This is a genomic window from Cytobacillus purgationiresistens, from assembly GCF_030813235.1.
In the GTDB taxonomy this organism is placed as follows: Bacteria; Bacillota; Bacilli; order Bacillales; family Cytobacillaceae; genus Cytobacillus; species Cytobacillus purgationiresistens.
In genome coordinates, this window is the sequence record NZ_JAUSUB010000022.1 from 1 (window position 1) to 92,963 (window position 92,963).

Genomic DNA, 92,963 nt, shown 5'->3' on the forward strand with positions numbered 1-92,963 from the left:
TTAAGAACGATTGGAGATAGAAAGCGTTGTATTTCTTGTGCAAAAAGTGTCAGTTCACTAGAGATGATAGGATTCATAAAAAAACACCATCCTTTCTAGTAAACTTCTTACGATAAGCATAGCGTTTTTTTATTATTGGAGCTATAGTTTTTACTTAGCTTGATGGGCATGTGGCTGTACCCATTCTTTAAGAGATTTAGCTAAAATTATACTTTTCGGACAGCCCCTTTTTACCCCATAGGCAATGGCAAATTTATTTATTTTCATTCTTTTTAATATAAGTCTTAATCATTTTGATAAGTAAAATAAAAACATAACCAAAAATACCTAAACATAGTAAAATTATGGCTGTCGTTAGCATAAATTCACCACCCTATCAATTCCAAGTTAACTTCATAGTTCCTTTACTATTAATAGTAGTTTCCATTCTTACTGTTGTAGTGGCTATATGAAACCATGCATTACTAAAAATATCAGCTTTGACTGATGAATTTATTTCTGCTGGATAAGAATTAGTTGATGTAGCCCTAGAAATATTCAAACTAGGATTAGAAAATTTTACAAATACACCCCAATAATCATGTGCCCTTGCATTTGACATTTTCCATTGGGAACCAGATTTACCTACATCAAATTTATAACTCATACCATGAGTACCCCAATTTACCTTTGAAGTCCATACCCCAACTGATGCATTATTCGTGCTACTTCCAAATGTAGTTATCTCGTCAGAAGGAACAAAAGATGATTCTACAGTAATTTCATTTCCTTCAGAATCTACAAAAACTTCTGTAGTAGAAAAAGGTTTGCTCAAATCCATTGTGTTCAAATTCTCTTCAAAGATTACTCCTTCATCAGTTAATAAAGTTGGTTCTGGGGATTTTTCACCTTCTTCATTCCCCATTGCAAAAGAATTACCTAACATACTAAAGAATACAAAACCACACAACAAAACGCTAGAAAGAAACTTCAAAATTATCACTACATTTAGAATATTCAATTATTATTATACAGTACTTTTTTACTATTTAAAAGAAGTTTTTTACATTTTTTCTTCTAATTGGAGATTATTTTTTTGGTAGTTTAAAATATTTATAATAAGTTACTCAAACTTCGCAGACTGAAATCGACAAATAAGCCTTGTTATAGTTAGGTAGGCCTGCAATCTATTGTTGAAGTTGACTTTTAATTAGTTTTTGGATTTTCTTATTTGTCTTTTTTTTTAGGGTATCTTCACATGCCCATCAAGTTAACAATCAATATATACCCAAAAACGAAAAATATGAGCTTTTATTTCTTAGCTTGATGGCTATGCGCTTTATCCCCTTTTCGATTTTTTCAAGCGGCAAGGTCTTTTCAGCGGTGTCAGGAATGTGATCACCAGTGCAATAACCGCTAAAATCGTCATGAAGTAGTATGAGTCACTTGAGGCAAAAATTGATGCCAATGCTGTAATTCCTTCTGTTACGCCTTGAGATGTTAAATCACTGCATAGTCTGTTGCTTTTGATGTATAAATTGTTACGACAATCGCTGTTCCAATCATTTGTCCCCACAACTCAAAAGAAATTAATTTAGTATCTCCTGATGGGTGTCGAAGAGGGTTTTTATTCTTAATCTTTGAGTACGGAAAAAAGGAAGTATAGAATTCGAAAGTCATATGTATTCCTAATTCTATTTACTTATTTCACCAATTTAATCAGTATTTAGTTCTTCTCATTACTACGAGCTCCTCTTTTTCATTTAAGTTATCTACCTGAATGTGACATACGAAAAGGCAATCTAAGCTTGAATACACCGAGTAGTAACTTGCCTCTCTAGATATGAACAACACATTCTAAGAGTGCAACTGTAATAACAAATTCAAAAAATATTGACAACTAATCAAGATGGCTATAAAATAATTGAGAATGATTATCGTTATCGAGTACATAGGCACGATATCAAACACATCATAAGAAGATAAGAAAGGATAAGAAAATGAATAAAAAAAGGACGATCTTATTACTATTATTACTTGTTTCAACTGTTATGTTTGCACTAATTGGTTGTTCAAACCAGTCCTCAACTGATACTGAATCGAAAGAGACTGAAACATCCACTTCTCAAGAGGCCGAATCTGAATATCCAATTGTGATTAAACATGCTTTTGGCGAAACTGTCATTGAAAAAAAACCTGAACGAGTGGCTACTATTCAATGGGCGAACCATGATGTCGTGCTTGCTCTTGGTGTTGTACCGGTAGGCTTCTCAGCAGCGAACTTTGGAGTTGAGGACGACAGCGGCCTTTTGCCTTGGACAACTAAGAAATTAGAGGAACTTAGCGTAGACGAACCAAACGTATTTCAAGATACGGATGGTCTTGATTTTGAAGCCATCTCAGATAGCAATCCTGATGTCATTCTTGCCTCTTATTCGGGAATAACAAAAGAAGATTACGACATTCTAAGTAAAATCGCACCGGTTGTGGCTTATCCGACGTCACCTTGGACAACTTCATGGCGTGAACAAGTTATGCTTAATGCAACAGGAATGGGCATGGAAGCAGAGGGCAAACAGCTAATTGATGATACAGAGAACTTAATTAAGGAACAAACCGTTAAACACCCTGAAATGCAAGGCAAAAAAGTAGCATGGGTAAACTTCTCAGCGAATGATATGTCTGGATTACATTTGTATACACCTGCTGATCCTCGTGTTTCTTTTCTAAAGGAATTGGGCATGGTTTATCCTGAAAGTATTACAGATATGATAAAAAACGACACCGATTACTCATTACAATTAAGTGCAGAGAACGCTGATGTTCTTAGCGATGCGGATATTATAATTGGATATGGTGATGAAAGTTTATATGAAGCCGTTAAAGCGGATTCACGTCTTGGTCAAATTAAGGCAATCGAAAGAGGTTCTGTAGTGTTCATAGGTAATAATTCAGCTTTAGCAGCTTCTGGAACACCTAACCCGCTTGCAATCTCTTATACTATTGATGAATACGTTGAATTAATCGGCACAGCGATTGATAAAATTGATGAATAATATGACTGAAAAGGCAAAAAAGCCAAGCATGCATCTTCCAAAACATTTTACTAAAGTACTAGTTATTTCTTTAGTTTTACTTTGTATATGCCTGCTGGCTTCTTTGGTCTTAGGATCCCGACTGGTGATATTGGATGACCTAATTGCCGGTTTGTTTTACCCAGAAATTGAGTCATACGAAGCAAGTGTTGTTCGCGAGCGGATTCCAAGGACCGTTTTTAGTTTATTTTGTGGAGCCGCCCTCGGCATTTCTGGTGCACTTATGCAGTCTGTTACGCGAAACCCGATCGCCGATCCAAGTATATTAGGCGTTAATACAGGTGCGGCTTTGTTTGTTGTTTGCGGAATTGCATTTTTAAACATCAGTACTGCTGCTCAATATATATGGCTAGCGATCGCCGGCGCTATGATTACGGCAATTTTTGTTTACGGAATTGGATCGATGGGGCGTGCAGGTGCAACGCCTCTTAAGCTTGTCTTAGCAGGTGCGGCCACAAGTGCAGCTCTTTCTTCCTTAGTCAGTGCCATTATGCTATCGCGTTCCTATGTAATGGATCAATTCAGATTTTGGCAAGTGGGAAGTGTCGGCTCGGCTAACTGGAGTGACATTCTCACTTTCCTCCCATTTCTGGTCATTGGAATCGGGTTGGCTATTATGTCAGCCTCGGCTCTCAATGCTTTGGCGCTTGGGGATGAAGTTGCCATCGGACAAGGGGTTCGTACAGGGACACTAAGGATTGTTGCAGCTTTTGCAGGTGTTATATTATGTGGAGCTGCAACTGCACTGGCGGGTCCGATCGCCTTTGTTGGACTATTAGCCACTCACGTTATGCGACTTTTACTTGGTCCCGATCTACGCTTTGTCATCCCGATGTCAGCTATTTCAGGTGCAATTATATTGACGATATCCGATGTTAGCGGCAGGCTGATTGGCAGCCCAGGCGAGCTGGAGGCAGGCGTTGTTACAGCGTTTATAGGTGCTCCTTTATTAATTGTACTAGCCATAAAAATGAAAGTGCGATCATTATGAATAATACTAATTTAATTACAGTAATTAAAGATGGCAGGCGTCAAAGGCGCCGTCGATGGATAATTGTTAATGCTTTGCTGGTGGTGATTGCCTGCATACTTTGTGTCGCCATGCTTATGCTGGGAAGCACAATTTACCCAGTCCAAGATGTAATCAGGTCTCTAATGGGAGAATCGCATAATGGGGTGTCTTTTGCGGTGAACACTATCCGCCTGCCAAGAATGGTTGCAGGTCTTTTTGCTGGATTGGCGTTTGGAATTGCAGGTAATACGTTCCAAACCATGCTGCGCAACCCTCTAGCAAATCCAGATATACTCGGAATCACCGCGGGCTCAAGTGTTGCAGCTTTGTTTTGTATTCTCATTTTGCATACAAGCAATATCGCAGTTTCTATAGCTTCAGTAGTTGCTGGACTTATTACAGCCGTACTGATTTTTATCTTCTCCAAAGGTAAAACGTTTTCTGTCGGACGTTTAATTCTAGTTGGTATTGGTATGCAAGCCATGCTTAGCGCACTGATTTCCTATCTGCTGATGGTAGGTGCACAAGAAGATATACCTACCGCACTCAGATGGCTCAGTGGAAGTCTAAATGGGGCTCAATTGCCCACACTCCTTCCTCTGATAATCACGGTGTTACTCTGTGCCCCTATTGTAATTGTGCTCGGAAAACATCTAAGTATATTGGAGCTGGGAGAACAATCCGCTACCTCACTTGGACTGAATACAAACATGACTAGATTATTGCTAATATTGAGTTCTGTCTTTATGATTGCTATTGCTACTTCCGCCACTGGGCCAATCGCATTTGTGGCTTTCCTTTCGGGGCCAATCGCCAAAAGGCTAGTTGGAGTTGGCTACTCGAACGTTATTCCAGCTGGCCTTGTTGGTGTAAATTTAGTTTTAGCAGCAGATTTGATCGGACAATTTGCTTTTGAAGTTAGATATCCAGTCGGCATTATCACTGGCTTGCTAGGAGCGCCATATTTGCTCTACTTACTCATCCGCATGAATCGAAAGGGTAGTTTATAATGAAATTAACACATCAGTTCCAAACCGAAGAAATTGTAGCCGGATACGATAATAAAACGATTCTCCATGGTTTAAACGTTGATATCCCTAGTAACCGAATTAACGTTATCATTGGGGCAAACGCATGCGGAAAGTCGACACTGTTAAAAACCATGGCAAGATTAATTAAACCGCTATCAGGAAAAGTCATCCTGGATGGGAAGTCGATTGACAAGATTCCTCCAAAACAGCTAGCTCGAGTTTTAGGAATTCTTCCTCAATCCCCCATTGTTCCAGAAGGCATTTCAGTCACTGATTTAGTTGGACGAGGAAGATATCCGCATCAATCCTTGTTCAGTGGATGGACTAAGAAAGATTATAAGGCTGTTGCCGAAGCAATGGAAATTATGAATATCACAGAACTTGCCAACCGAAATATTGATGAGCTTTCTGGCGGACAAAGACAACGCGTCTGGATTGCGATGGCCTTAACGCAACAAACTGACATTTTATTTCTTGATGAACCGACCACTTTTCTAGATATTGCCTATCAAGTTGAAATACTAGACTTGTTAACAGATCTTAACCGGAAATACGGAACTACCATTGTCATGGTTCTTCATGACATAAATTTGTCCGCACGATACGCAGATCATATTTTTGCACTCCGAAAAGGAAAGCTTATTGCTGAGGGAGAACCATCCAAGGTAATTACAAGCAAATTAGTTAAAGAAGTTTTTGGGCTTGATTGTACTGTGATAGCGGACCCCATTTCACAATCACCCTTAGTTATACCGAAAGGACGTTATCATGGTCATAAGGACAGTAATCGTTAAATGAAGACGCCAATCTTATTTGGCCAAGTTGTATGAGAAAAAGAAAAAAAAAGATGCTTGCCTCCTTCTCATGAATCATAAGGAAGGAGGCAAATTTTTTGTTTATTAACACCATAACTAGGAGCCAAGGAATCATGCTGTTTTACCCTCAGTGCTTGTTTAGTAAAGACCCTATGTATTAAGTTTAATTAAGTAGAAATAACCGGAAATTAATAAGATTACCAATCTTACCAAAGCTATCAACTATTAATCCTATAAAAAACCCAAAAATAAAATATGCATGTTAGTACCCGTAATACTTCAAATGGTCTATACCAAAAAACATAACAACAAAAAATACAGATAGCACGAGAATATAACGGGGGTATTGATTCAAACAAAACTTCAATTTCACACCATAATTTGAGCTAACTTATGATTTTGGTTTTAATTCATGAGAGGCCTCCGAATAGATGTATTTGTCCTTTTTAGCTGGCCAGCTTCGGACACGTTCATCTTAGCAAGAGGCCTTTTTCTATTCGAATTTCATTTTCAGTTAATACAAGTATGCTGCCCATTTAGCTTAATAAAATGGCTGTTGTTTTGTCGTGTCAAACAGAACTGGCTTAGAAAGTTACATAAAGCTTAATATGCCGCTAAAAACCTGCCTTGTGAGTTCTTTAAATCACAAAGTTTTATCGCAATCAAATACATCAACCAAATCTTCTGTTATTGCTTGCCTTCCATTACGTAGTTTGTAAGCCCGCCTTCCATCCCCATTAAACGTGACATTAGGGATGGATAGACATTTAATGCTGCTCCATTACAAAGGATCTGTATTTGCTTTTCATCTAAATATTTCCTTAGTTTTTCTAATGCTTCAAAGAAGTTTGCGCTTGTAAAATTCAGTTGTTTTCCATTGAATTTCAACTTCAATAAGACCCTATCTTCATTTATCTGGTGCTTCGTCATATAGTTCAAAGAATTCCTCTGTTTGCCTTCCATCTTCCAATTGGAACTTAATTCATTTCATTTCTTTAGACAAATTACACACCTCTGTCATTTATATCAATAATTCACCTACTTAAGCCAAACTGCCCCGTTTGCAACATAAGAAAAAGCGATCCACTGTTATGAAGAAACGCCCCCTATAGCAAGGATAATTCTTAGTTGACTGAAACTACGCGGTTATCAGTTTATCCATTAACAGGCTAGATTGTTGAAGAACAAGAAGGTTTTTTGAAAGATAAGGTCGAACTTCTATTTAGACGAGTTCCTTTTAAATCATTATGAACACAAGGGTGAGGTATGATATGGAACGAAATTCATTAATTAAAAAATTTGATAAACAAGCAAACAAATATAGTAAACGCCGAAACAATAACCATGCCAACAAGTTTCGCAAACAAATTTTTCAAGATGCTGAAGGAAAGGTATTAGAAGTTGGCATTGGCTCCGGACTAAATTTCCCCTTTTATAAGGGAGATATTGAATTGACAGGTGTAGATTTTAGTATTGAAATGTTAAAGACAGCTGAAGATGCTGCAAAAGATTATCTTTTTCAAACAATATTAATAGAAGGAGATGTTGAGTCTGTCGATTTCAATGAAAATACTTTTGACACGATTGTCTCCTCCGCAACCTTATGTGCCTATCAAAACCCCCTTAGTGTATTAAACAAGTTTCAAAAATGGTGTAAGCCTGAAGGAAAAATACTTATGATGGAACATGGAATTAGCACAAATAAGTCATTAGCTTGGCTACAAAATACGTTAAATCCCTTGATATTAAAATTTATAGGCTGTCATCAAAATAGGAACATCATTGAAATTGTAAAGAAATCTAATTTGAAAATAATTAAAAACGAGCGTCATATAGCTGGTTATTTATATTTGATATGGGCCGAACCGTAAGAATTTTTTCATTCTTACTTTTTGGAGCATTTTTTACGACAGAGCCCAACTAGACTTTTAGCTTCTTCCATTAACCTCCCTCAATAAACAATCACTTATCTCTTGCTTTCACTGCTATTCTTAATATTACTTCTTTGTCTAATCGCAAAAGATCTTAAAGTATATGAAAGACAACAATCAAACATCATTTCAAAGGAAATGAGCGCAAAAAACTATCCAACCTTCTGTTTTTTTAAAGAGTTGGATAAATAACTATGTACGCACCAATACATATCTTATGGAGGTCAACCCTCCAAAGTCTCACAGAGTCTATGCTCTTACATTCCTTCGTTCAACCTTTCCATAAGGTGGATGGCGGTCCCTGCTGCCCTACAGGATCTTATTGTCCTTACTTAGTTGCGTTACCTACTAACTAACCCCTAAGCTGATTTTGTCTGTTCAAACGCCAAGTCCATTGAGTAGCATTTGGGCATCTCGGGCAAAACAACATTCTGATGGTGTATAAATAAACTAGAAATCGTTCCAAAGATTGATTTCATTGGTACACCCCGCTCACCAATTATTTTTGTTTTTATAAAAATAAAATCACTTTTCAGAATAAAGTAAATATATTTCGTTGAATAATCTTACGAATTGCGAAATTATTTTCACTCACATAAAAAAGCTCCAATTTTTATTGGAGCCCCTTATATATCTTACTTCTAATTTTTTGGTGATCCATATTATATTCAGTGTGTTCGTTTCACTTTTATAAAAAAATTGAGATCGTTTTCTTTTGAACCTAAGACGATTAGATCAAATACGCATTGACAGGATACTTTCTCAAAGTTTATTAATACTCAAGAGAAACCTCATATAGCTGATGCGTATACGTATTCTCTTCTTGAAAAGAGTACGTTATCCAAACTTCTAACATGAACCTTGCCAATTCATAGCAGGACCCTTACATTGCCAGCCTATCCAACCAATGCTGCGGTCTCTCCACATAGTCTGGCAGCTTCGTCTCTCTATTGCCTCTTGCCGAATTTACTTGTGATTGCGTAAGGAAAATACATTCAGTCAGGTTGGCATTTCGCAAGTCAGCATCTCTCAGATCAGCTCCTATAAAGTCAGCTTTTCTTAAATCCGCATAGCTTAAGTCAGCTGCAATGAACAGCTTTCCTCGCAAATTCGCTCCTTTTAAATTTGCTTTTTTCAAGCGTGCTCCTATGTAGTCAGCTCTTTGAAGTTCTTTCATATTTTTATTCTTTTCTATCGTTTCTTTGCGCACAAGTTCACTTGTTTTAGTAAGATACTCATTCACAATGGATCGATGAACGGCAATTTCAAATTGTAAGATCTCTTCAGGCAGAGCATTTGTTAATTGTAATGTCTCTTCATAAATTGTCTTTAAATTACTGTGAAGAGATGACGTTTCCTCTACATTCATTGCTTGTCTCAAATAATAGAGCATTTCATGTAGTTGCTGTACGATTGGGAAGACGGAGAACATCAGATTCGCAGCCTCTGGATGTGCCCTCCATTCTTTTCCTTTAAAAATAGTTTGAGAAACATGCTGGCCTGCACCAAAGCATTCGTAGGATACACAGCCGCGAAATCCTTTCCCTCTCAAGTCGTCATGAATACTGCAGCGATTGTCGGTACATAAATGACGACAAGGTTTGCCACCGTCTTTATTAAAAGCGAAATCCGCTGATTTCGCATAAGGCAAGGCAACACAGCATAATCCAAAACAGTTGCTGCAATCCGATTTTAAATAGTCACTCATAATAACCCTTCCTACTTACATTCTCTTATTCTTCCTTGATTAGTTCTTTACCAGTTTCCTCACATATGCAATTTGCCCAATATGATAAGCGTTATGTGTGGCTGCATTAGAAATGATTCCCCACCAATCTGTTTTCTCAGGAAAACCATTTACCTCTGATTCCAGCTGCTCTTCAGTAATAAGATCCTGCCAATCCAGCAAGATCTTTAATAATTGATCTTTTAGCGCTGAAAAAGGTGTATCTTTCGGCAAAATGAAACTATCATCATTATTTTCAATACGGGAAACTGCGTTCACATGATTCTTTTTATATCTTTTTTGCCAAACCTCATTCCAATAGATTAGATGCTGCACGATTTCTGCGATACTATGACTTGAATCATCAGGCTTCCAAAATGCAGTTTCCTCCGTCACTCCTTCTACTGATTCCTGAAATGAGATATACCAGCTCGTATCATTTGCATTCGCTAATAATTGGTCTAACAATACTTCCTTCACATGCATCATTGTTACTCATCCCCTTGTCTGTTCTACACATTACATTCTTTTTAGAAGAGAGAAATTCCTTTTTTTCGTTATAATTCATCGATTTAGAGGATGTTACATACATACTATTGAATAATATAGTAAAGATTGAAAAAGGAGGAATTTAAAATTGCAAACTGACACTACCGAAAAATTACAGTTGCTAGAAGAATCTATTCAAACATATGTTAGGCCAGATACTTTCCCTTTGGCTATTCGGGTAATGAAAGAGAACGAGACTCTGCCTGAACGTGTAAAACAACCTTTTACCGACTTTGGTAAAACATTTAGTATCTGCCAAGCGGTTACCATGGCACGAAGGTATGGCTGGGCACTCGCCATGGGCAATAAGGATCTTTCCTGTCCCATCGCAAAAGTCGCTTTCGGTTTTGAAAAAGAACTAGATTACTATACTGAAGGGAACTTAACCGATGGCATGTATACAAAAACCTGTGATGCAGGGGCGTTGACAGAGGCAGCGGTTCCTAAATTCGCACAAAATGAAGCAGGAACCGTCTTAATCGCTCCCCTTAACCGAACGAGCTATCAGCCCGAAGTGATAACAGTCTACGGGAACTCCGCCCAAGTAATGCGCATGGTTGCTGGTGCCCTTTATCATACAGGCGGCGAAATTACTTCTACTTTTACGGCAAGAGCAGATTGCGCCGATATCGTTATTAAAACAATCCAAACAAATAAGCCGCAAGTGATTCTGCCATGTTACGGAGATAGAGTATTTGGACAAACCCACGACCATGAGATGGCCTTTGCTATTCCATTCTCCATGGCTGATAATTTTATGGAAGGTCTTCAGCAAACACATAAAGGCGGCGTACGCTATCCAATTCCAACTTATCTTCAATATGAAGCAACCTATCCAGAGACCTATGAGAAACTGAATGATATGTTCGACCGCTGAGGAAAAAGCTTGGGAGAAGAGATCCCAGGCTTTTTTCTAGCCGTCGCACCTACTCTTATCAAGCCCCCTCAAAGCTCTTCCCAACCTCGCTTCTCAAACAAATATTTGAATATTTATTCTTTTCCATTCAATCGATCGATTATGGATAACCTTGGTGTTTTATGGTACGATGGATGGCAGAATAGGAAGTGATTATGCATGATACAAATTCAAATACCAGCTCCGGATATTGTTGTGTCAAAAAGAAATCAAGGTGGAGAGCGTACAGAATCTCCATTAAGCAACACATACGGCTTTACTGATTATCATAAAATCCCTCGTGATAAAGGTGGCATCATTCTATTTTTTGATGCGAATGAAGACCTTCTTTTCGTAGGTAAAGCCCGTAAGTTAAGACAACGTGTGAAAAAGCATTTTGAAGACAATGTCTCTCCAATCAAAGATCATCGCGATGAAGTGACAAAAATTGCTGTACTCTTCGTTGAAGATGCAATGGAGCGGGAAATTTACGAAACCTACATTATTAATAATTTGGAAGCAAAATATAATATTGAAAAGGTTTTTTATAAGTAATCATAAGAAACGGCCTACACTTTAGTGCAGGCCGTTTCTTTATGATCAAAGACGAGGAGTGCCAACTATTTTAAGCGGGATATAAAAAACTTCAGATTGCATAAGGAAATAAATTTTGCAGGAAAAACAGACTTCGATAGAGAATAATCTACCTATTACTATAATAGGATGGTGAAAAAGTGAAAGCACTCCTAGTTATTGATGTGCAAAATGGTATCGTTAATCTTGGTGATTTCAAAGAAGAACTTTCATTGATTGAAAGGGTAATTAAGGATTTCAAAGAAAATCGTAGTCCTGTAATCTTTATGAGGCATATAGATGAATCGGAAGAAAGCCCAATGCATAGGAGTTCTGTTGGTTCTGAACTGCATAGTTCATTAAAAGACTATGCTGACAATGTACTGGAGAAACATACGCCCAGTTCATTCTTCAATACTGAACTCTCTAGTACATTAGAAAAATTAGGTGTAAACCATCTTTTTATTACTGGCTTTGAAACTGAGTTTTGTTGTATGTTTACAGCTATTGCCGCATTTGATAGAGGATATAAAGTGACATTTCTTAAAAATGCAATGGGAACTGGAAATACTGCTGAAACATACGATATGCAAGGTTTAGACATTAATGATTTTGTAGGAAAAGTCCTTAAATGGTCGGATGCTATTGAAGTATTAGACTATGATAAGTATGTTGAAAAATATAAAGCTGAGAAAACCATTTGAGAAAAGTGATATGTTCTTTCATCCTTTTTCTTGTGAAAATGGGTTTGTTTGGGATTATTATCTCTTAATTAACCCCTTCTCTCCTACATTCGAGCTCCGTTTGGGATTAATATTACTTAATTATTCCCTTCTCTCCTTATTTCGAGCTCCGTTTGGGTTTAATATCACTTATTTACTCCCTTCTCACTTGAAAATGAGCTTTGTTTGGGATTATTATCGCTTATTTACTCCCTTCTCACTTGAAAATGAGCTTTGTTTGGGATTATTATCACTTATTCACTTAAAAATGAGCTTTGTTTGGGATTAATATCGCTTAATTAACCCCTTCTCTCCTACATTCGAGCTCCGTTTGGGATTAAAATCACTTATTTATCCCCTTCTCACTTGAAGGAATTATTTAAGCAATCCTCACCTCATTATTTGTAGTCCGCCTCAAAATTCACAACACAATAAAAAACGATCATCTAAAAGATGATCGCTCATTAGTCAGCTGACTTGTTATTTTTCCCTTTTTTAAAACGATACGCTAGGTATGCAATGTAAAGTGGCGTCGCTATATAGATTAAATATGGATATGCTCCATAGGTCCCTTTATATAGTACAAATAGAAGACAGCCGAGAAATACTGTCACAATTGTTCCATATTTCGGCAGTGGAACATCTTTAAAGCTTGGGATTCTAATGCGGCTGATCATGAGAAAACACAGTGCAGTAAAGACAAAGGTTGTAACAATATTTGGCACCCAATCTCCAAGCAATGTAAGAATCGCTAATATTCCACCGGCAGCTGTAATTGGCACTCCGATAAAATAATTCATGGATTGCTTTGGTGTTCCGACATTAAACCTTGCTAATCTAAAGGCACCAAATAGCGGGAATAACCCTGAAATGGCAAGTCCGATCAAACCAAATTGATAAAAGTATGTATAATATACTAAAAAGGACGGTGCTACACCAAACGTAACGATATCAGCTAATGAATCCAATTCTTTTCCCAGAGTACTGTCAGCTTTCAGCATTCTTGCTGCTCTTCCGTCCATGCTATCTAACATCATACCAATAATAATTAATATGGCTGCATTGTTGTATTGACCATGGGCTGCAAATCCTATTGATAAAAACCCGCAATACAGATTTCCAAGTGTCAGCATGTTGGGGATCATCTTAATAAATTTCACGCCTACTCATCACTCTCTTCTCTATATGTCATCATTACTTATGTAAAGAGGGAAAAAACCTAAACAACTTTTGTCTAGGTTTAGGTTCCTTTTATTATATCACTTTATGTCATAATGTTAATCATTATAAGTGATAAATGTCTAAATAATTCCTTTTTCCCTTAACAACCCTAGATTTAATTCTTTTCCTAACACTTGTTTTATAATCATTTCAGTATGTTCTCCTTTTAATGGAGGAGGCGTGGAGGAAGCTCCCTCTCTATCCGCAAAAGACTTCGCATGCTGAATATTATTTACATCTACGATTGATTCTCTATCTTTAAAATAGGAAAACTGTGCCAGCTCATCAATTTCCAGGATTGGCGTCATACAACAATCTACAGTTTCACTAAAGGATATCCACTCAGAAAAAAGCTTTGATTGAAAGAGCTTTTCCACTTCAGTATAGATTTCATCGGTTGTTTTCGCATTATAGTAACCCATCCACTCTGCTTTATCTGCCGCTTGACAAAAATTACGCCAGAACTTCTCTTCAAGTGCAGCCAGTGCGATAAATCGGTGATCCTTTGTCTCGTAAATAGCATAGTTGATAATCGAACCTGACAGCACATCTACACCATTCGTCACTCCCGCTGCTTGATTCATGACCAAATGATTGCCCATCATTGAAGTCATTACATCTGTGATTGCGATACAGTGATAGCTCCCTTTCCCATTGACTCCTCTCGAAACCAGCCCGGCTAGAATCCTTTCACTAGCTGCGACTCCACCAATATAGTCAGCCATAGTATGAGATGGATGGATTGGTTTTCCATCGCTATCTTTTAATTGAGCCAGCATACCGCTTAATGCCATATAATTTAAATCATGACTCCCAAAATGCTGTTGCTTCCCGCTATTTCCGTAGCCAGTTAATGAGCAATAGACAAGTCCAGGATTCATTTCTGCCACTGAATCATAATCCAGACCAAGCTTTCTCATGACTCCTGGTCTAAAGCTCTCAAGAACAGCGTCAGCCTCAGCAATGAGTTTTTTAGCGATATCCCGGCCTTCGATTGTTTTTAAATTTAATGTCATGCTTTTTTTTCTATGGTTATTTGCCAGGAAAACGATGCCTGTTCCTTCTAACTGCACATCAAGTGAACGAGCAGGATCTCCTCCTGGTGCCTCAATCTTAATGATCTCTGCACCAAGCTCAGCTAATCTCATTGTTGCATATGGCCCTGGTAAATAATTTGAGAAATCAACAACCTTAATACCTTCAAGCATAATTACCCCTTCTAGTTTAATTATTCTGTTATTATACTTTCCATTTGCTTTCTTAACAGAAACTTTTGAATCTTACCGCTCGCATTTCTTGGTAAAGCCTCGCAAAATATATATTTGCGCGGGCGTTTGAAGTTGGCAAGCTCCTCACTGGATTTGCATAATTGATCAAGCTCTTCCTCGGTTATATTCGAATCCTTTTTCACAACGAATGCGGTAACAAGCTCTCCCCAGTGATCATCGGGCTGACCAAGAACGGCCACGTCAAGAACGCCTTCATGGGAATGAAGCACATCCTCAACCTCTCGCGGATAAATGTTTTCACCGCCGCTAATAATCATGTCGTCCACACGATCCTTAACGTACAGGAAGCCTTCATCATCTAAGTATCCGATATCACCTGATAGGTACCATCCATCAACTAAGGCATTTTTACTCGATTCTTCCCGATTGAAATAGCCCTTCATCATGCTTGGACCTCTCACAATGATTTCTCCTGTTTCGCCAGCAGGGACAACATTATTTGGATTTGACGGCCCCTCTTCATTTGGGACTACAATGCGAATTTCATGATTTAAACAAGCCTGCCCTGCAGAACCTGATTTGCATATTTGATCATCATCCCCTAGGAAAGTAATGGCTGGACCCATTTCCGTCATACCGTATGCTTGAACTAGTTTTACTCCGAGTTTCTCACGGCAGGCAAAGATTAGGGCTGGCGCCATTGGTGCGGCTCCGTATAATCCTGTATCTAAGCTTTCTAGGTTATATTGATTCAAGTCTTCTTGCAAAAGCATGTTCCACATTGTCGGGGCTGCAAATAGCTTTGTTATTTTCTCATGATGAATAAGTTCCAGCACCTTCTTGGCATCAAACTGATGCAGGATGGTATTTTTCGCACCGATATGCACTCTCGGCAAAAAGGCACAATGAAGCTCTGCACAATGGAACATAGGTGCTGTCACTAATCCATTATCGCGGGAATCATATTTCACTGCATTGAGAACGACCAGACTTTGTTCAGCCATGTCCCGATGGCGATGCAATACACCTTTGGGACGGCCTGTCGTACCGCTTGTATACATAATGGCATAGATATCCTCAGCTTGGACATCCGCTTCAATATTAGTACTTGGCGCTGCTTTTACTTTTTTATGATAGTTATTTGCATAGGCTGGGGTATGTTCATCAATAAACCAAAACGCAATATGCGGAAAACGATCTGCGATAGGTCTGATACCGGATTCCAGTGACTCTTCAAAAATAACAACCTTAGGCTCCGCATCTTGTAAAATAAAGGCAACTTCTTCTGACATCAGGCGGAAGTTGATCGGATTAAAGACTGCACCAATGCTTGCACAAGCAAAGTAAGCGGTTGCAAGCTCTTCCGTATTATAGAGATAAGTAGTTACTCTGTCCCCTTTTCTCACGCCTTGCTGCAGCAGGGCATTTGCCAGCTTATTCACTTCCAAGCTCCATTCTCTATACGTAAAGCGAAGATCCTTTCTCACATCATATAAGGCATCCTTGTTCGGGAATTTGCTAACTGTCAAGTCGAATATTCCAGCAATTGTCATTGTCATCCAACATACCTCCAACCAATCAATTATTTTAATCTATACATCTAATCTTTCAATAATTGTCGCGTTCGCCATGCCATGTCCTTCACACATCGTTTGCAGTCCGTACTTCCCGCCTGTTCTTTCGAGCTCGCTCATCATCGTTAACATAAGCCGCGCACCACTTGCTCCCAGCGGATGACCAAGGGCAATCGCACCGCCATTTGGATTGAGCTTTGCTGGGTCTGCACCCAGATCTCTTAACCATGCCAACGGGACAGAGGCAAAAGCTTCATTTACTTCGAATACATCGATATCATCAATTGTTAATCCTGCTTTTTCCAACACTTTTTCAGTTGCAGGAATAGGGCCAGTAAGCATTAGAGTAGGATCCGATCCCACGACTGTTCTCGTCAAAATTTTGAAACGAGGCTTCAGTCCAAGCTCCTCTGCTTTTTCTCTGGACATGATCAGTAGCGCCGCTGCTCCATCACTAATCTGACTTGCGTTGCCTGCATGAATAACCCCCTCTTCTTTAAAAACCGTTTTGAGTCCGCCGAGCGCTTCTAAATTAGTCCCTTTACGCGGACCGGAGTCCTCCGTCACCATTACCTTTTCACCGTCTTTATTCATACCCTCAATTGGAACAATTTCATTTTTAAAATTACCGTTCTCTTGTGCATACAAGGCTTTTTCATGACTCTTTACTGAAAACTCATCCAGCTCTGCCCTAGAAAAACCGTATGTCTCTGCAATTCTTTCCGCAGATAAACCCTGATGAATAATCTCATGCTGGCTTGTTAGTTTCTCGCTGAACTTTACACCTTGATAACTGGAACCAATAGGAATTCTTGACATGCTTTCTACCCCGCCAGCAATCACAACATCCATATCGCCTGCAAGGATCGCCTGGGCTGCAAAATGAACAGCTTGCTGACTCGATCCGCACTGACGATCAATCGTCGTTCCTGGCACTTCTATTGGGAAACCCGCTATAAGGGAAGCAACTCTCGCAATATCACCTGTTTGCTCTCCAATTTGCGAAACACATCCCAAGATAACATCTTCAACAATGGCAGGGTCGATTCCAGCACGATCCACCAATGCTCTTAACACTTCACCAGCTAAATCATCCGGGCGGATATCCTTTAATAATCCATTCCTTCTGCCAACTGGACTTCTAACTCCTTCTACAATGACTGCTTCGCGCATTGTTATTCCTCCTATAACCCCATATTTTTTGCAATGATCGTTTTCATAATTTCATTCGTTCCTGCATAAATGCTGGCTACCGGAATATCGCGATACCTTCTGGCAATCTCGTATTCTTCCATGTATCCGTAGCCGCCATGGAGCTGCATACACTGTGCTGCGATGTCGCGCGCATTTTCTGTCAGCTTCCATTTTGCCATCGAAACTTTAGTGACCACATCCTTTTTGTCCATATGGTCGTCAATAAGCTGGTCAAGAAAGGCACGCCCCATTTCAACGTCTGTAGCCATTTCTGCGATTTTAAATTGGGTATTTTGGAACCGGCTGATCGATTGGCCAAATGCCTGCCGTTCCTTAACATAATCAATTGTAAGCCCTACCATTACTTCTGCTGCCACTTGAGCGGTAATTGCTACAACGAGTCGTTCCTGCTGCAGCTTTTCCATTAAGTATTTAAAGCCCTTGCCTTCTTCGCCAATTAAGTTCTCCTTGGGCACTTTGCAATCCTCAAATATTAATTCAGCTGTATCTTGGCAATGAAGGCCCACTTTATCGAGCTTGCGCCCCCTCGAGAAGCCTGGCGCATCTCGCTCAATGGCTAGCAGGCTGATTCCCCTATGCTTTGGCTGTGCATTAGCATCAGTTTTGCATGCAACTATGACAAGATCAGAGTGAATGCCATTCGTGATGAAGGTTTTTGCCCCATTTACGATATAGCGGTCTCCTTCAAGCCTTGCTGTAGTTGCAATTGACGCAAGGTCTGAGCCTGTTCCTGGTTCTGTCATTGCAATGGCAGTAATGATTTCACCAGTTGCGCATTTTGGCAGCCATCTTTCCTTCTGCTCGTCCGTACCGTAAGCAGTAATATAAGGAACAACAATATCATTATGGAGTCCAATTCCTACTGTACCTGAACCGACTCGTTCAATTTCTTCATTTATAATGACTGAAAATCCCCAGTCTACACCGCTTCCGCCGTATTTCTCATCAATATCTGGGCATAAAAAACCTTGTTCCCCCATCTTTCTCCAGAATTCTCTAGGAATGATGCGGTCTTTCTCCCATTGATTATAAAAAGGATAAGCCTCTTTCTCTAAAAACTTCCTTACTGACTTTCGGAATATTTCATGGTCATCTGTTAAATATGCTGCTGTCATAGGTATCTCCTTTCTATTATTCTTTTATATTGTACAATATTTTTCGAACATTTAGAAAGTTAAATATTAATTTTTTATACAGGTCAAAAGATGCGTCTCAGGTCTGAGAGGAAAGTCAATCTCAAGCTACTTATCTACTTAATTCAATCTTGATACCATTAAATTACAAACTCAATGTAAAGAAGGTATATGGTCATGGAAAAGAAAATTTATTTATTATTAACAGATACTGGCACATGGTTTACAAAATGCATCAAATTATATACTAAGAAAACATTTAACCATGCTTCCCTTGCATTGGATCATCAGTTTAACCACGTCTATAGCTTCGGTCGCAAACGACCCCATAATCCTTTCATTGGTGGCTTTGTGAAGGAAAATATTCGAAGCCCCTTCTTTCATCATACTAAATGCGCCATTTATTCTTGTTCCGTTTCAGAAGAGCAGCTCCAGCAGATAACTAATTATTTAGAAATCATCGATACTCAAAAACATAAATATCGTTATAATCTACTTGGCTTATTTGCCATCATATTTAATAAAAACCTTGAACGACCACACGCTTTCTTTTGTTCTCAATTTGTCGCAACCCTTTTAGAGAAAGGAAAAATTACTGGACTTACAAAGCCAGCATCTCTTATCACCCCCCATGATCTAATACAGCTGCCACAACTAGAAGTCATATATGAAGGAAAACTGTCAAACTATATCCATTCTCTTGATGAAGGCAGGAAAGGAACTAGCCATTTAAAATTAGCTTTATAAGATTTTATTCGCATCATTTATGATTCTATGATAATATTTAGACGTCTAAATAAATTCTATACTGAATAGTTCTAATATTTTTTGGAAAAAGTATAGAGATTATTTTTGACCAGATATGAAATGGAGGCATAAAAAATGGGAAGATTACAAGATAAAATAGCGATTATTACAGGTGGAGCGTCCGGGATAGGTGCAGGAATGGTTGATTTATTCAGCAGCGAAGGCGCGACTGTAATCGCAGCAGATATTAATGAAGTTGCATTAGAAAAAGCTAATGCAAAGCCAAATGTTGTAGGTATGAAGCTAAATGTTTCCTCGGATGAAGATTGGCAAAGACTTGCGGAAGAAGTAATTAATCGCTTTGGCCGTATTGATATATTAGTAAACAATGCAGGGATTTCCTCTGAAACGCCTTTCTCTGAAATCTCAATCGACGAATGGCAAAGGATGTCTTCCATCAATGGATTTGGTCCATTCGCAGGAATGAAAGCCGTCATTCCTGCGAATGGAAAAACAACAAAAAGGGTCAATCGTTAATATCTCATCTTATACCGCTCAAGTGGGTATGGGATTAAACGCATACACAGCTTCTAAAGGTGCTGTCCGCGCCATCTCAAAAGCAGCTGCTGCCCAATTTGGCCACTCAGGAATTCGTGTGAATGCGTTGTTCCCAGGTATCATAAATACGCCGATGACTAAAGGACTTGAAACTTCAGGCCAAGTATTGGAACAATTACTTGCAATGACTCCATTACAACGCTTGGGAGAGCCAGAAGACATCGCCAAAGCTGCATTGTACCTTGCTTCTGATGATGCTTCATTCGTAACGGGTGCTGAGCTTGTCATTGATGGCGGGTTTACTGCACATTAATTCAGCTTTGTGATTTCGGCTATATAATGGCTATTTTAGTCGATATCACTTTGTGCATTTAACATTTCTATGTAACCAGCTTAAAACACACCGAAAATATATATTTTCGGTGTGGAATTTTTTCTAGATGAGAGTACAATCACTACAATTCTGCAATATAGAATTGCTTCCATTTATGATATGATGAAATGAGATTCAATAGATAGAAAGCAGGGTTAATATGAAGGATCAGACAGTATTTGAACTCATACATACAATGGAAAAGGTAACAAATCGGCTAATCATTCAATGGAACCAATCATTTAATGAAAACCTTGGGATTTCCCATGTTTTACTGCTTAGTCAATTAAAGAATAATGGTAAGAGCCGACCGATAGATTTAGCTAAAAGTCTTGGAATTGCCCCCCCATCTGTGACCCACCTTACTGAAAAGTTAATGAAGAAAGACCTCATTATTCGCGTAGCAGACGATAATGACAAACGAATCTCATATATGGAAATAACCGAAAAGGGAATAAGCATTCTCAACAAAGCGCAAGGAGAAGGCTACCTGCTTCAGAAAAAAACGTTTGAAAAGCTCTCAGAAGAAGAAAGAAGCCAAATGTTGAATGTTTATCATAAATTGAATCAGATTTTAGATTAATCTTGACTGTTTTTCATCGCTCTAAACACTCTATAGCCTAGCTTATCGCCATATTGATAAGTCAGAACATAGTGATCTTCAAGAATTTCATTGATTTCTTCATTCCCCTTTAATGTATAGGGGGTTTGCTGTTCACTCTCTTGCGGAAGCTGCTGATTGATTTCATTTATGACGGTATTCGATTTTATTACTTCCACTGTCTGAAAACCTGCCGCTGATAGAGCACTCTTCCAATCTTTTTCTGTAAGCATGGCCTCCATGTGATAAAACTCGAGGAAATCCTGCTCCTCTTCTGTAGAAAATGGCGATTCCTTCGTCATTTCTATTAAAAATAGGGCTCCATCATCTGTTAATACTCTTGAAAACTCTGATAAGGTTTTATCTATATTCGTGAAAGCTGTAACAGATTCTGAAATAATATAATCAAAGGTTTTTCCTTCAAATGGAAGATTCTCTATATTACCTTCTCTCACGGTGATTGAATGGCCAGCATGCTTTGCTTTCGCCTCCGTAATTCTTACCATTTCAGGATGTTGGTCGATTGCCTCAATATCACAGCCAAATAGTTCTCCCAACAGTATCGATGTCTCACCAGCACCGCATCCAGCATCAAGTAATTTTGATTGGGAGGATATTTTCTCTTTTGAAAAAATTTCTTTTGTCAACTTTATCCCGCCAGGATGGGCAGCACCAATACCATAATAAGCCAATGCATCCTCATATGAATAACCCACACACATCTCCCTTTCCCATTTCATTCTTCATTTTATGAGTAAGTGTTACTATATGATACTTGCTAAAACAATGATTTTATAACTTCCGCATCAATAATAGGCTAGTACCTATTCATTTTTCAATGAGGGACATACTCTGTTATTGACAGTTATTTTTATTTGCTTTGGAGGTGTATATATTGTCAGGATATAATCATTACGAGCGTTGTCGAGGCGGTATAGGAAGACCAGTGGAAGTTAGAATGCATGACGGCAGAATTCATCGCGGAATTATTGATCGTGTTTCCCGTGATAGAGTCTACCTCCGTCCTATGGGTAGAAATTATGGCGGTTACGGTTATTGGGGCTGGGGATTTGGTGCAGGATTTGCGTTTGGAGCCATTGCAACCTTAGCATTTTTACCACTTTTTTTCTGGTAATCCGACAGGCATTAAACGAAAATCCCAGAAATGCTGGTTTCCACATTTCCGGGATTTTTGGTTTATGACAAATGCGGATGCACTGTTCGCAAGTTCACGCTTGAGTTTTTTGAAAACTCTTCAGTAACTTCATTTGACATAAAGGATCTAAAAGCTTTTTCTAAAAAACAAAACTCGGTATCGCCAAATACCGAGCTTTTATCTATTTAAGCCAGCTCTGTTTGAAGGACAACATCCTTAAGCTGCTTCCTAATTCTATAAAGTTTTGTTTTTACTGTATTTGGATTCAGACGAAGCAATTCTGCAATCTCACGTTCCTTTAAGCCATGCTTGATTTTCAAAAGATACACATTCTTTTGATCAGCTGACATGGAATCTAGAAAACGATTAATTTTCTCCTGCAGAATATTCACTTCAACTTCCTCTTCAACATTTTGATTCATGATGATTTTTGACTTCTCCCAATCTTCTATGCTGTCTGTCCGTTCCTTTGTTTTTCGTTCTTTTCTCACAAAATCTATCGCCGTTCTTGTTGTGATTGCAGATAACCATGGTAAAACCTTTTCTTGATCCTGCAGGGAATCCATTTTCAAATAGGCTTTTACAAAGGCTTCTTGAACTACATCTTGGGCAATATGATGATCTCTGGTAATACGGTAGGCGATATGAAACAAACGTTTTTCGTATAAATCACAAAGCTCTTTCATGTCAGCAAATTTGCTATTCAAGGCTGTTCCCCCTTTCAAAATTATTGAAAATACTCTTTTATCCTCTCAGAAGCATCTTTTTCTGTGATGCCTTTTATCTCTACTTGATTCGTTTGCTTAAAGATATAGGCGATTGTATATTCAGTCTCTCCATAATAAGCTGTTTTCTTTAATGATTGCTTAATATCCTCAGCATCTGACAATTTCAATCCTCTGCCGGTTTTATCCATTTTATCAACAATTTCTTCATAAGTAAGTTCATCAAAGTTATCAATATTTAAGTCACTATTCCTAATAACCATTGCATAGTCGATATCGTCAGCTGATACTCTCACCCGATCGTAATCATGCGCCTCAATCCACTCACTTAAATTTTGATGATAATACTTCCATTCAAGATTCATAGCTTCGTTTTTATTCAAGTAGATATTGAGATAAGCATAAGGATCACTTGTGTCCTGATTATCTTCATAAGTCGCTGATTTAATATCCTTCTTAATGAGATCAATAACTTGGCTGATTTCATCCTGATCATTAATCAATATCCTCTTATCCAATGGTCCTCCAGATGATATTTCAATTCTTGGAATTTTCTTCACATTTACATGAAAAATCTCATTTACACCTGTCTTGTACTCCTCTGATTCTTGAATGAGCTTGTAAAGTCCCACATAATTGCTGCGATTAATTGGATATTCTCTTACGATTTTTTGACCATTCTTCAACTGATAAACAAAAAAGGCATGTTCTGTTTCATAGCTCTTTATATTTTCTTTCCCTTTATTAGCAATGATACTTTTATGAAGCTGTCTAACTAAATCAATATTATCTTCATCCTTTAGGAAAAAAGGCTCCTTATCAACTGACTGATTATATGCGAAATAACCATCACTAAAGTGGACAGACGCAATATCATCATAATTTGGGATTCGTTTTTCATAGAAAAAAACATCAAATTTAAATATAAGAACAATCAAGATCATTACCCCGCTATATACAGCAAACCCTTTTAAGTGAACAGTAATTCTCCATGATTTCTGCAGGACCATCTCGGCGAGCAGATAACCAAGTATCGCACCAAAGATATACCCGACAATCATCCATGACAGCGTCCCTTGCAGCTCTCCAAAGTATAATCCGCCTACGAGCATCACACAAAACGTCACTCCATACTTAAATATTGGCTTGAGAATCGGGAACACGAGTGCATGTGATACTGCTTCAACTCTTCTTCTTTTATAAAGAAATAAGCCAGTGAAATATAGGATAATTACCAAGCTGATATACAAAATAAGCTGTGGTACCGTTACAGGCAAATCAAATATTTGGGTAGAAACGATCAGTGGCGAAATATAATCCAGCTTGTTTTGTAAAATGAATTCTGCAGAAAAACCAAATAAGAAAAACTGAAGATTATAACTAATAAGCATCAGCAAACCAAATGGCAGCAATAAAGCAATATAAGTTAATACACCTTGAACGACTGAGATGCCTGCAACCATTCCAACCGCTACGCCCGAAATATAGAAAATCGAATTAAATAGGACCGTTAATCCAAGCCATCTAAATATTTCACTTATGCTAAATAGCTCATTTAGCTCCAACGGGGTGTAAAATAGTAAAATTAATATTGCTATAAAAATAATCGGAATAACTAACAATAGATACCCTAACAATGTATATTGATGAAAAATACGGTTACGTGTGACGGGCAAGCTATGAATGAAATCACTGTATTGCCTTACTTGTAAAAATCGAAATAAAAACATCGATAGAATAACAGGAACACCGATCATTAAGGCTGCCTGCAGAAAGAAACTATATTCAAATAAATTTTCATATAAGATATATTCTCTTTGCTCGTTAGATTGATGAATAAACAAATTCAGCGGGATAATTAAAAACAATAATAGAAAATACAGGATCGATACCCAGCCGACACTTCGCAATATGCTTTTTACAACTTCTTTATTAACCAAGGATGTTTTTGACTGCATAACCCGCATCCTCCATTTCGTATATGAAAATTTCTTCAAGCGTTAGAGATAATATGTCAAAGATCACTGGCTGATAAGCTTGGATGCTTGCAGTAATTTCCTCTTCTGATCCTCTGACAATACATAAAAGAATACTTCCTCTTTTTTCCTTGTGCAGGACCTTCGTGTTTTTAAACATTACAGGCGGGATTGGCCCTTTAAAAGCAACTTGAATCTTATGTGTATCTGATTTCAAATCATCAATATCTTTTTCTAGCATCATTTTTCCTTTATGGAGGATGCCAATAAAGTCACATAAATCTTCTACTTCTCTCAAGTTATGAGAAGAAATGATGACTGTCATCTCGCGGTCAGCAACCTCGTCGATAATCAACGATTTGATTTTCCTCCTCATCACTGGATCGAGGCCGTCCATCGGTTCGTCTAAAATTAATATGTCTGGCCTAACTGACAAAGCAAATACAAACGCGGCCTGCCTTTGTATTCCCTTAGAGAATTTATGAATTTTCTTATTCTTATTTATACTAAAAATAGCGAGCAGTTCTTCGTAACGTTCCCAATCCCAGCTCTCGTACATCTGACTATAAAAGTTGGCCATTTGTTTAACTGTATATTGCGGGATAAAATAAGGGCTGTCCTGAATGAAAAAAATACGGCCTTTCGTTTGCGGATTTTCATAGATAGAGTTTTCTTCTAACATGATCTCCCCTTCATCCTGCAAATAAATGCCTGCCATTAGCTTTAATAGCGTTGTTTTACCAGCACCATTGGAGCCTAGGAGCCCGTATATAGAACCTTTATTTACCTGAATGGACACATCATCGACAGCCTCTGTTCCTTCAAAGCATTTTTTCACTTGACTCATCTTCATCATTCAGCATCCCTCCTCCCACATTTGCTTCTATTTCTTTTATCAAATCAATTAATTCTGCAGTCGATACCCCTAAAAACAACGCTTCAGATAGATATTTTGTTAATTCTTTTTTTACCTTCACTATTTTTTCTGTATTTGGTTGGTGGGTGGCTGGACTTACAAAGCTTCCCTTCCCTTTAATTGAGTAGATATAGCCTTGATTTTCTAACTCCCTGTAAGCTTTTTGAATGGTATTAGGGTTAATCGTCAGCTCCTGTGCCAATGATCTCACTGAAGGCAACTGTTCATCTGTTTTTAAGATTTCAGTAATGATTAATTCCTTCAGCTTATCCACTAGCTGTTCGTAAATCGGCTTCCGACTCCGTACATCAAGCTCAAACATAACCACCCTCCCATCTGTATGTAGTGTACTATGATACGTAATACAGTTAGGATTATATAACATTAATATGGAAAATAGAAGTGTTTTTTTATAAATAAAAAAAGTTTCGCAGATTTTTTGAAGTATTTGATTTAAAATGAAATGATCCAAAGGAAATCGAGGTGGAGATTTTGATACTAGTCAGCTCATGTCTAGCCGGAGAGAAAGTGAGATACGATGGCACTGATTGTCTACAAGGTCTTATTGGAAAATGGGTGTCAGAAGATAAGGCAAGATCGATTTGTCCGGAATTGATGGGAGGGTTTTCTACTCCAAGGGATCCCGCAGAAATTCGCGGAGGAGACGGATATGACGTACTTAATGGAGAGGCACAGGTCTTTGATTACTCAGGAAACAACGTAACAGATTTATACATGAAAGGAGCCAACGCCACTTTGGACATGGCGAAAAAAATGAATGCTACTATCATTGTTCTAAAAGAAAATAGTCCATCTTGCGGAAGCAGCCATATCTATAATGGTGCATTCACAGGGGCAAAAATGGTTGGAGTGGGTGTCACTACTGCATTGCTGAGAAGGAATGGGATTCGGGTGATATCTGAAGAAGAAATTCAGAAGGAACTAGTAACAAATTCATGCTCTAAGGATTTTTCACTTTAGTCAACCTGCGGCCCAAAGTTTCGATGGTCATCTTTAACAACAGTCAATTGGTAGGAGTACGAAGGGCTCTTTTTGGGTACATTTTCACCTATTAATAAAGATAATGATCTTATGACAAGAATATCTGTACTTATCCCACAAAAGTGGGCGCTTGATGCTTTTGAAAAATGAGCAAAAGGCAATGCTTGACGAGATATGGATTAATTTTGCTCTTTTAATCTTATTTGCAGCTGTATTTTTTGTATTCGCTGAAGACTTAAAACCCTCTGAGGAATAATTGCAGCTACTAATCCTTTTGCGATACATCTGCCAATGATTTGAAATGGTTTATATCAAGCTAGTGAATCACTTGATGGTTATGCTCTATTTGATGTAACAGGGTATGCCACTCGCTTCCTTCAGATTCAATGTTGCCATAGACACCTAGGCGTGAAGCTAATTATTAACTTTTGTCTTCACAGATCAGTACTTCCAATGCCTGGGCACAACAAAAAAGAACAGCTCAAAGGGGCTGTTCTTTTTTGTGTGTAACATCTTAAATCTTAATATCAATCTTCACATTTTTCTTTAGCTCTTCTACCTGCATCGCGAGTTTTTCCTGCTGTTTTTGCTGCTGAAGAGATTGTTCGATTTGCGGTTTTACTTCTTCAAACTTTGGAACTTCTTGTCCAGTGCTCTTTCCTTGTTCCGCAACTTGGTCATATGCTTTTTGAATTTCTTCATCGGTTACCTTACCAGCCGTCACTTCTTTCTCGACGAACTGATTAAATTTAATACCGTCAGCTATTTGAGTTTCAAATGCTTTCATATCCATGCCGGATTGTTTGAGAGCAGCCTCGAATTCTTTTTCTGTTTTAAACTGTTTTTTCGTTTCATCCAGCTGTTTTTTTATATCTGCCTCTGAAGCTTTATAGCCTTTTTTATCTGCCTCTTGAAGAATAAGAGTTTGTCCGACTAAGCTGTCAATTGTTTGTGTTTTCACTTGCTCTGCCGTTTCTTTAGATGTTGGGTCTTGTCCCATTTTCTGCATTTGCCCTTGTATGGATGCTAAGGTGCTGTTATAGTCGCTTCCTAAAATCTCTTCATCATTCACTATAGCAACCGTTTTCTTCTCATCTACCTGCTGGGCTTCTAATTTTTTTTGCATTTCTTCCATTTCCTTTTGCTGTTCCTTCTGCTGATCGGTTTCCGCTGTTTTAGCTTTAACATCATTTTCAGCTTCTTTGCTCTCTTCATTTCCACCGCATGCTACTAAAACAACGACCATTAGACCGGTTATTAATATAAACATCATTTTTTTCATAATCGATCTCCTTCCTTGAGCTAGAAGTATAATTTTTTCCTAAAAAATCATCTAGTGCGAATTATAAAGTAAATCTTGTAAAAAAGAAACCATATGCACTCCTTCTTGAGATTTGTAACAGGATTGAAACGTTATATCATACAGGAAACGGTTATCTCTTATGCTGAGACGCGCTAATCAATTGTTCCTGCTGAGCGATTTCTATAGTCCAACTATAGATGGCGCTGTTTTGCACGCATTATATTCAATGTATCTTGCCTATGGCTATGTTATTAAGAAGTACAACTGTATCTTTATTCCTTATCAATCGGTTGGTGAATGTTATCTTTATATAAATCGAGAAATAGGTTACCAGTAGTACTTTTAACAGCGTAAAATACTTGCTCTAGGGATAATCCCCGTTTAGTTAGTTCTTCGTCAAGCCATTCTTTAGTTAGTTGATTTTGTTTTAGATTTTTCACAATTATTTTCCCGTCCATTATTAGTTCGATAGGGAAGGCTATTTTATTTGAAGAGATCCCCAAATCCCTCCTGATTACTGGAAGATATTCAGGTTTTCGTAATACCGAAATCCTTCCATTCAGTTCAAACACTGCGTACTCGACTTCTTCGATATCAAATATATCTTTTTCCCTTAATTCCTGAGTTAAAGTATCCAATGTTAATTTTAATTTTTTTAAATTTTGTTCTAGTATTTTTCCGTTTTCTACAACAACAGTTGGTTTTCCAGAAATCCAATTTCTTGCATTCCTACTTTTTAAAGCAGCTAAGGTAAGCATATAAAGAACACCACTAAATGTGATCAAAGAAAACGCAAGCAACCAAGATTTTAAACTTAGGTTAAATGCCAAATTTGCCGTAATACTTCCTAAAGTGATTGCAGCAACAAAACCATGGTAAGTCATTTGAGCGATGGTTTGTTTACCAAGCATTCGAGTAATAATCATAATCAAGACAACCGCACAAATAGTCCTAATTAAAATTTCTAAAATATCATTCATTTTTTCCTTCCTTTACAAAACTTCCTCTTTTTTTTACCACGTCAATAGTATTGACACTACAATTGTGTTTTCTACATTAAATATTTCCCTTTAATAAATTAACTAATATTTTACAATAAACTAGCATGAAAGCTTAAAAAAAGAGGCAGCTACCAAGTAGCATGCCTCTCATTCTATTATTTTGAGATCGTTCTATTTTTAGGATATTCTAAGCTGAGTCTGCGATTGTTTGTAGCTATGATGTATACTGCAGCTACAACGATGAGTACTGCTATGATGGAGCCGATGTTGAATAGACCTTTTTGCGAATACCAGACAATTGAATATCCGACAGAGCCGGCAAAAAGTGAGTAATAAACGAAGGGAAATAACGTTTTCCTTATGACTTCTCCTTCTTTACCAACTAGCCCTACTACAGCAGATGCAGCAACAACATTATGGACACAAATCATATTACCTGCTGCTCCCCCAACTGCCTGCAATGCAACGATCCATGTTGGGTCAACCCCAATCTGACCGCCGACATCATATTGGAATAAAGCGAACATCATATTACTGACAGTGTTACTTCCAGCAATAAAAGCGCCAATTCCACCGATGAATGTAGCTAGGAATGGCCAAAATTCACCAGCCAAGGCAGCGGCACCATTCGCTAATTCGATTGGCATCTGGTTGTAGCCAGCTGCTCCACCGCCAGTATTAATAAATACTTGAACCATTGGGACAGTAAAAATAAGGGCTACAGATGCTGCAAGTGTTGTTTTTCCTGATTGGACCCAGGCATTCTTATAGGCACGTCCATTCATTCCATGTATATAGAATGTTAATATGGATACGAGAATAAAGACTGTTCCTGGAGAATACAGGATCTCAAAGCTTGCAGTAATTCCTGATCCAAATATATTTTCTATTTTTAATACAACAGATTGAAGCCATTCTTTTAATGGCAGCGATTTCAGTCTTGTTAATACTAGGAACAATCCAACTAAAACATACGGTGACCACGCACGCAGCATGCTCATGCTTTTCCCGCTGTTTTCTAATTTGATTTCAATTTTCCCTGACCATTCTGGATCCCATTTGGATTTTTCTTCAAAATCCCAAACTTCATCCTTTGGCATTAGGAACCCTTTTTTAGCTGCAAAGATTACGATGGCTAAACCAACTAAACCGCCTGTCATAGACGGAAATTCAGGTCCAAGGGTGTTTGCTACAATGACATAAGGGATGGTCATTGCAAATGCGGAGAAAATAGCAAATTTCCAAATCTTAATACCTTCTGAGAATGATTTGTTTTTGCCGAAAAATCTAGTCATTAATGCAACAACAAATAGTGGAATCAATGTCCCTGCAATCATATGTAGTATGGATACTTGCCCACCTATTTGAGTAACGAGTGCTAAAAAGTTGTCTGTGATACTGGCATCTGCCGATAAGCCTGATTGAACACCGACAAGAATTGGTGTTCCAACTGCACCAAAGGAAACAGGTGTACTCTGAATAACCATTCCAGCAACTACAGCTGCCATAGCTGGAAAGCCTAATCCAACCATCAGAGGTACCGCAACCGCTGCTGGTGTGCCAAATCCTGATGCACCTTCAATAAACGATCCAAATAACCATGCAATGATAATTACTTGAATACGTCTGTCTGCTGATATATCTGTAAACCCTTGACGGATTGTACGCATCCCGCCGCTTTCTTGCAATGTGTTTAATAGCAAGATTGAACCAAAAATGATATACAGCAAGGTTACTGCTACGACTAGTCCATTAACTGATGCCGCCGCAACATTTTCTCCAGGTACTTTCCATACGAAAAGAGCTAATGCAACCGCTACCAAAAATGAGATTGGCATCGCTTTACTGGCTGGCCACTTAAGTCCCACTAGAAAGATAGCAACTGCAATAATTGGTAAAAGTGATAATAGAGCTAACATCCCCGTACTCATTAAACATCTCCCCCCTGTTTTGTTGTTTCTTCATAACAAACAATAATTACATAATGTTGCGTGTGAGGAAACATTGTTATATAACTATAAAGATAATGTTATATAACAAGCTACCTAAGTATTATTATACCTGCATTCTTATCAATTACAATAATATTTTGAAAATTATTTAAATTAAGAAAAACAAAAAAAATCCGCTTAAATGCCTATGACAAATTAAGGGCATTTAAGCGAAGATTCTAATTGATATATCCAAGTCTTGAAGAAATTTGTTTGCCAGTTTGTATCATTAACGGCTGCAGCTCTTTCAATCTTTCTTCAGTCATCCTCATTGTCGTTCCGGATATACTGACAGCAGCAGAAACCTTGCCTAAATGATCATAAATTGGCACAGCAATACAAGTAATGCCGTATTCATTTTCTTCAAGGTCAAGTGCGTAACCTTTTTTTCTAACATTGATCAGTTCCTTTAGAAGCTCATCTTTTTCTGTGATTGTTTTGTCTGTATGGACTGGCAGACCTTTACGAGCAATAATTTCATTCACAGTTGTAGCTGAGAGCTGGGATAAAATAGCCTTACCGACTGATGTACAATGCATAGGAGCACGCTTGCCCACTTTAGAATGCATTCTTAATGTTTCACTTCCATCAAGCTTCTCAATATAGACTACTTCCCCTTGATCATAGACAACAAGGTGGATCACTTCATTGGTTTCTTTCTCAAGATCTTGTAAAAAGGGGCTTGCCTCTTGACGCAAATCGATCGAGTCCAGTAGCCTGGAGCTTACTTCTAAGAATTTGTATCCCAGCTTATAGCGACCCGTATCATTATCCTGCTCCACATAACCATATTGCACAAGTGTGGATAAAATTCGGTAAACCGAACTCTTATTAATATCTATTTGATTGGCAATTTCAGTTACACCTAGTCCGCCTTTTTTCATACTCACTATTGAAATAATATCGAGTGCCCTGCTGACGGACTTCACCATATTTTCTCTTTCCATACTCTCACCTCAAACATCAGCCTTGCCTTCTATTATATATTAACTATTAACTGATTGTTTTGCAGATACAAAGGAATTTTTCAATTTGCCGATTTCATTAATTTCACATTCAATGATGTCCCCTTCATTAACGAGTTCGGCTCCGACAGGGCTTCCTGTCAAAATGACATCTCCTGGCTGCAGAGTCATCACATTGGACAAATAGGAAATCATTTTGCGAATAGGTACGATCATTAAATCCGTAGGACTGTTTTGCTTTTCCACTCCATTCAGATTCGCCTCAATGCTGATATTAAAAGGATCTAACTCTGTTTCAATGACTGGACCAAGCGGGGTAAACGTATCAAAAGATTTACCAACCGTCCAATGACCATCAGCATGGAAAAACTGTGGCGCTGTCACATCATTACCGACTGTGTATCCAAATACGTAATCAAGAATCGCATCTTCAGATACATTTTTTGCTTCTTTTCCAATTACAACTGCAAGCTCCGATTCAAACTTCACTTGCTGGGTGCCGCTTGGTATTACAATCGCTTCTTCAGGTCCAATAACAGACGAAGACGGTTTGAAAAAGAATACTGGAATTTCAGGAAGCGTCTCTGGTAAATCTTGCTTGTTGGCTACAAAATTTGCGCCAATTCCAATGACATGTTTTGGCTGAAGCGGTGCGAGGGTTTTTACATCGCCTTTATTATATGTATCACCTGTATATGACCAATCTCCGAACATATCCCCTGAAAACACTCTGATTTCTTCCCCTTCTACTACACCTTGAAATAGGTCGCCATTTACTTCAAATCTTGTAAACTTCATTTAAAATCTTCCTCTCTATATTTAATCAAAAACAGGGCATGTCAGCATGCCCTGCCTAACATCACATTACTGCTTTACAGCAAATTTTACTTTTGCTTCCAAACGGCGTTGATGAAGAATCGGCTCTGTATACCCGCTTGGCTGGTCATATCCTTTAAACACAAGATCGCATGCTGCTTGGAAGGCAACTGATTCGTCGTAATTAGGTGCCATCGGCAGGTAAACATCATCTCCTGCATTTTGTTCATCTACCACTTTGGCCATTCTTTGTAATGTTTCTTGAACTTGTTCTTTCGTACAGATTCCATGATGCAGCCAGTTTGCAACATGCTGGCTTGAGATTCTTAATGTCGCCCTGTCTTCCATTAAGGCTACATCATTAATGTCAGGTACTTTTGAACAGCCGATTCCTTGCTCTACCCAGCGTACTACGTAGCCCAGGATACCTTGAGCGTTATTGTCTAATTCCGCTTGAATTTCTTCTGGAGACCAATTGGTGTCTTCAGCAACTGGAATTTGCAAAATATCATCTCTTAAGTTTTCTGCCCTTTTTAATAGATCATTTTGTACTTCAGTCACATCCACTTGATGATAATGGAGTGCATGCAGAGTCGCTGCAGTTGGCGATGGCACCCAAGCTGTATTCGCACCTGCTTTTGGATGGCCCACTTTTTGCTCTAACATACCTGCCATTAAATCAGGCATTGCCCACATTCCTTTACCAATTTGGGCCTTGCCTTGGAACCCGGTCTCTAAGCCTGCAAATACATTGGATTTTTCATAGCCTAGGAGCCATTTCGTCGATTTCATATCATTTTTACGAATCATTGCTCCCATTTCCATAGAAGTATGCATTTCATCTCCTGTACGGTCAAGGAAACCAGTATTGATGAATACGACTCTTTCACTCACTTCTTTAATACTTGCTTTTAAATTTAACGAGGTACGGCGTTCTTCATCCATTACTCCAATTTTAAGGGTGTTTCTTTCAAGACCTAATAAATCTTCTGTGCGATCAAATAGATCGTTCGCGAAGGCTACCTCTTCTGGACCATGCATTTTTGGCTTAACAATGTAAATCGAGCCTTTATTTGTATTTTGGTAGTTTCCATTGCCTAATAATGTGTGTTTGGCAGCAAGGGCTGTCACAACCGCATCCAGGATTCCCTCTTGAATTTCATTCCCTTCATGATTAAGGATTGCCTCATTAGACATTAAGTGGCCGACATTGCGGACAAACATGAGCGAACGGCCATTCAATGAAACTGCCTCACCAGCTGGACTTGTATACTTGCGATTGGCGTTCATGCTTCTTGTCACTGTCTTTGACCCTTTTGCAAATGAAGCGGATAGGTCACCTCTCATCAAACCAAGCCAATTGCGATAAACAAGTACTTTATCCTCTGCATCGACTGCAGCAACTGAATCTTCACAGTCCATGATGGTTGTAACAGCAGCTTCCAATAAAATATCCTTCACTCCGGCGTCATCAGATTTTCCAATTGGATGCTCACGATCGATTTGAATTTCGAAGTGCAGGTTGTTATTTTTCAGTAAAACACCAGCAGGTTTGTCTGTTTCACCCTGATATCCCGCAAATTTTGATGTATCCTTCAATCCGACTTCTTCCCCGCTTTGCAATGTAACTGCAAGCTTGCCTTCATGGACGCTGTATTGGATTGCTTCTTTATGCGATCCTGATGTGAGAGGGACAGTTTCATCAAGAAAATTGCGGCCAAACTCGATGACTTTGTTCCCGCGAACAGGATTATAAGCGCCCTCTCTGTGTGCGCCTTCATCCACGCTAATTGCATCCGTTCCATAAAGGGCATCGTAAAGACTTCCCCATCTCGCATTGGCAGCATTAATTGCATAGCGGCCATTATTAATTGGAACGACCAGCTGCGGTCCCGCCTGAAGTGAAATTTCTTCATCTACATTTTCAGTCGTAATCTTGAAATCTTCCGCTTCTGGAAGCAAATAGCCTATTTTCTCTAAAAATGATTTATATTTGTCAAAATCAAATGCCTTATTCTCACGATGCCATCCGTGAATTTTCTCTTGAAGCACATCTCTTTTTGCCAATAGCGCTTTATTTTGGGGAGTCAAATCTTTGATCAGCTCTTCAAAGCCCACCCAAAAGGATTCTTGTTCAACCTCAGAGCCTGGTAATGCTTCCGAATTGATAAATTCATAAAGTTCATTTGCAACCTGTAATCCACCGACTTTTACATAATTACTCATTAATGAAACTCCTCCTTAAATGGTTTAGAAGATGATTGTTTGCTATTACAAAACGCTGTTTCTGTTATTCTTAAAAAAATAATATCATGGATACCGTACCACTATCAATTATTTTCATATAATTCTATCATTTTATATTTTTTATGAGATAGCTGCTTCTTTCATTTCTTTTTTCACTTCAGCACAACGTCCTGGTGTAGGGAAAAGCTTACCGGCATTCAGCAAATTATCCGGGTTAAAGACCTCGCGGATATCTGTCTGTGCCATGATTTCTTCATCCTTGAATACAAATCTCATTTCTTCTCTCTTTTCAATCCCTACTCCATGCTCTCCAGTGATAGTACCGCCTACGTCCGCACATACCTTCAAGCATGCACTGCCTGCCTCCATCGCTTTATCTGTTTCTCCAGGAATCCTTGCATCAAATAAAACAAGTGGATGTAAATTCCCATCACCAGCATGAAAGATGTTAGCGATACGCAAGCCCGAATCATCGCTAATCTTCTTTATTTTTTGCAGAACTTCAGGCAGTTTACTTCGAGGTATAACCCCATCCTGTACTAAATAGTCAGGAGAGATTGCACCCATGGCACCGAAGCCTGTTTTTCGATTAGCCCACCACGCAGCCCGTTCTTGCTCATCCTTTGCAGCGCGAACTTCTCTGACATTTCTGCTTCTGCATACGTCTAAAATTTGCTCAATCTGCTCGCCAATTCCAGCAGCAATTCCATCTACTTCGATGAGAAGCAAGGCTTCAATATCCTTTGGATGACCTACTGGAAAAGCGGCCGCTTCCACCCCTTCAATCGCAGTTTTATCCATCATTTCGAGTGCAGCTGGAACAATACCAGCGGAAACAATATCAGACACTGCCTGAGAGCCATCCTCAATCTTGTCAAAGTAAGCAAGGACCGTTTGTTTATCCTCTGGATTTTTTAAAATACGAACAGTAATTTTCGTAACAATTCCAAGTGTTCCTTCTGATCCGGTCAACAAGCCTAATAAATCATATCCCGGTTCATCTGGAACCCCGTTGCTGCCAATCTCAACGATTTCTCCATTTGGAAGGACAACCTCAAGACCGAGGATATGGTTGGTTGTTACCCCATATTTCAAACAATGAGCACCACCTGCATTTTCTGCAACATTTCCCCCTATTGTACAGCAGTACTGACTGGATGGGTCAGGTGCATAGTAATAACCCTTATCCGAAATTGAATTCGTCAGCTTCAAGTTCACAAAGCCTGGTTCAACTACTGCTCTTCTATTTTCTAAATCGACACTTAGCAGCTTCTTCATTTTCACCATACTGATGATAACTTCCTGATTTAATGGAATGGCACCCCCGCTAAGTCCGGTTCCTGCACCACGCGCTAAGAAAGGCAAGCCCTGTTCATGACAGTACTTTACAATATTAGCAACCTCTTCTGTGTTTTCAGGAAAAACTACTGCTTTAGGAAGCGCAGTATGAATAGTGAATCCGTCACAATCATAGGATAACAGATCTGCTTTTTCATAAAGAATGGAGCCTAAACCATCTACCATACTTGCTAAACGAATAATATGCTGATCTTTCGTTCTTAATTTTTTTCGAGCCATGAATTATTGACCCTCCTTCGCGCTTTCTTCCTTTTGATATGCCCAGTCAAGAAGCTGTACCGTGTGAACGATTTGTTGATTACGGCCGTATTTTTCAACGCCAATAGCCATTTGTAGCATACAGCCTGGATTCCCCATCGAAATCATCTCTACATCAGCAGGGACATTTTCCATTTTGCTTTCAAGTACAGCACCAGCCATTTCAGGATTGGTAATATTGTATATTCCTGCACTGCCGCAGCATCGATCCGCATTTGGCATATGCACCATTTCTACACCTGGAATATCAAGAAGAATATCCCGCGGTTCTTGTCTAACCCCTTGACCATGTGCTAAGTGGCAGGCATCATGATACGTAATGCGCTTGTTGATTTCCGCTTTTGGCTTCTCATATCCCGTGTCATGAAGGAATTTGGATATATCCTCTACCTTCTCAGAAAACTTCTCTGCTCTTTCTTTCCATTCAGGCTCTTCTCGGAATAATTCTTCATATTCCTTCATCATACAGCCGCATCCAGCAGCATTAACGATAATTTTTTCTGAGTCTTCAAATGCCTCAATGTTTTGCTTAGCAAGCTTTCTGCCCATTTCGCGATCTCCGGCATGAACATGAAGTGCACCGCAGCAAGTTTGGTTTTTGGGGATTACGACAGCACTGCCATTTTTAGTTAAGACGTTGATGGTAGATTCATTGATGTCGCTGAACATCACATCCATTACACATCCAGTCAACATCGCAACTTCTCTCTTCGTCTCGCCTTTTGCTTTGATGACATTTTCCGATTTATATTTCTTTTTAATCGGTTTTTTCACTTCAGGCATAATCGCTTCCATTTCAACGAGGTGTTTAGGCATGACCTGAATTAACTTCGTTCTTCTCACGAGTGTCTGCATACCGCTCTTTTGATAAAATTTTAATAGTCCACCCAGTGAATTTAAACGGCTATCATGTGGGAAAATGCCGCGCAGAAACAGCTTGCTTACCGCTCCCTGCCATCCAGTTAAAGGCATCGCCTGACGCACCTGCCCCCGGGCTTCTTCTATTAAACCGCCTACATCCACATCAGCAGGGCATGCCGTTGTACATGCTCGACAATCTAAACAAGCAAATACAGGATCCATGAATTGTTCATTTACTGAGAGCTTTCCTTCAGCAACAGACTTAATCAGATACACTCGCCCACGTGGAGAATGCTGTTCCTGTCCTGTCTGCTCATAGGTTGGACATGATTCCAGACACATTCCGCAATGCACACAATCCGCCCATTTATTCTCATCTGGCGGGTCGTTCCAAAGATAGTTGCTTAAGCTGTTTGTACAGGGTGGACTTTGCTTTAATTCCTGCTCAGGTTTACTCACCTAGATCCCTCCTATATATCTGTTCCTATTTAATATTCGATTGGGATCAACTTTTAACTTAATCCCTTCAAACAGGAAAAATGCGGCTGGCTTCGGCCCCCAAATATCGGTCTGTTTACGCTGTTCAAACGGCAAATGCCTGATAATCGCGTATCCTTGATGCTTCTGAGCTATATTCCTGACTTTTTCAATTGCGTCTCTGACATCGTTTGCTACGCCATTTATGTACATATTCATGATGCCATGACCGAGACCTCCATGGGCCTGAATCGTTACGTTGTTCGTATCTTGTATCAGCTCACAATCTTTTAAAATGGAAAGTATATTCATATTAATTGTACCTATTTTTAAAACAGTCTCAGATCTAAACTGAGAGTCTACTTTGTTTCCATTGGGCAATAAATGATAGAAAGACTGCCAAAATTGCACGCTTTCCTCCCCTTTTAATCGCCTTAATTTTATGCCATCTTTCATTAAACCTTGGATGAACTCTTCCTGATAGCTGACGGATTTTTCAACATCTTCAAAGCTCATAACCAATGAATACGACTTCTCTCCTGTCATTCTTTCCATCAGCTCCGGATTGATCAGCTCAAAGCATACTGGTTCAATCGTTGAATCCAATACCCTCACACTTAGATTCTTGATGCTTCCCATGTCGCTAATTGGAAAAGAAATGATCATTGTTGATTCTGCCTTTGTAATTGGACGCAATTTGATCGTCACTTCGGAAATGACACCAATCGTCCCCATAGAACCGATAAATAATTTATTCATATCGTATCCCGCTACATTCTTAACTACCTTTCCTCCTGAACGAATAATCGTTCCGTCCGGGTAAATCATGCGCAGGCCAATGACTGCATCTCTAGCTGCTCCATAACCCAGCCTTTTGGGACCACTATCGTTACTAGAAACTAAACCGCCAATGGTCGTTTGCTCTGGCAAGAATGGATCCAAGGCAATTCTTTGGCTGTATGCCTTTAAATGATCTTGAATTTCTTGAAAAGGAGTTCCCGCCTTCACAGTTATTGTCATATCTCCTGGATGATGTTCAACAATCCCCGTATATTTCTCTAACGATAATAGAATATCCGCTCGTTCATTCATACCGCCATAACCTCTTTTTGTTCCAGCTCCCATGATGTTTACAGTAAAACTGTTTTCTGTAGCAAACTTTAATATCGCCACGATTTCATTCTCATTATTAGGGAAAACAGTCATTGCACCTGAGTTTCCATATGGATGGGCTGTTTCAGCAGTATCCTTTATTTGATCTGCCTTCAAGAGGATTTGTAATTTTTCTAGATTTGCTGTAATCAATGTCGATCACCTCCGCTGTTTTGTAATAACAAACACCGTTTCTATTTTGTCGCAAAAATTAATACTGCTGAAAAATCCTCTTTTGTAACAGTTCTTCAACAAAACTTAAATGCTCAATCATTAAGTTATGGGCTTGGTTGGCATCCTTTTCCTCTATTGCTCGGAAAATTGTAAAATGCTGCTCGTTAATGGTTTGAACAATTGCTGGCTGAGATTGAATGAATTGATGGAAATCAACCATCGACTTCTTCAATGTTGTGGAGATGAATTCAATAAAATGAATCATGATTGTGTTACCAGCTGCTTCTGCAATAGCCAAATGGAATAAATAATCCGATTCCCATCCTTCTGCTGTTGGATTAGTAAGCAGATGATTCATTTTTTCGACGTTTAGCTCTGTTCGGTTAAGCGCTGCCATTTCAGCCAGGCCCGCTTCCACCATTTTTCTCGCTTGAAAAAGCTCTTGAATATCCTTAATTCCAGGCAAAAGATGACTCCTTGTAAACAGCTTGGAAGAATCAAAGCCAAGTATATAAGTTCCTTCCCCTTGCTTTACATGAACAAGCCCTTTACCTTGTAATGCAGCCATTGCATCTCTGACTGCCGATCGGCCTACACCGAAAGCTTCACAAAGTTCCCGTACAGAAGGCAGCTTTTCTCCCGCTGCGAATGAACCTTCTTCAATCATGTTCTCGATTTTCTCTGCGACAATCTCAGAGATTTTTCTTGTTGAAATCTTTTCTGCCTTCAAGAAGTAACCACCTTCCTTTTCAGACATCACATATCTGATAAGTTAATATTATTTAAACATTCCGAAAACAAAATTGCAATGATTATTTAGAATTAACTGAATGTTTTGGTTGGGTTGTATTTATTTTTAGATTTTGGGGAGGGATGTAGTTTATTATATGAGGAAAAAAGGGTAGTGATAAGATGTTTTTGAAAGATTTCAGAATAAGCTTACGTATGAGACAGACAGAAGCATTACTGCGGAGAATTCGAGAAGAACACCCATTACATACAACTATTTTAGAAGACTTGAGAAAATTATCTGCTGGTTATAATGGGGAGAAAAACACCCAATATTATTTAGATTTTTTCGAAGAACCTCTCATTTACCATAATATTCAGTTGGAAGAAATTCACTCATTTTTTCAAATTGATTTTCGCCTGATTCACCCTCGCTTTGTCTTTATTTTTGAATGTAAAAATATCTTTGGTGAGCTCCAGTTCGATTCCACATTTAATCAAATGATTCGAACAACGAATGAAAAGTCAGAAGCTTTGCTGATCGTATTTCTCAAGGTGTCATTAAAGGCGATTATAAAACTAAACAACAAGTCATCCATATTACTCGTATCCTAGAAAGGTGGGAAACTTTATGTAAACACCATCAAAAAGAAATTGGGAATCAAAAAGAAATGAGAAAAATTAAATAGTTGCTGTTAACATTGTAAAGACAATGCCAATGTTTTGATGAAATACGGAATCTCTGAGGGTGAGCTAATAAGAGGAATTAAATGTCCCAAATGTGATTGATTTGCGATGAAGAGAGAGCGGTTAGGATGGCATTGCCCACATTGCGGCTTGACTGATTGTATCAGTCACGAAAGCGCACTCGTGGACTACTTCTTACTAATTAAACCAACGATCATCACAAAGGAGTTCAGGAAATTCACTTATCGACGTTTAGCGCCTCAAAACTACTCTCTAGAATGGAAATAAAGAATCACGAAAAAATTATGGTAATGAATTAGTAATGAAAATGATGATAAAAGATAACATCTGGAGTTAGATTTAGTGGTTTTGTTTGACTTTTTTCTAATTCTACCGTGCTTTTGTGCTGAAATTGATTTTATTTATATTTGAGACTATTTTTGATGTGGATATTAGTGGGTTTTACTGTTTTATTAGTCACCTGAAGCTTCTTTTTAGTCACTCTCTTTATTTTAAGCGCTCACTATACAACCAAAAAACGCCCGCGCTCTTCCAAAGCGGGCATTTTCCAAGTTTACGCAGCACACAAAGGTGGTATATAAAAACAAACAGCCCGACCAAATTGGCCAGGCTGCATTTAGAAATCTATGATTATCTGATACGGTTTACACGGCCATTGAATGTATCTGCCCAGTATCCGCTAGACATGTTAGCAATAGCAACACCTGAATTACTTTGTGATCCAATGAATCGTCCGCCACCGATGTAGATACCAACGTGTCCATCTTTTTTGTAAGTGTCAAAGAATACTAGATCACCAGGTTGCATTTGGCTTGCAGGGACTGGAGTTCCTTGGTTCTTTAATGCATCAGTAGACGCACCTACGCTGTATCCTCCTTGAGCAAATGCCCAGTGAACAAATCCAGAGCAATCGAAGCGTCCAGCTGCTACGTCTGCTGCTGTTCTTCCGCCACCGAATACATAAACAGAGTTGCCAATGAATCTATTTCCAGCGCTGATGACTGAGCTCATGCCGCCGCTGCCTTTAGATACTACAGGCGCTGCTGTTGATTGTTTGCTGCTGCTGCTGCCGCCTGTAGATTTAACTGAAGTTGGTGCAGAGCTTGCATTAGAAGATGTAGCAACAGTTGCTACTGCTGTTTGAGCTGCCATACTTCTTTCAATTTCAGCTTGCATTGCAGCAAGGTCGCTGTCTTTTGTTTGAAGCTTAGATTTTTTATCAGCTGCAACCGTCTCTTTATCTTTTAATTCTTGTTTAAGCTTATCGTTTTGTTTCTTTTGATCTTGCATTTGAGCACGCATGCCCTCAAGATCTGTCATTTTAGTATTAAGACCAGCTAGCTCAGTATCAACTGTGCTTTTCTTTTCTTCTACTTCTTTTTTGTCAGCATCATGCTGTAATAATAGATCTTGGTCAGCTTCGACGATCTTTGTAATTGCACCTACACGGTCAATGAAATCACTGAAGCTTGTGGCGCCAAGTAATACATCAATGTAGCCAACGTTTGTGCCGCCGCTCTCTTGGAATGCAAGTGCGCGTTCTTTTAATACAACCGCACGCTTATCAATACGCTCTTGAATTACTGCGATTTCTGCTTCAAGCTTCTTGATTTTTTCTTTTGTGTCTTTAATGCTATTTTCAGTTTCAGCAATTATTTTGTCATTATCGATCATTGCTTGGTCAACTTTTTTAATTTGATCTTCAAGTTTACCTAATTCAGCTAAGACTGTTGCTAGTTCTTTTTCTGCTTTTGATAGATTTGATTGGATGTCAGAGCGTTCCTTTTTAATATTATCAATAGATTCTGCACTTACTGATGGTAGTGCGAAAGCTCCTAGGCCTAGCATAATCGTTGTGTTTAAAGCTACTATTTTCTTCTTCACTCATTTTCCCCTGCTTTCTCTCTAATTATTTCTTTTTTCGACACATATGTATGTTAAGTAAGTTTCGTTATGTTTTAAAGTTCTATGTATTTACTAAAAATGTGACAAATTAAACGGTATAATAGTCTTTACAAATTGGATTATAACATCACTATTTGACAATTAGGTAATAGCAACATTACAAATATATTACTAAACCGACACAAAACATCATTTTTTTCATTATTATGAATATTCACACATACTTTTATCCTATTTTTTTTCATAAAAAAGCAGAAATAAGAAGCTAGTTTCTAGCTTCTTATTTCTAAAATATCCTTTATATCCTGCTCCGAAAGCGCGGCAGTTGATTGACGATCTACATCAATAATTTCCTCTATTAAAGCTCGCTTCTTATCTTGTAGCTCATCAATCTTTTCCTCTATTGTTCCTCCGGATAATAATTTTATAACCTGAACATCATTCTTCTGGCCCATACGATAGGCACGATCAGCTGCCTGCTCTTCCACTGCTGGGTTCCACCAAAGATCATAAAGGATAACCGTATCTGCACCAGTTAGATTTAATCCTGTGCCTCCAGCTTTCAATGAGATAAGAAAAACATCATTTTCACCAGAATTAAATCTATTACACATTTCTACCCGTTCATGTGCAGGTGTTTGTCCATCAAGGTAAAAGAATGACCTACCTTCATTTGCAAGTTCTTTCCCTATCAAATCCAGCATCTTTGTAAACTGGGAAAAAACAAGGACTCTCCTGCCTGAAAGCTTAGATTCTCGAAGAATCTTCAGCAGCTCTTCAAACTTGGCAGAACTGCCTTTATAGCCATCTACAAATAGTGCTGGATGACAGCAGATTTGCCTTAACCTAGTTAAGCCCGCTAAAATTCTAATGCGGTTTTTCTTTAACGTCTGTTTATTTAAATGTTTAAGCGTATCATGACGCAACTTAGCTAAGTAGGCCGCATATAGTTTTTTTTGCTCTGGCAGTAAATTGACTAACTCAATCGACTCTATTTTTTTAGGGAATTCTGAGAGGACATCCGCTTTCATCCTTCTTAACATGAATGGCCGAACGATACGGGAAATTTTTTGCCTGCTTAATTGACTAAATTCTTTTAACCCTAAGAATAGCTCTGGAAACACCACATGGAAAATCGACCATAATTCTTCCTGTGAATTTTCTATTGGTGTCCCAGTCAATGCAAAGCGGGTTCCAGCTTTAAGTTTCTTTACAGCTTTAGCTGTTTCTGTTATAGGGTTTTTAAAACTTTGTGCTTCATCAAATATAATGGTATGAAAGGTTTGTCTCTCATACCATTTAATGTCCTTACGAAGCAATGGATAGGATGTAATCATTACATCAACATTTTTCACTTCCTGTTGAAGCAGGCTCCGCTGGTCCTTCCTTCCATCCATGATGACTGCTTGGATATCAGGTGCAAATTGTAGAAATTCACTTATCCAGTTATAGGTTACCGAAGAGGGACATACAATGAGCGCAGGCTGCTTGCTTTCACGAATCTCATTAACCTCAGATAAAATAAATGCGATTGCCTGCAATGTTTTCCCAAGTCCCATATCATCTGCAAGAACGCCGCCAAAACGATGATGAGCAATCATTTTCATCCAATTGAACCCTTCTTTTTGATAATTTCTGAGCGTATGTTCTAATTCATTGGGTAAAGGGAATAACTGTTTTCCTGGGTGATAAAGCGCTTGTAAAAACTCTCTAAAAGAACTTTCAAATTCCAAGACTGATTCACTTGCTTGATTTAGCTGCTGGATGCCTCGAATTAACGGTACGTCCATCCATGCAGATAAATCCTCTTGCTGAATTGGTGCGGCCTCAAGAAAGCGTTGAATTTCTGCAAATTCTCTAGCTTCAAGTGAAAAAAGTGTGCCATTTCGCAAGCGATAATATCTTCGTTTTTCATCAAGTGCCACCAGGACATCTCGGATTTCCTGCTCTGGAATTCCTGCAATATTAAACTTAAATTCTAACCAGTTTGTTCGTTCTTTTTTGATTCTCACGCTAATTTTCGGCTTCGGATTCTCTTTGAAAATCCGATTTCTAATTGCTGTAGTCGCATAAACCTGAACTAATTTTTGCAATTTGGGAAGGATATGATATAAAAATTGATATTCCAACTCTTCATTGTGAAGAAAATATCCTTCATCCGTTTTTGTAAAAGATCCCTCTTCCATCAGCTCTAAAATTGCCGCCTCTTTTTCAAGGTCCCTAAAGACCATCACTTTAGAATGACCTTCGTTTTCTTTAGCCGGATTCATCACATGATTACCATAATGAAACTCCAGACTCGCTAATAAGCGATGACTTAGTCTATCTAAATAGAACTTCGCTTTAAGCGGGGACTTAACAAACTGAACTGAGATCTCTTTCGAAATATGTACTTCGCCAAGCTGTCTTAAGCCCGGTACAACCTTCTCAAGAAAAAAACCGATTTGCTCGCTAGGTATAGGAATCTCTTCTGCTCCCATTTTCTCAACCATCCGTTTTAATTCCTTCAACCGGTTATAGTCGTTCTCAACAAGCTCATATAGCTCCCCTTCTATGAAAACAAGCTGATATTTTTCTAGAAGAATGAGTGTCTGCATGCCTCTTATCTTAAAATTAAAACCATCAGCTGAATCTTTTTCAAATAAAAAAGTAATTGGCAACTGGCTCTTTTTTACTTTTAACCGACCAAATTGTTTTGCTTCATACTGGAATTCCACATTCTCTATTGATTCCAATAATGGATATATCCGATTCCAGGAAGTTGGCAGGACCAACAAACTGTCCTCTGTACGATCGATTACTTTTTCTTCGGTCCTCTCATCATTGATCATCTCATATAGAGATTGCATCAATTGATCAGTATTTTTTCGGAAACAATGCCGCTTAGAATCATATATAAAATCATTGGACAATCTAAAGGGCTGATTATGATGAATGGCCTGGAGAAATGATCGAATATCTTTTACACGATGAACGCCGACATTCATTTTCAAACTAAACAAATGATCTTCTACTGAGTTCGGTCGTAATTCACAAGTGACATTAGCCTCAAGGATTTTTCTATTTTCAAAATGATGCTGTTCGAATGAGGACCTCTTCTCTTTTTCTGAAAAGATGGAGATAATCTCACCTGTAATACCGGTTTGGTCCGCTGGATGCTGTCCTGTCGGGCGTTCATTCCCTTTCCGCTGATTCTTCAGAATAGTGATCAAAACGGCTGCTACATGCTGGCAATCCTTCTGAAACGATGCCAAGGTTGGGCAGCTGCAGGATGACTCAAAATCACCCGTTCCATCCTCCTTTATTAAGACACTAAAATCCTCTGACCCGGTAACCACTGCTTCACATTTATCTGATTCAAATGCTTGAAAAATAACTTTTTTAGAACGATAAAAAGCTTCTCCTCTTTTGTAGGAGACAGCCCCGCAACGTTCCATTATTATGTTCTGGCTTAAATGGATGTTCAAATGAAATGACTCCCTCCCACTGAATAAATCTGCTCAGCAAGATTGTTTTGCTTTAATTATATCATTATTGCCTTACACAAACTCAAAATAATCAACCAGACTGATTTTCGCGATTTCGCAAGATCATTCCGTTTGACTTTGCCATTCCTACCTTTTCATAAAAGGACTGCAACTCCGCATCACACATGAGATCAATCATGTAAATACCATCAAGTTCTTTCATCATCCTATGTAAAAGCTCTTTGCCAATTCCCTGCTGCTTATATTCAGGCAGTACTTCCAATAAAGGAATGTAGGCAGATAGGATACCATCGCTGATTGCCGTAATAAAACCAACCACTTGATCCTCCTCCTCATTCACCGCAACGATAGCTTTATAGCTCCTTTTCAACAGCTTTAAATGTGTAGCACAATTGGGAGGGTTGGGCCAGTCGACAAAAAATCCATTTAACATCTGTTCTGTCAAACCTTCAGTACTATGCATGTATTTCATTTGATATCACTCCTTTGGTCTACAAGATTATTTCAATATTAATAGAAGTAATCCCTTCTAAAAAAATTCACTAGCTACTGCTGCGGATGAACAATCTCATATTATATAGTAGAAACTCGTCATGAATATACGCGGTCCATTTATATAACCAAAAGGCAGCAATGCTAAGAACCGTATAAATAACAGTAGGACCAAGCATTGAGGACATATGGTACCAAGAATCACTGCGGGCAATAATATAACCCTTCAAGAGCTGGAGCCTATACAGAATGGGTAAATATCCTTACCGCTGGCGATGAGCCAATACAGAGGAAAATGGACTTTGGTCCCATGCTGAATGAAATAGCACCATTGCTACATATCGGCGCTCATATTATAGGTATAAGCGGTTCCACCTTATATCAACACTCATGAGCATATAGTTAACGGATCATTCGCTAATCCAGGTCTTGCCGCTGTTTTGCAAGGTTCCACTGGTAATATGTATATTGATGGGGCGTATTTCTCAGGGGGAGCCGACTATGCGGAAATGTTTGAAACCACTAATGGCAACCCGATTGAACCAGGACTGTTAGTTACGGATGATAAAGTAAAACCAGCTAATTCCGAGGGTGACTATATTCGTCATTGCTACCCCATCAATGACTACGGACTCAGCTGAACTGGATTGGAATCAAAAATTCAAAACGGATAAATGGGGCAGAATCCAATATCAAAAAATGAGTATCAACCGTAATGACAATAAACTTTCTTCTATTATGACAGATACCCCTATTCTCAATACTGACTTTGAACTGTCGCAAAATTACATTCCTCAAAGGAATAGACCAGAATGGGTGACCGTTGGTGATGTAGGGAAATTGCTTGTCAGTGATGATGGCCCATGTAAAGTAAACATATACTGCATGCCGAAGGACGAAGGAGTTACAACTGCCTCGGATATCGGCTATCTTGTGATTAACCGTTTAGACTGCGATCAGATTTTGATTATGATGAAATAAAACAAAGGGTCCAACAACAATGTGGGACCCACAATTTGTTTCTATATATAAAATCATTTCTATGTTGAGCGTACCTCATCTATTTGAGTCCTGACTTTCCTTTTTAACTACTGCTCAGCTAATGTAATCATCATTTTATATTGCTGAGCATCGTTAAAATCCTCTTCCGTTATTCCTAAGCTTTCGCAAGCATATTGCAAATGCTCCAGCCAGTCATTATCTTTTTGCTTGATAGCTTTAGAGCATTCATTTTCAATAAATGGCGTTGACATTCTTTTACCTATTTCTCTGAAAATCTCTAGAGCTTCCAATGACCCAGGCCAATTCCTATCCATTATCTGTCCAGCAAGCAATGGCAGTGCTCCTCTATTTCTTGGATAACCCATTTTTCTTAAAATATAAATTGCATTTCCCCAAGTTTCCTTTCCGAATTTTGGTATTAATAGATCCACTTTATCGGGATGAACTTGTGAGAGAACTTCCATTGATTCTCTTTGTATGTCTTTTGGTAAATTCCAATTAAGATTATCAACATAGTGAATAATCTCTTCATCTTCCAAAATCACATATTCGTTCATAGAGACTCCCCTGAGTTGGACGAAATTGGAATACTTTAGTACTTTCGTTTATCTGCGAGATTTTTTCTCTTTTCTTCCCCTTTGAAGAGTCTAGAAGTTAAGTACCTATTCATTTCATCCAATACTAATATCTAATGCTTCTATTCTTTTTTCAACATATTTCTTGTCTTTATGTGCGTGAAAAATTTCTGCTTTTTCGATGATGACGGTTGTATTGTATTCTGGAATTTTTGCGTATTGGTCTACCACACCTTTGGGGATCAGAATATTTCCTTCTGGCCAATATAACGCTATATTTCCCGATTTGATTTTTTCGAATTTTGCTTTGCCCTGAAATGTGCCATATTGATTATAAGCAACGATATTATCTTTTGCCTGTATACTTAAGCGCTCAGCGTCCATCTCGTTCATGATAATATCATATCTGCCTGCACCATTGAACGGATCTTCTTCATGATAAATCATTGAGTTAAACTGTTTCCCCCTGCGGGAAGTGACGAAGAAATGGCCTTCCGTTTTTCGCAATTCAGGAATATCGATAGCTAATAGGTTCCCTTTTCCGTCTGTTGTAGGGCAAATACCTCCTTCACATAGCCATGCACCACCCCATTGAAACACGTCTCCACGATTTTTCAGATGTTGTATCCCGTCATAATTGGGGTTAGCTTTGGCAATTTCATCGCGGATCTCTTTGGCGTGATTAAAGTGAATTTTATCTTTTTTCTCCGGGAGAACTCTAGCGGCTAAATCGATATATATTTCCCATTCCGAGCGTGCTTCCTCAATTCTTGGACCTTCTATCTCTGGACTGAAATAAACCATTCTTTCAGTGCTTGTAGAGGTTCCTCCTCCCGGCTGCTCATACCTTGTCATCGCAGGCAGAACAATGACCTCTTCTTTTGCTTCAACAAGCGTTGATGTATTGAAGATAATGTCTTGATGCACGCGGATTTCAGCATTCTCCAGTGCTTCTTTTATGAAAGAAGGATTTGGCATTGTTTCAAGAAAATTTCCGCCACTTGTATAGAAAAGTTTAACCTTTCGTTCGTGTTCATTGGGAAGCATCAGATTCTCAAGCATTTGACCGACTGTATCTCCCTGCCACTTTGGAATGTGGAATCCCCATATTTTCTCTATCCTTTTTGCATTACTTTCATCAAAATCACTTCCAGGAAGGACAAACGGGTCTGCTCCCATTTCTCCTGAACCCTGTACACCGCTATGTCCTCGGATAGGCATCACTCCGCAATGCTCTCTGCCAATAAAGCCCCGAAGCATTGCAAGATTAGCCACTTGCGAGATATTATCTGTTGCAAAGCGATGCTGGGTGAGCCCCATGCTCCAAATGAAAATACCTGACTTGGATTTTGCTAAAAGCTCTGCAAACTCTACTATTCTGGCATATGACAATCCCGAGGACTGTTCAAGCAGCTTCCAATCTTGATTCTTCAAATGATTCTTCAACTTAGAAAATCCATTCGTATGCGCTTGGATAAATTGATGGTCAATAGCTGAACCCGGCTCTATTGACTCCATCTCGATCCAATGCTTCATTACCCCATTCATAAAGGCGATGTCCCCGCCTATATTCACTTGATATACATCATCAACAATTTTCGTGCCAAATAAAGCGCTTTCCGCAATGGATGGAATCCAATAATTCTCCATAGCAGGCTCTCGATACGGATTAATCATGATGATCTTAGTACCTGCCTTTTTAGCAGCATACATGTATTTCGTTGAAACTGGCTGATTGTTCGCAGCGACAGACCCCCAGAATACTAGCACATCCGTCCCAATCCAATCCTTATAGTTACAGCTGGCAGCACCTATCCCAAGTGATCGCTTTAAAGCGGTTTTACTCGGAGAATGACAAATCCTTGAAGCATTATCAATATTATTCGTGCCGATGAATCGGGCAACCTTTGCTGCTGTATAGTAGACTTCATTCGTAATTCCACGTGAAGTTAAGTAAAAAGCTAATTGCTTAGGATCGATTGATTTTATTTTTGCTGCAATCCGATTTAATGCCTCATCCCAGCTGATTCTAGTAAATTTATTTTCTCCTTTTTTTCGAGAAAGAGGAAAAGGAATGCGACCGAGCTCCCTAAGCTGAGAACTGTTCAATTCCTTCATTTTCTCAATATCCGCCAGCCATTTTTCGTCTATTGCCGGTGCGGTATTTAGTCGGAGAACATTCAGCCTTGTTGTACAAAGATGGGGACCGGTCAATGTCTGATCATACAGACCAGAAACACCTAAAGCACAGCCATCACATACTCCCTGAGTTAAAATTTTATAAGCATAAGGAAGATTATCCTTATTATCCCATGCCACCTTTAACGTATCTCTTAAATGATGCGGCTTCACCTTCCCAAGACCCATCGGAGAAAGCCCCGCCCAAAGAGATGGTTTAGGTGCAGTATTTAACTTAATCGGTCCTGTATGCTTTGTATTACCCATAACAATCAACTCCTTAATAGAAATGCGGAGGTGGCTTGCTCAGCCCCGACAAGCTTAAGACGAATGGTCATGAAGGTTGGTCTTTACCTTCTTGACCATTTGACTTAAGACCTCGAGGGGCTAGCCACCGCAGCTGGACAAACTGAAATGCGGAGGTGGCTCGCTCAGCCCCGACAAGCTTAAGACGAATGGTCATGAAGGTTGGTCTTTACCTTCTTGACCATTTGACTTAAGACCTCGAGGGGCTAGCCACCGCAGCTGGACAAACTGAAATTCGGAGGTGGCTCGTTCAGCCCCGACAAGCTTAAGACGAATGGTCATGAAGGTTGGTCTTTACCTTCTTGACCATTTGACTTAAGACCTCGAGGGGCTAGCCACCGCAGCTGGACAAACTGAAATTCGGAGGTGGCTCGTTCAGCCCCGACAAGCTTAAGACGAATGGTCATGAAGGTTGGTCTTTACCTTCTTGACCATTTGACTTAAGACCTCGAGGGGCTAGCCACCGCAGCTGGACAAACTGAAATTCGGAGGTGGCTCGTTCAGCCCCGACAAGCTTAAGACGAATGGTCATGAAGGTTGGTCTTTACCTTCTTGACCATTTGACTTAAGACCTCGAGGGGCTAGCCACCGCAGCTGGAATACTTGAATTTCAATGTTTACTTACTCTTCTCCATCAAGAATAACTAAAGAGATTAAATCTTTTAAAAGAAAACCATCTTGCCGCTTTGCAAAATGATGGTAATTTTTTTTTTACATGGTCGGAGATGGACAAATAAATTCCTATCATTTTTCAGATAAATAGCCTAGATCTTTATCAAACACAAATATGGACATTCCAAAATCTCGTTCGATATCGATATCAACGAATAAATCGATTAAATTAGCTTGGAGCAATTCTTCCATTTCTACTGGCCGATTCTTTTTGTACATTTCTTTCACCATTTCTGTCCTCGCTGCTCTTAGCATTTGTTTACCTTCATCTGCACTGGCAATGAATTTTTCAACTGGTGAAAGATTTCCTTCCATTTCAGCGATTGCCCAATTTTTACAGAAAGTCGTTTTGATTTTGCTAGGTCCCTTACCCATATGTTTCTTTCTAAAAGACCTGACCAAATTGCTGAATTCGGCCTCATATTTGTTCATGTTTGCTTCAGCCCTTTAATGTTATTTAAATTAAACTGCGATATTATCACTTTTATTCTGTTTTTCTCTTAGCTGATTTATATCCCTGCGGATTAATAATGAAACAACCAGCGCTACAGCAAACATACCGGCAAACACAAATAAACTTTGTGAATAGCTGCCTGTTGTTTCCCTGATCCACGAGGCAAACATAGGGCCTGCTAAACCTGCGGCAGCCCATGCTGTCAGGATATAACCGTGAATAGCACCGAGCTGCTTCGTCCCAAACAAATCTCCAATATATGCCGGTATTGCGGCAAAGCCCCCGCCATAACATGTATAAATTATCGCTAATAACACTTGAAACAAGATAGGGTTATCAACAACGGTCAATAATGGAAAGGCAACTAATTGGATGGCAAAAAAAGCAGTATACGTATTTGGTCTCCCAATATAATCAGATATAGATGCCCAACCGATTCTGCCAAAGCCGTTAAATGCACCTAACACACCAACAAGTGCAGCTGCAGCTACGGCACTCAAGCCGATTGTTTCTTGGGCAAGCGGTGATGCTGCTGATATGATTGCAATGCCGCAGGTCACATTTATAAATAACATAATCCAAATATAGTAAAACCTTCTTGTCTTCACTGATTCATTGGCTGTAAGCTGTGAAAGGTCTTTTTTGATTGTTGTCGTCCCTGCTGCGATCTTCTCCTCGAATCCTTTTGGACTCCACCCTTCCTTCGGCGGTTCAAGATATAGAGATGATGCCATCATAATAATAAAGTAAGACACGCCAAGAATATAAAAGGTATTAGCAATCCCTACTGATTCAATTAAGTTTTGCATAATAGGACTGCTGATTAACGCAGCAAAGCCAAAACCCATAATAGCAAGACCAGTTGCTAATCCCCTGCGATCTGGAAACCATTTAACTAAAGTGGACACTGGAGCAATATAGCCTACCCCAAGACCAATTCCCCCAAGAACACCATAAAAAATATATAATAAGGACAATGATTCTAAATTAATTGCCAATCCTGACCCTGTTATTCCGACTCCAAAGAAAATGGCGGCGAGAATACCCGATTTCCTCGGTCCATATTTTTCAACAAAATGACCTAAAAATGCGGCCGATAAGCCAAGAAAAAGAATGGCAAGGCTAAAAGTCAAACTTACATCAGTTAATTCCCAGCCAAATTCCGTTACCAACGGTTTTGTAAAAACGCTCCATGCATATACAGACCCAATCGAAAGGTGGATACCAATCGCCGAAGCGGCTATTAGCCATCTGTTCTTTACCTTATCCATCTTATCATCTCCTTATAAATGGTAAAAATAAAAACCGCCATGCTTTCCGATTACATGCAAAGGAAAGAGTGACGGTTAGTAATCAGCAGAGTTCGCTACCATACACCAACAGTAAACGCTTACAATCTTGAAACATCTTTTTCTAAACCGATGACAGGATCGCTATCTCGTATCAAGAAAATGACAATTCTATGAACTTTTCTAAATAGTATCACTCTTCGAAATTTTTAACAATCGTTTTCTTTACTATTTTTGTCTTTAAATTGACAACTTCCACTATGAAAATTAGTGAAATATAGTAATATTGTATTATAATAGAAATGAACAAAGGAGATGATTGCATGCCCAAAATATCATTGGCTGAAGCTGTTAAGCTAAAAAGTGTATTATCTAAACGGATTCATGAATTGGAAGAAGAAATGGACAGGCTTGCTTTTGTTGAGATTGAAAAAGGCAGTAAACTTCCAAAACAAAATAGATTATTTCAAGATGCTGAAAAAGATATCGAAGCAATTAGAAAGGATTTTCGCCTGCTGGATAAGCTCGTGTATCGCGCAAATATTGATCATGAAATCCAGTTTAATAATGAGTCCCTCGCGATTGTCGAAGCGATCGAACTCGCTTCACAGCTAAGAGCAAGGGCACGAAAATTCAAAGAATACGGGGCGTCACAAAAGGAAGAATTCCTTTATATGATTGGTGAATCAAGCTCCATGATTAAGCTGGCAACCTTTGATCCTGAGGATTATCGATTAAGAGCACTTGAATTCGACCGGAACGCTAATCGAATTTCCAATCTAATCAATGCCAAGAACTATAGCATCGAACTTGATTTTGAACGTGATAAATATTTCTAAATCCCTTGAAGCGGTGAGACTCCTCTTCAAGGCATAGAAGACATGGAAATCTCAAGAGTGCTTTGTAAGTACTATAAACTGGTAATGGCTAAACCAATGACCGATTACCTTTTACACATTCACCCTTAACCGATGACTTACTATGGTAATGGATGGTCGCTGACCTTTTAACTCCTGCCTGTCTTTTATGGACCCCAGCTATAAAGTATAGCTGGGGTTTTATTTTTCATTATCATCCTTCATCAACAGCAGGAATTCCTCTTCATAGTTATCTCCCCATTTAATAGAAAACTTTTGCTGGTCATATTGTTTAAAATCAGTTTCGACCTCATCTCTTAATGTAAATGAATTTTCGATCAGCTCAATATCTGCACCGCCTACGTCAAATCCATATCCTTCAAGGTGCCAGCTATCAATTTGAATGTTATCATCCGTTCCCAAGTACTTCATTTGAATGAGTCGATTATATTTTCCTTCCCCTTTTGAGGTTAGCTTCAAAGAAACCTCCCATTCATCACTTTTACCTTCATACTCTTTGTTCTCACTAATCCATTCCTGATCTAAAAAATCTATAAAAAAATAAGAAATGACACTCAAAAACGCAACAATAATCATTCCAACCGTTATCTTTTTCACCACCATCCCTCCAATAAATCATATTTATGTATAAATATGTCTGAGTGTCGACAATAGCTCGCCTCGCAGTAAGCTTCGGAAAATCCCATACCACTCTTTTTCATAAATTGATATGAGTTTGTCTACAATACAGCCTCTCATATTTATGTATAAATATGTAATTTTATTATCATATAAGATTTCAAAAATCTAAATCTTTATTTATTTGCTTATAGTTCTAATTTACCGTTTGTAATAATACTGTAATGTTATGAATCTTTTTAAAGGGTAATACGTCTAATATATAGAGATATTTATTGGAGGGTTTATACATGTTTAAACTTATGTTGTCATTATCTATTGTTGGAATGAGTCTTTTTGCTTCTCCGGTGCAGTCCTTTGATGCCATGGAAGAGACAAGCTATATTGAAACAACTAACGAATCTGCAGAAAAAGAAACTAAAAATAAAACACCTGATATCAAATCATTAAAAGAAACCATTCATCCGGATTTAAGTCAAGATGAAATAATTGAACGTTTTGGAAAGCCTGATGAGGTTTTAACTGATGCCATGTATGATTTACCATTATGGAGATATGATTTTAAGCTAGACAAGGAGTATTCAAACAAACTTGGATATGATTCAGTTGATTTCGATGCTTTGAAATCCAACAAGCTGCAATACATTGTGATGGTTTCTTTCGATCAGGAGGAAGAAAAAATCAGAAACGTGTCCATCTATTATTTGGATGATAAGAACCAGATTCATAACTATCGCCAGTTTGCAGATGGGTATGTAAAAGATACTGTGATAGAATGATCTTGGTTTCAAAGAAACAGGCAAGCCTTATATTAAAGGCTTGCCTGTTTCTTTAATTATACACCTGGAACCCAGCCAGGTATACTCATAATCACTTTCCAAAGTGGATCTGGAATTACGAGCTCTTCCTGTTTGTCATGATCCAGCTTAGTTATCACTTCATCTTCTCTTCCCTCTGCAATCTTTTGCACCCAATCTGGATCGATTAGAAGTTCACGGCCTAAAGCAAGCAGCGGGACGTTTGTTTGATCCATTGCTTTTACGGCATCATCAGGGTGATAAATGGCGCCGACACCAATTACAGGGACTTTATTGCCCACTAGCTCTAAAATCAGCTGCATTCTGGTACGCTCCATATCTTCGACCCCGCGCCTTGGTTTTGACCAAAAATCCTGGAGAGATACATGCAGATAATCAAGGTTTTTTTCAGAAAGAACACTTAAGAGTTCAAGTGTATCTGCCATTGTAATGCCAGGTGTTTCCGCTTCTTCTGGAGAAAAGCGATAACCAACCATAAACGGACGCTGCGACTGTTCCGCAACTGCTTTTTGCACTTCATCAACGACTGCCAGCGGGAAAGCCATTCTTTTTTCTAAAGTGCCGCCCCACTCGTCAGATCGATTATTGGCATGCGGGGAGAAGAATTGTTGAATTAAATACCCATTTGCTCCATGAATTTCAACACCATCAAATCCTGCTTCTATTGCACGTCTTGTCGTATCGCCAAATGCTTTAATAATGTCTCTTATTTCATTATCCTGCAGCGGTATTGGTTCCTGAGATCCACTGTTGCTGGATGGAACGGAGCTTGCTGAAACGATTTCTCCATTTGGAACGAGATGTGGCGGACATTCGCGGCCACCATGGAAAATCTGCAGAATTGCCTTTGCTCCTTCACCTTTAATGGCATCAGACAGCTGCTTAAGGCTGGGAGTAAATTCATCCCGATGTCCAGCAAACTCACCGGAAAACCCTTTTCCATTCTCCGATACGTAAGTACAAGCGGTAATCACCATGCCTACTCCGCTGGATCGACGTGCATAATAGGCTAATTCATCATCAGATACCGTTCCGTCTTCATTGGATGAATAATTCGTCATTGGCGCCATGACTAGACGATTTCTCAAGTCTACTCCATTTGAAAATTGAAATGAATTAAATAGCTGTTCAAACTTCTTGTTCAAGATGAAAACCCCTTTAGTTTGAGTTGTTTTTTTAATTGATGATCTTAATCGATACATTACAAGATAAAATATAGTAGAGGGAATATCAAATATAATGCTTTTTGGGCAAAAAAACAGATGCTGACTGAGGCAGCATCTGTTCCTAGTTTAATACATAGCAAACGGTGGATCGATTCCTATTACTGGTTGTCCATTTACAGTTAACCAAATGTAATAATGGTCAATTTCCTTTTTTAATACCTTTTCCAATTTGGCGATAACCGCCTCTTGAACATCAAATGTAATTTTTGCAGTTTCTTCCCCTAATTCAACATTTTTCAACCCTAATATGTCTGCAATTTTTCTTGCATCCTCATAAGATACTTCTATGTATTTATCATACTCAGGTAAATACGCTGCTTCTGTTTGCTGTACTTGCACTGTAAGACTTGAAATAATCAAAAAAGCAGTTAAAAATAAAGTGATTTTCTTCATTGGTATTTCCCCCCTCATAATATAATTTTATTTTTAAGCGCTAAGAACACATCTACAACTTGTGGATTGTACATCGTCCCTCTGCACCTTAAAATCTCGTTAAACGCTACTTCTTTTGCTCTAGCTTTTTGGTAAATACGATTCGAGGTCATTGCATCATATGAATCTACTACAGATATAATGGCAGCTTCAGTTAGAATATTATCTCCTTCTAAACCATATGGATAGCCCTTTCCATCGTATCTTTCGTGATGCTGTTCGACTACCTTGCCTGCTTCCTTTAAAAATGGAAGGCCGATATTCTCCAGCAATTCTCTTCCATATCGGGAATGCTGCTTCATGATCATCCATTCATCGGATGTGAGTTTTCCTGGTTTCTGAAGTATTTCCAGGGGGATTTTCAGCTTTCCAACATCATGTAGAAACGATGCAATATTTAAACTTTTCAATCGTTTCTTTTCTAAGCCCATTTCTTCTCCTACCATCATGGACAATTTATTGATTCTTTGGCAATGGTCGACAGTGTATCCGTCTTTTTCCTCAATTGCTACTGACAAATCCATTAATTCTTTAGTGGCTTTACTATAATAATGAAATACAGGTTGGGAAGTAACGTAAAGAAACTCTGTTTCACCTATAGATTTAAAAATATAATGTTCAGTAATCGGATGCTTATGAAAGGAGTCACCCGCCTTAAAACTTTCTCCCTCATATGGAAGGGTTAATTCTCCAGATAAAATATGTAGAAACTCTAATGAATCCCATCCCTCTTCAGGCTCAATTCCCCACATCGTTTCAGGTTCAAGTCTATGATAAATAACCTCAGTCCCGTCCCCAGATGCGACTAAGGAGATTTGCAATCCCTTCATATAGACCGTTTCAATGAAACTCTCTTCATTTATCATGGCCACTTCATAAACCTCTTTCTGTAATGTTCTCAATCTAGTAAACATGAAAAAATAGTATAAAAGTCGACAAAATGTCGCATATATATACATTTTATTATAATATTTTCCACAATTCCACATTTAATTCACTTAAGACCTATATTTATTTCGTCCATTATAATAAAAAAAGGACTATTAACTTATAAACAAGACGCGAGATTGCTATACCAAAGGACTCATAATCTAGAAGCGAAAAGGCATATATAACTTATACATTTAATTACTATATAAGTATAAAAAAAGAAGGCAAATTAACAATATGAAAAAAAGTGGTAATTATTCGATTTTCCTATGAAGTTTCCGTCCCCTGCCATAGAGCGATTGATTGAATTAGCTAGAATAATTGAAGCATTCTTTTCTTTGCAATCTTTTTTTTATCCATTTATGTTCCGCCTTTTGTTCGGAATTTTCTAACTCAAATTGGTTTTATTCATAAGAAATATTTGTGTCAGTTCTATTCGTCGTACACTATCTGCATAAAGTTTTATATAAAACAAAAAAAGCACTAATCAGTGCTTTTTTTGCATTTCACTTTCCTCAGTGCTGCTTTGCTGTTGCAATGACCTAATCATCTTAACTAACACAATGGTTCCTGCTACATTGAGAATCATACTGCCAACCAGCAATAGAATCGCCAAAATAGGTGACATTGGAAACTTAAACGACAGGTATAACGAGATAATCCCTAAGAAGATAAGGATGAAGCCTGTATTTTTCTTTTTCAATTCATGCACCGCCCTATACTATCATTCCTTTTACTATTGTAATGAAGAGAAAACCCGCAGTCAATTGACTGCAGGTACTTTTAATTAAATGGATTTTTCCATTCCATTAATACACCATAGTTATGGGACTCTTCATCCTCAAGATATTCTTTAGCTATCGCAATTGGCATACGTCCACACCTCAGCAGAAAAGTTAATACTGGGTCTCTTCGTTCTCCATTCACTACAGATGCCACATACGCTTCTGGCGATACGGATTTTACAACGTTATGATAACCTGGCATTCTGCCGCCGCCAAGTAGTCTTTCCAGTCCTAGTTGTATGACAACTTGATACATAGCCTGCATAAGCATCTTACCCAATCCAAGCTTACGGTATTTTGGTCTGATCGCGATATCTACTATATACAATGTATTTCCATGTGGATTGTGAGTACGAATAAATCCATTATCGGTCATTTCTTTCCAAGTGTGAATGGGGTGCATTGGATTAAAATCCACACACAAGCCAGTCAGTGAACCGGCAAGCTTACCATCTATTTCGATGCATAATGCACCTTCTTGAAATAATGCAACATGATTGGACAGCTGCTCTTCATTCCACCATAAATCCGATGAAAAAGGAGGAGGAAAGCATTCCGCTTGAATTTCAATCAAGTCTTTAAAGTCTGTTTGCTGATAGTTTCTAATGACAGCTGGTACTGGCTTATCCTCATGAAACACAGAAAATTCATGGCGATACATTTGCTTATCCATCAATATTTTCTTTCTCCCAATCGGTGTATAGATCGACTCTGCGATCACGCCAAGTGGTGACAGAGCCTTTTTCACGCACTTCATATAAAAGGTTTAGGTCAAGGTCGGCAGTAATAATCATATCATCGTTTAATTCCCCTTCTGCCATAATTCCTTTTGGAGGGAAGGGAATATCATTTGGGGTAATCACAGCCGCCTGTCCAAAGTTAGCACGCATAAAGTCAACAGTAGGAAGTGAGCCAATTGTTCCTGTGACTACGACATACACCTGATTCTCGATTGCTCTTGCATGAGAAGTGTAGCGAACGCGATGGAAGCCATGGCGATCGTCTGTGCAAGATGGACAGAAAATCACATCTGCTCCTTTCGCCTTAGCCATTCTTACGATCTCAGGAAATTCAATATCGTAACATGTTAAAATGGCAATCTTCCCTTTATCGGTATCAAAAATCTGCAAGTCTTCCCCTGGTGACATATTCCACTCATATACTTCGGTTGGTGTGATATGGAGTTTAGCTTGTTCCCCAATTCTCCCATCTGGATAGAAAAGGTGGGACACATTGTATAGCTTGCCGTCTCTATTAATTACATGGGTACCGCCAATAATATGCATCCCCGTTTCAACAGCAAGTCCCGTAAATAATTGTCTATATTGATCTGTAAATCCAGGCAGTTCGTTGATAGTTAGACTTGTTCCTTGTTCACTGCCAATTGATAACAGCTGCGTTGTAAAAAACTCTGGGAAAAGAACAAACTCTGAACCAAACTCCTGCGCGGTTTTAATATAATGTTCACACTGCTTTGCAAAATCTTCAAACGAACGGATGGTGTGCAAGTGATACTGCACACTTGAAACTCTCATTTTCATCGTCATCCCCCTCACTTTACATAAAAAGTCTCCTAGATGAAGGTGCTAGGCCTAGGATAGGCTGCCACCTGGCAAGCCTTATCCCCCTAAGATTATCAATGATTTTCACATAATATACAACCGTTTTTTCTTAAATAAATAAATGGGTTTTTCTGTTAGTATTAAGCTTTTTGAAATTGAACTTGGTGGAGATTTGCAAAAATGCCGCCGTGTTCAATTAAATCAGCATGCGTCCCCTCTTCTGCAATCCCATCCTCAGTTACAACCATGATTGTATCCGCATTCCTTATGGTTGCTAATCGGTGAGCAATTACTAAAGTGGTACGGTCCTTTGCCAATTCTGTTAGAGCTATTTGAATAATTTTCTCAGTTTCTGTATCCAATGCTGATGTTGCTTCATCGAGGATAAGGATAGGCGGGTTCTTTAAGAACATCCGGGCAATCGCAATTCTTTGCTTTTGTCCGCCTGATAGTTTAAGCCCTCTTTCCCCTATTTGTGTTTCATATCCGTGCGGCAATGATTCTATAAAACTCACAAGATGCGCTCGTCTTGCAGCATCCTCAATTTGTTCATCAGTCGCATCTAGCATTCCATAGGCGATATTCTCTTTTAATGTTCCAGTAAATAAGAAAACGTCTTGTTGGACAATCCCAATTTGTGAACGTAATGAGTGTTTAGTCATATCTCTTACATCTATGCCATCAATCGTGATTTGACCTTCGTTTACATCATAAAATCTCGGTATTAAAGAACAAATAGTTGATTTCCCTGCTCCAGAAGGACCGACAAACGCAACCGTTTCACCCGATTTAATTTTCAAGTCAATATTGTTCAATACGGATTTATGTTCATCATAGCTAAATGAAACTTCCTTGAATTGTATATCTCCACGTAGCGATGATACTTCAACTGCGTCCTCTTTATCCACTACTTCAGGCTGAGTATCAAGCATTTCGGTAAAACGCTTGAAGCCAGCCATCCCTTTCGGATACAGCTCCATTAATGCACTGATCTTATCAATCGGCTTTAACAGCACATTGGCATAAAGTACAAACGCAACAAGTTCGCCTGGTTTTAATTCGTTATTAAATGCCAGCCATGATCCATAAACGAGAATGGCAAGGATTAAAACCCTCGTCAGAAAAAACACACCTGAAATCGTGGTGCTCATCACTTTATACCCTTTTAATTTTGCCCCGCGGAAATTGCGGTTATCTTTATTAAAACGTTCAATTTCAAACTTTTCATTTGTAAATGATTGAACCACACGTGCACCAGACACACTGTCCTCTACACGTCCATTCACATCTGCAATATCACTGTACATCTTTCTCCACGCTTTGTTCATAGCCTTGTTGCAATAGGCAATGAGCCAAACAAGGAAAGGGACGATAAAGATGGCCACTAAAGCAAGCTTTACGTTGATGGTCAGCATAATCCAGAATGCGCCAATAAACGTCATGACTGCGATAAATAAATCCTCTGGACCATGATGTGCCAGTTCACCAATATCCATCAGATCATTGGTTGTCCGGCTCATAATATGGCCTGTCTTCGTATTATCAAAGAAACGGAAGGATTGGCTTTGAACATGCGTGAACAATTCTTGTCTCATATCTGTTTCGATATTGATTCCTAACTTATGCCCCCAATAGTTCACCACAAATTGCATCCCCGTACTCACCATATATAGTGCCAGTAACCCAGCACTGACAGATACAATCATTGACCAATTACTAGAAGGCAAAAGATCATCTACAAACCACTGTACAGCCAATGGAAAAGCAAGCTCCAGCAAAGCAACGGCGATGGCACAGCTAAAATCAATAATAAATAAACGCTTATGAGGCCTGTAATAACTGAAAAACCGTTTAATCATATTATTCTCCTATTCTGTCTATTCAAACTATGAAATATACTTTGGATTATATGCCTCTCAGTAATTAGAAACAAGGGATTTTTGCAAAAAAATGCTGGTTTGGAATCAATTGTATTGGATTTTGTAAGAAACGAAATGATAACATACCCCATCAAAAAGTTAAAGCATCTCATAATTTGAGCGTATCGGATAACCCTAAGCTGTCTCCAAAGTCTAATATTAGAAGCTCAAAAAAAAACCAAGAATGCTGCTAAACAACATTCTTGGTTTTTTAATTACAACTCTCCGAATAAATTACCCCTTTGGATAAAGTCCCTTTAATAGGACAATCCGTATCCAAAATCGTATAGTATCTCTCCATCCGTACCAGGAATAGCAACAGGGAGTTTTCCCGACGGATTCAATTGACCAAATAATACTGCAGCAGTAGCTTTAAAATTGGCTTCAGTATAGCCAAATTGTGCAATAAAAGCTTCAACATCTGGAAAAGCCATGATATCATACGGATTTTGTATTGCAATCACAACAGTTGGTGCCTTAGTATTTTTAATCGCTTCATTAATCAACTGCATTTGCGGATTGCTACTGGATCGATCTTGTTTATAGCTCGTATGCGAAGCAATCACAACAGCAACTGCTCTTTTAAGAGCTTCCCTATCCTCGATAGAAAGGTCATAAGGCTTCTCTGCCTCTATGACTGTTATTTTCGAATCATATTTTTCCATTTGATCTTTCAGCATTGGCAAAAAGGTTTTCCCTACAACTACAATTTCCTTATCTTCCATATGCAATAGTGGTAAAACCCCTTCATTTTTCACGAGTGTTACACCTCGTTCTGCCGCTTTCGCCTCGATATTTTGATGAGCAGTTGAGCGAATACCGTGTTTTGCTTTCTCTATTTTTGTTTTGATTGAGGCAGGATGCTCTTCCTTTAAAATGCCTCGCTTCACTTTTAAAGCTAGAATTCTTTCAACCGATTCGTCGATTCTTTCCATTGGAATTTCTCCATTTTTAACAGCAGCGTACAGTCCATTTGCCACCTCTTCTATTCCGACTGGCATAAGAAGTATATCTGCTCCTGCTTTAACAGCACGAACAGCTGAATCTAATGGAGAAAAGTGCTCAGCAATGGCATTCATATTTAACGCATCCGTAGTAATGACACCGGTATATCCCATGTCTTCTCTCATTAGCTCAGTTAATATCCTAAAGGATAAAGTTGCAGGAACATATATTTCTTCTCCTGATTTTGCTGACTTTATTTTCGTTGAGTCTATCTTTGGATAAGTAATATGCGCTGTCATGATCGCATCAATCTCTTTTTTCATAAGACTCTGAAAGGGTGGCAGCTCAATTTTATTGAGACGTGTTTGATCGTGGTTTACTGCAGGAAGTCCTAAATGTGAATCGGTTACAGTATCCCCATGCCCTGGGAAATGTTTAGCTGTTGCAGCAACCCCTGAGGCTTGAAGACCTCTAGTAAACGCCTCACCCATTTCCGCTACCAATGCTGACTCAGAACCAAATGAACGCAATCCGATCACTGGATTATCGGGGTTATTATTGACATCCAAAATAGGGGCGAAATCCATATTTATCCCTAAAAGAGCCAGCTCTTCTCCTATCGTTCTCCCTACCCCTTCTGTCAATTGATCATCCCGCGCTGCACCCAATGCCATATTCCCCGGCATAGCTGTAGCAAATGGCAGACGATTAATGACGCCTCCTTCTTGATCAATAGATAAAAACAGGGCATATTTTTCCGCTGCCGTCTGGTAAGCAGCAGTTAAGTTCACTGCTTGCTCGACCGATTGCATATTTTCCTTGAATAAGATGACTCCGCCCAGATGAAATTCCTTCACAAGACGCTCAATCTCTGGCAGCATATTTGTGACCTCAGCGTGCTCCCACGTCCGAAAGTCAGGCATGAGCATTTGTCCAACTTTTTCTTCCATTGTTATGTACTTAATTGCGGTTGGTAAAATATCATACCGCTGTCCGCTCTCTTTTTTTAACACAGTTTTCCGGCCATCGACGCTGACTCCGATTTGATCTTGAAAAGAACCATCCGTAACTGTTATCGTTGCCTTTCCATTTTTTCCATTTAAATTGACAACTCCATCTTGATTCACCTGTGCAACCTGTCTATTTGAGGAGTTCCAGGTTAAATTCGCTCCTACTTTAAGAAAATGACCATTTTTATATACATGAATCGGAACTAATTGATGTGATGAATGGAAGCGCGCTTCTGACTCTGGGAGATTCTGCAGTAGTACTAAATCTCTCCACTCAGTCTCAGCAGGCGTTGGCTTCGAGTAAATGATGAGAAATAAGAACAGCATCATCATGAGAAAAATAAAAAAGACCATTCTAAGCTTTGACATTTATTTCCCCTCCCGTTCTAGTTGTATAAAAATAGTGTGAACGAGTTAAAGGAGTCGTAAACATTTTTTTATGAATGAGTAAACGACTGTCATTTTTACTGGGATTCGTTTAACCCGCATGATTGCTGGAGTTTCTCTTTTTCCTGATTCAGGTAATACTTTATACAACTAATGTTTAGGCGTTTCTTTTTTTGTTCGGGCACTAATACTTTCAACGTATGCCCGGACGTTTTCTATCCTTGACTGTTCGGGCACTAATTCACTAATCTAACGCCCGAACGATTCTTCCTTTTGATTGATCGGGCACTAGTTCCCCATAAACAAAAAAGAAGCCTCCCAGGAGACTCCTTAAGCTTTCTTAGGTTTAAATTTAATCTTCATAATGAGCTGATATATTACTTCTGCAATAACCAGACCAACTGCAATGGCTCCTGAGATCATAAATGCCCTCGCTGCTAACTGGATGGCCATATTATAGTCATTTTCCACAAAGTTTCTCATTGCATCGTAGGATATCCCTCCGGGTACAAGCGGAATGATTCCTGCCACACTAAATATGATGATCGGTGTACGATAAATCTTAGCAAATATCTGACTTATGGTGGAGATAAAAATGGCAGCAATTAACGAAGCAACAACTGCATCATAATTATTGTTCACCAGAGAGATATAGATCAGCCAGCCAATCATACCAACAAACCCGCATTGAATGAGGGATTTTTTCGGCGCATTAAAGATGACACCAAAAGCGGCTGATGCAATAAAACTTGTAATGAGATGTGTGATCATTTTCTTCCCTCCATCACGTCATCTTAACTCATAAAGGCAAAGACGACTGCAATTCCTGCGCCTATGGCAAACGCTGTTAAAAATGCTTCTGCGCCCTTAGATAGTCCTGATACTAGGTGACCTGCCATCAGGTCCCTCACTGCATTTGTTATCAATAACCCTGGAACGAGCGGCATGACTGAACCGATAATGATTTTATCAAGCTGCGTTCCTATGCCTATCGTTATAAATACAGTGGATAATACGCCAATAATCAATGAGGCGAGAAACTCAGAAAAGAATCGAATTTGCACCACTCTATGCAAATAAATGAATGAAGTAAACCCAATACCTCCAGTAATTAAAGCAGGAATAAAATTGCTCCACTCACCTAAAAACATCAACATAAAACATGCACTTGCAACAGATGCAGCAATGACCTGCTGATATATAGGAAATGTATAATTCGCATTTTCAATTTGTTTTAATTTTTCAAATGCTTCCTTCTGAGAATATTCTCCGCTGCTTACCTTTCTAGATACGCCATTGACGAGTGATACTTTGTATAAATCAGTTGTGCGTTCAGATATTCTTATCAATTTTGCAGGTTCAGTTCCATTAGTTGAAAAAACAATTCCTGTCGGTGTGACATAGCTATGTGAATGAGGAATTCCTAGTGCAGCAGCAATTCTTGTCATCGTATCTTCTACTCTATATGTTTCTGCCCCACATTGAAGCATGATTTTTCCTGCTAATAAGCATAATTCAATGACCTCGAATGTTTGAGGAAATTTATTTTCCACTGCATTCCCTCCCAACCAATCAATTTCTTGTCTTACCATATTATATGAAATAAATGAAATTAGAAAGTCTATTTTTACTCTAAATGAAAAAACCCCTTCATTTAGGGGTTTTTCCAGAATCAACTAAATCTTTTGCCATTTTTTTGCGTCATAAATCTTGCGTTTATTTGACCTTGAATCATCTTATTTCTTGTTTCACGATCCTCTCTCGTCTTTTCCTTTCTGTATTCCATTCTTATTTCGTCTGTTCTTACTCCCTCTTCACGCTTGTTGGCAATGTCGATTAGCCTTTCAACATCAGAAAAAGAATATTTACGATTGCCTCGTTCAGTTCTTGTCGGAAAAATCAGTTTTCTTTCTTCGTAATATCTGATTTGTCGCTCACTTAAGCCTGTTAATTCACTTACTGCTCCAATTGAGATTACTTTTCTTTCTTTATAGGAGGATTCATTTTCCATCTGCAGACCACCCCAAATTAGAAGGTTTTATTTTCTATTATACATTTCTGACATTTTTTTTCACGTAATATGTAAGAAAATCTAACATTCTATAAACCTTGTCAAAAAACCTAACAAGTTAACTGACTTTTCTTCACATTTTCATTAGAATAACAGCATCATATTAAAAGGAGCAGGTCAAATGCAATATTTACGAAAAGCAGTGGAAAAGAAGAAACAATATCTGATTGAGCTTTTAAAAGAAAAGAATATTCAAGAATCTGAACAAAACTTGCAATCATTAACACTATCTGAGCTTGAGGGTTTATCAAAAAAACACTTGTCTTTGAAATAACTAATAGGAGGACTTAGCAAATGGCAAGTCAGGAAGCTGTCGAATTAGCAAAAAAAATCATTGAGTTGGATTTACTGAGAGATGAAATTTGGGAACATTATGCCGCAGTTGCTGGAGAAGATGCACACGAACTGCTCAGGCTCGTACAAAATAGCTAAGCGACAGCTGATTCAGCCTTTTGATGTTATTGCGTTTTTATTAATTGCTCATTCATATACTTCCTAATGAAATATCCTGAAAAATGAAACTTCTTTTCTTATCATGCGTGTTATCCATTATAAGGGGGGAAAATCAATATGAAAATGCCATCATTACTATTATTACTCTAATAATTGAATTTGGGATGACCTATGCTGTTTCCCACTTTTTTTCGATCAGATTGATTGAGGTCATGTTTTTTGCTGGTGTTGTCTTTACTGTACTGATTGGCTTCTTCTTCAGCAGCGGCGGAGCAATATCAAACTATCAAAATAGTCAAGCAAGCTCTTTAAGCGGAATCCATTTAAAATTTCACCAACTTCGCATTTTTAGCTTCATTATTATTTACATTTATCGGTCTCATCTTCTTTATTCTACTTGTAACAAGGAAAATACCCCCTGCATAATTAGCCATTATATGTTAAAATGAGAGCATCTTACTTTCATTTGAGGTGATTATAATGGGAAAATCAAACGCAAAGCGACTAAGGGAAAAATTAGCAAGGGAAGGCTATAGAAATCCTGAGGCAAATCGCAGTCCATTCGCATTAACAGATATGCGTTCCAGAAGAACAAAAACGAAAAAAGATCACTTATATCAGCATAAACATAAGAACCATTCATTTAATTACAAAAATGATGGTTCTTTTTTATTTATATAGTTGTATCATTCATTCTATCTTAAAGGAAATCTGTCTTTGGAATTCAGCAAATGTACGTTACTGGATTTTTCCAAGAAAAAAAGGAAGAATCCCTCAAATGTTTGAGCATTCTTCCTTTGGTGAATTAATCCAAAGCTTACCTTCTGCATTGGCACGCGTTTCATTTCCGAAGGTGTCTTTGACTTTCACTTCAATTTGAAAATTCTTTTCTTCTTGAGGAGGCGATGGAAACTCTAGTCAGTATTTTACCACCTCAGCAAGCTTCCATATATCTATTAATTGATGTATTCAGTTTTAACCCAAAAAAAGTTAGTATCCTTTTAGAGAACACCGAAGGGGGAGTTAAGGCAGCACTTTTCAGAGCTAGAAGTAAATTAAATCACGTGATAGAAAAATACAAAAGAAAAAACAAATTAATTACTGAAAATAATTCAATGCTGATTAACAAATTTTTAAAGGCATTTAAAACAGACAACCCATTATTGATTAGGGATGCTTATGTTACTCTTACGTTAAATTATATTAAAACAGAGAAGATAGTACTAGGTAGACAAATTTCATTTGAGTTCAATGACATTGAAGGAAATATTTTGGTGATTTCTGTTTAAATTATACATTTAGCGTACTTTTATTGAAACTAAGACGCGTTATACATAATGAACACTAATTTTAAGGAGGAAACAAAATGTTAAAAATAGGAGCTGTTTTTATTCCAGTTACTAATGTAAACAAGTCAGTTGAATGGTATAAGGATGTTCTTGAATTAAATTATGTTGGAACGTGGCCAGGAGATGAAGGTGCAGATTTTTATTTCAACACAGAAAAGCAATATCTAAGTTTAGTGAAGGTCAATAAAAAACAACCAACAGTTTTCAGTTAATTCTAATTACCAAAATACCTATTATAACTTTACAACAGACAATATTGAGGAATCGCACAGGAGATTTACCCAAAAGGGAGTAGAGGTTACAGAAATTCATGACGATGGAGCAATTATAGGGTTTGACTTTTATGACCAAGATGGAAATAAATTAGGTGTTGTGGTTGATAAGTAATAGATACATAGAAATAACATCTCACTTAAAAACATCCCCCTGCTTCATGATGAAAAATTCAGGAAAATAATTATAATTGTCGCTAATCATTCTGATATTTCAACAACAATATATTACATTGAAAAACTCAAATGGTTTTTTGAATTAAACAAGGTAGAGATTTCTCTCTACCTTGTTTATTATTATGAACGATGTTTAAATAAGATAAATTCTTTTTCGAGTCTATCAAATTTATCTTTTAAAACAATTATTTCTTCAGTATCTTCAATTCTTTAACTAGTTGACCTTTCAAACTGATAGCCAATACCACTAAGTTTTTCCTCGATGTTTTCAAGTTTATTAGTTGATTCAACCATATAAGTTCGAACATCTGACTCAAACTTTTCTTGTTGTGTCTCCATTTTTTCCATTCGATTATTCAACTTAGTAATTGCAGGTTCCGTAAGAGCCTCTCGTATTCATTGAGTTTGAAGGTGTTTCCGTAAATTCCCGAAAAATAAATTAAGTGGAATAATCCTGTCTTATTATTGAATAGCTTTTCTTTGGTTCCTCGATCAAGTATTCAGGCAGCTACGAATAAAAGTGAAGCTTTTAATGGTTTTACCAAGTGGCTATTCTTTGGTGGGGAAGGTATTATTGCAGAAAACGATCGAGATAAACAACGTAAAATGGTTAAATTCAATCATCTAGTTTCTAACTGTCTCATTTTTTATAATGTTTTTGCTTTAACACGTCTTTTACATGAATACAGCCGACAAGGTAAAGAATTTAAAGAAGAAATTATTAGTGACCTTAGTCCTTATATTAGCGCTCATGTCAATCGCTTTGGAAAATACCGCTTAAGAATAGACTTCCCCCCGAGCTACAATTTGACGTACCCATACAAGCTATTTAAAAGAAAGGATATCAGGGATACACCTTTGGTTCCATAATATCCTTTTATAAAATGGATTTTTTTGCATATGGCCCCTCATTTCGCGAATGGTTGCCGTACCCCTAGTAGCAATGGCTACCCCTTCTCGAGCCAATTGTATAGCAACTGCTTTTCCTATTCCTTAAGCCGCTCCAGTAATTACTGCAACTTTTTTCTCTAAACGCAATTACCACTTCCTCCATTTCTAAAAATTAGAATATTTTATCGGCGGGAAAATCCCGCCAATTATTAAATGTGGATGGCCTTTCCCGAAGCTCCCAGTATAGCTTCTTTAAATCCTTCCGAAACTGTAGGATGTGCTGAAATCATAAGTTCCATATCTTCAATAGAAGCCATCATATGAATGGAAGCAACAATTTGTGCAATTTGTTCAGAGGCCTTCGATCCTACAACTGCTCCTCCTAATATCTCTCCTGATCCAGAATGTGAAATAATTTTCATCATTCCATCTTTACTTCCATCTATTAGAGCCTTTCCATTGGCTTGATAAGGAAAAACAGATACGTTAACATCTCCATTTAATTCTTTCGCTTGTTTCTCCGTCATACCAACACATGCAATTTCAGGAATTGTATAAATACAGCGCGGAACTGCTCTTCCATCCCAAGAATTATAAACACCACAAGCATTTTCAGCTGCGATGGTTCCTTCTTGGAATGCTACATGAGCTAACTGATAGCCTCCAATTACATCTCCTACTGCATATATATCTGGTATTGAGGTTTCCATTTTTTCATTTACGTCTATTTTCCCGTTAGTAATGATTAATTGATTCTCTATAGGCTTTACCGCTGAAAGATTAGGTGTTCGCCCTACCGCAACCAGTATTTTTTCAACGTTTCTTTCTTGTCTTTTCTCATTAACATCTAATGTAACCACCACATCTTCCGAAGCTTTTTCGTAGCCAATCGCTTTCGTGCGAGTCAGCACTTCAACCCCATCATTATTTAGTTGCTTGTGTAGTGGTTCGACTATGTCACTATCTTCGTTAGGTAACAACTGATCCAACATTTCGGCAATGATCACTTTCGTGCCAAGTGCTGAAAAGATAGATGCAAATTCTAGAGCGATAACCCCTCCACCAATAATCAGTAAAGATTTAGGCGGATCTTGTAATTGAAGGATGTCGGTACTATCAAGAATGTGTTCATGATCGAACATAAATTTAGGAATCTCGATTGGTTTAGCTCCTGTTGCAATAATAATTTTATCTGCTTGAACGACTTGTTCTTTCTCACCTGTTATTTTAATGACATTTTTATCCTCAATTGTTCCCTTTCCTCTAATAAAATGAATTTTATTTTTTTTAATAAGGTGCTTTATACCATCAATAAGTGTTTTGATAATCTTATCTTTTCTTTTATGGATTGCATGAATGTCAAGACTAACGTTATCTACATTAATTCCTAACTTAATAAATTTTTTCGCTTCTTTAAAGCACTCCACTGATTTAAGCATCGTTTTTGTAGGAATACAACCCACATTTAGACAGGTTCCGCCTAGATTACCATCTTCAACTAATACAACAGATGCTCCTAATTGTGCCGCTCTTATAGCGGCTACGTATCCAGCTGGTCCTCCCCCTATAACCGCAACATTGCATTTCATATAAAATCCTTCTTTCCCACAATGATTTATTTGTATTCGAAACTAATTCTTTGTACTTAGTTCATCTCTAAACCACCGCATATATTAATCGCCTGCCCGGTAACATAGTTACCTTGGTCTGACAACAAATACATGACCATCGACGAAATATCTTCATGCGTTCCAGCACGCTTCAGGGGAATGGACTGAACAGCTTGTTGAAAAGGTTCACCTGGCTTCGAATCGAATATCTTTGCACGCTGCTCAGCAATCTCTGTCCACATCTCTGTTGGGATGATACCAGGACAAATTGCGTTTACCGTAATATTATGTTCCGCTAAGGCTAAGGCAGCCGATTTCGTAATGCTCAGCACGGCCGTTTTACTAGCGGAATAATGAACTGCTAAAGGACGTCCACTGCGCCCCGCTACAGACGAAAAGTTAACGATGCGGCCAAATTTGTTGCTAACCATATGTTTGGCCACTTCCTGTAGGCAGAAGAATAACCCTCTCATATTGACGTCTGTCACTTTGTCCCAATCTTCCTCCGTTATTTCCAAAAACGGCTTGGTCTGCATCACACCAGCACAGTTGACCAAAAAGTCAATTTGACCATATTTTTCAATGACGGATGAAACCATCTGCTTAATTTGAGCTACGTCCGTAATATTCGTCTCGATCCAGAAAGCATTTTGTTCCTCAAGTTGATGTTCCTCAAAAGTTTTTTTCAAAATATCCCGATTGATATCGACGAAAACGACCTTGACACCTTCATTTAGCAAGTGAAGTGCTGTCGCACGCCCTATACCACGACCTGCACCTGTTACAATCGCAACCTTATTTGTTATCATCATGGAAGATTGGCTCCTTTTCGTTTAATGATATGATTTCGCTCGGTGATACTGGACGTTTCTCTTTACTGGAGAGATAGCCAGAATGAACGAGCTGGAGTGTACCAAGCACATCTTTACCCGAATTTTGGGGTTCGCGTCCCTCTTCGATTGAAAGTAACAATTCATTCATCGTATAAATAAAGGCGTCGGGTATCCAAGTCTCATCAAACTTTTGTGATATCCATTGATCTGGGTAATATTTTTTCGAGTAAAATTCCAATGTATCTGGTCGTCCGTGAGGATAATCATACATCAGACCAAACGTTCCGTTAATCACACCCTCAGTTCCCTCGATCCGCAATTTTGCATAAGGATCGCTCAGTTCATTGTTGTGATTTACGGTAACAAGTAAACGCAGATTACCCGGGTATTCTAAAATGCTGATATTGCGTGATTCCCCTTGCTCCAACTGGGCAGGGTGCTTTGCCACTGTGGTATAGATGGTTTCAGGTAAACCAAAAAGATAGCGGAATGAATCAAAATAATGAATGCTGTGGTACATCAAATCCAAAATAGGAGACTGCACCAGCCAAGGCCAAGCTTCCCAGTAGGTTTTAATTGAAACGGTGATCTCACCGTAAATAGGATCCCCGATCCATCCTCTATTGAGCAGATCCTTAGCGCCGGCAATTAAAGGTTCGTATCTCATTTGCAAATTGGCAGCCAGCTTGACACCGTGCTCTTTCGCCATTTCCACGATTTTGACCGACTCCTCGAATGTATCAGACAGCGGTTTTTGACAAAGCAAATGTTTTTTGGCTTTTACCGCCTTTTCCACAATGTCATGTTGAAACCATGGAGGTACGGCAATATCGACGACACTGACGTCCGCATCTGCGAGTAAATCGTCCAGACTTTCATACACTTTTGGGATGGAAAATTTCATAGCGGTACTGTGAGCGCTCGGTGAATTGATGTCATAGATTCCCACTACATTGAAGCCTGCTTTTTTGTAGGCGGGTAGATGTGCTGCGTTCGTGATTGCTCCAGCTCCAATGATGGCGATTCCATGCTTCCCCTTTGCCAACCCCGTTTTATAATTCAACTTGATTGATTCCATACTTATTCCTCACCTCCGACGCTAGCAGGACGAATGTACCCTGACTTTTGCAAGATTTCACGGATCGCCTGTTCCGCTTTTACGAGAGCACGATCGATACTCTCTCTTCCGTTAATCGCATCATCCACCATAGTGCTTAGCAATTCATTAATCGCTGGATATTCAGGAATAGGCAACGGACTGTTCACGTTTTTGTGCACCTCTTCAATCATTGAATAATAAGGGAAACTTTCAATGATCTCAGGATCTCGCCAGGTCGAAAGCCGCGTGCCATTCCCCCCGCATTGGGACGTGATTTTGTCCATGCTTTTGCTAGCTGTTTCCTTGATAAACTGATAGGCTGCGTCTTTGTTCTTGCTTCCTTCTGGTATGGTCAGAACCCAATAAATATTGAGCGACATATGTCTTGCTTCCGGATTGTCACCCCTAGGTATTACGGTTGTTTTCGTTTTGCCAACAATGTTTGACAGCTCTGGAATCTCCGCCATAGCTGCAAAACCGCACCAATTCCACATCATTGCTGCATGCCCTTTGGCAAAATAATGACCAGTTGCCACGCTATCCATCTCACGTGCATGAGGTGGAAGCACGTTCTCAGTCGTATACAGATTTACCAGATACTGCAGTGCTTCTTTACCAATTGTGCTGTTAAAGGACGGATTCCAGTTTTGGTCGACCAACTCTCCCCCTCGACTCCACAAATGGATTAGGAAATCATAAACATTGTTGTGACCGTCTGGATATCCAGCTAGTACGCATCCATACAAATCTTGATCAGGACGGGTAAAGAACTTGGCAACATCGAGAAATTGGCTCCATGTCGAAGGTACTTGTAGCGGATAGCCATATTTCCCCGCAAAGGCTTCCTGCTCGTTCGGATCGTTGAACAGGTCCTCCCGATAGAGAAACATCTCAGGCCCATCATGATAGGCGATTCCGTAGATTGTCCCGTCCTGATCCGTTTGCAGCTGCTTCATACTGCTTGCCCAACCATTCGGCCAATCTTCCGGGGGATCATTTTCAAGATACGTATTTAATGGGACAAGCCCTTTCATTTTGATTAATTCCGGTAGCCAATCTGTCACGCAAAGAAACAGATCATGATCTGCGGAAAATACTTTTTGCTCCGTCACCATTCGGTCATACAAAGTATGTATTTCCCAAAATGTGCGGTTCACTTGCATTTCTGGATGTATTGCAGCAAAATGATCTGCCTGCAATTGAAAAGACTTTTCAAATCCAACAAATTCTCTGGAAACGAGCGATAGTGTTTTCTTTGTCATTTTCCTTCTCCTTTGATTGTTTGTTGTGTATTTTTGCTGTATTCAAACGTTTGACAAGTAAGTAAACGATGTGAGCTCACACCAACAGATACGGACTTTCCACATAACGGCTGATCGTTTGCAGGAATTTGGCTGCTGGTGCTCCATCGATTATCCGGTGGTCAAAAGAAAGACTTAGCGTGAGAATAGGGCGTGGAACAATTGTCCCCTCTACTACCCAAGGAAGCTGTAGAATTCGTCCAACCCCCAATAGTGCTGCTTCTGGATAATTGATAATCGGTGTAAACTCGTCAATGCCAAATGAGCCAAGATTACTAATTGTAAAGGTGCCACCCGTTATCTCATCTGGTGTAAGCGTTCCAGCTTTCGCTTTTTCCGCAAGCACCTTACTTCTTTTCGCTATTTCTGTCAACGACAGCTGACTGGCGTTTTTGATGACAGGGACGACCAGCCCTCTTTCTGTATCCACTGCCATTCCAATATGAATCTCCTTGTGCTGTATGTAGCCTTCTTCTGAAAGCGAGGCGTTCAGATTTTGATGCTCCTGCAGAGCGCGTGCAACGATTTTAATCAATAAATGCGTATAGGAGATCGACTCACCATTTTGTCTTCTAACGTCATCCAGTATTTCCTTTCTGAACTTCTGCAGAGGAAAGACATCTATTTTGGTGTTTATCGTCACATGTGGAATAGTGCGTGCACTTTTGCTCATTCGTTTTGCGATTACTTTACGAATGCCGGAAAGGTGCTGGGACGCATCCACAGGCGCCGATACTTGCTGCAAAACCCCGTTTGGCGTCTGGTTTTGTGCCTGTCCTTGTGCCCGGCTTTGAACCTGCGCTTGAACGTCTTTTTGAATGATTCGATTCAGAGGTCCGCTCCCTTTAACCGTCTGCAAATCGATTTGATGCTCTCTAGCGAGACGGCGAGCCGCAGGTGATGCCTTCAAGAAAGGCTCTCTTCTCTGCTCAGACCTGAATGCAAACCTGCTTTGATGTTCTTCATCCGCTCGCTCAGTGGTATCGATGTGTATCATTGGGATTGTTTTAACTTCCTCTGCCTCTGCTCCAGTCTCACCAATCCAAGCAATTGTTGCATTAACTGGAACGTTCTCTCCCGCTTGGACCGTGATTTTTTTCAGCACGCCACTTGCCGGAGCCTCAACCTCCAAAGCAGATTTTTCTGTTTCAATCACAAGGAGTGGGTCTCCCTTTTCGATTGCTTCTCCTTCTTTTACGCACCATTCCTGAATTAGGCCCTCTGTCATCGAAAGTCCTGCTTTTGGCATCGTAACCTCAATCATCGTTATCCCCCTCCCTACTTGAGACTTGCTCATGGTTGATTTGTTTTTTCTGCCATTTCTTTGCTACGCGATCAACAAACGAAATGCACTGACCTAGATAGTTCTCAGGCTGAATCAGCGAGAGCACCTCTTCCTTCGACATATGTCTCAAAATTTCCGGATACGAAAGCAAAACTTCTTCCAAGCTTTTATCTTTTTCAAATGCTCTCATAGAAACGTGATAGACCAAATCATGTGCTTTTTGCCTGCCCACATATTGAGCGAGACCAAGCATTACTTTTTCTGAAACGATCAACCCTCGTGTGATTCCTACGTTTTTTCTCATGTTTGCTTCGTTGACAATTAGCCCTTCGATTACCGTCTGCATTTGCGCTAGTGCTCCGCTTGTCAGAATGCAAATCTCCGGAATATACGCCCATTCGACTTGCCATAATGCCATGTCCCGTTCATGCTCTTGCACCATGCAATCAAGTGCTAGTGCCACTTGCTTTCGAGCCACTTTGCAGATGCCGACAACATATTCACAAATCATCGGGTTTCGTTTATGTGGCATCGTGCTGCTGCCTACCTTACCATCCACGAAGCCTTCCTCCAGCTCGGCAAGTTCCGTTCGTTGCATATTGATAATCTCATTGGAAATTTTTTCAAGCGTTGCTGCAATCATCCCAATGTTCATGGCAAATTCGGCAAAATTATCCCGGGCTACATGCCAGGTAATCGTTGGCGATTGTAATCCCAGTGAAGCAAGCATTTTCTCCTGAACCGGAAACGCCATATCTTCCAGGGAAGCAAGCGTCCCCGCTGCTCCCCCAAACTGCCCTGTCAAAATGCGTTGCTCACTTTCTTCCAAACGGGATATATGACGTCCAATCTCGTCTACCCATATCGCAACCTTGTAACCGAATGTAATTGGCAGCGCGTGCTGACCATGTGTTCGTCCCGGCATCAAAGTATTTTTGTATTGTTGTGCCAGCGAAAGCAGCGTATCCAGAATAACGTTTGTCTGTTTGAGCAATTGCTCACGGGCTTCTTTTATCTGGAGCACAAGTCCTGTGTCGATAATGTCCTGGGTTGTCGCTCCCCAATGTATATAGCGGCTGGCATCTTCCTCGCAAAGCTCTTCGAGCGACTTTATCACCGTAATCAAAGGGTGGGACGATGCTTTCATCCCTTCGCGAATGACCGTAAAGTCCAGCATCTCTACACTCGCTTTCTTGCAGATCTCCTCCGCTGCACTTTCAGGGATAATGTTCAGCTCTGCCTGAGCTACAGCTAACGCAGCTTCCACGTTCAGCCATTTTTGTATAATCGATGCGTCAGAAAAAACTTGGCGCATTTCTTCTGTACCAAACTGGTCTCGAAACAGTTCAGAATCTATTGGATGAGATGCCATTATTCTTCCTCCTTCAAATCACTGCGGCCAAAATCGCAGACTAGCTCCCCACCTACGGCAAAGATATCTTTTTTTAATTCTACTAGCTCAATCCGTACAAAATCTGGTGTGACCCCCAATGAGTTTACGATTGAATCCGTTACACTGTTTACTAAAAAGCGCTTTTGATCCAAAGTTCTTCCTTCAGTGAGCTTTATCGTAATATAGGGCATTGATTATTCCCCCTGAGTATTTGATGTCGGTGGTTGAACCAATTCCAGTACGATCTGGTCTGGATCTGAAAAATAAACTGTATATCCACCCTTGTTGCGTCCTTCCAGGATGGCAACAGGTTCAGATTTAAACTGAACCCCCTTTTGCTTTAGTTCCTTGTAGATCGTTAACAGGTCATCCACGACAAATGCCAAATGTGCGCTTCCCACATTACAAGGCTGCGTATCCAGCTTGACCCCTTGTGGATTAACATATTGGATCAACTCAAGAACATGGCCGGAAACACCCGGTGTTTTTGCTGGTATCCTAAGCATGGCAGCAATTAAATGAACATCTTCATATCCTACCAATTTGCCCGTGTACTCATTTTGTTGAACCTGCTGATGAATAAGTTCCATCCCAAGGATATCGCGATAGAAGGCAAGCGATCTATCCATTTCAGAAACGGTAAAGCTGACATGCCATGTGTCTAAAATCATGTTGAGCCCCTCCCTCCTACAGTAACTTGTTTCTTTTCATTCGATTACCATTCAGGTGTAAAATTCGCTACATTCTCTTTAGTGATTTTCGGGATTTCAATATAGTTGAAGAATTCAATGTTCTCTTTATTGATCAACTTTACTGCTACCTTAATTGCTTCCACTCCATCCTGAACCGGTGACTGAAGATTGGTTCCGTACATGTCGCCCACTTTAATTGCATCAATTCCTGCTGCGCTACCACCGATACCAACTACTTTAATACTATCTTTTTTATGCTCTTTCAAAGCTTGGATTGCTCCTACTGCCATCGTATCGTCATGTGCATACACACCTTGAATATCCGGGTTAGCTGTCAACAGGTTTTCCATGGCAGTCACCGATTTTGCCTTATCCCAGCCACCTACCTCTGAAGCTACGATTTGAATGTCCGGTGCAATTTTTGCGAGCTCTTCTTCAAAGCCTTTTTTGCGGTTGATCGTAGGCTCCATACCAGGAGACCCTATGATTTGTACAATATTTCCTTTTCCATGCAATGCTTCTTTTATAAGCTGTGCTGCACCTTGACCTTCTGTAATGCTGTCAGCTCCTGTAAACGCCTTGATGTACTTATTTCCTTCTTCTTCAAGGCCCACGTTACCGGCGATAATTGGGATATTGGAGCTTTGTGCCTTCACCAGTGCTGGTACGATCGCTTTAGCATCCACAGCATTTAATACGATTGCATCTACTTTTTTGGTGATTAGGTTCTGCATCTGAAACGATTGCTTATCGATTTTCCATTCTGCATCGAGAATCACCAGCTCTACATTTTGAGCTTCCGCTTCCTTCTGCAGACCTTTTACATAAGAAGCCAGATAGGGAGCATTTTGTCCTGCAATCAACACACCAATCGTTTTTTGTCCAGATGCCGCTTCAGTCGGTTCATTTTTCGAACCTTGGTTAGTCGCAGATGAACTACACCCGCTAATCAGCATTGTCAACAACACACCAACGAGTACTAAACTAAACATTTTTTTCATCGCTACTTCATCTCCTCAATTTGTAATAGTTAGAAGTCAAGCCAACCAAAACTAACCTATTGAAACGTACGCAGCATTCCTCCCTTGTTTTTTTGACGTTTGGCGGAGATCGTCGTGATAATCACCACAAGGATTAGTACAAGACCTTGCAAACCTGTTTGATAATACGACATCACTCCAGTCAGATCTAACAAATTACTTAGAATATTCAGAATCGAAATGCCCCAGAAGGTCCCCCAAACAGAACCGGCACCTCCGGTCAACTTCGTTCCTCCTAACACAACAGCTGCAATCGTTGCTAATTCCATGCCGTTTCCAGCAATTGGAGAACCTGTATTCAACAAGGAAGCTAGTAGAATCCCTCCAATAGCCGCAAGTGTACTGCATAGTACATAGCTGAGGAAACGAACACGATCTGTCTTGATGCCGCTATATTCTGCAGCGTCGCTATTTCCACCAATCGCAAAAATATCGCGCCCCAATCGGTAGTTTTTCAAAAACCGATCAGTTAGAAACAAGAAACCCATCAGGAATAAAAACGGAAGCGGTACCCAATTCAATATGTTGCCACTCAGCATCAGAAAATTCATGTCTGTACCAGAAACGGGATTTTGATTGGTAACCCCAAGTGTGATACCGCCTACAAACGTCATAGAACCTAAAGTCGCGATGAGAGGATTAATATTTAGTTTAGTGATGGCAAAGCCATTGATCATCCCTACCACTACACCGACCAGAATTCCTGCTACAATCGCCACCACCAATCCGTATGGCTGTAGATAAACCGTAACGATACCAGCTAGTGATACAACCACACCTACAGATAAATCAAATCCTTTTGCAATCATCACAATCGTTTGCCCAATGGCTACAATGCCCAGAACCGAAACCTGCATCAACAGATTGTTCAGGTTTGCAAAAGAAGCAAACTCACTTGCAATCGCACTCGACACCAAAAACAGTGCCAAAAAAATTAGAAAAGAGACATTGTCGATAAGCCACTTTTGCACCTTAGTATTATTCATCTCTTTTTCACCCGCTTACGAGAATCGATCCCAACCACAAACAGTAAGACCAATCCTTTCATCATCATCTGAAACGGATACGGAATCCCCATCAGTGTCATGGAGTTCGTCATAATCCCCAAAATAAGTACGCCAAGCACCGGGATTGTACGCTCTGCCTTCGCCTCCGTAAATACTGGTTCCTCCAAGAACAGCCGCAGAAATGACATCTAACTCCATTCCCGCTCCTGCCGTAGGCGATGCACTCATTATTCTTGAGCTAATCAAAATTCCCCCGAATGCTGCGGTTAGCGATGAGATCACAAACGTCCAGCTAACTATATTACCTACCTTTACCCCTGCAAATCGGGCTGCTACCGAATTCGAGCCGGTGAGCAGAACCTTTCGACCAAAAACGGAATGGTTCAGTAAGAGCTGAAAAAGGATCGCCGCAATTACAAAATATAGTACCAGATAAGGCATCCCACCTAGCGAGCCTCCACCGATTGTCGCAAAGGAAGGCTCTTGGCTTTGCAAGGTCATTCCACCGGTGAATACTAGTGCTGCCGCTTGCAAAAGTGACATCATTCCAAGGGTGACGATAAATGAATTTGCCTTCACTCGTCCAACCAGCCAACCATTACACAAACCAACCAGAATACTAACCACAAGAGTAATCGCAATCGCCCCTCCTACCCCTAGTTCTGGCTGAAGTCCAATGACCAAAATACTAGCGAGAGAAAGCAGGGCACCTACAGATAGATCAAAGTTCCCTGCCGACAAGACAAACGTTTGACCTAAAGTTAAAATTCCAAGGATAGAAATTTGGCGTAGCAGATTGATGATATTATCTGTTGTAAAGAAATCGTCTGAAATCGCCGCCATAAAGACAATCATGATAAAAAGCACAAGAAGAATAACATTTTGTTCCAAAAATTTGCGTAATCCCGTTTTTCCCACTACCACTTTTTGTGCTTCAACTGCACCTGATGACATACAATGACCTCCCCTCTCACCCTATACTTCCACAACACCTGTCGCATACTTCATGATAATCTCTTCCGTGGCTTCTTCGCGTCCGATCTCGCCATTCAGTCTGCCCTCATGCATTACCAAAATCCGGTCGCTAATACTCAAAATCTCCAGTAAGTCTGAGGAGATAAGGAGGATTGCCATGCCATCTTTTGCAAGCTCATTAATCGCATGGTAGATCTCTGACTTGGCCCCTACATCCACACCTCTAGTGGGTTCATCCAGAATCAATACCTTGGGAGTTGTCCCCAGCCATCGTCCGAGCAGCACCTTTTGTTGATTTCCTCCGCTGAGATATTGGATTGCAATTTTCGAATTGGGCGTTCGTACATTAAATTGGGATAAATAACTTGCAATTGTGGTTTCCTCTTTCTTTCTAGAAACCAATCCAAATTTGCTAAAGGTTTTAACAAAAGGGATCGTAAGATTTTCGCCCACAGAGCGCTGGAGAAATAAACCTTGTTGCTTCCGATCTTCCGGTACATAGGCAATTCCGGCTGCAATTGCATCTCCTGGTATTCGTATGTTAATCTGATGTTCATTTAAATGCAGCGTACCGCTGTCATACGGGTCAATGCCTGCAATCGCCTGTGCCACTTCAGACCTTCCTGCTCCAAGCAAACCGGAGATGCCTACAACCTCGCCCTGTTTCACTTCAAAGGAAATATTATTGAAAACCCCGTTCCGTGACAGTTTATCTACCTTTAGCATTGCTTTGCCAATGTGATACTTTTCCTTAACGAAGAACTTGGAAATGTCCCTCCCTACCATCATTCGCACAATATCGTTCTCAGTCACATCGGATATTGCTCTGGTATCAATATAGCTACCATCGCGCAACACAGTAATTTTGTCACAGATCGTAAAAATCTCATCCATCCGGTGAGAGATATAAATGATGCCAACGCCTTTCGCCTTTAGCTTGGCAATCATCTTAAACAACACTTCCGTTTCCCGCTCCGTCAAGGAGGAGGTCGGTTCGTCCATCACGATGATCTTGGCATTCTGCGAAATTGATTTTGCGATTTCGACCATCTGCTGGTCAGCAATCGACATTTCTCCAACAGGCATTCGCGCATCTAAAGAGATGCCCATCTCTGTAAATAAAGCTTCTGTCTGCTTGATAATTTCCTGCCACTTGATATACCCTTTAGGAATTCTGCCAAGAAAAATGTTCTCGGTAGCTGATAGCTCTGGAACCAGCACCAATTCCTGATGAATGATGCTAATGCCATGGTTAATCGCTGTACGGGGATTATCAATTTTCACACTTTTCCCTTCAATTCGTACTTCGCCCGTATCTTTTTCAACAATTCCTCCTAGAATTTTCATCAAGGTAGATTTGCCCGCACCATTTTCGCCAAGCAACCCAAGCACTTCTCCATGAGCGAGATGCAATAGGACGTCATTTAAGACCTGCACTCCTGAAAAGGCTTTGCTAATGTGCTCCATGACTAGAAGCTCTGCTTGATTGTTCATCTGATTCTCCCCCCTTCCCTTTGTCGTAATCCCCTATCATGCGTGTTACATCCCCTTTACGACGCGCACGATATCTTGTACCTGGGGCATTACCTCTTTTTCCAATTTCAAACTGTAAGGAAACGGCACATCTTCGGAAGCAACGCGCTCAATCGGCGTATCGAGATAATCGAAAGCCTCTTTCTGAATTCGAGCCACCAACTCTGCTCCCCAGCCAAATGAACGGTGCGCTTCATGCACAAGCACAACTCTGCAAGTTTTTTTCACCGAAGTCAAAATCGTGTCCATATCAATTGGACTAATTGAACGTAAATCAATAACTTCAGCTGATATCCCATCCTGTTTTAATTCTTCTGCCGCTTCTTGCGCAAAATGGACCATTCTCGAATTGGCTATAATCGTCACGTCCTCGCCATTGCGGATCACAGAAGCCTTATCCAGCGTCACGGTGTACTCCTGTTCCGGAACTTCACCTTTAGTAAAGTACAAGAGCTTGTTCTCGATAAACAGTACTGGCGCTTCATCCCGAATAGCTGACTTGAGCATGCCCTTAGCGTCATACGGATTGGATGGACTCACAACCTTTAGACCTGGTACCTGAGCAAACATCGACTCCAGGCTTTGCGAGTGCTGTGCACCGTTGCCTCGCCCTGCCCCTTCCTGTGTACGAATCACCATCGGTACGTTTACTTGACCACCTGACATGTATTTCATCTTTGCTACTTGGTTCACGATCTGGTCCATCGCCACCATCGCAAAATCAATCCACATCAGCTCTGTCACCGGTCGCAGACCAGTCATTGCAGCTCCAAGTCCCATTCCAATGAAACCATTTTCAGAGATTGGCGTATCCACCACTCGCTTTGCCCCGAACTCTTCAAACAAATTTTTGGTGACTTTAAAAACACCACCGTATTGGCCGATATCCTCACCTAAAAGGACAATATTCCCATCCTTTTGCATTTCCTCGTGTAGCGCTTCATTCAAGGCTTCTGAATATGTAATCGTTCTCATAATTCTCCGTCATTCCTTCCCCGCTAAAATTAAACCGCTTACAAAACTCCCTCAAACAGATCTTGTTCGTTTGGTTCAGGACTCTCTTTGGCAAATTGTATCGCTTCCGTTAGATGCTGAGCGATACGTCCCTCAAGCTCCTGCTTATATTTGTGGAAATCAGCAAGCTCCTGTTCAAGACGGGCCTCCAATTGTAGTATCGGGTCTTTTTTTCGCCACGCTTCTACCTCTTCTTTGGTTCGGTATGTTTCTGAATCGCCATACATATGACCTTCCGTTCGATACGTCTTCGCTTCAATCAGCGTTGGTCCTTTGCCTGCTCTTGCTTTCGATACCGCTTCGTTGGCCGCATGGTAGACTGCCTCAAGGTCGTTACCATCTACAACAATCCCCTCAACACCATAGCCAAAGCCTCTTTCCGCGAGGTTTTGATTTTTTACCGATTCATGTAACGGAGTCATTTCCGAATAAAGGTTGTTTTCACAGACAAATACCACCGGCAAATCCCATAGGGCAGCCATATTAATCGCCTCATGAAAAACTCCCTGGTTAATTGCCCCGTCTCCGAAATACGTAACCGCTACCTGGGATGTCTCCCTATATTGTGCTGAGAAGGCTGCCCCTACTGCAATCGGGATTCCAGCTCCAACAATGCCATTGGCTCCCAAAATACCGTTTTCAACCGAAGTGATGTGCATTGGACCGCCTTTGCCATGACAATAACCATCTACACGCCCTAGCATTTCTGCCAGTAATTTTTTCTCTTGCGCACCCTTGGCAATCGCGTGACCCCGGCCTCTGTACGTCATCGTGATGTAATCCGTCTGCTCCAAATTCATACCAAATCCTGTCGCAATTGCTTCTTGCCCGGTGTAGCTGTGCAAAGATCCCCCCATCAAGCCTTGTTTGTAAAGCTCAATGCACGCCTCTTCGAAACGACGAATCCGTAGCATGGTTTCATAGCCGACTTTCAAGCTTTCAATGTTTAACCTATTTGGACGCTTTACCTGTACGTTCATAGTACCCTCCTATTGATTTCGTTGGCGGAACGCTCGTGCTTTTTCTCACGATTAGTTCAGCACCTGGAATCCTTACAGATACACCTGTTTGCTCTCCATTTAACTTTTTTATCAAGCTTTTTACAGCTTCAATTCCCATCTCGAAAAGCGGCATTTTCACGGTAGTAAGAGCAGGATCAATCATAGAAGCAAAAAACACATCATGCACACCTACAACTGAGATGTCATCTGGTACTGTAAGCCCTTTCACCTTTATTGCTTGTATTGCACCGATACTGGAAAGCACATTAGCTGCAAAAACCGCGGTCGGTGGATCAGGTAACTCAAGCAGCTTCATCATACCTTCATACCCTGACTCAACCGTATAACCGGTTTCATGTAGGTAGCTGGGAAAAAAATCAATGCCCGATTCCTTCAGCGCTGCCCGATATCCTTGGAACCGCTCTGTACCTGTTCCAGTAAATAGAGGACCAGACAAATGCCCGATTTGCGTATGTCCCAAGTCAATCAAATGATTGACTGCAAGCTTTGCGCCATAAGTATCGTCAGCAATCACATAATCGTGCATGCTCAAAGTCAAACGATTGACTAAAATAAATGGCATATTCTCTTTCTCGAGTTCACTAATACTTGAGTCTTCAAATTCTGAACTTGCCACCATCAGTCCATCGATGCGACCTTCTCGCAACAAAGATAAGTAATTGCATTTGGAATCTTTGTTGATGCTGCAAACCATCAAGTGATAGCCTTCTGTTGATGCCTGAAGCTCAGCACCACGGATAATTTCTCCATAGACCGGGTTTAAAAAGTCAGGAATCACCATACCCAGCATCATGGTTTTTCTTTTTCTCAAACTCCTGGCATTTGCATTTGGTCTATAGTTAAGCTCCTTTATCGCTTCTAAAACTCTTTTTCTTGTCTCATCTTTAATTAACAAAGCTGTATCATCGTTAATAATGCGAGAAACAACAGAAGGATCAACCCTCGCTAATTTGGCCACTTCTTTTAACGTAGCTATTTTTCACAGCCCCTTTCCATTCTAGTCAATCGTTTGACTACTTAAGTTGAATGATAGCAAATAACGGTATGTTTAGTCAATATTCAGTTTTTTTATTTTATTTAAATTTATTGTCAAAGGTAGATCCTTCTTTAAAAATATTGGATAGTCTCCTTAATAATTTGTTACTAACACACACAGTTCTTGAAAGGTCAGTGCTTCAGAAGAATATTTATTTTATGGGGTAACTGCTAAAAAAAGGAGAAGCACCAACATATCGTGGATAATCAAATAAAAAATTCGGTGCTATTCTTATTCCAAAACAATTTCCAAAAATAAACTTCCTAGACAACAATTGGCCAGCAGCAAATTTAAATTCCTCCTGTTGAGCATTTTTCTAAATCGAGACAACCTTTTTGCTTGATCCAAAGAAATTGGATCATGCTCTGGAATTTCTGAGATTCTTAAACCACGTTCAAATCCACTAATTTCCCCTAAATCAATGATTAGTCAACGAATTAGGGAAAACGATTGAGTGCTCAGTATGATTAAAGACTACTTTCCACTTCTCTTTCAAAGCTTACAAAAAAACCCAAGAACTATCAAAGAACTGCTTCGCCTGTTCAACCTCCTACAGTAAGTATCCATTTATTCTGATTGGACATCGTGCTGTAAGCATACTTTGTCCGTTTTAAGAATGAGTTACAGGAAGCACTTTTTGATTATCGTATTCCTTTGTAGCTATTTGTTAATTTGTGATAATTTAATTGATAGCTTGTTGTATTCAGAAAGAGGGGAACAAAGGAATAAAACTGTCTTCGCAATGTCTTCAGGGATCACCAATCTATCTAACTTAATATTTTTAAAAAAACCAGCTTCTATATCTTCTTCCGTACCAACAACCTGTTTATAGCAATCTAATTAGCTGTTACATCATTTGTTTCTATTGATGTAGATTTAGAAATAGAAGATTTATTAACAAATATTGAAACTAAAATTGCACCAAAAGCAGCTAAGAATGAACCTAAATAGAATGCATAGTTGTAAGAACCAGTATATTCCACCAAGTAACCAGTTGCAATTGGAGCAATTATCCCAGCAAGAGTTGAAATGAATTGGATAAATCCGGAAACAGACCCTAGGAGTCTATCTGGAATTACAGCAATGATCAGAGATTGATATTGCCAGCTCGCCAAAAGTAACATCATGGAAACTGTAACAAGGGTTACAGCAACATTTGGTGAGGCCACGAATGCTGAGGGACCAAAAGTAAGACCCGTACATATCATAGTTACCACAATGATCCATTTTCTACCTGAAACTAAATCACCAGTTCGAGAACGTTTGACAAAGTAATCAGCTAGAAATGCGCCTCCAATTAACCCGATAGATGCACCTATCCAAGGCCAAGTAGCTAGAGAACCCATTTGTTGCATACTTACACCACGAGAATTTACTAAGTAAGTAGGGTACCACGATAGAACCAAGAATAGAACCCATGAGTATGCAAAATAACAAATACATATACTTACCACATATGGTGTCTTGATATAAGACCACATTCCTCTTCCTGTATCAACTACCGTACTTCGATTAGGCGTTTTGTCATCTCCAACTGAAACTCGAATATAATCAACTTCCTGTTGGTTTACCTTCTTATGTTGCTCTGGTTTATCCTTCGCAACTAAAAACCATACAATAGCCCAAATAATTCCAAGTAAACCTAATATCACAAAACTTAGACGCCATCCCCAATTTACTGTAAGCCATACAACAAGAGGGGCAGCAATAATTGGACCAATCGTTGTACCTAATTGAGATAAGGAGAGTGCTCTAGCAGATTCTGATTTTGGAAACCAATTTGAGACAAGTTTTGTTGCGGTTGGAGCTTGAGGTCCTTCACCTACTCCAAAAAGTAGTCGTATAATCATCATGGATCCAAAATTCCAAGCAGTTGCTGTAACACCAACAAACGTAGACCAAACAATCATAGACAAACCGTAAGTATTGCGGGCACCAATTTTATCGTTTAGTATCCCGCCAATAAAAGCAAATGGAGCATAGGTAAAATAAAAAGCGCTTAATATAAACCCCCACTCAACTGCTGAAAATTGCAAATCCTCAATGATAGCTGGAGAAGCTATTGATATAGCAGCACGATCTGCATAATTAATAAGCGCAGCTAAAAAAGAGAGAAAAATGATCCGATAACGATATTTTGTTGCAAACGTTTTTAATTTTTTCAAAGTTTTCACTCTCCTATTTAATTAGACAATCGTTTGTCTGATTTTTAAAAGTAATTAGACTATTTACCCCAAAAAAAATAATTCATCTCTACCACACCGAAAATATTTATTGATTGTCCTGTATTATAATCCGATTCTGGAGAAGAAAGGTAAGCAACGTTTTCTATAATTTCCTTTAAAGGTTGACCTACTTCCTTATTGAACAATTCCGCTCTCTGTCTATCAATTTCTCTCCACATTTCTGTTTCAACCACACCAGGACAAATAGCATTAACTGTAATATTATGATCAGCTAAAGCTAATGCAGCCGATAACAAAGTGCGTGCTAAGCCCATGTAATTTTTAGGGTCAAGTGATTCTTTAATATCATCTTCCGTAATGTAATTTCTTACATACTCATTTTTAAGAAGCTCTTCAACAATAGGTACATCAAGAAGCGATACACGCTTCATATACAATTTTATGTGCAGTTTTGTTGCCCGGCATAAGGAGAAAGCTCAAAGATCATTTTTTTTGATAATATTAATCCGCCCGTTATTTCTATGTTATTACGCATATTTTCAGTATTAACCCTCATGCTTGCTATGATGGTAGACTAGACATTTGTTCCGTCATTCTACTTAAATAAATTGAATATCTAGGAATATTCCCACTCAACCAACCATAGCCCTATATCACGTTCATGCTCTTGTACTAAAGAATCATTAACGGATGGCATTTGAAAACGAACTAGTCTGAAAAGTCCCATTATATATTCACATATTATCGGGTTTCGTTTTGTGGCATTGTGCTACTTCCTACTTTTCCTTCCACAAAATCTTCTTCAATTTGAGCAATTTCAGTTCTTTGTAAATTTGCGATTTCATTCGCTATTTTTCCAATTGTTCCTGCAAACATTACATAAACAGTGTCAGGTACATTTAATCCTAAAATTTCCATCATTCTATCTTGAACTTTCTGACCATCTTTCTTAAGTAGGCCAAAGTCCCGATTGCTCCACCAAATTGACCGAAAAACACTTTTTCATAAAGGTTTTCTAATCGATTTTCTATGACGATCAAGCTCTGATAACCAAGTAGCTAGTTTAAAACAAAGTGTTATTGGCTATTGCTAGAGCTGTGATGAACTCGGTGAGTTAATTGAGAATCAATTATATGTGTACACATTTTGTATTCCCCTTTTTATCAATTATCGACCTTACACTTTTTCTTATAATTAGCTCACTTTCCAAAATCATTATTTTATTTAAGCCCTCTTCCTTATTGATAAGTTGTAGTAACATATTAGCAGCTTTTCTTCCCATTTCGTCTAAAGAGATTTTCACAGTAGTTAATGGCGGATAAGTAATCGAGCTTAGTTGGATATCATGGAAACCAACCATGGATACCTCTTTAGGAATCTCTAGGCCGCTGTCCCGTATTGCAACCATTGCACCGAATGCAACTCTGATATTAGCTGCAAACACCGCTGTAAAAGTACTATTATTATCTTGAATAATTTCCTTCATTTTTTTGTAACCGCTTTCTTCTGTGAAAGCTGTTTCTACAATTAATCTTTCATTTATTGGCAGCGTGTTTTCTATTAATGCATTTTTATAACCACTTAAACGTCTATACCCTGTATCTGTATCTAGTTTTCCAGATAGATGTACAATATCCTTGTGTCCATTTTCAATTAAGAAATTAACTGCTTTTTTTGCAGCTTGTTCATCATCTGCCACTACATAGTTTTTTGCTTTTTCACTTAGCCTATTGATTAATACGTAAGGAACATTTAATAATTCAAGCTTCTCTATTTCATTGTCTTCTAAAAATGTGGAGGCGATTAAGAGACCATCAACTCTCCCTTCCGTAACTAAATTTAAATAGGATTTTTTTGATGAACCTTCTCGAGTACTAGCTACCAATAAATGATATCCTCGGTCATACAATACCTCCTCAATTCCTGTAATAATTTGACTATACACAGGGTTATTAAAATCAGGAATAATCAAACCGAATGTAGATGTTTTTCCGGCTTTTAAGGCTCTTGCGGATGCATTAGGTATGTAATTTAATTTTGTAACCGCATTCGAAATTCTAACCTTTGTTTTATCAGCAATCATTAGGGTAGAATCATTGTTTAAGAATCTTGAAACGGTGGTTATACCCACTCCGGCCTCTTTTGCTACGCTCTTTAATGTTGCCACCTGACTAACCTCCAACAATTTCTATCTAAAGTAAAACGTTTCAGTGTAACGATACAGTGAAACGTTACATTAAAAAATTTATCGCATTTTTCTTTTGAAGTCAAACTTTTTTTTATTTTCTGATATTTTTTAAATGGAGTTGAATCGGACTTTTCCTACTGGGTACAGCCAGGGTCCTACCAACAAAACGCGGAAAACATACGCTAAGCAAATTTCGACATAAAAAAGCCGATTTTTCCTACGCTAAGGAATCATCGACTATTATTTTATTGTATAAGACTGCGAGTTATATAAAGGGTAGCGTCAGGAAAATGCGCATTGCATTAAAATTAAGAAATTGGGTTTTGATAAAGGACATGGTTCCTTTAAGTCAAATTAATTTTATTCAACAATATGGGACAACTGTAATGCCAGTTGCTTATATGTAAGTCCAGGTGTTGCTTCAGCCTAATATTTTGCACTTAACATAAATAACATGGCATGTATTCCAGGTTCCGAACTAATTCTTAATTTTCAATCGAGAATATATGAATTACTTTATAGATTCACAATAAAAATGAATATCAAACACTACTTTGAGTAGTATCTGATATTCAAACAAGATTGATAATATTTGATTATTCTCTTAGAGTTTTTAATGCACCACTCCATGCAAGAACTTGGTCAAGCATTTCATTAACATTATTCAAGTGCAAGTCAGATGGTATAAATGTTGTATAGTTTTCAAAATCTGTAAATAATGATAATGTTGGATGTACACGAACATCTGCAATCATTAATTCACCCATAATTCCTCGTAAATGTTCAGCTGCACGAGCACCACCAGTTGAACCATAACTAACAATACCTGCTGCTTTGTTATTCCACGCTTCACGAGCGAAATCAAGTGCATTTTTTAGAGCCCCTGTTATGCTGTGATTGTATTCCTGAACGATAAATACGAAACCATCCAAGCTGCTTAGCTTTTCATTCCAAGCTACAATTCCTGATTCAGTCCCATCAGTTGTTCCTAAAAAAGGTAATTGATAATCAGCAATATCTACGATTTCATAGTTTGCATCTACACGTTTGTCGGCAATTCCTTTAACCCATTCTCCCACTTGCGGGCTAACTCGCCCTTCCCTTGTACTACCTAAAATAATTCCAATATTTAATTTCGAATTTGTCATGTTTCTTCCTCCTATTTAATGTTTTAAATTTATTTATCCAAATTCTGTGCACCCATTCCAATTTTCTTTAAAACATCAATTAGCTGTTCTTTCTCATCATTGGAGATGAATGATAAATTTTGAGAAATGGTTGCAACATGTTTTGGGAAAATCTTGTCAAACAAGGCTCGTCCTTCATCTGTTAAGACCACATTAGAAGCCCTTCTATCATTAGGGTTAGGTTGTCTTTCCACAAGTCCTTTCTTTTCTGACTTATCAACAACATAGGTGATACTTCCACTAGGAATAGAGAGTATCTCACTAATTTTTTGAACAGGATGAGGACCTTTACTATAAAGCAATTCAAGAATTATAAAATTTTCATTACTAATTTTATGACTTTCAATATCTTTCTGGATGTTTTCAACAACAGCTTTGGATGCTTTCATCCAAACACGAAACAATTTCAAATCCAATTTACTTTGTTCTTCCATCGCTCCACCTCCTTTAAAGCTAATATCACCATTACCTCTAATTGCTAAACCAGCTCGATTAGGTGAAAGTGTATACTTATAGGTTGCACCATTTCCAAGTTCAACATCATACATTTTAGCTTCTGTCAAGATTGATTGGTGAATGTTCACCTAATATCTCCTTAATCATTACACCGTTTTCCGTAGTGATTTGGAAATCTTCATGCGTGTATTTTGAGTAAGTCGGTTAGGTGTGGCTCGAACCAAATTTGAAACCCTTCTGAGGGTTCAAAGAAGATTTCGGCATATTGAACACCTGAACACAACCAGCACCTACTTCACTAAACGTACCAAGCGTACCTTGGTGACGACCTCACCCCTTAATGTTGTAACTTAATATCTCAAAACCCTGATGAGGATGAAAACCAATACCCTTCGCCCTCAGATTTTGCCCATGCCCAGTAAAATAATGGTCATAGCCTATTTATCAGTTATCTCTCTTTAGAAAAGCCAATAGGTTTTTGTTCTTTTATTTTACCACCATCAAACTCTCCAAATGCCTTTTGCTGTGGTTTGACAATTTGGATTTTCATACTATTACTTATAATGCTTAAAGCAATGAACCAAAATTTATTAGTAATACAATTAATCCTAATATTAATAAAATGATTGGCATCATCATACTTTTAACTGTATCTTTAATTTTGATATGAGTAAAAATAGCCCCAATCATAGTTGCCACTATGAATAATCCCCCCCAAGCAGCTAATGTCTCATTCCATATACCTGCAATAACTAAAGCTGCAGAAATAACCTCTACTAATCCTGTAAATACCCTAAACCATCCTGGATACCCATAATGCTTAAATCCATCTACCATTTGCTTTAAACCAAACTTTATTAATCCAAACATTAGGAATCCTAATCCTAATAAAACTTGAAGAACAATTGATAAAACAGTCATTTTCTCTCTCCTTTTATCCTAAAATTATTTATTCTATAATTATTTATCCTAATGTTAGGGCTTTTTTATACTAACATTAGGATATACTTCGTGTCAACAAAAAAACAACCCAACTTCTGGTTATTGGATTGTTTTTTATCTTTTATTCAATTTGGTTCTTATTGAACTAACCTCCCTCAATAAACAAACACTTATCTCTTAAATACGCAGCTTTTCTCCATATTACTATCTAACTTGTTTAACTTTACAGTTTTGGTTAGAACGAATAGAACTCAATTTAGCAGTTTACGAAGAAAATAAGCGCAG

At 39.1% G+C, this 92,963-nt stretch carries 90 protein-coding genes and 2 pseudogenes; 25 read left to right on the plus strand and 67 right to left on the minus strand.

What is annotated here, in order from left to right:
• Positions 1–376: 376 nt before the first annotated feature.
• Entirely contained in the window at positions 377–925 is a 549-nt protein-coding gene (locus J2S17_RS20165) for a hypothetical protein (protein WP_307477569.1), read from the minus strand.
• Between the two features lie 554 nt (positions 926–1,479).
• Positions 1,480–1,659, minus strand: coding sequence for a hypothetical protein (locus tag J2S17_RS20170; RefSeq protein ID WP_307477570.1), 180 nt, complete (start codon positions 1,657–1,659; stop codon positions 1,480–1,482).
• 320 nt (positions 1,660–1,979) lie between these two features.
• On the opposite strand from J2S17_RS20170, the gene J2S17_RS20175 reads away from it, so the two are divergent.
• The 4 genes from J2S17_RS20175 to J2S17_RS20190 are packed head-to-tail and all read left to right on the plus strand — an operon-like array spanning position 1,980 to position 5,911.
• Positions 1,980–3,035: an iron-siderophore ABC transporter substrate-binding protein gene (locus J2S17_RS20175; RefSeq protein ID WP_307477571.1), complete on the plus strand. Its 1,056-nt coding sequence runs from the start codon at positions 1,980–1,982 to the stop codon at positions 3,033–3,035.
• Positions 3,028–4,065 (plus strand): FecCD family ABC transporter permease, encoded by a 1,038-nt coding sequence (locus J2S17_RS20180; RefSeq protein WP_307477572.1) that lies wholly within the window; start codon positions 3,028–3,030, stop codon positions 4,063–4,065. The genes J2S17_RS20175 and J2S17_RS20180 overlap by 8 nt, the downstream gene beginning before the upstream one ends.
• Positions 4,062–5,096, plus strand: a complete 1,035-nt coding sequence (locus J2S17_RS20185) for a FecCD family ABC transporter permease (protein WP_307477573.1) — start codon at positions 4,062–4,064, stop codon at positions 5,094–5,096. The genes J2S17_RS20180 and J2S17_RS20185 overlap by 4 nt, the downstream gene beginning before the upstream one ends.
• Positions 5,096–5,911, plus strand: coding sequence for an ABC transporter ATP-binding protein (locus tag J2S17_RS20190; protein WP_307477574.1), 816 nt, complete (start codon positions 5,096–5,098; stop codon positions 5,909–5,911). The genes J2S17_RS20185 and J2S17_RS20190 overlap by 1 nt, the downstream gene beginning before the upstream one ends.
• Before the next feature lie 708 nt (positions 5,912–6,619).
• Here J2S17_RS20190 and J2S17_RS20195 read toward each other — a convergent pair.
• Positions 6,620–6,862 (minus strand): hypothetical protein, encoded by a 243-nt coding sequence (locus J2S17_RS20195; protein ID WP_307477575.1) that lies wholly within the window; start codon positions 6,860–6,862, stop codon positions 6,620–6,622.
• Positions 6,863–7,203: 341 nt separating this feature from the next.
• Between J2S17_RS20195 and J2S17_RS20200 the strand changes: the two genes are divergently transcribed.
• A complete protein-coding gene (locus J2S17_RS20200; RefSeq protein ID WP_307477576.1) occupies positions 7,204–7,803 on the plus strand; it encodes a class I SAM-dependent methyltransferase in 600 nt (199 codons plus the stop codon).
• A gap of 943 nt (positions 7,804–8,746) precedes the next feature.
• On the opposite strand, the gene J2S17_RS20205 is transcribed toward J2S17_RS20200, so the two are convergent.
• Together J2S17_RS20205 and J2S17_RS20210 are read right to left on the minus strand one after the other, a co-directional pair.
• Entirely contained in the window at positions 8,747–9,571 is an 825-nt protein-coding gene (locus J2S17_RS20205) for a pentapeptide repeat-containing protein (protein WP_307477577.1), read from the minus strand.
• A 39-nt stretch (positions 9,572–9,610) separates the two neighbouring features.
• Positions 9,611–10,078, minus strand: coding sequence for a DinB family protein (locus tag J2S17_RS20210; protein WP_307477578.1), 468 nt, complete (start codon positions 10,076–10,078; stop codon positions 9,611–9,613).
• Positions 10,079–10,226: 148 nt separating this feature from the next.
• On the opposite strand from J2S17_RS20210, the gene J2S17_RS20215 reads away from it, so the two are divergent.
• From J2S17_RS20215 to J2S17_RS20225, 3 genes are all read left to right on the plus strand, one after another.
• Positions 10,227–11,015 carry a DUF169 domain-containing protein gene (locus J2S17_RS20215; protein ID WP_307477579.1) on the plus strand — a complete coding sequence of 263 codons (789 nt, stop codon included), beginning with the start codon at positions 10,227–10,229 and terminating at the stop codon, positions 11,013–11,015.
• Positions 11,016–11,213: 198 nt separating this feature from the next.
• A complete protein-coding gene (locus J2S17_RS20220; RefSeq protein WP_307477580.1) occupies positions 11,214–11,588 on the plus strand; it encodes a nucleotide excision repair endonuclease in 375 nt (124 codons plus the stop codon).
• Positions 11,589–11,767: 179 nt separating this feature from the next.
• The gene (locus J2S17_RS20225; protein ID WP_307477581.1) at positions 11,768–12,310 is read left to right on the plus strand and encodes an isochorismatase family protein; all 543 of its coding nucleotides are present in this window, start codon (positions 11,768–11,770) and stop codon (positions 12,308–12,310) included.
• 482 nt (positions 12,311–12,792) lie between these two features.
• On the opposite strand, the gene pssA is transcribed toward J2S17_RS20225, so the two are convergent.
• The 5 genes from pssA to J2S17_RS20250 all read right to left on the minus strand — a co-directional run bounded on the left by pssA (position 12,793) and on the right by J2S17_RS20250 (position 18,682).
• Positions 12,793–13,488, minus strand: a complete 696-nt coding sequence (gene pssA, locus J2S17_RS20230; protein WP_307477582.1) for a CDP-diacylglycerol--serine O-phosphatidyltransferase — start codon at positions 13,486–13,488, stop codon at positions 12,793–12,795.
• A 141-nt stretch (positions 13,489–13,629) separates the two neighbouring features.
• A complete protein-coding gene (locus J2S17_RS20235) occupies positions 13,630–14,757 on the minus strand; it encodes a CaiB/BaiF CoA transferase family protein (protein WP_307477583.1) in 1,128 nt (375 codons plus the stop codon).
• Positions 14,758–14,777: 20 nt separating this feature from the next.
• Complete coding sequence (locus J2S17_RS20240; protein WP_307477584.1) at positions 14,778–16,337, minus strand: fatty acid--CoA ligase; 1,560 nt, start codon at positions 16,335–16,337, stop codon at positions 14,778–14,780.
• A gap of 33 nt (positions 16,338–16,370) precedes the next feature.
• Positions 16,371–17,525 (minus strand): thiolase family protein, encoded by a 1,155-nt coding sequence (locus tag J2S17_RS20245; RefSeq protein WP_307477585.1) that lies wholly within the window; start codon positions 17,523–17,525, stop codon positions 16,371–16,373.
• 11 nt (positions 17,526–17,536) lie between these two features.
• The gene (locus J2S17_RS20250; protein WP_307477586.1) at positions 17,537–18,682 is read right to left on the minus strand and encodes an acyl-CoA dehydrogenase family protein; all 1,146 of its coding nucleotides are present in this window, start codon (positions 18,680–18,682) and stop codon (positions 17,537–17,539) included.
• A gap of 195 nt (positions 18,683–18,877) precedes the next feature.
• Here J2S17_RS20250 and J2S17_RS20255 point away from each other — a divergent pair, with 195 nt between their 5' ends.
• The 3 genes and pseudogenes from J2S17_RS20255 (at position 18,878) to J2S17_RS20265 (ending at position 20,961) form a co-directional block, all read left to right on the plus strand.
• Positions 18,878–19,447 (plus strand): hypothetical protein, encoded by a 570-nt coding sequence (locus J2S17_RS20255; protein ID WP_307477587.1) that lies wholly within the window; start codon positions 18,878–18,880, stop codon positions 19,445–19,447.
• A 135-nt stretch (positions 19,448–19,582) separates the two neighbouring features.
• A pseudogene (locus J2S17_RS20260) lies at positions 19,583–20,318 on the plus strand (SDR family NAD(P)-dependent oxidoreductase).
• 220 nt (positions 20,319–20,538) lie between these two features.
• Positions 20,539–20,961 (plus strand): MarR family winged helix-turn-helix transcriptional regulator, encoded by a 423-nt coding sequence (locus tag J2S17_RS20265; protein ID WP_307477589.1) that lies wholly within the window; start codon positions 20,539–20,541, stop codon positions 20,959–20,961.
• Here the strand turns inward: J2S17_RS20265 and J2S17_RS20270 are convergent.
• Positions 20,958–21,695, minus strand: coding sequence for a class I SAM-dependent methyltransferase (locus tag J2S17_RS20270; protein ID WP_307477591.1), 738 nt, complete (start codon positions 21,693–21,695; stop codon positions 20,958–20,960). The two genes, J2S17_RS20265 and J2S17_RS20270, sit on opposite strands and share 4 nt — an antisense overlap.
• Before the next feature lie 179 nt (positions 21,696–21,874).
• Here J2S17_RS20270 and J2S17_RS20275 point away from each other — a divergent pair, with 179 nt between their 5' ends.
• Positions 21,875–22,114, plus strand: a complete 240-nt coding sequence (locus J2S17_RS20275) for a hypothetical protein (protein ID WP_307477692.1) — start codon at positions 21,875–21,877, stop codon at positions 22,112–22,114.
• A 206-nt stretch (positions 22,115–22,320) separates the two neighbouring features.
• Here the strand turns inward: J2S17_RS20275 and J2S17_RS20280 are convergent, their stop codons facing one another.
• The 4 genes from J2S17_RS20280 to J2S17_RS20295 are packed head-to-tail and all read right to left on the minus strand — an operon-like array spanning position 22,321 to position 26,074.
• The gene (locus J2S17_RS20280; RefSeq protein WP_307477592.1) at positions 22,321–22,842 is read right to left on the minus strand and encodes an RNA polymerase sigma factor; all 522 of its coding nucleotides are present in this window, start codon (positions 22,840–22,842) and stop codon (positions 22,321–22,323) included.
• Positions 22,843–22,862: 20 nt separating this feature from the next.
• Complete coding sequence (locus J2S17_RS20285; protein WP_307477593.1) at positions 22,863–24,818, minus strand: DUF6449 domain-containing protein; 1,956 nt, start codon at positions 24,816–24,818, stop codon at positions 22,863–22,865.
• Entirely contained in the window at positions 24,793–25,692 is a 900-nt protein-coding gene (locus J2S17_RS20290; protein WP_307477594.1) for an ABC transporter ATP-binding protein, read from the minus strand. Before J2S17_RS20290 ends, J2S17_RS20285 begins: the two co-directional genes overlap by 26 nt.
• Positions 25,658–26,074 (minus strand): GntR family transcriptional regulator, encoded by a 417-nt coding sequence (locus J2S17_RS20295; RefSeq protein ID WP_307477596.1) that lies wholly within the window; start codon positions 26,072–26,074, stop codon positions 25,658–25,660. Before J2S17_RS20295 ends, J2S17_RS20290 begins: the two co-directional genes overlap by 35 nt.
• Positions 26,075–26,244: 170 nt before the next feature.
• Here J2S17_RS20295 and J2S17_RS20300 point away from each other — a divergent pair, with 170 nt between their 5' ends.
• Together J2S17_RS20300 and J2S17_RS20305 are read left to right on the plus strand one after the other, a co-directional pair.
• Positions 26,245–26,733 (plus strand): 2-thiouracil desulfurase family protein, encoded by a 489-nt coding sequence (locus J2S17_RS20300; RefSeq protein WP_307477598.1) that lies wholly within the window; start codon positions 26,245–26,247, stop codon positions 26,731–26,733.
• A gap of 154 nt (positions 26,734–26,887) precedes the next feature.
• The gene (locus tag J2S17_RS20305) at positions 26,888–27,010 is read left to right on the plus strand and encodes a hypothetical protein (protein WP_307477599.1); all 123 of its coding nucleotides are present in this window, start codon (positions 26,888–26,890) and stop codon (positions 27,008–27,010) included.
• A gap of 258 nt (positions 27,011–27,268) precedes the next feature.
• Here J2S17_RS20305 and J2S17_RS20310 read toward each other — a convergent pair whose 3' ends face one another.
• The 10 genes from J2S17_RS20310 to J2S17_RS20355 form a co-directional block, all read right to left on the minus strand.
• Positions 27,269–28,036 carry a SurA N-terminal domain-containing protein gene (locus tag J2S17_RS20310; RefSeq protein ID WP_307477600.1) on the minus strand — a complete coding sequence of 256 codons (768 nt, stop codon included), beginning with the start codon at positions 28,034–28,036 and terminating at the stop codon, positions 27,269–27,271.
• A 293-nt stretch (positions 28,037–28,329) separates the two neighbouring features.
• Positions 28,330–29,037 (minus strand): DUF421 domain-containing protein, encoded by a 708-nt coding sequence (locus tag J2S17_RS20315; RefSeq protein WP_307477601.1) that lies wholly within the window; start codon positions 29,035–29,037, stop codon positions 28,330–28,332.
• 176 nt (positions 29,038–29,213) lie between these two features.
• A complete protein-coding gene (locus tag J2S17_RS20320; protein WP_307477603.1) occupies positions 29,214–30,989 on the minus strand; it encodes an L-lactate permease in 1,776 nt (591 codons plus the stop codon).
• A gap of 239 nt (positions 30,990–31,228) precedes the next feature.
• Positions 31,229–31,996, minus strand: coding sequence for an IclR family transcriptional regulator (locus J2S17_RS20325; RefSeq protein WP_307477605.1), 768 nt, complete (start codon positions 31,994–31,996; stop codon positions 31,229–31,231).
• A 39-nt stretch (positions 31,997–32,035) separates the two neighbouring features.
• The gene (locus J2S17_RS20330; RefSeq protein WP_307477606.1) at positions 32,036–32,812 is read right to left on the minus strand and encodes a fumarylacetoacetate hydrolase family protein; all 777 of its coding nucleotides are present in this window, start codon (positions 32,810–32,812) and stop codon (positions 32,036–32,038) included.
• 66 nt (positions 32,813–32,878) lie between these two features.
• Positions 32,879–35,056 (minus strand): malate synthase G, encoded by a 2,178-nt coding sequence (locus tag J2S17_RS20335; protein WP_307477607.1) that lies wholly within the window; start codon positions 35,054–35,056, stop codon positions 32,879–32,881.
• Positions 35,057–35,197: 141 nt separating this feature from the next.
• On the minus strand, positions 35,198–36,655 hold the full coding sequence (locus tag J2S17_RS20340; RefSeq protein WP_307477609.1) for an FAD-linked oxidase C-terminal domain-containing protein: 1,458 nt from the start codon (positions 36,653–36,655) through the stop codon (positions 35,198–35,200).
• Positions 36,656–36,658: 3 nt separating this feature from the next.
• Positions 36,659–38,014, minus strand: a complete 1,356-nt coding sequence (locus tag J2S17_RS20345; protein ID WP_307477610.1) for a (Fe-S)-binding protein — start codon at positions 38,012–38,014, stop codon at positions 36,659–36,661.
• Positions 38,015–39,337 (minus strand): FAD-binding oxidoreductase, encoded by a 1,323-nt coding sequence (locus J2S17_RS20350; protein ID WP_307477611.1) that lies wholly within the window; start codon positions 39,335–39,337, stop codon positions 38,015–38,017.
• A 58-nt stretch (positions 39,338–39,395) separates the two neighbouring features.
• Positions 39,396–40,088, minus strand: a complete 693-nt coding sequence (locus J2S17_RS20355; protein ID WP_307477613.1) for a FadR/GntR family transcriptional regulator — start codon at positions 40,086–40,088, stop codon at positions 39,396–39,398.
• 215 nt (positions 40,089–40,303) lie between these two features.
• Here J2S17_RS20355 and J2S17_RS20360 point away from each other — a divergent pair, with 215 nt between their 5' ends.
• Entirely contained in the window at positions 40,304–40,702 is a 399-nt protein-coding gene (locus J2S17_RS20360; RefSeq protein ID WP_307477615.1) for a nuclease-related domain-containing protein, read from the plus strand.
• Between the two features lie 723 nt (positions 40,703–41,425).
• Here J2S17_RS20360 and J2S17_RS20365 read toward each other — a convergent pair.
• From J2S17_RS20365 to J2S17_RS20375, 3 genes are all read right to left on the minus strand, one after another.
• Positions 41,426–42,679: a coiled-coil domain-containing protein gene (locus tag J2S17_RS20365; RefSeq protein ID WP_307477617.1), complete on the minus strand. Its 1,254-nt coding sequence runs from the start codon at positions 42,677–42,679 to the stop codon at positions 41,426–41,428.
• 293 nt (positions 42,680–42,972) lie between these two features.
• The gene (locus J2S17_RS20370; protein WP_307477619.1) at positions 42,973–46,167 is read right to left on the minus strand and encodes a DEAD/DEAH box helicase; all 3,195 of its coding nucleotides are present in this window, start codon (positions 46,165–46,167) and stop codon (positions 42,973–42,975) included.
• Positions 46,168–46,258: 91 nt separating this feature from the next.
• A complete protein-coding gene (locus J2S17_RS20375) occupies positions 46,259–46,660 on the minus strand; it encodes a GNAT family N-acetyltransferase (RefSeq protein ID WP_307477621.1) in 402 nt (133 codons plus the stop codon).
• A gap of 418 nt (positions 46,661–47,078) precedes the next feature.
• Between J2S17_RS20375 and J2S17_RS20380 the strand changes: the two genes are divergently transcribed.
• Together J2S17_RS20380 and J2S17_RS20385 are read left to right on the plus strand one after the other, a co-directional pair.
• Positions 47,079–47,321, plus strand: a complete 243-nt coding sequence (locus J2S17_RS20380; protein ID WP_307477688.1) for a peptidase G2 autoproteolytic cleavage domain-containing protein — start codon at positions 47,079–47,081, stop codon at positions 47,319–47,321.
• Positions 47,302–47,661, plus strand: a complete 360-nt coding sequence (locus tag J2S17_RS20385) for a peptidase G2 autoproteolytic cleavage domain-containing protein (RefSeq protein WP_307477623.1) — start codon at positions 47,302–47,304, stop codon at positions 47,659–47,661. The genes J2S17_RS20380 and J2S17_RS20385 overlap by 20 nt, the downstream gene beginning before the upstream one ends.
• A 107-nt stretch (positions 47,662–47,768) precedes the next feature.
• Here the strand turns inward: J2S17_RS20385 and J2S17_RS20390 are convergent, their stop codons facing one another.
• The 4 genes from J2S17_RS20390 to J2S17_RS20405 form a co-directional block, all read right to left on the minus strand.
• Complete coding sequence (locus J2S17_RS20390) at positions 47,769–48,239, minus strand: hypothetical protein (RefSeq protein ID WP_307477624.1); 471 nt, start codon at positions 48,237–48,239, stop codon at positions 47,769–47,771.
• A gap of 114 nt (positions 48,240–48,353) precedes the next feature.
• Positions 48,354–50,702 carry an FdhF/YdeP family oxidoreductase gene (locus tag J2S17_RS20395; protein ID WP_307477625.1) on the minus strand — a complete coding sequence of 783 codons (2,349 nt, stop codon included), beginning with the start codon at positions 50,700–50,702 and terminating at the stop codon, positions 48,354–48,356.
• Between the two features lie 783 nt (positions 50,703–51,485).
• Positions 51,486–51,845 (minus strand): Na-translocating system protein MpsC family protein, encoded by a 360-nt coding sequence (locus J2S17_RS20400; RefSeq protein WP_307477626.1) that lies wholly within the window; start codon positions 51,843–51,845, stop codon positions 51,486–51,488.
• Between the two features lie 30 nt (positions 51,846–51,875).
• Positions 51,876–53,138 carry an L-lactate MFS transporter gene (locus J2S17_RS20405; protein ID WP_307477627.1) on the minus strand — a complete coding sequence of 421 codons (1,263 nt, stop codon included), beginning with the start codon at positions 53,136–53,138 and terminating at the stop codon, positions 51,876–51,878.
• A 341-nt stretch (positions 53,139–53,479) separates the two neighbouring features.
• On the opposite strand from J2S17_RS20405, the gene J2S17_RS20410 reads away from it, so the two are divergent.
• Complete coding sequence (locus J2S17_RS20410) at positions 53,480–53,995, plus strand: hypothetical protein (RefSeq protein ID WP_307477628.1); 516 nt, start codon at positions 53,480–53,482, stop codon at positions 53,993–53,995.
• A 219-nt stretch (positions 53,996–54,214) separates the two neighbouring features.
• Here the strand turns inward: J2S17_RS20410 and J2S17_RS20415 are convergent, their stop codons facing one another.
• Positions 54,215–54,631, minus strand: a complete 417-nt coding sequence (locus J2S17_RS20415) for a hypothetical protein (RefSeq protein WP_307477630.1) — start codon at positions 54,629–54,631, stop codon at positions 54,215–54,217.
• 311 nt (positions 54,632–54,942) lie between these two features.
• On the opposite strand from J2S17_RS20415, the gene J2S17_RS20420 reads away from it, so the two are divergent.
• Positions 54,943–55,431: a hypothetical protein gene (locus J2S17_RS20420; protein ID WP_307477631.1), complete on the plus strand. Its 489-nt coding sequence runs from the start codon at positions 54,943–54,945 to the stop codon at positions 55,429–55,431.
• Positions 55,432–55,487: 56 nt separating this feature from the next.
• Here J2S17_RS20420 and J2S17_RS20425 read toward each other — a convergent pair whose 3' ends face one another.
• From J2S17_RS20425 to J2S17_RS20475, 11 genes are all read right to left on the minus strand, one after another.
• The gene (locus tag J2S17_RS20425) at positions 55,488–56,618 is read right to left on the minus strand and encodes an NADH-dependent flavin oxidoreductase (protein ID WP_307477689.1); all 1,131 of its coding nucleotides are present in this window, start codon (positions 56,616–56,618) and stop codon (positions 55,488–55,490) included.
• Positions 56,619–56,762: 144 nt separating this feature from the next.
• Positions 56,763–57,089 (minus strand): 8-amino-7-oxononanoate synthase, encoded by a 327-nt coding sequence (locus J2S17_RS20430; protein WP_307477633.1) that lies wholly within the window; start codon positions 57,087–57,089, stop codon positions 56,763–56,765.
• Positions 57,090–57,103: 14 nt separating this feature from the next.
• Positions 57,104–58,030 carry an HD domain-containing phosphohydrolase gene (locus J2S17_RS20435; protein ID WP_307477635.1) on the minus strand — a complete coding sequence of 309 codons (927 nt, stop codon included), beginning with the start codon at positions 58,028–58,030 and terminating at the stop codon, positions 57,104–57,106.
• A 515-nt stretch (positions 58,031–58,545) separates the two neighbouring features.
• A complete protein-coding gene (locus J2S17_RS20440) occupies positions 58,546–58,761 on the minus strand; it encodes a hypothetical protein (RefSeq protein ID WP_307477636.1) in 216 nt (71 codons plus the stop codon).
• 80 nt (positions 58,762–58,841) lie between these two features.
• Positions 58,842–59,504, minus strand: a complete 663-nt coding sequence (locus J2S17_RS20445; RefSeq protein ID WP_307477690.1) for a GNAT family N-acetyltransferase — start codon at positions 59,502–59,504, stop codon at positions 58,842–58,844.
• Between the two features lie 4 nt (positions 59,505–59,508).
• Positions 59,509–60,384: a carbon-nitrogen hydrolase family protein gene (locus tag J2S17_RS20450; protein WP_307477638.1), complete on the minus strand. Its 876-nt coding sequence runs from the start codon at positions 60,382–60,384 to the stop codon at positions 59,509–59,511.
• Between the two features lie 161 nt (positions 60,385–60,545).
• Entirely contained in the window at positions 60,546–62,264 is a 1,719-nt protein-coding gene (locus J2S17_RS20455; protein ID WP_307477639.1) for an ABC transporter ATP-binding protein, read from the minus strand.
• A gap of 317 nt (positions 62,265–62,581) precedes the next feature.
• Complete coding sequence (locus J2S17_RS20460; protein WP_307477641.1) at positions 62,582–64,648, minus strand: glycoside hydrolase family 3 N-terminal domain-containing protein; 2,067 nt, start codon at positions 64,646–64,648, stop codon at positions 62,582–62,584.
• Between the two features lie 348 nt (positions 64,649–64,996).
• Positions 64,997–65,437, minus strand: coding sequence for a threonine/serine exporter family protein (locus J2S17_RS20465; RefSeq protein ID WP_307477643.1), 441 nt, complete (start codon positions 65,435–65,437; stop codon positions 64,997–64,999).
• 23 nt (positions 65,438–65,460) lie between these two features.
• A complete protein-coding gene (locus J2S17_RS20470; RefSeq protein ID WP_307477644.1) occupies positions 65,461–66,219 on the minus strand; it encodes a threonine/serine exporter family protein in 759 nt (252 codons plus the stop codon).
• Between the two features lie 119 nt (positions 66,220–66,338).
• On the minus strand, positions 66,339–66,677 hold the full coding sequence (locus J2S17_RS20475) for a MerR family transcriptional regulator (protein ID WP_307477645.1): 339 nt from the start codon (positions 66,675–66,677) through the stop codon (positions 66,339–66,341).
• Between the two features lie 181 nt (positions 66,678–66,858).
• Between J2S17_RS20475 and J2S17_RS20480 the strand changes: the two genes are divergently transcribed.
• The 5 genes from J2S17_RS20480 (at position 66,859) to J2S17_RS20500 (ending at position 68,751) form a co-directional block, all read left to right on the plus strand.
• Positions 66,859–67,011 (plus strand): Fur-regulated basic protein FbpA, encoded by a 153-nt coding sequence (locus J2S17_RS20480; RefSeq protein ID WP_307477646.1) that lies wholly within the window; start codon positions 66,859–66,861, stop codon positions 67,009–67,011.
• A gap of 20 nt (positions 67,012–67,031) precedes the next feature.
• A complete protein-coding gene (gene ykzB, locus J2S17_RS20485) occupies positions 67,032–67,169 on the plus strand; it encodes a protein YkzB (protein ID WP_307477647.1) in 138 nt (45 codons plus the stop codon).
• A gap of 501 nt (positions 67,170–67,670) precedes the next feature.
• Positions 67,671–67,871, plus strand: coding sequence for a ribosome rescue factor BrfA (brfA, locus tag J2S17_RS20490; protein WP_307477648.1), 201 nt, complete (start codon positions 67,671–67,673; stop codon positions 67,869–67,871).
• A gap of 224 nt (positions 67,872–68,095) precedes the next feature.
• Positions 68,096–68,479 (plus strand): sigma factor-like helix-turn-helix DNA-binding protein, encoded by a 384-nt coding sequence (locus J2S17_RS20495; RefSeq protein ID WP_307477649.1) that lies wholly within the window; start codon positions 68,096–68,098, stop codon positions 68,477–68,479.
• 77 nt (positions 68,480–68,556) lie between these two features.
• Positions 68,557–68,751, plus strand: a complete 195-nt coding sequence (locus J2S17_RS20500) for a VOC family protein (protein WP_307477651.1) — start codon at positions 68,557–68,559, stop codon at positions 68,749–68,751.
• 447 nt (positions 68,752–69,198) lie between these two features.
• Here the strand turns inward: J2S17_RS20500 and J2S17_RS20505 are convergent, their stop codons facing one another.
• A complete protein-coding gene (locus J2S17_RS20505; protein WP_307477652.1) occupies positions 69,199–69,336 on the minus strand; it encodes a hypothetical protein in 138 nt (45 codons plus the stop codon).
• Positions 69,337–69,477: 141 nt separating this feature from the next.
• Between J2S17_RS20505 and J2S17_RS20510 the strand changes: the two are divergent.
• Positions 69,478–69,821, plus strand: a pseudogene (locus tag J2S17_RS20510) (Tn3 family transposase); the annotation flags it as partial.
• 267 nt (positions 69,822–70,088) lie between these two features.
• On the opposite strand, the gene lpdA reads toward J2S17_RS20510, so the two are convergent.
• From lpdA to J2S17_RS20620, 22 genes are all read right to left on the minus strand, one after another.
• Positions 70,089–71,468 carry a dihydrolipoyl dehydrogenase gene (lpdA, locus tag J2S17_RS20515; RefSeq protein WP_307477654.1) on the minus strand — a complete coding sequence of 460 codons (1,380 nt, stop codon included), beginning with the start codon at positions 71,466–71,468 and terminating at the stop codon, positions 70,089–70,091.
• Between the two features lie 56 nt (positions 71,469–71,524).
• Positions 71,525–72,301, minus strand: coding sequence for an SDR family NAD(P)-dependent oxidoreductase (locus tag J2S17_RS20520; protein ID WP_307477656.1), 777 nt, complete (start codon positions 72,299–72,301; stop codon positions 71,525–71,527).
• A complete protein-coding gene (locus J2S17_RS20525; RefSeq protein ID WP_307477658.1) occupies positions 72,285–73,400 on the minus strand; it encodes a Gfo/Idh/MocA family protein in 1,116 nt (371 codons plus the stop codon). The genes J2S17_RS20520 and J2S17_RS20525 overlap by 17 nt, the downstream gene beginning before the upstream one ends.
• Positions 73,401–73,402: 2 nt before the next feature.
• Positions 73,403–74,683, minus strand: coding sequence for an extracellular solute-binding protein (locus J2S17_RS20530; RefSeq protein WP_307477660.1), 1,281 nt, complete (start codon positions 74,681–74,683; stop codon positions 73,403–73,405).
• Positions 74,684–74,759: 76 nt separating this feature from the next.
• Positions 74,760–75,986 carry a dihydrolipoamide acetyltransferase family protein gene (locus J2S17_RS20535; protein ID WP_307477661.1) on the minus strand — a complete coding sequence of 409 codons (1,227 nt, stop codon included), beginning with the start codon at positions 75,984–75,986 and terminating at the stop codon, positions 74,760–74,762.
• Positions 75,979–77,379: an adenylosuccinate lyase gene (gene purB, locus J2S17_RS20540; protein WP_307477663.1), complete on the minus strand. Its 1,401-nt coding sequence runs from the start codon at positions 77,377–77,379 to the stop codon at positions 75,979–75,981. The genes J2S17_RS20535 and purB overlap by 8 nt, the downstream gene beginning before the upstream one ends.
• Entirely contained in the window at positions 77,379–77,591 is a 213-nt protein-coding gene (locus J2S17_RS20545; RefSeq protein WP_307477665.1) for a tautomerase family protein, read from the minus strand. The genes purB and J2S17_RS20545 overlap by 1 nt, the downstream gene beginning before the upstream one ends.
• A gap of 3 nt (positions 77,592–77,594) precedes the next feature.
• Positions 77,595–78,071, minus strand: coding sequence for a VOC family protein (locus J2S17_RS20550; RefSeq protein WP_307477666.1), 477 nt, complete (start codon positions 78,069–78,071; stop codon positions 77,595–77,597).
• 44 nt (positions 78,072–78,115) lie between these two features.
• Positions 78,116–79,093, minus strand: coding sequence for a sugar ABC transporter substrate-binding protein (locus J2S17_RS20555; protein WP_307477667.1), 978 nt, complete (start codon positions 79,091–79,093; stop codon positions 78,116–78,118).
• A 56-nt stretch (positions 79,094–79,149) separates the two neighbouring features.
• The gene (locus J2S17_RS20560) at positions 79,150–79,992 is read right to left on the minus strand and encodes an ABC transporter permease (protein ID WP_307477668.1); all 843 of its coding nucleotides are present in this window, start codon (positions 79,990–79,992) and stop codon (positions 79,150–79,152) included.
• A gap of 141 nt (positions 79,993–80,133) precedes the next feature.
• Entirely contained in the window at positions 80,134–81,093 is a 960-nt protein-coding gene (locus J2S17_RS20565) for an ABC transporter permease (protein ID WP_307477670.1), read from the minus strand.
• Positions 81,094–81,114: 21 nt separating this feature from the next.
• Positions 81,115–82,581 (minus strand): sugar ABC transporter ATP-binding protein, encoded by a 1,467-nt coding sequence (locus J2S17_RS20570; RefSeq protein WP_307477672.1) that lies wholly within the window; start codon positions 82,579–82,581, stop codon positions 81,115–81,117.
• A gap of 72 nt (positions 82,582–82,653) precedes the next feature.
• Complete coding sequence (locus J2S17_RS20575) at positions 82,654–83,622, minus strand: alpha-ketoacid dehydrogenase subunit beta (RefSeq protein ID WP_307477674.1); 969 nt, start codon at positions 83,620–83,622, stop codon at positions 82,654–82,656.
• Positions 83,623–83,660: 38 nt separating this feature from the next.
• Positions 83,661–84,641, minus strand: coding sequence for a thiamine pyrophosphate-dependent dehydrogenase E1 component subunit alpha (locus J2S17_RS20580; RefSeq protein WP_307477676.1), 981 nt, complete (start codon positions 84,639–84,641; stop codon positions 83,661–83,663).
• Positions 84,613–85,641, minus strand: a complete 1,029-nt coding sequence (locus tag J2S17_RS20585; RefSeq protein WP_307477678.1) for a LacI family DNA-binding transcriptional regulator — start codon at positions 85,639–85,641, stop codon at positions 84,613–84,615. Before J2S17_RS20585 ends, J2S17_RS20580 begins: the two co-directional genes overlap by 29 nt.
• A gap of 914 nt (positions 85,642–86,555) precedes the next feature.
• The gene (locus J2S17_RS20590) at positions 86,556–87,884 is read right to left on the minus strand and encodes an MFS transporter (protein WP_307477679.1); all 1,329 of its coding nucleotides are present in this window, start codon (positions 87,882–87,884) and stop codon (positions 86,556–86,558) included.
• Positions 87,885–87,943: 59 nt separating this feature from the next.
• Positions 87,944–88,336 (minus strand): SDR family oxidoreductase, encoded by a 393-nt coding sequence (locus J2S17_RS20595; RefSeq protein ID WP_307477681.1) that lies wholly within the window; start codon positions 88,334–88,336, stop codon positions 87,944–87,946.
• 310 nt (positions 88,337–88,646) lie between these two features.
• Entirely contained in the window at positions 88,647–88,826 is a 180-nt protein-coding gene (locus J2S17_RS20600; RefSeq protein WP_307477682.1) for a lyase family protein, read from the minus strand.
• 208 nt (positions 88,827–89,034) lie between these two features.
• Entirely contained in the window at positions 89,035–90,072 is a 1,038-nt protein-coding gene (locus J2S17_RS20605) for a LacI family DNA-binding transcriptional regulator (protein WP_307477683.1), read from the minus strand.
• Between the two features lie 617 nt (positions 90,073–90,689).
• Positions 90,690–91,241: an NADPH-dependent FMN reductase gene (locus J2S17_RS20610; protein ID WP_307477685.1), complete on the minus strand. Its 552-nt coding sequence runs from the start codon at positions 91,239–91,241 to the stop codon at positions 90,690–90,692.
• Positions 91,242–91,270: 29 nt separating this feature from the next.
• The gene (locus J2S17_RS20615; protein ID WP_307477686.1) at positions 91,271–91,864 is read right to left on the minus strand and encodes a MarR family winged helix-turn-helix transcriptional regulator; all 594 of its coding nucleotides are present in this window, start codon (positions 91,862–91,864) and stop codon (positions 91,271–91,273) included.
• Between the two features lie 439 nt (positions 91,865–92,303).
• The gene (locus J2S17_RS20620; protein ID WP_307477687.1) at positions 92,304–92,657 is read right to left on the minus strand and encodes a DoxX family protein; all 354 of its coding nucleotides are present in this window, start codon (positions 92,655–92,657) and stop codon (positions 92,304–92,306) included.
• Positions 92,658–92,963 lie beyond the last annotated feature (306 nt).

Excerpts from the sequence above, each read along its gene's own strand:
- J2S17_RS20165 (WP_307477569.1), bottom strand. The coding sequence starts at position 925 with ATGTTAGGTAATTCTTTTGCAATGGGGAATGAAGAAGGTGAAAAATCC.
- J2S17_RS20170 (WP_307477570.1), bottom strand. The coding sequence starts at position 1,659 with ATGACTTTCGAATTCTATACTTCCTTTTTTCCGTACTCAAAGATTAAG.
- J2S17_RS20175 (WP_307477571.1), top strand. The coding sequence starts at position 1,980 with ATGAATAAAAAAAGGACGATCTTATTACTATTATTACTTGTTTCAACT.
- J2S17_RS20180 (WP_307477572.1), top strand. The coding sequence starts at position 3,028 with ATGAATAATATGACTGAAAAGGCAAAAAAGCCAAGCATGCATCTTCCA.
- J2S17_RS20185 (WP_307477573.1), top strand. The coding sequence starts at position 4,062 with ATGAATAATACTAATTTAATTACAGTAATTAAAGATGGCAGGCGTCAA.
- J2S17_RS20190 (WP_307477574.1), top strand. The coding sequence starts at position 5,096 with ATGAAATTAACACATCAGTTCCAAACCGAAGAAATTGTAGCCGGATAC.
- J2S17_RS20195 (WP_307477575.1), bottom strand. The coding sequence starts at position 6,862 with ATGACGAAGCACCAGATAAATGAAGATAGGGTCTTATTGAAGTTGAAA.
- J2S17_RS20200 (WP_307477576.1), top strand. The coding sequence starts at position 7,204 with ATGGAACGAAATTCATTAATTAAAAAATTTGATAAACAAGCAAACAAA.
- J2S17_RS20205 (WP_307477577.1), bottom strand. The coding sequence starts at position 9,571 with ATGAGTGACTATTTAAAATCGGATTGCAGCAACTGTTTTGGATTATGC.
- J2S17_RS20210 (WP_307477578.1), bottom strand. The coding sequence starts at position 10,078 with ATGATGCATGTGAAGGAAGTATTGTTAGACCAATTATTAGCGAATGCA.
- J2S17_RS20220 (WP_307477580.1), top strand. The coding sequence starts at position 11,214 with ATGATACAAATTCAAATACCAGCTCCGGATATTGTTGTGTCAAAAAGA.
- J2S17_RS20235 (WP_307477583.1), bottom strand. The coding sequence starts at position 14,757 with ATGCTTGAAGGTATTAAGGTTGTTGATTTCTCAAATTATTTACCAGGG.
- J2S17_RS20240 (WP_307477584.1), bottom strand. The coding sequence starts at position 16,337 with ATGACAATGACAATTGCTGGAATATTCGACTTGACAGTTAGCAAATTC.
- J2S17_RS20245 (WP_307477585.1), bottom strand. The coding sequence starts at position 17,525 with ATGCGCGAAGCAGTCATTGTAGAAGGAGTTAGAAGTCCAGTTGGCAGA.
- J2S17_RS20250 (WP_307477586.1), bottom strand. The coding sequence starts at position 18,682 with ATGACAGCAGCATATTTAACAGATGACCATGAAATATTCCGAAAGTCA.
- J2S17_RS20255 (WP_307477587.1), top strand. The coding sequence starts at position 18,878 with ATGGAAAAGAAAATTTATTTATTATTAACAGATACTGGCACATGGTTT.
- J2S17_RS20265 (WP_307477589.1), top strand. The coding sequence starts at position 20,539 with ATGAAGGATCAGACAGTATTTGAACTCATACATACAATGGAAAAGGTA.
- J2S17_RS20285 (WP_307477593.1), bottom strand. The coding sequence starts at position 24,818 with ATGCAGTCAAAAACATCCTTGGTTAATAAAGAAGTTGTAAAAAGCATA.
- J2S17_RS20290 (WP_307477594.1), bottom strand. The coding sequence starts at position 25,692 with ATGATGAAGATGAGTCAAGTGAAAAAATGCTTTGAAGGAACAGAGGCT.
- J2S17_RS20295 (WP_307477596.1), bottom strand. The coding sequence starts at position 26,074 with ATGTTTGAGCTTGATGTACGGAGTCGGAAGCCGATTTACGAACAGCTA.
- J2S17_RS20305 (WP_307477599.1), top strand. The coding sequence starts at position 26,888 with ATGCTTTTGAAAAATGAGCAAAAGGCAATGCTTGACGAGATATGGATT.
- J2S17_RS20310 (WP_307477600.1), bottom strand. The coding sequence starts at position 28,036 with ATGAAAAAAATGATGTTTATATTAATAACCGGTCTAATGGTCGTTGTT.
- J2S17_RS20315 (WP_307477601.1), bottom strand. The coding sequence starts at position 29,037 with ATGAATGATATTTTAGAAATTTTAATTAGGACTATTTGTGCGGTTGTC.
- J2S17_RS20320 (WP_307477603.1), bottom strand. The coding sequence starts at position 30,989 with ATGAGTACGGGGATGTTAGCTCTATTATCACTTTTACCAATTATTGCA.
- J2S17_RS20325 (WP_307477605.1), bottom strand. The coding sequence starts at position 31,996 with ATGGAAAGAGAAAATATGGTGAAGTCCGTCAGCAGGGCACTCGATATT.
- J2S17_RS20330 (WP_307477606.1), bottom strand. The coding sequence starts at position 32,812 with ATGAAGTTTACAAGATTTGAAGTAAATGGCGACCTATTTCAAGGTGTA.
- J2S17_RS20335 (WP_307477607.1), bottom strand. The coding sequence starts at position 35,056 with ATGAGTAATTATGTAAAAGTCGGTGGATTACAGGTTGCAAATGAACTT.
- J2S17_RS20340 (WP_307477609.1), bottom strand. The coding sequence starts at position 36,655 with ATGGCTCGAAAAAAATTAAGAACGAAAGATCAGCATATTATTCGTTTA.
- J2S17_RS20360 (WP_307477615.1), top strand. The coding sequence starts at position 40,304 with ATGAGACAGACAGAAGCATTACTGCGGAGAATTCGAGAAGAACACCCA.
- J2S17_RS20375 (WP_307477621.1), bottom strand. The coding sequence starts at position 46,660 with ATGAAATACATGCATAGTACTGAAGGTTTGACAGAACAGATGTTAAAT.
- J2S17_RS20385 (WP_307477623.1), top strand. The coding sequence starts at position 47,302 with ATGACTACGGACTCAGCTGAACTGGATTGGAATCAAAAATTCAAAACG.
- J2S17_RS20390 (WP_307477624.1), bottom strand. The coding sequence starts at position 48,239 with ATGAACGAATATGTGATTTTGGAAGATGAAGAGATTATTCACTATGTT.
- J2S17_RS20395 (WP_307477625.1), bottom strand. The coding sequence starts at position 50,702 with ATGGGTAATACAAAGCATACAGGACCGATTAAGTTAAATACTGCACCT.
- J2S17_RS20400 (WP_307477626.1), bottom strand. The coding sequence starts at position 51,845 with ATGAACAAATATGAGGCCGAATTCAGCAATTTGGTCAGGTCTTTTAGA.
- J2S17_RS20405 (WP_307477627.1), bottom strand. The coding sequence starts at position 53,138 with ATGGATAAGGTAAAGAACAGATGGCTAATAGCCGCTTCGGCGATTGGT.
- J2S17_RS20410 (WP_307477628.1), top strand. The coding sequence starts at position 53,480 with ATGCCCAAAATATCATTGGCTGAAGCTGTTAAGCTAAAAAGTGTATTA.
- J2S17_RS20420 (WP_307477631.1), top strand. The coding sequence starts at position 54,943 with ATGTTTAAACTTATGTTGTCATTATCTATTGTTGGAATGAGTCTTTTT.
- J2S17_RS20430 (WP_307477633.1), bottom strand. The coding sequence starts at position 57,089 with ATGAAGAAAATCACTTTATTTTTAACTGCTTTTTTGATTATTTCAAGT.
- J2S17_RS20445 (WP_307477690.1), bottom strand. The coding sequence starts at position 59,504 with ATGTATCGCCATGAATTTTCTGTGTTTCATGAGGATAAGCCAGTACCA.
- J2S17_RS20450 (WP_307477638.1), bottom strand. The coding sequence starts at position 60,384 with ATGAAAATGAGAGTTTCAAGTGTGCAGTATCACTTGCACACCATCCGT.
- J2S17_RS20455 (WP_307477639.1), bottom strand. The coding sequence starts at position 62,264 with ATGATTAAACGGTTTTTCAGTTATTACAGGCCTCATAAGCGTTTATTT.
- J2S17_RS20460 (WP_307477641.1), bottom strand. The coding sequence starts at position 64,648 with ATGTCAAAGCTTAGAATGGTCTTTTTTATTTTTCTCATGATGATGCTG.
- J2S17_RS20465 (WP_307477643.1), bottom strand. The coding sequence starts at position 65,437 with ATGATCACACATCTCATTACAAGTTTTATTGCATCAGCCGCTTTTGGT.
- J2S17_RS20475 (WP_307477645.1), bottom strand. The coding sequence starts at position 66,677 with ATGGAAAATGAATCCTCCTATAAAGAAAGAAAAGTAATCTCAATTGGA.
- J2S17_RS20480 (WP_307477646.1), top strand. The coding sequence starts at position 66,859 with ATGCAATATTTACGAAAAGCAGTGGAAAAGAAGAAACAATATCTGATT.
- ykzB (WP_307477647.1), top strand. The coding sequence starts at position 67,032 with ATGGCAAGTCAGGAAGCTGTCGAATTAGCAAAAAAAATCATTGAGTTG.
- brfA (WP_307477648.1), top strand. The coding sequence starts at position 67,671 with ATGGGAAAATCAAACGCAAAGCGACTAAGGGAAAAATTAGCAAGGGAA.
- J2S17_RS20495 (WP_307477649.1), top strand. The coding sequence starts at position 68,096 with ATGGAAACTCTAGTCAGTATTTTACCACCTCAGCAAGCTTCCATATAT.
- J2S17_RS20500 (WP_307477651.1), top strand. The coding sequence starts at position 68,557 with ATGTTAAAAATAGGAGCTGTTTTTATTCCAGTTACTAATGTAAACAAG.
- J2S17_RS20505 (WP_307477652.1), bottom strand. The coding sequence starts at position 69,336 with ATGGAAAAAATGGAGACACAACAAGAAAAGTTTGAGTCAGATGTTCGA.
- lpdA (WP_307477654.1), bottom strand. The coding sequence starts at position 71,468 with ATGAAATGCAATGTTGCGGTTATAGGGGGAGGACCAGCTGGATACGTA.
- J2S17_RS20520 (WP_307477656.1), bottom strand. The coding sequence starts at position 72,301 with ATGATGATAACAAATAAGGTTGCGATTGTAACAGGTGCAGGTCGTGGT.
- J2S17_RS20525 (WP_307477658.1), bottom strand. The coding sequence starts at position 73,400 with ATGGAATCAATCAAGTTGAATTATAAAACGGGGTTGGCAAAGGGGAAG.
- J2S17_RS20530 (WP_307477660.1), bottom strand. The coding sequence starts at position 74,683 with ATGACAAAGAAAACACTATCGCTCGTTTCCAGAGAATTTGTTGGATTT.
- J2S17_RS20535 (WP_307477661.1), bottom strand. The coding sequence starts at position 75,986 with ATGATTGAGGTTACGATGCCAAAAGCAGGACTTTCGATGACAGAGGGC.
- purB (WP_307477663.1), bottom strand. The coding sequence starts at position 77,379 with ATGGCATCTCATCCAATAGATTCTGAACTGTTTCGAGACCAGTTTGGT.
- J2S17_RS20545 (WP_307477665.1), bottom strand. The coding sequence starts at position 77,591 with ATGCCCTATATTACGATAAAGCTCACTGAAGGAAGAACTTTGGATCAA.
- J2S17_RS20550 (WP_307477666.1), bottom strand. The coding sequence starts at position 78,071 with ATGATTTTAGACACATGGCATGTCAGCTTTACCGTTTCTGAAATGGAT.
- J2S17_RS20555 (WP_307477667.1), bottom strand. The coding sequence starts at position 79,093 with ATGAAAAAAATGTTTAGTTTAGTACTCGTTGGTGTGTTGTTGACAATG.
- J2S17_RS20565 (WP_307477670.1), bottom strand. The coding sequence starts at position 81,093 with ATGTCATCAGGTGCAGTTGAAGCACAAAAAGTGGTAGTGGGAAAAACG.
- J2S17_RS20570 (WP_307477672.1), bottom strand. The coding sequence starts at position 82,581 with ATGGAGCACATTAGCAAAGCCTTTTCAGGAGTGCAGGTCTTAAATGAC.
- J2S17_RS20575 (WP_307477674.1), bottom strand. The coding sequence starts at position 83,622 with ATGAGAACGATTACATATTCAGAAGCCTTGAATGAAGCGCTACACGAG.
- J2S17_RS20580 (WP_307477676.1), bottom strand. The coding sequence starts at position 84,641 with ATGAACGTACAGGTAAAGCGTCCAAATAGGTTAAACATTGAAAGCTTG.
- J2S17_RS20595 (WP_307477681.1), bottom strand. The coding sequence starts at position 88,336 with ATGAAGCGTGTATCGCTTCTTGATGTACCTATTGTTGAAGAGCTTCTT.
- J2S17_RS20600 (WP_307477682.1), bottom strand. The coding sequence starts at position 88,826 with ATGATGGAAATTTTAGGATTAAATGTACCTGACACTGTTTATGTAATG.
- J2S17_RS20610 (WP_307477685.1), bottom strand. The coding sequence starts at position 91,241 with ATGACAAATTCGAAATTAAATATTGGAATTATTTTAGGTAGTACAAGG.
- J2S17_RS20620 (WP_307477687.1), bottom strand. The coding sequence starts at position 92,657 with ATGACTGTTTTATCAATTGTTCTTCAAGTTTTATTAGGATTAGGATTC.